This window comes from Streptomyces sp. NBC_00358 (assembly GCF_036099295.1).
Classification (GTDB): Bacteria; Actinomycetota; Actinomycetes; order Streptomycetales; family Streptomycetaceae; genus Streptomyces.
Map to the genome: position 1 here is coordinate 2,183,925 of NZ_CP107976.1, position 115,343 is coordinate 2,299,267.

Here is a 115,343-nt window from a genome sequence, read left to right on the forward strand (position 1 = left end):
TCCGCTCGCCCGGATCATCGCCGAGCTCGACTGGTGGCAGTCCCGGCCGCGCTCCGCCGAGGAGACCCGGATCACGCAGGAGGCCATAGCGGACGCCGCGCGGTCCATGCGCACGATCTGCGACACGCTGCTCGACGACGCCCGCGAGAGCGCGTCGGCCGCGCCGGGCACCAGCGAGGCCGTGTCCGTGCTGCGCCGGCTCGCGGAGCGTGCCGCCCGGGCGCGGCCGGAGGTGGAGATCGTCGTCACCGGCCCCGAGGCGGGTCTGGTGGCCGGGGTGCCGGACGCCCTGCTGGAACGCATCGTCAGCCCGCTGCTCGACAACGCGCTGCGGCACGCGTGCGCCCGCGTCGAGATCCGGGCCGGCGCGCGGCCCGGTGGCGTCCGCGTGGAGGTCGGCGACGACGGCCCCGGCGTGCCGATGTCGTTCGCGCCGCAGCTCTTCCAGCCGGGCCGCCGCGCCGATCCCGGGGACGGACACGGCGGGGCGGGCCTCGGGCTGCCGCTCGCGCGGCGCCTGGCCCGCTCCGCCGGCGGCGAGGTGCACCACGAGGAGGCGCGCGCCACGGGCGCGACGTTCGTGGTCGGCCTTCCGTCCGGGTGATGCCCGGGTGATGCCGGTCGGCATCGGGGTGACGTCCGGGGGGACCGCCCGCTCTGGAACGGGCTCACGCGGTGGTGGCCCGGTCTGCGACGGCGTCGGACGCGGAGCGGGCCGCCGTGCGGCCCGCTCCCCGCGTGACCCCTTCGGTGGCGGTCAGCTCGCCGGTACCGCGGCCCGCTCGGCGGTCGCGACATCGCGTCGGGTGATCGACAGGTACACGACCAGGCCGAGGATGACCGCCAGGAACAGCACACTGGTCACGACCGTGCCGAAGCCCAGGCCGCCGTCGCCGGTCGGCTGCGAGAGGTAGTCACCGATCGACGCGCCCAGCGGACGGGTCAGGATGTACGCGATCCAGAAGCTGAGCACGGCGTTCAGGCCGAGCGCGAAGTGCGCGACGGCCACCGCGGCGATCGCGAGACCGAACAGCACGGCGGAGACCCAGTACCCGAGGGCCATGCGCTCGGCGACCAGGTCACCGGCCGCCGTACCGAGCGCGAAGGTGAACAGCACCGCCAGCCAGTAGTAGGCCTCGCGGGAGAGCGTGTCGACGCTGTGGATGGACAGCGTCCCCTCGCGGCGGTACCAGACGAAGAAGGTCACGGCGAGGGCGACGGCGAACACGGCGGTGCTGGTCTCCAGCGGCACGCCCAGGTTGTCGGTGAGGTTGTCGCTGATCAGCGTGCCCACGACGCTGATCAGGGCCACGGCGAGCCAGTACACGCCCGCCCGGTAGGTCTTCGTACGGAACTGGACCACCAGGACGACCGCCAGCAGGCCGCTCATCAGGAGCGACACACCGGTCAGGCCCATCCCCAGCTTCTCGTTCAGGAGGTCCGCGGCGGTCTCGCCGACCGTCGTGCACAGCACCTTGATGATCCAGAAGTACGCGGTGACTTCGGGCACCTTGTTCCAGCGCGGGCGATGCCCGGCGGCGTCCGGGGCACCGGTGCGGCCGTACGCCTCAGGAGTCCCGGAGGTCTCTGTTGTCTCGTAGGTCATGAGGCCAGAGGCTGTCAGCGGAACCCTGAACGCATCCTGACTGCCGCACGCCCCACAAAAGTGCCGTACGCCCCCGGGCGCGCCGCCTCACAGCACCCGGCGGCGGATCAGCACCCCGAGCGCGACCAGTCCCGGCAGCAGGGGAATCCACACGGTGAGCAGCCGGTAGCCGAGCACCGTCGACGCGGCCGCGCCGCCGGGCGCCCCGGCGAGGGTGAGGGCCAGCACGAGGGCGGCGTCCAGCGAGCCGAGGCCGCCGGGGGTGGGCAGCAGGACGGCGGCGCTGCTCGCGGCGAGATAGGCGAGGGCCACCCGTTCCGGGGGCAGCGGCAGGCCGATGGCCTGGGCGACGGCGACGACCACGGTGGCGTGGAGCGCGGCGAAGGCGAGCGAACCGCCCCACAGCGCGGCGGCCCGGGCGGGGAGTTCGTGTACGGCGCGGACGTCGAGCAGTACCGAACGCAGCGCGCGGCGCAGCGGCCCCACCAGGAGAACCGCGGCGAGGGCGACCACCACCGCGGCCGTCGTCCAGAGGGTCATGGTCCAGCCGCTCATCGGCACCCGGGGGAGACGGAGGGCGCCGGGGCAGGCCAGGGCGAGCCCGCCGATCAGCGCGCCGCGTACGACGGTTCCGGCGCAGGCCTTGACCGCGAGCGCGGTCGCGGAGCGGGCGACGGGCAGTCCGCACCGGGTCAGGAAGCGCAGGTTGACGGCGCCCGCGCCGAGGCCCGAGGGCAGTACGTGGTTGGCGGAAGCGGCCGCGAACTGCACCGCCACCAGGCGCCGGGTGGGCAGCGCCTCCGCCACCGCGCCCTGTTGGGCGAGGGCCGAGCACACCCAGGTCGCCAGGGTGGCGACGGCCGCCACCAGGAGCCAGCCGCGGTCGGCGTGGACGAGCCGGCCGGCTCCCTCCTCGATCACCGGCCAGTGCCCTCGGGCGAGGAACCCCGCGCAGACCAGTACGAGCAGCGACAGCCCGGCATGCCGGGCCACTCGTCCGTCGCGCGCGGACAGCCGTCGGCCGACCGTCGTCCACCGGCCGTCGGACACCGCGGGAGACGACGGTCCGCACGGGCCGGACACCGGCCCGGACGGCACCGGGCCCCGGCTCTCGGTCGTCGGCCCGGGGGCGGGACGGGCGTCGGCGACGGACACCGGTGCGCGGCCGGGCGGCCCGCTCCCGGCCGGTCCTCGCGTCGGCGCGCCCGCGGGTTCGCCGCCGGGAGCGCGGTCGAGGGCGGCCGCTCGGCGGCCGTGGACCGTCCGCCCCCGGTGCGCGGGCGGGGGCCCGTCCGGCGGAGAGGTCACGGCGTACGGCTCCCCGCCCCAGGAGACACATAGACGTTCACGTCACCGGCACGGTGGAGTGTCCAGGTCCGGGCGTACGCGGGCGGCCTGCTCCCCGGAACGGTGACGACGGCGACGGGCATGCGCCCGGCGGCCGACGTGATGCTCCGCACGGTGGCGTTGGCGTTGTGGCCGCCGATCGCCACCGAGGAACAGCCCGCGTAGAAGGCGATGGGGACGGTCTCGTGGCCGGTGAGCGCGCAGGGCGGCCGTACACCGAGCCGGTGCAGCCGTGCCGCCGTCGCCGCCCAGCCGCTGTGGCTGTCGGTGGTGCGCCGCACGGCGGCCTGCAGGACCGCGAACTGCACGGCCAGATGCCCGGCGAGAGCGACGGCCACCAGGGTCACGATCACCGGCCGCCATCGCCCGGCGGGGAAGGTGAGCAGTTGGACGAGGGCGTCGGCGACCGGGATCGCGACGAGGGCGTAGAGAGGCAGAAGGAAGCGGGGCGCCGCGTACCCGATCATGAAGAGGTACGGGATCCCGGCCGTCGTGGCACAGGCCAGGAGCAGCAGGGTGGGCGTCCGGCGACGGGCCCTGACGGCGATCACCAGCCCGAGGGCCGCGATCAGCGGCAGGACGAACCACCACGCCATCACCACCGGGCTCGGCATGCCTCCGGTGCACGGCCGGCAGAGCACGCGTCCGCCGAGGCTGCGCATCTGGTCGCCGACGGCGACGTTCCAGCCGAGGCCGCCCTGGATGCGCGAACCGTCGGAGAGCCGCTGTCCCAGACCGCCGTAGCTGACGTAGGCCTCTACGATCCACTCGGCCGCGCCGGCCAGCAGGCCCCCGACGAGCACGAGCAGCGGCACGGGCCGCCGCCACCGGGGGACGGCCGCGGCGAGGACGAGGAGGGGCAGGGCCACCCAGACCGCGTCGGGGGGCCGCATCCAGGCCATCAGCGCGGCACCCAGCCCGATCCCCCACAGCGCGGCACGGTCGCCGGGGTCCGCGCGGGCCCGCAGGAAGCACCCGACACAGACCAGGGCGCCGATCGCGACCCAGTAGTTCGGCATGGCCTGCGGACCGTAGAAGAGGGTCACCCACAGCGTCCCGAACAGGGCGCCCGCCACGGCGAGGACGCGCACCGGGAACAGCGCGCGCCAGACGCGCAGGGCCACGAACAGACCGAGTCCGGAGAGCAGCGCGAGGTAGACCCGCAGCAGCGTGGTGGAGGACGACCAGGAGGCGATCGGTGCCACGAGCAGCGGGACACCGCGGGCCCGTGGCGCGCTGAAGAACGCCGCGGGGGCGTGCGGGGACACCTGGCTGACGTACACCGTCTCGTCCCAGCCGAGGCCCATCCACGGGTGCACGAGGACCAGTTGGGCCAGCGTGAAGGCGCCCGCGACCAGGGCGAGCAGGAGCGTGTCGGCAGAACGCCGGGGCACCCGGCCCGACCGGTCCGGCGGTTTGTGACGCCGGGCGCCGATGAGCGGGACGTTCAGGGTCTTGGCCATCGTCCACCCCTTCAGCCCTACACGCTGTAGGGTTTCATTCACCCTACAAGACGTAGGGGAAGGCGGGAGCCGGAGAATCATGGACAAAGTACCGTGCACCGGAAGAAGGCGCCGAGCGGTACGGGCATACGAGGAAGCACACGGGGCGCGGCACACGTCCGGCCCGCCCCGTCGCGCCGGAGTCGCACGCCCCGCGCCGGCACCGTTCCCCGCTCCCCTACGCGCTGTAAGGTGACGGGCATGGCTGGTACAGGCCCCCACGGAAGGGCGGAGCGGCGCAGCGCGGGCGAGCTGGAGAGTGAAGTCCTCGCCGCCCTGTGGGCCACCGACGACGCGATGACACCCGCCGAGATCCAGGCCGAGATCGACGGCCCACTCGCCTACAACACCGTGCACACCATCCTCAAACGCCTGTACGACAAGGGTCTCGTGCTCCGTGACGTTGACGGCCGGCGTGGCGCGTACCGGCCCGCCAAGAACGCGGCCGAGCTGACCGCCGAGGCCATGCACGAGGCGCTCGACCGAGGACCCGACCCGATCGCGGCCCTTCAGCAGTTCGTCACCGGGCTCAGCCGCCAGGAGGAGGCAGCCCTGCGCGACCTCCTCGGAGGCAACGGGCCATGAGGGTCGACGTCTACGTTCCACTGGTCCTGGCGCTGCTCCTGACCGTGATCGCCCCGCAGGTCGGCAGGCGGGTGTCGCCGGGGCTCGCGGCCCGCGCCCTCACCGCGGCGGCCGTGCTCACGGCGGCCGCCTCCACCTGGGCACTCCTGCTCCTCGGAGCCACTCTGATCGACCAGGCGCCCGCGGTGATCGCCGAGGCCGGCGAAGAGGGCCGGGCGCTGCCCGAGCCCGTCCCGGAAACGATCGCCGTGCTGGCGACGGCCGGCCTCGCGGTGATCACCCACCGGGTCCTGCGGGTCGTACGGGCACACATCAGGACCCGCCGCGTCCTGCTCAGGCTCTGCGAGGGGCACCCGCCGGACAGCGAGCTGGTCGTCGCCGCCTCGCCGACCCCGCACGCCTTCGCCATCCCCGGCAAGCCGGGCCGGATCCTGGTCACCGCCGCGATGTTCGGCGCGCTGGATCCCGCCGAACGCCGGGTCCTGCTCGCCCACGAGCGCGCCCATCTCACCCACCGGCACGCGGCGTTGTCGACCGCGGTCACCCTGGCCGCGGCGGCGAACCCGCTGCTCGCGCCCGTCCGCGACACGGTCGCCTTCCTGCTGGAGCGCTGGGCCGACGAGGAGGCCGCGAGCGCCGTCGGGGACCGTCGCACGACGGCCCGCGCCCTGGCGCGTGCCGCCCTCGTCTCGCAGCGCGCCCGCCCGGGCTGCGCCCTGCACTTCTCCGAGCACGCCGTCACCCGCCGGATCGCGGCGCTGCAGACCGCTCCCCCGCCGGTCGTCCGGTCCGTCGGCGCGGCCGTTCTCGCGCTCGGCGCCCTGCCCGCGCTGGGCGCGGCCGACGCCACGGGCGATCTGCTGCGGCTGCTGGGTCAGACACTGCCCTGGGTGTAGGAACCCGGCCCTGGGCGCAGGAACCCGGACCACCGTTCACGGCCGCCGACCGGTACGGTCCCACGACTCCGTGCCGGTGACATCGGATCCCCCGGCCGCCGATGGGTACGGTCCGGCGGCTGCCGATCGGTACGGTCGCGCTCATGACATCTTCCGAGACGGCTGATCCCGGCTCCGCGCGCTCCGGGCGGGTGCGGTTCGCGACGTTCAACGTGCTGCACGGCCGGCCCGTGCAGGACGGCAGACCCCTTCCCGTACCTGCCGCGGACGGGCCCGAGACGCCGCTCGTCCGGGCTGTGGCGTCGCTGGACGCCGACGTGCTGGCGCTCCAGGAGCTGGACCGGTTGCAGGAACGTTCGGGCGGGGTGGACCAGGCGGCGGCCGCCGCGGCGGGGTCCGGGGCACGGTACTGGCGCTACGCGTCCGCGTTCCACGGCACCGCGACGCCGGGCGGCGGCTGGGTTCCGGCACCGTCCGAACCGGGGCTGCGGGTCTACGGCCCGCGCGAGGCGGACGCGGGCGCCGGGGCCCCCTCGCACGGCGTCGCCCTGCTGTCCCGGCTGCCCGTACGGCGCTGGAGTGCGCTGCGGCTGGCCCCGGCACCGCTGCCCATGCCGCTGCGGACTCCCGGCCGGCCTGGACTCACGCTGTCCTGGGACCAGCCGCGGGCCGTACTGGCCGCCGTCCTGGAAGGACCTCGCGGGCCGTTCACCGTGGTGGCGCTGCACCTGTCCTTCGTGCCCGGCTGGAACATCCGCCAGTTGCGCACCGTCCGCGCCTGGATCGCCGGCCTGCCCCGGCCCCGGGTGCTCCTCGGCGACTTCAACCTGCCCGGCGCCGTTCCCCGGGCGGTTCTCGGCCCGGCCGGACCGGGCGGCGGCAGCGGGCTCCCGCGCACCGGGCGGGCGAACCCCCTTGCGCCGCCGCACGGCTGGCGGGATCTGGCCCGCACGCCCACCTATCCCGCGCACCGCCCCCTCGTCCAGTTGGACCACGTCCTGGCCGACGGAATCGGGGCGGGCTCGGTCCGCGGGGTGCAGGCACCGAGCACCCCGATCTCGGATCACCGGGCACTGGTGGTCGAACTCCCGCTGTGACCGGCCCGGGACCCGGCCGCCCGGCCGTGAAGGTGCCTCCCGCGCGCGACGGCCGGGCCGGCCACGCGCCCAGTCGGACCCCTCGTGCCGGGGACACCGCCGCGGTCCCGGCCAGGTGTGCCCGGTGGGCCGATGGTCTCCGGCCCGGTGGGCCATGGAGCGCGCCGCCCGCCCGGCCCGGTGGGCCCCCTGGGCCGATGGCCTCCAGCCCGGTGGGTCAACGAGCGCGCCGCCCGCCCGGCCCTGTGTGCCCCGCTGACGTTGTCCGCCCGGCCCCGACAGAGAGAAGCGCGGCGGCCCGCCGTTCTCGCGCTGCGCTCCGGCGGCCCCGGCGACCCTGCAACCCTGCAACCCCGGGAAGCGTGTGGTCGCGCGCCCGGGGTCCGGCCCGGTTCGCACGACGGCTGTGTCCCGTGTCCGGCCCGCTCAGCGAAGCTGCCCGGCGAACGCGTCGTAGGCCTGTTCGTCGAAGAGCACGAAACGGATCTCCTCGACGTCGGTCCTCGTGGCCCGGACGGTCTCCACCGCGATGCGGGCGGCGTCGTCCATCGGCCAGCCGTAGATTCCCGCGGAGACGGCGGGGAAGGCGACCGTACGGGCGCCGAGCTCGTCGGCGACCCGCAGCGACTCCCGGTAGCAGGAGGCCAGCAGCTCCGACCGGTCCTCGGCCCGCGCGTAGCGCGGGCCGACGGTGTGGATCACCCAGCGGGCGTCGAGGTCGCCCGCGGTCGTGGCGACCGCCCGGCCGGTCGGCAGCCCCTTGCCGTAGTGGCCGGCGCGCAGCTCGCGGCACTCGGCGAGGACGGCCGGGCCGCCGCGGCGGTGGATGGCCCCGTCGACGCCTCCGCCGCCGAGCAGCGAGGAGTTCGCCGCGTTGACGACGGCGTCGACGCTCTGCCGGGTGATGTCGCCCTGCACCAGCGTGATCGTGGTCATGACTCCCTCAGCCTCCTTCTCTCAGCCTCCTCCAGACGGCCTTCGCCGCGTTGTGCCCCGACATGCCGTGCACACCGGGGCCGGGCGGAGTGGCCGAGGAGCACAGGAAGACGGCGGGGTGCGGGGTGCCGTACGGGTGCAGGGACAGCCTGGGGCGGAGCATGAGCTGGAGTCCGGAGGCGGCACCGCAGGCGATGTCACCGCCCACGTAATTGGCGTTGCGGGCGGCGAGCTCGGGCGGTCCGGCGGTCGCGCGGGCCAGGACGCGGTCACGGAAGCCCGGGGCGAACCGCTCCAGCTGGCGCTCGATCGCGTCGGTGAGGTCTCCGGTCCAGCCGTTCGGGACATGGCCGTACGCCCAGAAGACCTGTTTGCCCTCGGGGGCCCGGGAGGGGTCCACGACACTCGGCTGCACGGTGATCAGGAAGGGGGCGTCGGGCGCCCTGTCCTCGCGGGAGGCCGCCCGCAGCGCCCTGCCGATCTCCGCTCCGCTCGCTCCGACCTGCACCGTCCCGGCGACCCGGGCCTTCTCGGCGGTCCAGGGCACGGGTCCGTCCAGCGCGTAGTCGATCTTGAAGGCGGCGGCCCCGTAGCGGTAGCCCTCGTAGTACCGCCCGAACCCGGCGATGCGGGCCAGTGCCTTGGGCGAGGTGTCGAAGACGTAGGCGCGCGCGGGCGGCAGATCGTCCAGTCGCTTGACCTCGTAGTCGGTGTGGACGGTGCCGCCGAGGTCCTGGAGGTACGCGGTGAGCGCGTCCGGGATGGACTGCGAGCCGCCGCGCGCGACGGGCCAGCCCCGGGCGTGCGCGGCCAGCGCGAAGACCAGGCCGACGGCGCCCGTGGCGACACCGTCCAGCGGCGCCATGACGTGCGCGACCAGACCGGCGAACAGGGCTTTGGCCCGCTCGTCGCGGAAGCGGCGCATCAGCCAGGTCGACGGCGGCAGCCCGGCCAGGCCGAAGCGGGCGAGGGTCACCGGGTCCCGGGGCAGCGAGGTCAGCGGCAGCGACATGAAGTCGTGCGCCAGGGTGTCCCACTTGCTCAGGAACGGCGCGACGAGCCTGCGGTACGCGCCCGCGTCGCGCGGCCCGAAGGAAGCCGCCGTCTCGGCCACGGACCGCGAGAGCACCGCCGCCGAGCCGTCGAGGAACGGGTGCGCCATGGGAAGCTCGGCGTGCAGCCACTCCAGGCCGTACCGCTCCAGGGGCATCGCCCGGAAGGCGGGCGAGTTGACGCCCAGCGGATGCGCGGCCGCGCACGGGTCGTGCCGGAAACCGGGCAGGGTCAGCTCTTCGGTGCGCGCTCCCCCGCCCACCGTGTCGCGGGCCTCGAACACGGCCACGGAAAGGCCCCGGCGGGCCAGCTCCACGGCAGCCGTCAGTCCGTTCGGCCCCGCACCCACCACGACCGTATCGAGCATCGACGGCACCTTCGGACTCCTTTGTCAGCCGACGGCCACTGAGGATCAGGATATGCCGGGGGCCTGACGGCCTTGACGGCACGGGGCGTTGGCGGGCGACGCCGCGTGCCGGGCGCCGCGGTCGGACGGGAGGTCCACTCCCCGCACGGGCCCCCGGACCTCCCGCTCAGGCCCCGGCCGTCACCTTCTCGGACCGCGCCGCCAGCAGGGAGACCACCCGGCGGGCCGTGGCCTCGTCACGGGCCGCCGTGAACGGCAGGGCGTTGCCCCCGGTGACCCGGAACGGCTCGCCGCGGAGCGTCAGGTGGGCGCCGCCCGCCTCCTCCACCAGCAGCAGCCCGGCCGCGTGGTCCCAAGCCGCCTCCCAGCTGAACGCGGTGGCGTCCAACTCGCCGCGGGCGATGGCCAGATACTCCAGGCCGGCCGATCCGCAGTGGCGCGGGACGACTCCCTCGACGCGCAGGCCGAGGAGCGCCCGCTTCTGCTCGTCCGTGGTGTAGTCCGGGTGGGAGGTCGCGACGTCGAGATCGCGGCCGGGCTCGGGCGAACCGGAGCGCAGCGGTACGCCGTCGAGCACGGCCCCCCGGCCGCGGATCGCGGTGGCGAACTCGTCCCGGGCGGGCGCGTACGTCCACGACGCGTGCACCACGCCGTCCAGGACGAGCGCGACCAGCGTGCAGAACCCGGAGTCGCCGTGCACGAACTGCCGGGTGCCGTCGACCGGGTCGACGATCCAGACGGGCGCGGTGCCGCGGATCGCCTCGTAGGTCGTCGGGTCGGCGTGCACCGCTTCCTCGCCGACCACGACCGAGCCGGGCAGCAGTGCGGTGAGGGCGGCCGTGAGGTACTTCTCGGCCAGCCGGTCGGCGTCCGTCACCAGGTCGTGCGGGCCGGACTTCTGGTCGATCTCGTCGGCGGAGAGCTGCCGGAACCGGGGCACTATCTCCGCGGCGGCGGCCGCGCGGATGACGTGTTCCACTTCGGACGCCCGGTGTGCGAGAAACTCGTCGATGGTTTCGATGTCTTCGATCATGGCTCCATGACAGCACGCGCCACTGACAATCCCCACCCCTCCGGGGTACTCGGGATGGAATCACCATGAATTCCCGGGGCGGGACGATCACCGGCGCGGCCCCGCGGGCACGGACGCCGGGAGGCGGTCCGGCCGCACCTCAGCGTCCGACCGCGTACCCCTGCATCCCGCGCGGATTGGCCCCCGCCGACAGGACGCCCGTCGCGGGATCGCGGGCCACCGCGCACAGCCGCCCCTCGGACCAGGACTCGGCGACCGTGACGTCGTGGCCCCGGCGGCGGAGTTCCTCGACGACCGCCTCGTCCGTGCGGGACTCGACCGTGAGGCTGCCGGGGCGCATGCCGCGCGGGTAGAAGGACCCGGGGAAGCTGTCGTTGTGCCAGTTCGGGGCGTCGATCGCGCCCTGGAGGTCGAGTCCGCCGCGTACCTCGGAGCGCAGCGCGACGGACAGGAAGAAGTGGGTCTGCCACTGGTCCTGCTGGTCGCCGCCGGGCGTGCCGAAGGCCATGACCGGCACGCCGTCGCGCAGTGCCAGGGAGGGCGTCAGCGTCGTACGGGGACGGCGGCCCGGAGTCAGGGAGTTCGGCAGTCCCTCCTCCAGCCAGGCCATCTGGAGCCGGGTGCCGAGCGGGAAGCCCAGTTCGGGGACGACCGGGTTGGACTGGAGCCAGCCGCCGCTGGGGGTGGCGGCGACCATGTTGCCCCAGCGGTCGACGACGTCCAGGTGGCAGGTGTCGCCCCGGGTGCCGCCGTGGGCCGCCACTTCGGGTTCCGAGGCCGCGCGGGCCGTGGTGGGCTCGCCGGCGCCCGGTACCGCGAGCGCGTCGAAGCCGGGCTCCCCGGCGGCCACCACGCGCGCGTGCCGGCTCAACCGCGGATCGCGGCCGCCCGGAGCGCCGGGACGCAGCTCGTACGACGCCTTGTGCCCGACGAGGGCCCGGCGGGCGGCGTTGTAGGGCTCCGACAGCAGCTCGTCGAGCGGTACCTCGGCCGCGTCGCCGTACCAGGCCTCCCGGTCGGCCATGGCGAGCTTGCAGCCCTCGACGAGCAGGTGGACGTAGTCGGCGGAGCCGTAGCGGGGCAGTTCGGGCGGGAGCAGCGCCAGTTGCTGGAGGAGGACCGGGCCCTGGCTCCAGGGGCCCGCCTTGCACAGGGTCCAGCCGCGCCAGTCGTACGTCGCCGGGGCCTCGTAGGCCGCGGACCAGCCGGCCAGGTCGGCGGCTGTCAGGGTTCCGGTGTGGCGCTTGCCGCTGGTGTCCATGGTGGGCCGCCCGGCTTGGCGGACCAGGGCCTCGGCGATGAAGCCGGAGCGCCACACCTCCCGTGCCGCGTCGATCTCGGCCACCCGGTCCCCCGCGCCCGAGACCTCGTCGAGCAGCCGCCGCCAGGTCGCGGCGAGGGCCGGGTTGCGGAACAGCTCGCCGGGGCGCGGCGGCCTGCCGCCCGGCAGATACACCTCGGCCGACGAGGTCCACTCCGTCTCGAAGAGCGCCCGTACGGTGTCCACTGTCTCGCCGACGCGTTCCACGGGCGGGTGCCCGTCCTCGGCGTAGCCGATGGCGTACTTCAGGACGTCGGCGAGCGGTCTGGTCCCGTGGTCGCGCAGCAGCAGCATCCAGGCGTCGAACGCGCCGGGGACGGCGGCGGCGAGCGGGCCGGTGCCTGGTACGAGGTCCAGGCCGAGTCCCCTGTAGTGGGCGATCGTCGCTCCGGCGGGTGCGACGCCCTGTCCGCAGAGCACCCGCACGGCGCCGTCCGCGGGAGCCAGGATGATCGGGGCCTCGCCCGCGGGTCCGTTGAGGTGGGGTTCGACGACGTGCAGGACGAAACCGGCCGCGACGGCGGCGTCGTAGGCGTTGCCGCCGTCCTCCAGGACCGCCATCGCGGACTGCGAGGCGAGCCAGTGCGTGGAGGACACCATGCCGAAGGTGCCCTGGAGGGTGGGTCGGGTCGTGAACATGCCTGCCGCCTCACGGTACGGAGCGATCAACCTCGCTCCCGACTATGACACTTGTCCCGGCGCGGACGGCAGGGCCGGGCACGGGTGCGCGGAGACCGGCCCGGCGCGCCCGCGCCGGCCGTGCGGGGCGTCCGGGGTGGAACGGCGCTCAGGGCGCGGGTGCCCAGGCGGTGGTCCCCAGCGTGTTCTCCGGACCGATGTCGAGGTACTCCGCCGGCCGCAGGGTGACGGCGTGCTGTCCCTTCTGGGGTGCGACGCGCAGATACACGCCGTGCTGGGCCGCCGTACGCCAGTAGAGGACGGCCCGCGCGGTGTCGCCCGGATGGAGCGTGAAGGGTTCGGGGCCGGGGTCGGCGGGCGCCATGAACACCTTGTCCGTCCCCACCACGCTGTGCACCCCGGTGATCGGGGCGCCCTCCTCGTCGAGGACCTGGGCGACGGCCGGGTAGCCGTTCACCTTGTACGGCCGCTTGCCGCAGTCGGTGAGGGTCAGCGTCATGCCGCGCAGGCCCATGGCCGCGTCGCCGGGTCCGGTGTCGAGGCGCAGACCGGACGGCGGGCAGCCACGGCCCTGCTGCACCGGGACCCGCTTCGGGGGCTCGGACGGCACGACGACGACTGGAGCCGCGGTGGGCGTCCTGGTCGGGTCCGGGACGTGTGTCCGCCCGGGGTCGCGCTCCCGGTCGAGCTCGGCGGACAGCCCGCACCCGCTGGTGACCGTCGCGACCAGCCAGGCGAGGACGACAGGACGGAGCCACCTCGTCCGGGGACCGAGGACGGGACGCGGACGACCACCGCGCGGAGCTGCGGCGACGGTGGGGGCAGCGCACCGCCTCGCAGGCTCGGCGGCTGGTGCCGCGCCGGCCGGTCCCGGGTTTGTCGCGATCACGGGCCGATCATGGCACGGGAGCTCGCCGGAGGGCGTCACTCCGTGGATCCACGTGCCGTCACCAGTCCCGACTCGTAGGCGAAGACGACGAGTTGGGCCCGGTCGCGGGCGGCCAGCTTCGTCATCGCGCGGCTGATGTGGGTCTTGGCCGTCAGGGGGCTGATGACCATGTGCGCGGCGATCTCCTCGTTGCTCAGGCCGCGCGCGGCGAGCGCGGTGACCTCGCGTTCGCGGCGCGTGAGGCCTTCGAGACCCGGCGCCGTGGCCCGGTCGGGGGGCCGGGCCACGAACTCCCCGATCAGGGTGCGGGTCACCGACGGCGACAGCAGCGCCTCCCCGCGGGCGACGACCTCGATGGCCTGGAGCAGATCGGCGGGCTCGGTGTCCTTGAGGAGGAAGCCGCTCGCCCCGGCGCGCAGCGCCTCGAAGACGTACTCGTCCAGGCCGTAGTTGGTGAGGATGACGACGTGCACTGCGGTGAGTTCCGGGTCGGCGACGATACGGCGGGTGGCCTCGATGCCCGTCATCACGGGCATCTGCACGTCGACCAGGGCCACATCGGGCACCTCGGCGCGGACCAGGGCGAGCCCCTGGGCCCCGTCGGCCGCCTCGCCGACCACCTCGATGCCCTCCTCCGCGTCCAGCAGGGCGCGGAACCCGGCACGCATGAGGGCCTGGTCGTCGACCAGGGCCACCCTGATCGGGCGGCGCGCCCCGGTGGGTGTGTCCGGGCCGCCGTTCATCGCGCCTCCTCCGGTGCGTCCAGGGGCAGTTCGGCCCGTACCGAGAAGCCGCCCTCCGCGCGCGGGGCGGCGCTCAGTGTTCCGCCGAGGGCGGTGACGCGTTCGCGCATGCCGGTGAGGCCGATGCCCGGGACGGGCGGCCCGGACCGGCGGGCCACACCGTCGTCGTGCACCTCGATCGTCAACTCGTCGGGGCGATATCCGAGTTCGACCGTCACCTTGGCTGGGCCCGCGTGCCGCGCCGCGTTGGTCAGGGCCTCCTGGACGATGCGGTACGCGGCGCGGTCCACGGTCGCCGCGAGCGGACGTTCCTCGCCGGTCACCCTCAGATCGACGGCGAGCCCGGCGGCACGGGCCCGTTCCACGAGCAGCGCCGGGGTGCCCGTGGGCTCGTCGGTGCGCAACACCTCCAGCGTGGACCGCAGTTCACGCATCGCCTCGCCGCCCGCCTGCTGGATGGCGAGCAGCGCGGGCGGCACCTCCTCGCCGCGCTTGCGCGCCAGATGGACGGCGACTCCCGCCTGGAGTTTGACGATCGAGATGCTGTGGGTGAGCGAGTCGTGCAACTCGCGTGCGATGCGTAGGCGTTCCTCGCCCGCTCGGCGCAGCGCCACTTCCTCGCGCGTCCGTTCGGCCTCCAGGGCGCGCTGCTCGGTCTGGCGCAGATAGGCCTGCCAGTTGCGGTCGGCGAGCCCGGTGACCAGGGCGCACAGGAACCAGCCGGCCAGCAGCAGCGTCCGCTCCACCACTTCCCCCGCCCCGGGTCCCGTCGTCATGAATCCGGCCAGGAACACGGCGCTCGCGAGGGCCGCGACGCCCCGGTGTCCGGCTCGGGCGGCCGTGTGCACCGCGCCGAGGACGGGGAGGGCGGACAGGGTGCCGGGGTGGGCGTGCACGACGTACGCCGTGGTGGCCGCGGTGGTGATCGCCAGCACGACACGCGGGGCGCCCCGGTAGGCCGCCAGGGTCAGCGAACCCAGGGCGATCAGGAGGTAGTCGAGGACGGTCGTGCCGTCCTCGAACACGGCCGCGGTCGTCACGAGGGCACCGACGACGACCGCGAGGGCGGCGTCGGCCGGACGCCCGCGGACGGCCTGGTCGAACTGCATGCCCGGGACTCTATGCGGGTGCGCCCGCCACCGCGTCGGTCCTGGGGACGGCTGTCGGGCTACTCCCGCCGCAGTAGCCGGGGCCGGGCACCGCGCCCGCCGCGGCAGCCAGGATCCCCCTCGGCCGTACGACGCCGGCGCCACCTCCTGCGGGCCATGGTTGACCGCGGTCGCCGCACGTCCGGCACCCCTCGGTCCAATCAGGAGGCACCCATGGCCCCGTCCCTCTCGACCCCCTTCCGGTACACCACCCCGCCCGCGCGCAAGTCCGCCGGCGGCGCGACCGCCGACGTCTACACCCAACTGGCCTCCGACTTCGGCATGGAACGTCCGGCCACCTTCGTCGTCCTCTCGTCCGCGCCCGAACTCCTCACCGCCACCTGGGCGTTGATGCGGGAGTCGCTGATCGCGGGCGAGGGCGACCGGACCGGGAAGGAACTCGCCGCGCTCGGGGTGTCGTTGGCCAACCGATGCCCCTTCTGCGTGGACGCGCACACCATGCTGCTGCACGCCACCGGGGACCATGCCCTCGCCGAGGCGGTCGCGCGCGGGGAGACGCCGTCCGACGAGGGGCACGCCCGCGTACTGGCCTGGGGCAGGGCGAGCAGGGCGCCCGGCGCACGGGAGTTGACGCCGTACCCCTTCCCCGCCGCGCACGCTCCCGCGTACATCGGCACGATGCTCAGCTTCCACTTCATCAACCGGATCGCCTCCGCGCTGCTGACCGAGAACCTCCTTCCGGGGAACGCTCAGCGGTTCCGGGCGGTACGGAGTCTGGGCGGGCGTTCGCTGGCCAGGACGGTGCGCCGCCGGCCGGCCCCGGGTGCGGGTCTCACGGTGCTCGACGCCCCTGGACCGGGTCCCGGCTGGGCGCGGGGCACCTCCGTCGGTCCCGCCTACGCCGCCCTGCGCGAGGCCGCGACCGCGGGGGGAGGACTGCTCGACGAGGCGGACCGCGCCGTCGTACGGGAAACGCTCAAGGGGTGGGACGGCGCGCATCCCTCGCTCGCGTGGGACGGCCTCCCCGACCGGTCGCGCCCCGGAGCGCGCCTGGCGCTGCTGGCCGCGCTCGCCCCGTACCGCGTAACGGACGAGGACGTGGCGGCCTGGCGCGCACCCGGCCGTTCCGACCGCTCCCTGGTGCGCCTCGTCTCCTACGGAGCGTTCGCGGCCGTCGACCGCGTCGAACGGGCCCTCCCGGCGTACACCACGAAGCCGTAGCAGCGGCAGCGGCAGCGGCGAACGCGACACAGAGGGTGGGGCGGGGCCGGGCGGAGCGGGGCTACAGAAGTAGACGATCAAGGTGTCGCACAAAACAGACATCTTGCTACAGCATCAGTCAATCGCCGCCAAGGTGAGTCACTGTCACTACACGGGCACGAAGTCGGCCGGCCCTTTCGCACCACAGCGTCTCGTGTGACACTGGCGTCCCGTCCGCAGTGCGGACCGTCTCCGCACCATCCCCCACGAGAAGTGCGCTTTGGGTTCTCTTCCTCTGCCGCTCGCGCTCGCCGCGCGCCTACTGCCGGTCGCTCTGCTCGCCTCCGCGGGCTGGGCCCTGGCCGCCGGCCCGTCCGCAGCGACCCCCAACGCCGAGGACAAATCGTCACAGAAGCAGACAGTCGACTCGCCCTCGGCCCCATCGGCCTCGGCCGCTGTCAAGAGGTTCGCCGCGTCGCCCGCCCCCTGCGGCAGCATCCAGGTCTCGACGATCAAGTCCCTGGTCCCCGGCGCCAAGACGGCCGGCCAGGAGATCGCGTCGACCGACAAGGCGCTGCGCCGCACCTGTTCGTGGAACGCGCTGAAGGGCTTCGACTACCGCTGGCTCGACGTCTCGTACGAGATCAAGGACTCGGACGCCGCGGCGGAGAAGGCCTACAAGGAGCGCGTGGCGGACAAGAGCGGCGGCGGGGCGGTACCGGGGGTCGGTGACTCGGCCTACTCCGTGGTCAATCTCAGCACCGAGGACAAGCAGCAGACCCGCGAGGGCGTGGTGATCGTGCGGTCGTCCAACGCGCTGGTGGTCGTCACCTACAACGGCAGCGACTTCGAGACCAAGAAGGCGCCCGGCACCGACGAGATCAACAAGGGCGCCATCAAGGCGGCGAAGGACGCGACGGCGGCGCTGAAGGACGGCCAGAAGGTCTGACCGTCCTCCGGTCCCCGCCGTCAGACCGCGGCCCTGTCCTTTCCGCGGAGCGTCATCAGCACCAGGTAGAGCACCATCGAGGTGCCCAGTCCGACCGCCCATCCGTAGTCGGCGAGCGACCGCAGCGCGGGGATGGGCCGCCCGTCGACCAGCGGGTGGAAGTCCGCGCCGCCGACGGCCAGGACGCCGCCGGTGACGAAGGCGGCCACGGCCCGCCAGTTCCAGCCGCCGTCGTACCAGTAGCGGCCACCCGTGCGGTACAGGTCGGCGAGGTCGAGCTTGGTGCGCCGCAGGATCCAGTAGTCGGCGATGAGGATGCCCGCGACCGTCCCGAGCAGACCGCCGACCAGGCCCAGCCAGGTGAAGATGTAGCCCTGCGGGTCGGAGTACAGCTTCCACGGGAAGATCAGTACGCCGAGGACACAGGTGGCGAGCGCGCCGGTGCGGAAATTGATCTTCCGGGGCGCGATGTTGGAGAAGTCGAAGGCCGGGGAGACCAGGTTCGCCGCGATGTTCACGGACAGCGTCGCGACCAGCACGGTGACCAGGGCGAAGATGATGCCGACGACGTTGTCCGTCTTGGCCGCGAGCTGGACCGGGTCCCAGACGGCCTTGCCGTACACGGCCTGCGAGCCCGAGGTGACCATGACGGACAGGAACGCGAAGAGCGTCATGGTCGTGGGGAGGCCGAGCGCCTGCCCCCAGGTCTGCGCCTTCTGGCTCCTGCCGTACCGGGTGAAGTCGGGGATGTTCAGCGACAGGGTGGACCAGAAGCCGATCATGCCCATCAGCGAGGGCCAGAACAGTTTCCAGAAGTCACCGCCCCAGCCGAGCTTCGACGGCTGGTCGAGCAGCGGACCGAAGCCGCCGGCCTTGCTGCTCATCCACCACAGCATCACGCCGGCGCCGACGAGCACGAAGGGCGCGGCCCAGTTCTCGAACCGGCGGATGGTCTCCATGCCCCGGTAGATGATGGCGACCTGGAGTACCCAGAAGATCGCGAAGGACAGCCACATGGTCCAGGCGTAGCCGCCGATGTGCGAGGCGTTCGCCCAGTTGTCGCCGAAGAGCTTCCCGGCGAGGAAGTAGATCGCCTCGCCGCCGATCCAGGTCTGGATGCCGAACCAGCCGCACGCCACCAACGCCCGTACGACAGCGGGGAGGTTGGCCCCGCGGACCCCGAAGGACGCGCGGGCGAAGACCGGGAAGGGGATGCCGTACTTGGGTCCCGCGTGCCCGGTGAGCAGCATCGGGACGAGCACGACGAGGTTGGCGAGCGCGATGGTGAGGACGGCCTGCTTCCAGTCCATGCCGACGGCTATGAGCCCGGAAGCCAGCGTCCAGGAAGCGGTGTTGTGGGCCATGCCGACCCACAGGGCCGAGAAGTTGTACGTGGTCCAGGTGCGCTTCTCGACCGGAACCGGCAGCAGGTCGTCGTTGGCGTAGGGGCCGGTGGGCACAGGAGCGTCGGGCGCGATCTCCACCCGGCCGTCGGGGAGCGTGACCTGTCCGGCGGGCGGGCTGTCCGGGGGGACGGTTTCTGTCATGAGCAGGCCAATCAATGAGGAGTGACGGGAAAGGCCGTGCGGGGACCGACTCGGGGGGTGCGCGGAGAGCGCCCTGATCCCCTTCCCGGGACGGCGGGAAGGGGAGAACGGGGAACGGGCCTTCGGTTACTGCCCGTTGATGCCGGGGATGACCTGTGTGCCGTACGCGTCGATGGTGGCCTCCTGGGCGTCGTGCATGTCGTAGACCGCGAACTGGTCGACGCCCAGCTCACGCAGCGCGTTCAGCTTCTCGATGTGCCGCTCGGCCGTTCCGATCAGGCAGAACCGGTCGACGATCTCGTCGGGCACGAACGCCGTGTCGGGGTTGTCGGCCCGTCCGTGGTGGGAGTAGTCGTACCCCTCACGGGCCTTGATGTAGTCGGTGAGTTCGTCGGGTACGGCGGCCGAGTGCTCGCCGTACTTGGAGACCAGGTCGGCGACGTGGTTGCCGACCATGCCGCCGAACCACCGGCACTGCTCGCGGGCGTGGGCGAGTGCCTCGGGCGAGTCGTCCTCGGTGATGTACGCGGGCGCGGCCACGCAGATCTTCACCTCGGCGGGGTCGCGCCCGGCTTCGGCCGCCGCGTCCTTCACGGCCTTGACCATGTACTCGGTGAGATAGAGGTCGGCGAGCTGGAGGATGAAGCCGTCGGCCTCCTCGCCGGTCATCTTCAGGGCCTTCGGGCCGTACGCGGCCATCCAGACCGGCAGTTCGGCCCCCGGCCTGACCCACGGGAACTTGATGACGGTGCCGCCGAGGTCGGCCTCGTCGCCCCGGCCGAGGGCGCGGATGACCTTCATCGCACCGCTTATGCGGGCGAGGGTGTTGGGCTTGCGTCCGGCGACGCGCATCGCCGAGTCGCCGCGCCCGATGCCGCACACCGTGCGGTTGCCGTACATGTCGTTGAGCGTCGCGAAGGTGGAGGCGGTGACCTCCCAGGTACGGGTGCCCGGGTTGGTGACCATCGGGCCGACCGTCAGCTTCTCGGTGTTGGCGAGAATCTGACTGTAGATCACAAAGGGTTCCTGCCAGAGCACGGCCGAGTCGAAGGTCCAGCCGTACGTGAAGCCGTTGGCCTCGGCCCGCTTCATCAGCTCGATGACACGGGAGGCCGGGGGGTCTGTCTGCAGGACGAGTCCGAAGTCCATTGGCGCCACTCCTGGTCGCTCAGAGAAGGTACTGACAGGTGGAACGCGGGGTGTAGACGCCGTGACCCGCGCGTCCGGTGAACTCCCGCTCGGTGATGACCGGTTCACCACGCGAGAGCACGGTCTCGACCCGTCCGGTGACGCGTTTGCCCTCGTACGCCGAGTAGTCGACGTTCATGTGGTGGGTCTCGACCGACATGATCTGCTCGGCGTGCGGGTCGTAGATGACGACGTCGGCGTCGGCGCCGGGCGCGATGGTGCCCTTCTTCGGGTACAGGCCGAACATCCGGGCCGGGGTGGCGCAGGCGATCTCGATCCAGCGGCGCCGGGAGATGTGTCCGTCGACGACGGCCTGGTGGAGCAGGTCCATACGGTTCTCGACGCCGGGAAGGCCGTTGGGGATCTTCGAGAAGTCGCCGCGGCCGAGCTCCTTCTGGCCGGTGAAGCAGAAGGGGCAGTGGTCCGTCGACACGACCTGGAGGTCGTTGGTACGCAGGCCGCGCCACAGGGCCGTCTGGTGTTCCTTGGGCCGAAGGGGCGTACTGCACACGTACTTCGCGCCCTCGAAGTCCGGCTCCGCGAGGTTGTCGGTCGACAGGAACAGGTACTGGGGGCAGGTCTCGCCGAACACGTTCAGGCCTTCGTCACGTGCGCGGGCGATCTCGGCCACGGCTTCGGTGGCGGACACGTGCACGACGTAGAGCGGGGCGCCGGCGACCTGGGCGAGCTTGATGGCGCGGTGGGTGGCCTCGGCCTCCAGGAGCGCCTTGCGCACCTCCCCGTGGTACCGCGGATCGGTCTCGCCGCGGGCCAGCGCCTGTTCGACGAGCACGTCGATCGCGATGCCGTTCTCGGCGTGCATCATGATGAGGCCGCCGTTCTCGGCGGAGCGCTGCATGGCGCGCAGGATCTGGCCGTCGTCGCTGTAGAAGACGCCCGGATAGGCCATGAACTGCTTGAAGGAGGTGACGCCCTCCTCGACCAGCAGGTCCATCTCCTTGAGCGTCTCCTGGTTGACGTCGGAGACGATCATGTGGAACGCGTAGTCGATGGCGCAGTTGCCGTCGGCCTTGGCGTTCCAGGCGTCCAGGCCCTCGCGCAGCGAGTGGCCGACGCTCTGGACCGCGAAGTCGATGATGGTGGTGGTACCGCCCCAGGCGGCGGCCCGGGTGCCGGTCTCGAAGGTGTCGGAGGCGAAGGTGCCGCCGAAGGGCAGTTCCATGTGGGTGTGGGCGTCGACGCCGCCCGGGATGACGTACTTGCCGGTGGCGTCGATGGTGCGCTCGGCCGTCCACGACTCGGCCGCGGGTGTGCCGCTCGCCGCGAGGGCGGCGATCCGGCCGTCCTCGATCAGGACGTCGGCGTGGATCTCGTCGGACGCGGTGATGACGAGACCACCCCGGATGACGGTACGGCTCATGCTCCCTCTCCTTCCGGTCGTGCGTGCGCTGAGGGGGTTGTGAGGCTGTCAGAGGCTGAGGTCGGCACTGTTTCCTGGTGAACGGGCTCGTGGGGCGGTTCGCGAGAGGGGCCGCGCGGACCGCCGTGCCGCGGGTGGCTCCGGGCGCCGCCGTCCGGCGCCCGGAGCCGGTCCGGGCCCGTGGCGCGCGGAGGCGCTAGGGCGCGGTCAGCGGCCCGTAGGCGCCCGGGGCGCGGTCGCGGTAGAACTGCCAACGGTCGCGGACCTCGCGGAGCTTGGCCATGTCCAGGTCGCGGACGACGAGTTCGCTCTCCTTGTCGCTCGCCACCTCCCCGACGAACTGCGCCTCGGGGTCCACGAAGTACGAGGTCCCGTAGAAGTCGTTGTCGCCGTACTCCTCGACGCCCACACGGTTGATCGCCCCCACGAAGTACTCGTTGGCGACGGCCGCGGCCGGCTGCTCCAGCTGCCAGAGGTAGCCGGAGAGACCGCGTGAGGTGGCCGAGGGGTTGAAGACGATCTCGGCACCCGCGAGGCCCAGTGCCCGCCAGCCCTCCGGGAAGTGCCGGTCGTAGCAGATGTAGACGCCGATCCGGCCGACGGCCGTGTCGAAGACGGGCCAGCCCGAGTTCCCGGGCCGGAAGTAGAACTTCTCCCAGAATCCGGGGACTTGGGGAATGTGGGTCTTGCGGTACTTGCCCAGGTAGGAGCCGTCGGCGTCGATCACGGCCGCGGTGTTGTACAGGACGCCGGGCTGTTCCTCCTCGTACATCGGCAGGACGAGGACGAGGCCCAGTTCCTTCGCCAGCGCCTGGAAGCGCCGGACGATCGGACCTTCGGGGATCTGCTCGGCGTACGCGTAGAACTCTTTGTCCTGGACCTGGCAGAAGTACGGTCCGTAGAACAGCTCCTGGAAGCACAGGACCTGGGCGCCCTGCGCGGCCGCGTCGCGGGCCGCCTGCTCGTGGACCTGGATCATCGATTCCTTGTCGCCGGTCCATGCGGTCTGGAAGACGGCGGCGCGGATCACTCTGCTCATCGGGACCTCCACTCGCTGGGTGTGCGAGGAGCTTAGGAATCCCGGACGCGCCCTTTGAGTTGCACCGTGTCACGTCCGAAGCACTGTGCCGTTCCACGGTGTCACCTCCGCGTCGTTCCGTGTTTCAGCCGGGTCGTCGTGTGTTTCACCGCGGTTGCCCGTCGGTCGTCACCGTTGTTGTGCGTCGTGCGCGAGCAGGGCGATGTGGACGGACGCGGCCTGCTCGAAGTCGTCGAGGTCGACACCGAGCCGCTCCTGTATGAGTTCCAGGCGGCGGTAGAGCGCGGGCCGGCTGACATGGTGGAGCTGGGCGGTGCGCGACTTGTTGCGTCCGGTGGCGAGGTAGGTCCGCAGGACGGGCAGCAGCCGCGGGTCCGCCCGTGCCCCGCAGAGCAGCCCGTCGAGTTCCCGTTCCGCGAACGACTGGACGTGCGGATCGTCCCGCAACAGCCGTACGAGGCCGCGCAGATGGACGTCCCGCAGCCGCACCAGCGCGGGCCGGTCCTGGTCGGCGGGTGCGTCGGCGGCGGCCTCGGCGACATGCAGGGCCTCGCGCAGTCCGGCGGGGACGTCGTCCCAGGCGGTACGGGCTCCGGCGGCGGCCACGGTGGTGGGCACTCCGGTCTCGTGCCGCAGCCGCAGGGCGAAGTGCGCGGCCAGGGCGTCCGCGTCCTGGTCGCGGGCGAGGCTGAGCAGCAGGGCGGTCGCTCCGTCGGACAGCTCGGCGACGAGCCCGGGCAGCCCCAGCAGGCGTAGCACACGGTCGAGTTGGGCCGCGTCGCCGTCCCGCACCACCAGGGGCACGAAGGTGCGGCGGTTGACGGGCAGTCCGGCGGCCCGCGCTCGCGGCAGAAGCTGGCGGGCCGGTACGACTCCGCTCACCAGGTCGGTCAGCAGGCCCTGCGCGGACTCCTCCTCCCAGGTGTGGGCGGAGCCGCCGAGCATGCGGTGCAGGACCAGGGCCTCGGCGGCACGGTCGGCGAGCAGCCGTCCGGTCGCCGCGTCACCGCGGTGGCCGCACAGCACGATGCGGCCCCATCTCTCCCCCCGTCCGCCCAGTTCGGCGCGGATCCATCCGTCGCCCTCGCTGCCGCCCGCCTGCCTGGCGATCCGGTCCCAGTCGCGCAACACGTCGTCGACGGCGGAGCGTTCACCTGCGGTGGCCAGGACCCGGTGGGCGAGGTTGGTGACGACGACGGGGCATCCGGCGTGCACGGCGATCTCGTCGAGCATGCGCTGGAGGGGGGCGCCGGTGGTGATGAGCCCGGTGAGCGCGGTGCGTACGGCCTCGGAGAGGCTCACGGCGGCGAACTTGCTCCGCACCAGCCGGGACTGGACCTCCTCCGTCAACTCCGCGAAGGGGAAGGGCCGGTGGAGCACCACCATGGGGAGTCCGCAGCGTTCGGCGGCCCGGCGCATCACGTCCGGGGGCGCGGGGAAGGCCCGGCCGAGGCCGAGGACGACGGCCGCCGCCTCGGCGCGGTGCAGCGAGCGGATGTACTCGGCCTGGGCGTCAGGGTCTCCCGCGAGCAACACCCCCGTGGTGAGGACCATTTCGCCGCCGCTGAGCATCACGCCCACGTCGGCGGCCTCGGCGACATGCACCCAGCGGACGAAGCGGTCGAGGTGGCCGGCCCCGGCCACCACCTCGGGCTCTCCGGCGAGCACCCGGTCCAGGGCGAGGACCTGGCGGACCGACAGGGCGGGTTCCAAGGCGGTGGTCATGGCGGCGTTCCCCTTTTTCCGTGGCTCGTCAGCCTCCGGAGCGCTGCGTCCGGTGTCGGGGACCCGACGCGCACCCGGCCCTTCGGGCCTTCGCGCGCCGACGTCTTCGGCACCGGGCGCCCCTTCGGCTCGTCGCCCTTGCTCACGATCTGTTACTGGGCCCGCCTCAGGGCGCGTTCAAGGATCGCCGCACCCTCCTCCGCCTCCGCGACGGTGAGGGACAGCGGCGGGGCGATGCGCAGCACGCTGGTGTCGTGACCGCCGCCCTTGCCGATCAACAGGCCTTCCTCGCAGGCCGCTTCGAGTACGGCCGCGGCCCCTTCGGGGTTCGCTCGGTCGGTGCCGGGCCGGACCAGTTCGACGCCGATCATCAGTCCGCGCCCGCGTACCTCGCGTACGCAGCCGAGTTGGGCGCCGATCGCGCGGAGCCGTTCGAGGAGCAGGCCGCCGACGCGCCGGGCGTTGCCCTGGAGGTCGTGTTCGAGGAGGTAGGTGAGGTTCGCCAGCCCCGCCGCCATGGTGACCGGTGAACCGCCGAAGGTCGAGATGGAGTTGGAGTCGAGGCTGTTCATGATCTCGGCGCGGGCGACCACACCGCCGATGGACATGCCGTTGCCGATGCCCTTGGCGAAGGTGAGCATGTCGGGCGGGCCGGAGGCGGCGTGCGCCTGCCATCCCCAGAAGTGCTCGCCGGTGCGGCCCCAGCCCGTCTGCACCTCGTCGGAGATCCAGAGGACACCGTGCTCTTGGAGGACCTCGCGGAAGGCCGCGTACAGGCCGTCGGGCGGTGCGGTGAAGCCGCCGACGCCCTGGACGGGTTCGGCGATCAGCGCCGCCGGCGGGCGCACATGGCCGAGCAGGTCCCGGAGGTCCTCGACACAGGCGGCGACGAACGCCTTGTCGTCGAGGTCGGCGTAGGGGCCGCGGGTGCGGACGCCGCCGTGCACGTACAGCGTCTGGAGGGGGGACAGGGAGGTGGGTGACCAGCCCTTGTTGCCGGTGATCCCGACCGAGCTGAACGACCGGCCGTGGTAGCTGTTGCGCATGGCCAGGATCTGGTTGCTCCGCCGGTGGGCGGTGGCGAGCAGCAGGGCCGTGTCGTTGGCCTCGGTGCCGGAGGTGGTGAAGAAGACGCGGGCGTCCGGAATGCCCGACAAGTGGGCTACGCGCTCGGCGAGTTCGACCATCGGCCGGTTGAGGTAGAGCGTCGAGGAGTGGATGATCCGGCCGGCCTGCTCGCTGACCGCCTTCGTCACCTCGGGCAGGGCGTGAGCGGTCATCGTGGTGAGGATGCCGCCGAAGAAGTCGAGGTACTTGTTGCCCTCGGCGTCCCAGACGTGGCGGCCCTCGCCGTGCGTGATCTCGATCGGGTCCTCGTAGTAGAGGGCGAGCCAGTCGGGCAGGACGGCCTGGTGGCGGGCGTACAGGTCGGTCATGGCTGCACCAGCCCTTCGTAGGCGTCGGGACGCCGGTCGCGGTAGAACGCCCACTGTTGGCGTACTTCCTCGATGAGGTCGAAGTCCAGGTCCCGGACGATGAGTTCCTCAGCCTTGTCGCTCGCCGTCTCGCCGACGAACTGTCCGCGCGGGTCGACGAAGTACGAGGTCCCGTAGAAGTCGTTGTCGCCGTACTCCTCCTGCCCGACCCGGTTGATCGCGGCGATGAAGTACTCGTTGGCGACGGCCGCGGCGGGCTGTTCCAGCTGCCAGAGATGGGCGGAGAGGCCGCGGGAGGTGGCGGAGGGGTTGTACACGAGCTGGGCGCCGTTCAGGCCGAGCTGACGCCAGCCTTCGGGGAAGTGCCGGTCGTAGCAGATGTAGACGCCGATCCGGCCGACGGCCGTGTCGAAGACGGGCCAGCCGAGGTTGCCGGGCTTGAAGTAGTACTTCTCCCAGAAGCCCTTCACCTGCGGGATGTGGTGCTTGCGGTACTTGCCGAGGTACGTGCCGTCGGCGTCGATCACCGCCGCCGTGTTGAAGTAGAAGCCGGACTGCTCGACCTCGAACACGGGGACGACGATCACCATGCCGGTCTCGCGCGCGAGCTCCTTCATACGGGTGACGGTGGGCCCGTCGGGGACCGGTTCCGCCCAGCCGTAGTGCTCCGGCTCCTGGACCTGGCAGAAGTAGGGGGCGTTGAAGACTTCCTGGAATCCGATGACCTTGGCACCCTGCCGGGCCGCCTCGCGGGCGTGCTCCTCGTGCTTGGCGACCATGGATGCGGTGTCCCCGGTCCAGGTGGCCTGGACCAGGGCGGCACGTACGACGTTGGCCATGAGCTGCTCCTTCGACGGGACGTCAGAGAGCCTCTACGCCCGTAGACAAAGGCTGTAGAGGCTCGAAAGTAAGCCCCCCGGACAGCCTTGCCAAGACCATCGTCGTTAACCCGCTGAGTCGATCACGTTTCTGACCCCCACGGGTGAGTGACGTGGCCGCCGAGTCCGGACGGTGGGGCCGATCGGGGGACCCCGGCACTCGCGCGCGCCGCGGTCCGCGACGGGGGTCCACGGGCCGTGGAAGAGGGCCGTGGGCAAGGGGTGCGCGGGCGGGCGCGGCCGTGTGGGTGCGCGGGCGCGGGCAGATTGGCCTGCCCGGTGCGGTCCGGTACGGCCCCGGTGCGCGGGCGCGAGCGGACGGCAGACGCGGCCCGGTGGCGGGCGGGCCGCAGACGCGGCCCGGTGGCGGGCACAGCCAGACGGCGGGCACGCGGCAGGCGCGGCCGGACGGCGGGCACGCGGCGGGCACAGCCGGACGGCGGGCGCGTGACAGGCACAGCCGGACGGCGGGCGCGTGACAGGCACAGCCGGACGGCGGGCGCGTGACAGGCACAGCCGGACGGCGGGCGCGTGACAGGCACAGCCGGACGGCGGGCGCGTGACAGGCACAGCCGGACGGCGGGCGTGCCGCAAGCGCGACCGGGCGGCGGGCGGGCGCGGCCGGACGGACGGACGGTCACGCGGCGAAGCCGGCGACCCGTAAGGCATGGACCAGGTCCCAGTGACACTCGTCGGACACGCTCCGGGCCGCCCGCAGGAGGAGCGGTACGAGCCGGTGCGGGTCCGTCTCGGCGCTGCGGGCGGCCTCCTCCGGGGTGCGCACCCGGACGTACGCGTCGAGAAGCGCGCCGATCTCGCGCCCGCGGCCCTCGTCGGCGAGACCGAGCACGGCGGCCCCGATCTCGGGTGCGGGCCGGGTGACCCCCTGGCGCAGCATCTGCCGCCCGTCATCGGTGCGGCCGGCTGCGGTGAGGGCGTCGGCCGCCGCCACCAGCCGGTCGGCGGGCAGGGAGGCCGACTCCCAGAGCAGGCCGGCCCAGTCCGCGTCGAGGCCGGCGCGGTGGAGTTCGGCGGCGAGCAGGGGAAGGCGCGCGGGGGGCCAGTACGCCGCTTCGGCGAGCAGCGCGTGCGCCTCGCCGCTGCGCCCCTCGCTCCGCAGCCGCGTCAGCGTCCCGACGATGTCCGTGATGAGCCGCCGCGCGTCGTCGTCCGGCGGTTCGGCCTCCGTCCGGGGGCGCGCAGGTTCTTCGGCGGCTCCCGCGAAGCGCGCGCCACGCGGAGTGCGCCTGCCGGGCTCTGGCGCGGTGGGCAGCACCGGTGCCGCCTCCGGTACGGCCATGGGCGCGGGTTCCTCGGCGCCTCCCGCGAAGCGCGCGCCACGCGGAGTGCGCCTGCCGGGCTCGGGCGCGGCGGGCAGCACCCGTGCCGCCTCCGGTACGGCCATGGGCGCGGCGTCCGGCTCCGCCATCCCGGCGAAGCGGGCGCTGCCACGCGGGCGTCGCTTGGATCGCTGCCTGGGGGCCGTGCCGCGGGGCGCCGTCCTGCCGCGGCCGTCCATCGGCGCGGGCACGGGGGACGCGGACTCGGCGTCACCGCCCGGCACGGAATCCGTGCGGGCGGATCCCGGCATCCCCTCGCCGCCCGGCGAGTGGCCCGCCAAGGGGGACCCGGGTACCGCTGCACCGCCCGCCGCGTGACGCGGCGGCGGAGGCCATGAACCTGCCTCACCGTCCCACGTACGGTCCGACGGCGGAGACCAGGAGCCCGCCCCACCGCCCGCCGCGTGACCCGACGGCGGAGACGGTCGACCAGCCTCACCGTCCGACGCGTGGCCCTTCGGCGGAGACCAGGGAGCTGTCTGTTCGGGGACCCTCGCGTGGGTGCCGGGGTTCGGTCCCGGGCCGGGGGTCGCGGGCCGGACGCCGGAGCCGGCGCCGACGTCACGCGCGCCGGGGTGCGTACCGTGGCCGACGCCTGTCCGCGCGCCGGAGTGTGCACCTCGGTCCGCGCCCGGGTGCACGCCCGGCATGCCGGACTCCGGGGCGCGCCGGGCGCCTCCCCGTTCGGATGGGCCCCACTGAGGCGCCTCCGGCTCGGGCGGGAGCGGTACGGACGGGGCCGGTTCGAAAGCACGGGGTTCGAACGGGACCGGTTCGAACGGGTCCGCCCAGTCCTCCGGTTGCCGCGTCCATGCGCCTCCCCCGGCGGCGGGGGCCGGACGGGTCAGCGAACCCGGGGCACGGGCGGGCAGGGCGTTGCGGTCGAAGTCGGCCATGCGACGGCGCAGTTCGGTGCAGCGGGCGGTGGCGCGTTCGTGATCGTCCTGAGCCCAGGCGAGGTCCAGGCGGATCGCCTCGGCCTCTTCCCGGGAGGCCGCCGAGGGAAGGAGCCTGCTCAGTTCGGCCTGGCGTTCGGCGGCATAGCGCTGTTCGCGGAGCATGACGTCGAGGCGGTCACCGAGGGCGTCCCGGCCGCCCGGACGGGTGTCGTACGCGGCCAGCGAGGCTTCGTGCAGTACACGGGCCCGTTCGGTCTCCTGGGCGGCCGCACGCTCCCCGTACTCCGCGGCGACGTCCTGGAGAAGCGCCTCCACGACGTCCCAGGGCGGCACTTCCCAGCCGTCGAGACACGCGCGCATACCGTCCGGATCACGTTGCCAGAAGACTCCGCACCAGCCGCCCCCCTGGTCGAGTCGCGCCACCAGCCCGTTCAGGTACTTCGCGAACTCCTGTACCTGTCCCGGGAGTTGTTCTACAGCCATCACCCAACTCCCCGCCCGACGTGAGTACTCCGGCCCGATAGAAAACACCAGCCGTGTTACGGATCGACTACGGGGAGTTTTCGCAGAGCCCTCAGCGACGAACACATCGACGCACGCCCGTTCGAGCGCACCGAACGCCGGAGCGGGCGAGCGCCCGGCCCGAGCCGCCCGACCGCCCGGACCCGGGGACGACGACCGCCCGAACCCGGGAGGCCGACCGCCCGAACCCGCCCCGGGGCGGCGGCGCTCGCGCGGGTTCAGATGCGGCGCGCCTCCCCCGCCACGGCACGGGGCAGGACGAGCCGGATGAGGGCGGCCACGCCTTCGTCGTCGTTGCTGGGCAGCACGATGTCGGCGGCCCGCAGGGTCTCCTCGTGGGCGTTGGCGACGGCGGCGGCGAGCCCGGCCACGCGCAGCATCGGGAGGTCGTCGGGCATGTCACCGACGGCGGCGGTGTGCTCCAACGGGATTCCGCGCCGCTCGGCGAGCAGGCGCAGGGCCTCGCCCTTGTCGACGCCGGGGGCGGACAGTTCGAGGAAGCCACCGGCGGACCTGGTGATCACCGCGCGGTCACCGACGACCGCCGCGAGCATCGCGGCCAGTTCGTCCACCAGCAGCATCGGGTGGGCGACGAGGATCTTGGCGACCGGCTCTCCGCCCTCGGGTGCGGACCCGCCCTCCAGCGGCACATGGCGCCACGGGTTCGGCACCAGCCGCACGAAGGCCGCCTCCAGCCGGAGCCCGGACACCGAGTCGACCCCCGCCGCGATGCCGGGCACCGCGTCCCGCAGCGCGCGCAGGATCCCCGCCGCGTCGCCGGGGCCGAACCCCCGGCAGTCCAGCAGCCGCCCCGACGCGACGTCGACGGTCATCGCGCCGTTGCCGCACACCACGGGGCCGGTGAGCCCGTAGCGCCGGGCCAGTTCCAGGGTGTCCCGGACGGGCCGTCCGGTCACCCCCACCACGGCGACACCGGCCCTCCCCGCCTCCGCCAGCGTGCCCAGCGTGCGCTCGCGGATGACGCCGGCCGAGTCGAGCAGGGTGCCGTCGAGGTCGGTGCAGACGAGCCGTACGACCTTGCGCGCGCGACGTCCGTGGCCGGCCGTGGGCTCCGTACGGCTGGAAAGCCCCGCCTCACCGAGCGGTGGCTCCTTCGAAATCTCCACGCCGGAGCGGGCGTTGATGTTCGACATGGCCGGAGGCTAGTGACTACGCGCGTAGACGACAAGAGGTTGTTTCGAGAATTCAACAATTCCTTGAAGAAGCGGGACCGCCTCGCCATCACCCACGACCGGTGACCCGTCACCCGTCACCCGTCACCCGTCACCCGTCACCCGCGACCGGTGACCGGTGAACCCGCGAAACCGTCAGACCACCGGCACCAGGGCACATCGCACGACGAGGTCGTCCATCGAGAGCCCGAGGGCCCGTGCGAGCGCCGCGACCGTGAAGAAGGCGGGCGTGGGTGCCCGCCCGGTCTCGATCTTGCGCAGGGTCTCCGCGGAGATCCCGGCCACCCCGGCGATGTCCGTCATGCTGCGGCCGCCGCGGGCCTCACGCAGCATCCGGCCGAGCCGCTCGCCGCGCTCGCGCTCTTCGGGGGTCAGGGGGGTTCGCACCATGGGCCCATTCTAATACCGGTATAATAATTGGCATGGTGGAACTGAAGACGGATACATCGATCGACGAGATGCACGCGGCCGGCCAGGTCGTGGGCCGGGCGCTCACGGCGGTGCGGGAGGCCGCCGACGTGGGCGTCTCCCTTCTGGAACTGGACGAGGTGGCGCACCAGGTCCTGCGTGAGGCGGGCGCGACGTCGCCCTTCCTCGGCTATCGCCCCTCCTTCGCGCCCACGCCCTTTCCCGCGGTCATCTGCGCCTCCGTGAACGAGGCGATCGTGCACGGCATCCCGACCCGCGACCGACTGCGCGACGGCGACCTGGTCTCCATCGACTTCGGCGCCGAACTGGGCGGCTGGGTGGGCGACTCGGCGATCAGCTTCATCGTCGGCAAGCCGCGCGCCGCCGACGTGCGGCTCGTGGAGACCGCCGAGCGGGCCCTGGCCGCGGGTATCGAGGCGGCCGTCGTCGGCAACCGCATCGGGGACATCGCGCACGCCGTCGGCACCGTGTGCCGCGCGGCGGGGTACGGCATCCCGGAGGGCTTCGGCGGGCACGGCGTGGGCCGCCGGATGCACGAGGACCCCCCGGTCCCGAACGAGGGCCGTCCCGGCCGCGGACTGCGACTGCGGCACGGGATGGTCCTCGCCATCGAGCCGATGCTCATCGGCGGCGGCACGGACGGCTATCACGAGGCCCCCGACGGCTGGACACTGCGCACCAACGACGGCTCCCGGGCGGCCCACGCGGAGCACACGGTGGCCATCACGGACTCGGGCCCCCGCATCCTGACGGCACGCTGACCGCCCGGCCGTCGACTGCCGCGGGGCGGAGGGGTGTTCCTGCCCCGCGGCAGGAGCGCTACGGAGTGGGCCGCACCACCATGGCCGATCCTCCGCCGCGCCGGACCTTCTCCGCCGCGGCCAGCCAGGTGCCGTTCGCGAGGCGCTGGACGCCCGTGGCCGCGCCGATCTCCGGGTTCACCTTGAAGGAGTGGCCGATGGCTTCGAGCCGCGCCCTCAACGGGCTGTCGTACAGACCGGGTTCGAGCTCGGTCTGGGCGGTGTTGCGCTGGCTGGCGCGTGGCGCCGCGATGGCGTCGACCAGCGGGAGCCCCCGGTCGACGAACTCGGTCAGAGTCTGCAGGACGGTCGTGATGATGCTCGCTCCGCCCGGCGAACCGAGCGCCACGACGGGCCTGCCGTTCCGGTCGAGCACGATGGTCGGCGAGATCGACGAGCGCGGGCGCTTGCCGGGACCCGGCAGATTGGGGTCGTGCACCGCCGGGTTGGCCGGCGTGAACGAGAAGTCCGTCAGTTCGTTGTTGAGGAGGAAGCCGCGTCCCGGGACGGTGATGCCGCTGCCGCCCGTCTGTTCGATGGTCAGCGTGTAGGCGACGACGTTGCCCCACTTGTCGGCCACCGTCAGATGGGTCGTGTTCTCCCCCTCGTACGTCGTCGGGGCGGCCGTCCCGGTGGTGCCGCAGGCGGCGGGGCTGCTCGGGTCGCCCGGCGCGAGCGGGCTCGTCAGCACGGCGTCGTCCTTGATGAGGCAGGCCCGGCCGTCCGCGTACCGCTGCGACAGCAGGCCCTTGGTGGGGACGTCCTCGAAGGCCGGATCGCCCACCCAGCGGCCCCGGTCCGCGAACGCGATCCGGCTCGCCTCGATGTAGCGGTGCAGGTACTGCGCCTCGCTCGCCTTCGAGAGGTCCGTCCTCTCCAGGATGTTGAGCGCTTCACCGACGGTCGTACCGCCGGAGGAGGACGGCGCGATCGAGTAGACGTCCAGTCCGCGGTACGAGGTCCGGGTGGGCGCCTGGCGCTTCGCCCGGTACACCGCGAGATCCTTCAGGGACAGCTTGCCGGGCCGGGCGTCGTAGCCGGACGCGGGGTCCACGGGCGGCTTGTCGACCGTGGCGACGATGTCCCGGCCGAGGTCGCCGCCGTAGACCGCGCCCGTGCCCTTCCTGCCCAACTCCTCGTACGTGCGCGCGAGATCGGGGTTCCTGAAGGTCGATCCGACGGCCGGCAGCGAGCCTCCGGGCAGGAAGAGCTTCGCCGTGTCGGGGAAGTTCCTGAAGCGGTCCTGGTTCGACTCCGTCTGCGAGCGGAACGTCGCGTCGACCGTGAAGCCGTCGCGGGCGATGCGCTCGGCCGGCTTGAGGACGCTGCCCAGGCGCTCGCTGCCCCAGGAGTCCAGGGCGGTCTGCCAGGTGGCGGACGTGCCCGGTGTGCCCACGCTCAGGCCGCTGGTGACGGCGTCCGCGAAGGCGAGCGGCCGGCCGTTCTCCAGGAACAGCCCGGAGTCGGCGGTCAGGGGTGCCGTCTCGCGTCCGTCGATCGTGTGCACCGTACGGGACTTGGCGTCGTAGTAGACGAAGTAGCCGCCTCCGCCGATGCCGGACGAGTAGGGCTCGGTGACGCCGAGGGCCGCCGCCGTGGCGACGGCCGCGTCGACGGCGTTGCCGCCCTTCTTCAGCACCTCGATGCCGGCGGCCGAGGCGTCCGCGTCGACGCTCGCCACGGCACCTCCGGAGCCGACCGCGACGGGTACCTTCGCCACGGACGCCCTCGCGACCGGACCCGCGGCCGGCGCCCCGGGTGGCGCCGCCGCTCCCACTAATACCGTCGCGGCCGAAACCGCCAGGACCGTCAGATTCCGCGCAAGTGGGCGTCGCATCCGTACCTCCAGTCAACAGCAGTCTGCGCAGCGTAACTTCACCGCCATGCGCGCGTCAGGCCCCCTCGAACACGGTTCCGTGAGCCCGCTAGCATGCGCGCACATGACTGACGACGTGCGCAACATCGTTCTCGGCGTCCTGGCGGCCGGCATCAGTGCCGCGCTCGGCTGGCTCGCCCGCACCTATCTGTGGCGGCGCAGGCTCCGCCGCAAGCAGGCGTTCTTCGGACTGCCCGACAACTCCGAGTCGCTGCTGGTGGTGAACCGCGAGGCGGGCGGACCCGAGCTCACGGTGATGCGCCACGACGTGTTCGCACTCCTCGAACTGTCCGCGCTGATCAAGGACTGCGGCGCGCACGCCCAGGTCATAGCGCACGACGCGACCCAGCAGGGATTCGGGGAGCGGACGGAGTTCTGCGTGGGCGGGCCGGCCTCGAACCGGCGTATGGCCGCGCACCTGCACTCCCTGCTGCCCGGTGTCCACGTCAACGTCGACTCCGAACCCGGGCCCGACCGGGGCGCCTTCCAGATCGGCAGCGAGCGCTACCGCCTGGATCCCGGCAAGGCCGAGTACGTGATCCTCGCCCGGCTCACCGCGGGCCAGAGCCGTGACGTGAGACCGGTCTTCCTCTTCTGCGGCCAGCGCGCGATCACCAACCAGGCGGCGACCCGCTATCTCGCCCGCAACCACACACGCCTCGCCCGCAAGCACGGGGGCAGCAGCTTCGTCCTGCTCCTGAAGGTCGTCAACTCCCAGGCGTACGGCCCCGATGTCGTCGAGGTCGTCGCGGACGTCACCCGCGCCGCCCAGACCCCGCTGCCGACTCCCCCGGAGCCGGAGACGGCCTCGGGAGCCAAGAAGGGCGCGGGGTCCTCGGCGACACCGGCCACGGCTCGGCCGCGTCGGCGCCCGACACCCGAATCGAACGACGCCTGACCTCGCTTACCGCCCGGCTTCTCTGACGTGCCGTCACTTTCCGGCCGTCCGCGCGGACTTGTCCCGGCGAGGTTTCGGCTGATCGAAATGAACACTTCAACAATCGTTACTCGCACGTAACTTACCGACGGGTTACTTCGAGTACGCCGACGAGGTTACCGTCGGGTCACTTTGCACTGAACCGAGTGAGGGGTGACCCGTTGGGACACGGTCGCAAGGCACTGCGCACATCCGCCGTCGGCGCCGTCTCCGCGACGCTGATCGCGGCGGCGGGTCTGGGCCTGGCGCCCGCCGCCCAGGCCTCCGGCAGCACGAACAGTGTCCGCTTCGTCGACATCTCGGGCGACGGCGGCACGATCCTCAAGGCCAACGTCGTCACCCCGGCGGGAGCGGACGGCACCAGCGCCTACCCGCTCATCGTCCTGCCCACGAGCTGGGGGCTGCCGCAGGTCGAGTACCTCGCACAGGCCCAGAAGCTCGCGGACTCCGGCTATGTGGTGGTCGGCTACAACGTGCGGGGCTTCTGGCAGTCGGGCGGCGAGATCGACGTCGCGGGCCCGCACGACACCGCCGACGTGTCCAGGGTGATCGACTGGGCGCTCGCCCACACCCCGGCCGATCCGCGGAAGATCGGCGTGGCGGGCGTCTCGTACGGCGCCGGGATCAGCCTGCTCGCCGCCGCGCACGACAAGCGCATCAAGGCGGTCGCGGCCCTGAGCGGCTGGGCGGACCTGACCGAGTCGATCTACTCCGGGCGCACCGAACACGTCCAGGCGGCCGCCCTCCTGGACGGCGTCGGAAACATCGTCGGCCGCCCCAGCGCCGAGACCCAGCAGGTGTTCAAGGACTTCTTCTCGGCGGACCCGGCGAACGAGCAGAATCTGATCGCCTGGGGGAAGAAACGTTCCCCCGAGACCTACGTCGACGAGCTGAACAAGAACGGCGCCGCCGTCTTCATGGCCAACGCCTGGGGCGACACGGTCTTCTCGCCCAACCAGTACGCGAAGTTCTACGGGGAGCTGACCGGGCCCAAGCGGCTGGAGCTCCGTCCGGGCGACCACGCCACCCCGGAGATCACCGGCCTGCTGGGACTCCCGAACGACGTGTGGACCGACACCGGCCGCTGGTTCGACCACTATCTGGCGGGCAAGGACAACGGCGTCGACCGCGAACAGCCGGTGCGGCTCAAGTCCCGTTCCACGGACGGCTACGAGGGCTATCCGGACTGGAAGTCGGTCGGCGCGACCACGCGGAGGATCCCCCTCGGCGGCACCACCCGGATCCACACGAACGTCGACTCGGGCGCGGACGGCGGGGTCATCTTCCTGTCGAGCATCCTCGACCAGCTGGCCCGGATTCCGCCGATGGCCTCGATCCCGCTGCTGCCACGCTACTGGGCCGCGGTGTGGCAGTCGGAGAGGTACGCGAGCGCCCAGCACATACGCGGCACCGCAAGGCTGCACACCACGGTCACCGCCACCAAGGAGAGCGGCACGCTCATCGCCTACCTCTACGACGTGGGCCCGTTCGGCCTCGGCAAGCTGGTCAGCAACGCGCCGTACACCTTCCACGGGCGGACGCCCGGCGAGCCGTTCGGTGTGGACCTGGACCTGTTCTCCACGGCCTACGACGTCCCGGCCGGGCATCGTCTCGCCCTGGTCGTCGACACGGTGGACCCGCTCTACATCGAGCACAACCCGTCCGGCGCGCAGCTGACCTTCTCTTCGCCGGAGCACGACCCGTCCTACGTGTCGGTGCCCCTGCGCGAGCAGTGATCTCCGGCTGCCGCCGGCCGGGCCTGGCCCTGTGAGCTGCTGCTCCCCCTACGGTGTCGGGGCTGTGGGGGGAACCCCACCCGGCAGCAGCGTCCCTGGTGCGGCCGGAGCCACGTCCACGGCCTCGGTCTCGGGACTGCGCCACTCCCACCGGGACGCCCAGGGGCGGACCACGAGAACGGCACACACATCCCGATGCGGATCGGCGAGATCACCGTCACCACGGGGATGAACGGCAAATCGTAGTCGAGGATCGGCCCGATCAGCTTCCCAGCGCGAAGGAACCCCTCGTACGGGAAGGACGTCGGGCCGATCCGTGTCCGCGGCTCCAGGAGGTTCAGCGGAGGGCACGCTCGTACGCCCGCTTCCGCAGGGGCGGGTGCGGGCGCCGAGTCCTTTGCCTCACGCGGCAGTTGGAGATCCGGCCAGGGACGGGCGCCTGGCCGGGCGGGCGGTCCGGTGCGGGCGGTCCGTCCTCGGGGGGCCGGCGGTCCTCGGGGGGCCGGCGGTCCTCGGGGGGTCGGCGCTCACGAGTTACTCCCCCTTGCCGACCGCGAGGTCGACGCCCTGCGGAACACGCGGCTCCCCGAAGTACTCGTTCACGTCGTGCGGCTCGATCAACGGATCGACGGCCGTCCCGGGCCTCCCGTGGGAGCCCCCGGGGGCGCTTCAGGCCTCCGCGGCCTCGGCGTACATCTGGGACAGCTCGGGGACGCCCTGCACGGCCCAGTCGAGCCCGGCCTCGACGACCGGGATCTCCCGGCCCGAGGGGAGCCTGACCGCCGGACTGCCGCCGGGCCAGACGTGCCAGGCGGCACCCGGCACCGTGCGCACGACGACCGTGCCGAGGTAGAGACCTGCGTCGTTGCCGAGCCAGGGCAGCGCCTCGGGGTCCTCGCGCCAGAGCGGCAGGAGCTGATCGAGCGCCACCAACGAGGCCGGGGTGTCGTCCAGTTCGAGGCCGACGGCCGCGGCCTGGGAGCGGAGCAGTCCACACTCCGAGAGCAACTCGGCGACACCAGCCGGATCGTCCTCGAAGGCGACGGCGAGGGGCCGGTCCCGCCGCACGGGATACCGACTGCGCCATTTGTCCAAGAAGGGGATGTTCATGACCGGCCTCTCCGTGGGGTGCGATCACCGGAGCTCCGCGTTCCCGGCATGGACAAAATGCATCTTGCGGCACGTGGTCGCGGAATCGGCCGATTGGCGGGGCGGGTCGTGTCGATTCCGGACCTCGCCCTACTCCTTCCCCGGCGGGGCGAGCCGCACCCCCGCGGAGGACGCCCGTCATCCGCGGATCTCAACGTGGCACGGTCTCCCCGCTCGCCGGACAGGTCCTAGACGTCCAGGTCGACGACGACCGGCGCGTGGTCCGAGGCACCCTTGCCCTTGCGCTCCTCGCGGTCGACGTACGCGTCCTTCACCGCCGTCGAGAACGCCGCGTTCCCGTAGACGAGGTCGATGCGCATACCCCGGTTCTTCGGGAAGCAGAGCTGACGGTAGTCCCAGTACGTGAACGGGTGGTCGTACTTGAGGGGGCGCGGGACCACGTCCGTCAGGCCCTCCCCGCGCAGGGCGGCCAGCGCGGCGCGCTCGGCGGGAGTGACATGGGTCAGGCCCTCGAAGGCGGCCACGTCGTAGACGTCGTCGTCCGTGGGCGCCACGTTGTAGTCGCCGAGGACCGCGAACGGCCGGCCACCCGCCGCGTCGCCCGCCACCGCGGCCCGCAGGGCCTCGAACCACTGGAGCTTGTACGCGTAGTGGGCGTGGTCCACCTCGCGGCCGTTCGGCACGTACACCGACCAGACGCGCACCGGGCCGCAGGTCGCGGAGACGGCCCGGGGCTCCTCCACGCCCTCGTACCCGGGGTCGCCGGGCAGGCCCCTGACCACGTCCTCCAGGCCGACCCGGGAGATCACCGCCACTCCGTTCCACCGTCCCGTGGCGTGCACGGCGGCCTCGTAGCCCAGCTCGCGCAGCGGTTCGGTCGGGAACTGCTCGGCGGCGACCTTGGCCTCCTGGAGGCAGAGCACGTCCGTGCCGCTGCTCTCCAGCCAGGCCAGCAGCCTCGGGAGACGGGCGGTGATCGAGTTCACGTTCCAGGTGGCGATGCGCATGCCTCACAACCTACCGGGCGGGTACGACAACGGTTCCGCACACGGCACCCGGCCGCCGCAGGGACAGCGCGGGAGGACCCGGGGTTCCTGACGGGCGGCTCAGATCTCCGCCGACGCTCCCGGTGCGAGCCGCAGATGCTCGGAGCCGCCGAGAGCACCGATCTGACCGTCGTAGACCGGCCGGGCGAGGTCCGTGAGCAGGGCGTCGTGGATGTCGTACGCCCGTTGCGGCTTGACCTCGCGGACGTAGTCGATGACCTCGGAGATCTTGTTCCAGGGGGCCATCACCGGGAGCATCAGCGTCTCGACCGGCTGGTCGGGGACGGTGAGCGCGTCACCGGGGTGGAAGACCCGGCCGCCGTCGACGAGATAGCCGACGTTGGTGATGCGCGGGATGTCGGGGTGGATCACGGCGTGCAGTTCGCCGTGCACCTGGACGTCGAAGCCGGCGGCGGTGAACGTGTCACCGTGGCCGACGGTGTGCACCCGGCCGGGGAAGGCGGCGGAGACCTTCTCCGCCACCGACCGCAGGGTCCAGATCTCGGCCGCCGGGTTGGCCTCCATGCCGGCCCGGAGGCGATCCTCGTTGAAGTGGTCGAGGTGCTCGTGCGTGACCAGGATCGCCTCCGCTCCGACGGCCGCGTCCTCCTCCGTGAAGGTCCCCGGGTCGATGACGAGCACACGCCCGTCCTTCTCGAGCCGAATGCAGGCGTGCGACTTCTTCGTGAGCTTCATGGGTCCATCCTCCCCCTTCTCGACGCCGGGGAGGGCTGTCGAGAAGGGTGCTCCCACTACCAGGCTCAAGATCACTCCTGGGGCGTGGTCTCCTCCCGGATGACCTGCTGCGCCACCTTGAAGGCGCTGTTGGCGGCCGGGACACCGCAGTACACGGCCGTCTGGAGCAGCACCTCCTTGATCTCCACCGGGGTGAGACCGTTGCGCAGCGCGGCACGGGTGTGGAAGGCGAGCTCGTCGAGATGGCCGCCCGCGACCAGGGCGGTGAGCGTGACACAGCTGCGCGAGCGCCGGTCCAGTCCGGGCCGGTCCCAGATCTCGCCCCACGCGTACCGGGTGACGAACTCCTGGAAGTCCCCGGAGAACTCGTCCGCCGAGGCCAGCGCCCGGTCGACATGCGCGTCCCCGAGCACCTCGCGGCGCACCTTGATCCCGATGTCGTAGGGATCGGGCCGCCCCATGGTCTCGGGCGGTACCGGGGCCGGGGCGATCTCGGCGAAGGGCGCGACCGGCGGCGGGGCGGCCGGCACGGGGTACGCCGGGGCGGCCTGGATCGCCAGCTGGCCGGATGTCGAGTCGAACGCGGGCTGCCAGGCGCCGGAGAAATGCCGCACCAGCAGATCCGTGACGGCGGCGGGCTGCTCCACGGGAACCAGGTGCGAGGCACCGGGGACGACCGCGAGGCGGGCGTCCGGTATCCCGGCGACCAGCGTGCGCGCCTCCGCGGGCCCGGTGACCTGATCGTCGGAGCCGGCCAGGACGAGGGTGGGCACTCCCACCATGCCCAGTTCGGTCCGCACGTCGAAGGCGGCGAGCGCCTCGCAGGCCGCGATGTAGCAGCCGGGGTCGGTGGTGCGCACCATCTGTACGGCCCACTCGGTGATCGCGGGCTGGGCGGCGGCGAAACCGCTCGTGAACCAGCGTTCGGGCGAGGTACGGGCGATCGGGTCGAGGCCGTTCGACCTCACGATCACTCCGCGCTGCCGGAACTCGTCGGCCGTGCCGAAGCGGGGCGACGCGGCGATCAGCGCGAGGGAGGCGACCCGCTCCGGCCGGCGCAGCGCCAGTTCGATGCCGAGGGCCCCGCCGAACGCGCAGCCGGCGTACCCGAATCGCTGGATACCGAGCCGGTCGAGCGTGGCGAGCAGCCGCCCGGCGAGTTCGGCGACCGATCCGGCGGGATACGCGGGGGCTCCGCCGTGTCCAGGCAGGTCGAAGCGGAAGACCCGCCAGCTCTGTGCGAGCTCCGGGACCTGCCTGTCCCACATGTGCCAGGTGGTGCCGAGCGAAGGTCCGAGTATGAGAACCGGAGCGTCTTCCGGGCCGTCGACGCGGTACTGGAGGGCAGGGGTGTTCGTCTCACTCACCTCCCCACGCTAGCTTCCAGGCCCGTCCGGGCGGAAATGGGGCCCGTTCGTCCACGCCGCCCACACGGGGTCACCACATGTATTCACACCGTGGTCGAACGCTCGTGCCACCGCACGTGCCGACTCGAACCGGACCGGCACGACGCGGACCGATACGGCTCGGACCGGCTTGGACCGGCACGGCTCGGCTCGGCTCGGACCGGCTCGGCTCGGACCGGCTCGGCTCGGCTCGGCTCGGGAAGCCTGTCCGCCTCGGAATCCACCCCGGCTCACCGGAGCCCGGGCACTCAGAGTTCGCCCGGCGCGCCGAGGCCCGTCAGGGCGCCGACCGGGTCGAGGTCGGGGGTGCCCCGGGGCCACCAGTCGTCGTGGCCGGGCTCGGACTCGTAGGCGTACCACAGGCCGTTGCGGCCGAGGCGGAGCTGGGCGTGGCCACGCGGGTGGGTGAGGTGGTTGCGCCAGGGGCGGAAGGCCGGGAAGTCGGCGGCCATCAGCAGCGGCCGGGCCCGGTCGAACCGGCCCGCCGGAGGGTCCCACACCTCTTCGAGGACACTGAGCGCCTCGAACCCGCCCTGCCGCCAGGCCGCGACCGCCCGAGCCAGATCGGCCGGGGTGCGGCCGGTCGCGGAGGCGAGGGAGGAGTACAGGGCGCGGGTGGCGGCCGTGAGACCCGAACCCGGCCGGGCCGCGGCGAGGCGCACCGCGTCCTGCCAGAGGGTCAGGTCCGCGACGGGATCGCGGCCCGACGTGAGCAGGGCGTGCGCGCGGGCGGCCGCGTCCGTGGCCAACTGGTCGAGCGCGAACGGGTCCGGGCCGCCCGGCGCCCCCGGATACGTCGGCGGTTGCCCGGGGTGCGCGGGCGGCGGCAGCGGAGCGGGGAGCGCGGGCAGCACGCGACGCGCGAGGGCGTCGCGGGCCCGCACCCCGGGAAGGGGTGCCGGATCCCGGTCCTGGGCGGCACGGGCCGCTCGGGCGGCGTTGCGCCGGGACAGCGCGTCGAGCAGCTCGCGCTCGCCGCGGCCGCGCAACAGGAACAGGACGAACGGGTCCTGGTCCAGCAGCCGGGCCGTCTGGTAGCAGAGCGCGGCCGCGTGCTTGCAGGGGTGCCCGAAGTCGGGGCAGCTGCAGTGCGGTTCGAGTTCGCCTGGGCCGGGGAGCAGTTCGACACCGCAGTCCGCGAGCGACCTGGGCATCTCCTTGTCGAGCAGCGCGGCGATGTGTCCGGGCCGGTCGGCGGCGGCGTCGAGGAAGCGGTCCCAGTCGTCGTCGGTCAGGGTCCGCACCCTGACCTGGACGCGGTACGGCCGCGGTCGGCTGCCGTGCACATACGCGAGGACGAGCCCGGGGGTGACGGTGATGGCGTCGACGTACCCCTGTCCGGCGTACGTCCGCCCGCGCGCCAGGCGTGCCGCGTCCAGCGCCCCCTCCTCCAGCGCCGTGACCCACGCGTTGCCCCACCAGGTCTCCGCGAACCCACCGGCCTCCCGGACCCGCGCCGGGAAGGCGGGGAACGTGCGGCGCAACTCTCCGTCGCGGCCGGGGGACGCCATGGAGCGAGCGGTCGCCGCGGGGTCTCCCGGCCGCGGGCGCGCGGGCAGGAAGGGCTCGGGGTCGAGGGAGCCGGGGGCGAACGGCTCGGGGAGCGCCGATGTCTCCCGCTCGGGCCCGGGGCGCACCGGCCGCGCGAGGTCCGCGGCCAGGTCGTGGTCCCGGTCGTGCGTCGCCTCGCCGGTGTCGTCGGCGGGATCCGACGGGTGCCCGGTGACGTCGGCCACGTCGGGGGGCAAGCGGAAGGCACTCGCGAGCAGATCACGCAGGTCCCGCTCCTGGGATGCCCGTTCCGCGCTCACCGGGCGCACGGGACCGCGTCGCTCCCGGGAGCCGGCCGAGGACGTCCTGGCGGAGCGGCTCCCGGGGCCGGCTCCCTTGCGCCTGGCCCCTGTCGCCCGCCCGCCGGCGTCGTCCGCACTTTCCGCCCGGACCCGCTTCGCCTCGTCCCGCGCGGCGCGCAACGCCTCGCGGGCGATGTCACCCGGGCGGGCCCGGCCGACGTGGTCGGGCTGGGTACTCCCCGTGTCCTCCGTGACGGAACGGTCCGTCGCGGCCGCCTCCGTCGATTCCACCGGCTCCGTCGCCTCCACCAGCTCCGCCGAGGCCCCGGCGGGGTCCGGACCCGAGCCCGCGTCCGGTTCCCCGTCGGTTGCCGGAAGCGGCGCGTCGCACGATTCCGGCACGCCGCTCGCACCCCGTGCGGAAGCTCCGGCGCCGGAGCCGGAGCAGGAGCCGGAGCAGGAACCCGTGACCGAGCCCGTACCCGAAGCTGCGCCCGAGCCCGTAACCGAAGCTGTGTCCGAAGCCGTACCCGAGCCCGTACCCGAAGCTGTGTCCGAGCCCGTAACCGAAGCTGTGTCCGAAGGCGTATCCGCGGCCTTCGCCGACGCGGTCGCCCGGCGCAGGGCCTCGCGGGCGGCGTCGCTCGGCCTGGTCCCGGGGGTGGACGCGCTCCGGGACGCCTCGGACGGGGCGGGCACCCCGGACGAGGAAACCGGTGTGGACGGCATGGACGGCATGGACGACGTGCGGGTCACCGCTTCCCTCGCGGCGCTCGCACCGGCGCCCGCGCCCGAACCGCCGACAGCACCCGCGCCACCAGCAACACCCGTATTGGCCACGGCACTTGAGTGCTCGTCGGTCGCCGCCGTCTCCCGGCCGTCCCGCCGCTCCCGCTCCTCGCGCTCCTTGTCCCGCGCGGCGCGCAACGCGCGACGGGCCGCGTCGGCGGGGCGCTCCCCGGTCACGGGACGGGGCTCGTCGGTGCCGTCGGCCGGTTCACCGGCTCCTGCTCGCGCCACGCGCGGCTCCTCCTCGGTCCCGCTCACGCCGGCCTCCGGAGCGATACGAGGTCCGACAGCTCGCGGTCGGTCAGCTCCGTCAGGGACGCCTCGCCGGAGCCGAGGATCGCGTCGGCGAGGGCCCGCTTCGCTTCGAGCATCTCGGCGATGCGGTCCTCCACCGTGCCCTCGGTGATGAGGCGGTGGACCTGGACGGGCTGGGTCTGGCCGATGCGGTAGGCACGGTCGGTGGCCTGCTCCTCGACCGCGGGGTTCCACCAGCGGTCGAAGTGGAAGACATGGCCCGCGCGGGTGAGGTTCAGACCGGTGCCGGCTGCCTTGAGGGACAGCACCAGGATCGGGGTCGCCCCGCTCTGGAAGCGGTCCACCATGTGTTCGCGTTCGGCGACCGGTGTGCCGCCGTGCAGGAGCTCGACCGGGACGGCACGGGCGGTCAGGTGCTCCGTGATGAGGCGGGCCATACCCACGTACTGCGTGAAGACCAGCGCGGAGCCGTCCTCGGCGAGCAGCGTGTCCAACAGCTCGTCGAGCAGGGCCAGTTTGCCCGAGCGGGCGGAGGGGCCCTGCGCGACGGCCCGCGCGTCCTCCTTGAGGAACAGGGCCGGGTGGTTGCAGATCTGTTTGAGGGAGGTCAGGAGCTTGAGGACCAGTCCCCTGCGGGCGATGCCGTCGGTGGTCTCGATCGCCAGCATGGACTCGCGGACCACCGCCTCGTAGAGGGAGGCCTGTTCGCGGGTGAGCGGGACGGGGTGGTCCGTCTCCGTCTTGGGCGGGAGCTCGGGGACGATTCCGGGGTCGGACTTCTTGCGGCGGAGCAGGAACGGGCGGATCAGCCGGGCCAGTCGGGCCACGGCCTCCTCGTCCTCGCCGTTCTCCACGGCGCGCGCGTGCCGGGCGCGGAAGGACTTGAGGGGGCCGAGGAGTCCGGGTGTCGTCCAGTCCAGCAGGGCCCACAGTTCGGAGAGGTTGTTCTCCACGGGCGTGCCGGTGAGGGCGACGCGCGCCGGGGCCGGGATCGTCCGCAGGGCCTTCGCCGTCGCCGAGTAGGGGTTCTTGACGTGCTGCGCCTCGTCGGCGACGACCATGCCCCAGTGCTGGTCGGCGAGCTGGGCGGCGGCGGAACGCATGGTGCCGTAGGTGGTGAGGACGAAGCCGCCTCCGAGACCGTCGAGGGTGCGGTCGGGGCCGTGGAACCGGCGCACGGGGACACCGGGCGCGAAACGGGTGATCTCCCGCTGCCAGTTGCCGAGCAGCGAGGCGGGGCAGATCACCAGGGTCGGTTCGCTGCGGGCCCGCCGCAGGTGGAGCGCGATGAGTGTGACGGTCTTGCCGAGTCCCATGTCGTCGGCGAGGCAGCCGCCGAGGCCTAGGGACGTCATGAGGTCCAGCCAGGCGAGGCCGCGGAGCTGGTAGTCCCGCAGGCGGGCGTCCAGGCCGGGGGGCGGCTCGACGGGGGTGACGCCCGCGGTGAGGCGGTCGCGCAGTGCGGCGAGGGCGCCGACCGGCACGGCCTCGACGGTCTCGCCGTCCACCTCGGCGGTTCCGGTGAGCGCGACGGAGAGGGCGTCCACGGGGTCGAGCAGGCCCAGTTCCCGCTTGCGGGCCTTGCGGACGAGGGCGGGGTCGACCAGGACCCACTGGTCGCGCAGCCGGACGACCGGCCGGTGGGCCTCGGCCAGGGAGTCCATCTCGGCCTCGCTGAGCGGGTCTCCGCCGAGGGCCAACTGCCAGCGGAACTGGAGGAGTTCCTCGCTCTCGAAGAAGCCGGTCCCGTCGGTCGCGGATCCGGGCGCGGGGCGCACGACCGCGGCGGCGCTCAGGTCGTGGGCCAGGTCCCGGGGCCAGTGCACGGCGACACCGGCCGCTCCGAGCCGGGTCGCCACGACCCCGAGCAGGTCCGACAGCTCGTCCTCGGAGAGGGCGAGCACATCCGGCGCGTCCTGTTCGGACAGACGGTCGAGGGGTGGCCAGACCCGGGCGGCGCGACGGACGGCGAGGGCCGCGTCGACGCGGGCGCGGGGTCCGAACACCGCGTCCGCGTCCCCCGCCCACAGGGCGGCCGCGTCGACGACGAGGGTGGGGTCGGCGAGGCTGTGCACCTGGACGACGGCGGCGCCCGCGCGCCGCGCTCCCTCGTCGTCGTCGAAGAGCTGGTGGGCGGACAGGTCCAGACGCAGCGAGATGCGGACGCCCGCGTCCATGCCCGCGGCGACCTCGGCGGCCCAGTCGTGCGCGCCCGGCAGCCGCTGCGGCTCGCGCGCGGCGAAGGGCTTGCCCGAGGTGTGGGGCGCGGCCGGGGTGCGGGGCAGGGTGTCGGCGACCGCGTCCAGGAAGGACCGCATCAGCGCCTCGGGCTCGGGCAGCCGGAGCGGTCCCTTGCCGGGCAGGGGGACCGCGTGTCCCTCGTACGGAAGCGCGGCGGCGACCTGCCTCAGATGGGCGATGTCGTCCTGGTCCAGCGGGCCCGCTCGCCAGGCGTCGAAGCCGTCGGGGGTGAGTCCCGGCAGCAGGCGTCCGCGGGCGACGAGGCGCAGCGCGTGCAGGGCGGCGGCACCCCAGCAGGCGGTGGCGGGATGGGACCCGGGGTCCCGTCGTGCTCCGGCGAGCAGGGGCAGGGCTTCGGCGAGGGGGAGGATCAGCGCGGGGACGGTGCTCCTGCGGACTCCCCGGCCGTGCGGTCGTACGACTGTCAGTTCGGCGTGCTCGCGCCCGGGCGTCCCGGTGCCGGGTGCGGACGGTGCCGGCCCTTCGGGGTGCTCCACCGGCCGAGGGTTGTCCTCGTCGTCCGGGGCGGGCAGGTGGTCACCGCTGGGGTCCCAGAACGCGACGCGTCCCTCGCGGGGCAGCGGCGCGGGCAGGAAGACCGCGGCGAGCCGCGCGGAGGGCGGACGGCCGGAAGACGGCCGGTCGAGCTCCCGCGTCCGCGGGTCCGCACCGGACACGGATGGCGTCCGTACCGATGGCACGGCCGCGGAGGGCACCCGCGCGCTCACCACGTCCACACTGTCCCGCATACGCCCGGTCACCTCCCGCCCGTCGGTCGAATCAGTTGTCCTCGACTCTACGGGCGGGGTCTGACAACGGGCTCCCACGGCCGCGGCGGGCGGCCGTGGCCCCGGCCGGCCGGGCTACGGGATCGTGCGGGAGACGAGGTACACCATGGGCTGGTCCGTCCCGACACCGTTCACCACGATGTCCTGGGTCGGCGCCGGATCCTTCTGCTTGTGCACGAGTCCCCACCAGGGGCCGGGGCCCGTGAACTCCCAGCCGACGACCTTCTGGTTGCGGTCGTTGATGGTGATGTGGTCCTTCTTCAGGGCGGCGGTGCTGGTGCCGACGGTCCTGAGGAACCAGTCGAGGCCCGCGCGGGTGGTGCGGAACTGGACGTACAGCCGGCTGGTCTTCCAGTTGTTCGTCTCGTAGTACGCGACCTCGGTCGAATCGGCGGGCATGGCCACCTGGTAGAGGCGCCGCTGGACGCGCGAGGGCCAGGCCGCGGTGAGGCCGGTCGCCGAGTACTTCGCCTCCTTGTCCTTGCCGCTGTTGCGGCTCTGGTCTGCGGAGATCACCAGGTATCCGGCGGGTACGCCGATGAGCAGCACGATGATCAGCAGGGTCAGGGCGCGGCGGCGGAACCGGTGGCGCGGGTCCTCCGGCGGCCGCTGCGGTTCGTCCGGAGGCGACGCCTGGCGCGGGAGCGAGGCGGTCACAGCGACTCCTGCTGGGGCGTGCGACGGGACTCGGCGTAGCGCTCGTACCGCTCGTAGCGCTCGACGCGGCGCCGCTTGGCGCGCCGGAAGCGGCGGGCGACGAGGCGCGCCAGGTCGGCGGCGCCGACCATGCCGGCCTCGGGGCCGAGCTGGGCACGCGCGATCCGGGCCTCGGGGCGGTAGCCGCGGCCCGTGAGGTGCCGGCGGAAGGCGTCGCGCGCGGGGCCGATCAGCAGGTCGTCGGCCGCGCTGACGCCGCCGCCGATGACGAAACAGGAGGGGTCCAGCGCGGCGGCCAGGTTGGCGATGCCGACGCCGAGCCACTGACCGATGTCCTGGAGGAGTTCGACGCACATGGCGTCGCCGTCGCGGGCCAGCTCGGTGATCATCGGGCCGGTGATGTCGGCGATGTTGCCCTTGACGTGCTCGATGATCCCGTACGCCACCGGGGAGTCGGCCGCGGCGAGCTCGCGGGCCTCGCGGACCAGCGCGTTGCCGGAGCTGTACTGCTCCCAGCAGCCGCGGTTGCCGCACGGGCAGCGGTGGCCGCCGGGCACGACCTGCATATGGCCGAACTCACCGGCGACACCGAACTTGCCCCGCTTGACCTGCCCGTCCTCCAGGATCGCGCCGCCGATACCGGTACCGAGCGTGATCATCACGAGGTGGTCCTCGCCGCGTCCGGCGCCGAAGCGCCACTCGGCCCAGGCGGCGGCGTTGGCGTCGTTGTCGACCAGGACGGGCACGGCGAGCCGTCCGGCGAGGCGGTCACGCAGCGGCTCGTTGCGCCAGGACAGGTGGGGGGCGAACAGGATGCGGTTGCGCTCGGCGTCGACCCATCCGGCGGCGCCGATGCCGACGGCGTGCACGTCGTGCCGGTCGGAGAGGTCCAGCACCAGTTCGACGATGGTGTCCTCGACGACCTTGGGGCTCTTGGACTTGTCCGGCGTCTCGGCGCGGACCTTCTCCAGGATGTTGCCGTCGGCGTCCACGACGCCCGCCATCACCTTCGTGCCACCGATGTCGATGCCGACGGTGGGGACGCGGGGTGCCGTCAGATGGGAACGGCGCTCGCGTGTCCCCACGGTCCGCAGGACGGTGGCCCGCGCGGAGCCGATCGGGGTGCCCCCTGCTCGACCGGAGCCGAGAGCTCGGGGCAGCGCGTCGCGGTAGGTGCTCATCGCGCCGATTCTGCCCTACGCCGCACCGCGGCCGCACCGTGGAAGCGCGGGGACGTGTGTGACGCGTGAGCCGTCCGTGGCCTGTCCCGGCCGGCCGGCACGGCCGTACGGGTCATCCCTCCGCGCCCCTCGGCCGGCTCGGTTCTCCCGCTCGTGCCGCGGGCCGTCCGGCCGCCTTCCGCCCGCCGACTGGCGGGTCGGCTCTTCCCGCATGATCGCGTCCCGGGTGCCGCTGCCGGACATCGTGCCGCGCTTCAGCGGGACGGGACGATCACCCACGAGGCGGGCGTGACGCGGACCGCGGGTGATGAACACAACACCCGGTCCGGCGTCCCGTGCGGCGGCCGCACAGGGTCACGGCCGTACGAGGAGCTGGAACTCGAAGGAGTAGCGCGAGGCGCGGTAGATGTGGGTGCCGAACTCGACGGCGCGGCCGGTGTCGTCGAAGGTGGTCCGCTGCATGGTGAGCACGGGGGCCCCGGTCGGCTCGCCGAGCCGCTCGCCCTCCTCCTCGCTGGCCGCGCGGGCGCCGACGGACTGGCGGGCGCTGTGCAGGGTGATTCCGGCGCCGCGCATCAGCCGGTACAGGCCGGTGGCCTCCATCCGCTCGCTGTCGAGGTCCAGCAGCTTGGGGGGCAGGTAGTTGCAGAGGTACGCCATCGGCTCACCGTGCGCGAGACGGAGCCGCTCGACACGGTGGACCTCGCTGCCCTCGGCCACCCCGAGTGCCGCTGCGACCGCGGTGGACGCCGGTTCGACGGTGTTGAGGACCACCTGGGTCGCCGGACGCTGGCCCGCCGATTCCAGGTCGTCGTAGAGACTGCTCAGTTCCATGGGCCGTTTGACCTGGCTGTGCACGACCTGGGTGCCGACACCGCGGCGCCGTACGAGCAGCCCCTTGTCGACGAGGGACTGGATGGCCTGGCGGACCGTGGGGCGGGACAGGCCGAGCCGTGCGGCGAGCTCGATCTCGTTGCCGAGCAGGCTGCCCGGGGTCAGCGCTCCGCGCTCGATGGCGGCCTCGAGCTGCTGCGAGAGCTGGAAATAGAGCGGGACCGGGCTGCTGCGGTCGACGCTGAGCTGGAGCGACACGGTCGGATCCACATCTGGTTTGGCCACGGATCGAGCGTAGCTCCGGGAGATGTTGACGGGAAGTTGTGAAGTTCGATTGTCCGGACAAACCATTGACAGCATGATGGGTCGGCCCTCAGTTTGTTCCCATGCGCATCGGACTCATCGGAGCGGGTCGTATCGGTACATTCCACGCGGCCACTCTCAGCCGTCACCGTGAGGTCGGCGGCTCCCTCATCGTCACGGACGCCGACCCCGCACGGGCTCAGCGGCTGGCGGACCGGCTGGGCGCGACGGCCGCGCCCGGCGTGAACGAGATCTTCACCTGGGGTGTGGACGCGGTGGTCATCACCGCCGCCACCTCGGCCCACGCCGAACTGATCGGTCGGGCAGCACGCTCCGGACTCCCGGTCTTCTGCGAGAAGCCCATAGCCCTCGACCTGGCGGGCACGCTGGCCGCGCTCGCGGAGGTCGACGCCGCCGGAACGGTCCTGCAGATGGGTTTCCAGCGCCGCTTCGACGTGGGCTACACGGCCGCCCGTGAGGCGGTGCGGTCGGGCAGGCTCGGCCGGCTGCACACCGTACGCGCGATGACGTCGGACCAGTCGCCGCCCCCGGCCGGCTACCTCCCCCTTTCCGGCGGGCTCTACCGCGACTGTCTGATCCACGACTTCGACATGCTGCGCTGGGTCAGCGGCCGCGAGGTCGTCCAGGTGTACGCGACCGGCTCCGACGCCGGGCCCCCGATGTTCCGCGAGGCCGGCGACATCGACACCGGCGCGGCCGTCCTCACCTTCGACGACGGCATGCTCGCGACGGCGACGGCCACCCGGGTGAACGGCGCGGGCTACGACGTCCGCATGGAACTCTCCGGCGAACTGGACCAGATCGCCGTCGGCCTGGACGACCGGACGCCGATCGCCTCGACCGAACCCGCCGGCCCCCCACCTGCGGACAAGCCGTGGACGGGCTTCCTGGAACGCTTCGGCCCCGCGTACGAGGCGGAGCTCGCCGCCTTCGTCGAGGTGGTCCGCGGCGAACGCGCCAACCCCTGCGACGGGCGTGAGGCACTGGAGGCGCTGCGCATCGCCGAGGCCTGCGAGCTGTCCCGGCGTGAGCGGCGCCCGGTGTCACCGGCGGAGATCCCGGGGGGCCGGGCCTGAGACGGTGCGCGCGTCGCGCCCGGGGGCCCGGCCGCGCGGTCCCTCGTCCGGGGGCCACGCGGCCGGGCCCTCCCGATCGCCCCCGAGCAGCCGGTCGCCGTACGCGCACATCAGGCGGTACGGCCGCCATGTCCGGCGGACGGCACGTCGGGCGGGCGCTACGTCGAGCAGTAGGGCCGCCACGTCAGCCGACGTCACATCAGGTGGGCGGCACGTCGGGCGGTAGGGCCACCACGTCAGGCGGACGGCACGTCGGGCGGTGGGACCGGGGCAGGTCGGTCCGGACCGGGTGCTCGAACGCCGTCGGTCGCCCGGCCCGCCGGGGAGGAAGCGGTGGAGGCCCGACTCGGGCCGTTCACCAGCGGACCGGCATACGGCGCACGCCTCGCATCAGCATGCCGGGCAGCCAGCCGCTCGGAGGTCCGTCGAGCGCCAGGTCCGGGCACCGCTCCAGCAGGGAGCGGAGCGCCACCCGTGCTTCGAGCCGGGCCAGCGGCGCTCCCAGGCAGTAGTGGATACCGTGCCCGAAGGCGAGATGACCGCGGGTCTCGCGCCCGATGTCGAACCGGTCGGGTGCCGGATAGCGCGCTCCGTCGCGGTCGGCCGCGGTGAGGCCGATCATCACCTCTTCCCCTGACGCGATCGCCGTGCCACCGATGTCGAGCGGCTCCGCGGCGTAGCGGAAGGTCGCGTTCTCCACCGGCCCCTCGTAGCGGAGCGTCTCCTCGATGACCCCGTCGAGGAGCGTCATGTCGGCGCGCACCGCGGCGAGTTGGCCGGGGTGGGTGAGCAGGGCCCGGACCGCGCCGGAGACGAGATTGACCGTCGTCTCGTGCCCGGCGACCAGGAGCAGGAACGCCATGCCGCGCAACTCCCTCGGCGAGAGGCGGTCACCGTCCTCCGCGGTGGTGCGGATCAGACCGCTGAGCAGGTCGTCCGTGGGACCCGCGCACCGCTTGTCCTCGATCAAGTCGCCGAGGTAGGCGGACAGTTGGACAAAGGCCTGGTACTCGGTCCCGGAGTCGGTGGGCGCCACCGTCTCCACGGACAGCGCGCGGAAGGCGGCCCGGTCCGGCTCGGGCACCCCGAGCAGCTCGCAGATGACGGTCAGCGGGAGCGGATAGGCGAAGGACTCGACGAGGTCGGCGTGTCCGCGCGGCAGCATCGCGTCGATCAGCTCGTCGGTGATCTCCTGGATCCGCGGGCGCAGTGCCGCGACCCGGCGGCCGGTGAACTCTCCCGCGATCAGCGTCCGTAACCGGGTGTGCTGCGGCGGGTCGGCGACCAGCAGATGCTTGCCGATCATCTCCTCGCCGTAGAAGGTGATGCCGATCTTGTCGGCGTCCTTGGCCAGGCGCGGGTCGGCGAGCGCGGCCCGCGCCTCCTCGTACCCGACGACGAGCCAGGTCTCGTGCGACGCGTCCGGCGGCGGCAGCCGCACCCGGTGCACAGGACCGAGTGCGCGCAACTCGGCGTAGACCGGATGCGGGTTCTCGGTGAACCGCTCTCCGTACTCACCCAGATCGATCACGACATCCCCTCCCGTTACCGCGTCACCGGTCGAACGCGCGAGGGCCCCGATCAGTGCCCGTCCTCCTCCAGCAGTCCGGCGTCGTACGTCAACAAGGCGATCTGCACCCGGTTGTTGAGGTCGAGCTTGGCGAGGATGCGGGAGACGTGGGTCTTGACCGTGGCGATGCTCATGAACAGTTGGGCGGCGATCTCCGCGTTCGAACCGCCGCGCCCGACCGCGACGGCGACCTCGCGCTCGCGCTCGTTCAGGACGGCCATCCGTGAACGCGCTCCGGATCTGCGGGTGTCGAGGGCCGAACCCGCGGCGTGCGCCATCAACTGACGCGTGACGGTGGGCGACAGCACCGGGTCCCCGGCCGCGACCCGGCGTACCGCAGCGAGGATCTCCGCGGGAGGCGTGTCCTTGAGGACGAAGCCGGCCGCGCCCGCGCGCAGAGCGCTCAGCACCTGTTCATCGGCGTGAAAGGTCGTCAGGACCACGACCTGGGGCGCCTTCTCCCGTCCGCGCAGCCGTGCGGTGGCGGTCAGTCCGTCGACGACCGGCATCCTGATGTCCATCAGGACGACGTCGGGGCGGGTGCGGTCGACGAGTTCCTCCACCGCGCCGCCGTCCGCGGCCTCGCCGACGATCTCGACGTCCTCCGCGCCGCCCAGCATGAGAGCCAGCCCCGCTCTCACCAAGGGATCGTCGTCGACGAGCAGCAGTCGAATCGCAGTCATGCACCCCACCCAACCAGTTCCCCGCCCCCGTCCGAGCGGGGCCCGGGGCTCCGCACCGGACCCCGGTCGGAACCCTGGGCCGGCTCCGCGCCGGGCCCCGCTCCTCGACCGCCGGACGGGCCGTGTCCCGTCCCGCTCCCGCGAACGTTCAGCCACCCCACGGCAACCACGCCCGAATCCGGAACCCCCCGTCCCCCGCCGCCCCGTCCCCCACGGCCCCGTGCTCCAGCCGCCCTCCCGCCAGCGTCGCCCGCTCCGTCAGCCCGATCAGCCCCTGCCCGGAGCCGGGGACCTTGGGCACCTGACCCGGCGGCGCGGGGTTGGCGACGGTCACGGTCAGGCCCTCTCCGGCGACTCCCCGCACCGTCACCGTGACCTCCGCGCCCGGCGCGTGCTTGCGGGCGTTGGTCAGCCCTTCCTGGGCGATGCGGTACGCCGTGCGGCCCACGGAGGCGGGTACCGCGGCCGGGTCGGCGACCCGGTTGTCGAGGACGACCTTCATGCCGGCGGAGCGCGACTCGGCGACCAGCCCGTCGAGCGCGGCGAGGGTCGGCTGCGGCCGACCCGCGTCGTCGGAGTCCCCGGCCCGCAGCACCCCGATGATCTCGCGCAGGTCCTGCAGTGCCTCGTGCGCGCTCTCCCGGATGACCCCGGCGGCACGGGCGACCTCCTCCCGGGGCGCGTCGGGCCGGAACTCCAGCGCCCCCGCGTGCACGCTCAGCAGTGTGAGCCGGTGCGCAAGCACGTCGTGCATCTCCCGCGCGATGGCCTCACGGGCGAGCCGCTGCGCCTGCTCGGCTCGCAGTGCCGCCTCGGTCTCGGCCCGCCGCGCGCGGTCCCGCAGGCTCAGCATGAGCTGGCGCTTGGACCGGACGAACATGCCCCAGCCGACGACGGCGGAGGTGAGCAGCGCGGTGACGGCGAGGGCGGCGAGGTACGGCAGGTCGGGGTCGGGCCGCAGCCAGAAGAACGCCGGGAGAAGCGCGAGCTGGACACCGGCGACGCAGGCCACGTACCGGAAGGGCCGGTGCACGGCGAGGGTGAAGAGGGCGACCAGGCCCGCGCCGCCCGCCGTGTTCGAGACCAGCCCGACCGGGATCATGGCGACGGCGAGCCCGAGCGGCCATCGCCGCCGCAGCCAGACCGCGGCACAGGCGAGCGCGCCGAGCGCCTGGTCGGCGACGGCGAGACCGTGCGGGATGTCCGGGTCGTCGGTCACGGTGTTGGCGGCCAGCAGACCGATGGCGACGGCCAGCAGGAAGCAGCCGAAGTCGACGACCCAGTCGCGCAGGGTGCGCCGCGGCCGTCCGGAGGGCGCCGCACGGTCGGCGTCGGGGTCGAGTTCCGCGGCCACGGCCGACGGCAGCAGCCAGCGCCGGCCCGGCAGGGCCGACGCCGGCTCGTCACGCGGCACGGACGCCGGCTTGTCACCACTCACGGTCGACAAATCTACGCAGCCCGACCTGCCGCCACCTCCCCGCGAGCCGGATCCCCGACCAAAGTCGCACCGCTTCAGACTTTCGTCGGGCGCGGGCCGGCGGAGTTCCCTCGCCCGTCGCGGAGTCGGCCCGCCCGGTCGACCACGCAGAGCACGGCGCGCAGCGACGCCGTCAGGACGGAGGTGTCCCGGCCCACGCCCCGGCGTTCGGTGCGGTCGACGCGGCACCGCGGGTGACGTCGGTCCGGACGCACCTCGCCCCGCGGCCGATGTGGTGGGGGGGCCGCGGGGCGAGGGTCGTTCCGGGAAACGGATCCCGAAGGTGGCGCACGGTGGAACACGGTGGAGCACGGCGGAACGCTCCGGAACCGCCGGTCACACGCTGATCAGCAACCGAAGTTGATCAGGTTGAACGTGACGTAGTGGTCCGAGGTGTAGTAGTCCTCCAGGGTCTTCTTGCCGGTCACGATGCGACGGGCACCGCGCGTCGAGGAGCCGGGCGTGATGACCGTGTACTCGTGGTAGTAGCCGGTGGACTGGGAGGGCAGGACACCCTCCCGGTTCTGGAAGACCACGCCGTCCTGCGAGTACGGGAAAGGGCCTCCCGAGTCGATCAGGTCCAGCGTGTCGTACGCCTGGGACGGCAGCGCGCTGTAGCAGATGCTGCCGACGGCGGTCGCCGCCGCGTCGGCCGGAGCCACGGCGGCGCCACCGACGAGCAGGGCGGACATGAGGGCCACGAGGGCACCGATACGAGTGGTACGTGGGGGGAATCTCATGGACCTAGAATGACGCGCGTAGAGCGTGTCATGTCAATGTCAAGGACGTTGATTTCTCCCGCCGAGTCCGATGAATTTTCCGGGAGTTAACCTCGTGCGCGGCGCACTCGCGCGGCCCCGCTGACACCGGCACACCGCCCACCGGGCCCGTCGCCCCGGCCGCCCGGCTCGGGACGACGGGCAGGGGCGGGGACGACGAACCGGGGCGACGCGGCTAGTAACTGCCGTACGTGGGGCGGCCTTCGCGCTCGTACGTGTGGATGGCGACGCCCGCGCCGGTGGTCAGACCGCCGGTGTGCCGGAACGCGGTGGGTGCGGCGCCCTCGGCGAAGAGGCGTCGGCCCTCGCCGAGCACGACGGGGAAGGTCATCAGATGCAGGGTGTCGACCAGGCCGAGCGCGAACAGGGACTGGGCGAGCACGGCACTGCCGTGGACCTGGACCTCGCCCTCGGTGCGCTCCTTGATCGCGGCGACCTCCTTGCCGAGGTCTCCGGTGAGCACGGTCGTGCCCTCCCAGGCGGGCTCCGTGAGCGTCGAGGAAGGGACGTACTTGGGCAGGGAGTTGAGCTTGGACGCGATCAGGTTCTCCGGGTCGGTGATCTTCGGCCAGTAGCCCGCGAAGATCTCGTAGGTGCGCCTGCCCAGCAGAAAGGCGTCCACGCGGGAGAAACCGTCGGTGACGAAGCGGCCGAAGTCGTCGTCGCCGTAGGGGACGCTCCAGCCGCCGTGCCCGAAGCCGCCGCTTCGGTCCTCCTCCGGACCGCCCGGGGCCTGGTGGACTCCATCGAGCGTGACGAAAGCGGTGAGGGTGAGCTTGCCCATGGCGGTGCCTGCCTTCTTGCGGTGGGGTCTGCTGTCATCAGGGCAGACCCCAGCGGCGCCCGCAACTCATCGGTCGGTCCCACGACGGAGTCGACCGGCAGCCGTCCGGCGGATCCGGGGCGGAGCCACCAGCACTCTTCAGGCGGATCCGGGGCGGAGCGACCGACACGCGTCCGGCGGATCCGGGACGGCGTCACCGGCCCGCGTCCGGCGCTTGCGTGACAGCTTCGGCACGCGTCGGTCAGCGGTGCGCCCACCGTCGCACGTCGGCTCGGCCGGACCAGCCGGATTGGCGGTACCGGCCGGATTAGCCGGACCGGCCGGAGTGGCGGAACCAGTCGGAGTGGCCGGACCGACCGGATTAGCGAACCAGCCGGATTAGCGGGACCAGCCGGATTGGCCGGACCGGCCTGCGGCTCAGCCCTCGTTGGTTGAGAAGAGCCCGCCCGTCGGGCCCTGCTTGTCGCCGCCCTGGGCCTTTCTCAGGGCGTTGGCGAGGCTCTCGATGGTGAGGGACTGCAGGATCACCCGCCCGTTCCCCTCCAGCGTGGCGAGCGACAGGCCCTCGCCGCCGAAGACCGCGTTCATCAGCCCCTGCCGGTTGAGGCCGCCGATGCGCTGGACGCCGTACTGGATGCCCTCCTCGAAGGCGACCACACAGCCCGTGTCGACCTCGATGCGGCCGCCGAAGTCGGCCGGGTTCAGGTCGATGAAGTTGCCCGCGCCCGCGATGATCACCGTGCCGTGGCCGGTGAACTTCTCCAGGACGAATCCCTCGCCGCCGCTGCGCCCGGTCCGGCCGCCCTGGAAGGCGATGCCGAACTGGACGGTCGACTCCGCCGCCACGAAGGCGTCCTTCTCGGCGAACCACGCGCGCGTGCCGTCGAGCTCCAGGGCGCGCATCTCGCCGGGCAGCACACCGGCGAACCCGACGGTGCCCTCGCCGCCCGTGGACGTGAAGTACTGGAACGCCAGCGACTCGCCCGCGAGGGCGCGCTGGCCGGCCTGCATGGCGGTGCCCACGGCCTGGCGCAGCATGCCGCCCATGCCACCGCCGCCCTGCTGACCACCGCCCCCGCCGCCCGACGGCCCGGAGAGCCGCGTCTCCATGGTCACGTTGGTCGTCTTGAACAGGAACTTTCCCGCTTCGCAGTACACGGTCTGTCCGAGGCGCAGGTTGACGACCGCCATCTGCATGGCGGTGCCGACGATTTCTTGCTGAAGAGTCACGCCGGAAGAACGCGGGAGGTGGAGCAAAGAGTTCCAGCCCTCCGGGTGACGTCCGGCGCCCCTGCCGACGCGGGACGACGCCGAGCGGTGGAGGCGGGAGTCAGCCGCCCAGTTCCAGGTGGCGGGCCCTCAGTCCTGACGCGCCCTCCTCGGTCAGGGAGCCGTACAGGCGCAGGCGGGAGATGCCCCCGTCCGGGAAGATGTCCACGCGCGCGTGGGTGGCCGCGACGGGTGCGTCCAGGGTGAAGCGGTGGTTGGTGTCGGGCTGCAGGCGGGTGCGGGGCAGGACCTCCGTCCACTCCCCCGCGTCGCCCTCCCCTGCCTCGCCGCCGTTCCGCACCGACACGGAGGCCCATCCGGCGCTGTTGCCCTTGAGGTACGCCGTGTCGATCTCGACGGCCCGGATCTCGGACTGGGCGACGAGCCGGTAGCGGATCCAGTCGTTGCCGTGGTCGCGGCGCCGGCGGGTCTCCCAGCCGTCGTCCATCTGACGGGAGCGGCCCGGCTGGATGGTGTTGGTGGCGGGCGAGTAGAAGCGGTCGGAAGCGTCCTCGACCTGTCCGCCGTTCTCCAGGGCGACCACGTCGAAGGTACCGAGGACGGTCAGCCAGCGCGGGTCCGGCACGACCTCGCCATGGACACGCAGCCGTGCGATGCCCCCGTCGGGGTGCTGGTTGACGCGCAGATGGGTGAAGCGCTCCTCGATGGAGACGGCGAACCCGTTGGCCGCGTGACCGCCGACCTGTGTGCGCGGTACCAGCGCCGTCCACTTCACGTCGTCCGCGAGAAGTTCGTCGGGGGACGGGGATCCGGGCACCGACGCGCCCTCGACCGACACCTCCCGCGGGTAGTTGCCGCGGAAGTGGGCCGTGTCGACGACGATCCCGCGGACCACGCCGGGGGCACCGAGGCGTACCAGGGCCCAGTCGTGGTCCTCGGCGGTCGGCCACGGGTGCCCGGCCGAGGCGCCACGGCGGCGCCGGGTCTCCCAGCCGTCCATGATCTTCCCCTTGTGCCCGAAGTGCTCGGGGTCGAACTCGGCGGCCCCGGGCACGAGGAGGTTCTCGCGCTCGGCGAAGAACTCGTCGTTGGCCGCGACGACCCCGGCGCCGAGCTGCCGGTCGGCCAGGTTGGCGTACCGGGTGAAGGGGAAGTCGGCGGTGCGGTAGTCGGCGTACGGGTCGCCGCCTGCGTAGGGGTTCGCGTCTCCGGTGAAGGTGGCCGGAACGGGTGGGCGCTGCGCCGTCACGATGATCGATCTGCCTTTCGGGGTCGGCCGTTGCGGGTGTGGACGAGGTGCGGGTGCCGGAGTGCGGTGCGGCGGTCGGCGTACGGATCGGGGCGGGAGCCGGCGATCCGTATCCAGGTGAGGAGGGGGATCCGCGAGCGAGACGGATCGGAGAGGGAAATCGGTGGTGGGGAACGGGGGCGGGAAGGGACGGCGGGAAGGGGTCGTCCGGAGCGGTACGGATCGGGCGGGAGGCGGTGGCGGGTTCAGCCGTGGCGGGTCAGGAGGTGTCCGGCGGGCTCGGTGAACTCGCCCTCGGCGACGATGCGTCGGCCGCGCAGCCAGGTCGACTTCACCACGCCGCTGAGGGTCCTGCCCGCGTAGGCCGTCACCCGGTTGCGGTGCTGGAGGGCTGCGGGGTCGACGGTGAAGGTCTCGTCCGGGGCCAGCACCGCGAAGTCGGCGTCACGGCCCGCCTCGATGGCTCCCTTCCGGTCGCCGAGGCCGGCCAGTTCGGCGGTGCGGGTGGACATCCAGCGGACCACGTCCTCCAGGCCGTGGCCGCGCCGCCTGGCCTCGGTCCAGACGGCGGACAGGCTCAGCTGGAGGCCGGAGATGCCGCCCCACGCGGTCGCGAAGTCGTCCGTCTTGAGGTCGGCGGTCGACGGCGAGTGGTCGGTGACCACGCAGTCGATCGTGCCGTCGGCCAGCGCCTGCCACAGCAGGTCCTGGTTGGCGGCCTCGCGGATGGGCGGGCAGCACTTGAACTCGCTCGCGCCGTCCGGGACTTCCTCGGCGGTGAGGGTGAGGTAGTGCGGGCAGGTCTCCACCGTGAGCCGGACGCCGTCCGCCTTCGCGGCGGCGATCAGCGGGAGGGCGTCGCTCGACGACAGATGCAGCACGTGCACGCGCGCGTCGAGACGCCTGGCCTGCGCGACCAGGCTCTCGATGGCGGTGTCCTCGGCGTCGCGCGGGCGCGAGGCGAGGAAGTCGGCGTACTTCCGGCCGCCCCTCTGCGGGGCGGCGGCCAGGTGGTGCGGGTCCTCGGCGTGCACGATCAGCAGGCCGCCGAAGCCGGCGATCTCGGCGAGGGACCGGGCGAGCTGCTCCTGGTCCAGTTCGGGGAACTCGTCGACCCCGGAGGGTGACAGGAACGCCTTGAACCCGAAGACGCCCGCCTCGTGCAGGGGCCGCAGGTCCTTCACGTTGCCGGGGAGCGCGCCGCCCCAGAAGCCGACGTCGATGTGCGCCTTGGAACGGGCGACGTCCGTCTTCTTACGGAGGTTGCCGACCGTCGTCGTAGGAGGGAGGGAGTTGAGCGGCATGTCGATCAGGGTGGTGATGCCACCGGCGGCAGCGGCGCGTGTCGCGGTCCAGAAGCCCTCCCACTCGGTGCGGCCGGGATCGTTCACATGGACGTGGGTGTCGACGAGGCCGGGCAGCAGGACGTCGTCGCCGAAGTCCTCGAACCGGGCGCCGGGCGGAACCCCGGCGTCGTGCGGCAGTACGGCCGTGATCTTCCCCGCGGCGACCGCGACCGAAGCGGCGCGCGTCCCCTCGGGAGTGATGACGCGCGTCGAGCGCAGCAACAGTTCGACATCGGACACCCGGACCCCTCTCTCCGCCGTCGGCTCCCGTTGACGCCGGTTTACTTCCGCGTAACGGAATTCAACTTTCTGTTGAAGAGTCTTCACTCCGACCCCCGCTCCGTCAAGGGTTCCCCTCCCCACCTCGCCCCGGCTCGGCCGACTTCCGTCCTGCACCTGCTCGGCCCTGGATGTTTCCACAACATGAAAGTAGAATTCCGTAAAGCAGAATGTGGCATCGCACCACCGGGGAGTCGATCGACTGCCGGGTAGGCTGCGTCTCTGCCCGCCCGCCACCCGCCGCACCCTTCGAGACACTTCGGATCACCCCTCTCGATTCCGCGCCCCGAAAGGACCGCCGCCGTGCCGCCGTCCAGCGCCAGCACCACCGACGCCGCCAAGTCATCCGCTCCCAGTGGCGGCGTCCAGTCCCTCGAGCGCGCCTTCGACCTGCTGGAGCGCATGGCGGACGCCGGGGGCGAGGTCGGCCTGAGCGAGCTCTCCGCGAGCAGCGGGCTGCCGCTGCCCACCATCCACCGGTTGATGCGCACCTTGGTGGCGTGCGGATACGTACGCCAGCAGGCCAACCGCAGATACGCGCTCGGTCCCCGTCTGATCCGCCTCGGCGAGTCCGCCAGCCGGCTGCTCGGCACCTGGGCCCGCCCGTATCTGGCGCGTCTGGTCGAGGAGACCGGCGAGACCGCGAACATGGCACTGCTCGACGGGGACGAGATCGTGTACGTCGCCCAGGTGCCGTCCAAGCACTCGATGCGCATGTTCACCGAGGTGGGCCGCCGGGTGCTGCCGCACTCCACCGGCGTCGGCAAGGCGCTGCTGGCCCACACCCCGGACGACGAGGTGCGGGCGCTGCTCTCCCGTACCGGGATGCCCGCCGCGACGGAGAAGACGATCACCACGCCGGACGGGTTCCTCGCCGCGCTCGACGAGGTGCGCCGGACCGGCTACGCCGTCGACGACAACGAGCAGGAGATCGGCGTCCGCTGTCTGGCCGTCTCCGTGCCCGACTCCCCGACCGCCGCCGCGATCTCGATCTCCGGCCCGGCCGGACGGGTCACCGAGGCCGCCACCGAGAAGATCGTGCCGATGCTCCAGCAGGTCGCGGCCGAACTGTCGGAGGCGCTGGCCAGCTCGGGTCCGGGCACCAACTGACCCGACCGGCTCAGCGCCGGCCCGCTCTCCGGGCTGGGCGGATTCCGCCCGGCCCGGCCCGGCTCGGAGCGAGCCTGTTCACCCCGGCCCGGAACAGCCCGGCCCGGCCCACAGCGGCCCGCCCCGGAGCCGGTCCGCTCAGTTCGGGCCGGAGGCGCCGACGGGGGCGGTGAGGCGCCCGTCCGCCATCTCCCGTACCGCGTCCGCCTCGCCGAGGTGGGCGCGGTCGTGTGTCACCAGGACGGTCGCCGTGGCGCGTTCACGGGTGAGCCGTACCAGCAGGTCGAGCACCGCCGTGCCGCGTTCGTGGTCGAGGGCGCTGGTCGGCTCGTCCACCAGGAGCACCGAGGGCTCGTTGACCAACGCCCGGGCGATGTTCACCCGCTGCCGCTGGCCGCCGGAGAGCTGATGGGGACGCCGGTGCGCCAGCTCACCGAGTCCGACCGCCGCGAGCAATTCCCTTGCCCTGCCTGTCACTTGGCGACGTCCGTCCAGGTGGCCCATCACCTGGAGCTGCTCCAGCGCGGTCAGTGAGGGCAGCAGGTTCGGCTGCTGGAACACGATCCCGATCTCGCGCCGCCGCAGCACGGCCCGCTCGGCCGGGGTCAGCGTCCCCGTCTCCGTACCGCCGACGAGAACCCGCCCGCGGTCCGGGCCGACCAGCGTCGCCGCGACCGCGAGGAGGCTGGACTTCCCGGATCCCGAGGGGCCGACGACGGCCGTCATGGTTCCGGCGGGTACGCGCAGACCGACACGGTCGAGTGCGGTCAGCCGGCCGTCGCCGTCCGGGTAGGTCAGGGTGATGTCGTCGAGCGTCAGGCTCATGGGGCACTCTCTCGTGGGTCGGTCGGGCTCGTCCGGGCGCCGTCGCCGGGCGCTCCCGGCACCTTCATCGGGCAGTCCCGGGCGCCCTCAACGGGCACTTCCCAGCGCGGTCAGCGGGTCGACCGCGGTGATCCGCCGGACGGACAGGCCCGCGCCGAGCGCGCCGAGGGCGATCATCACGGCGGCGGGTCCCAGCACGGTCGGCCCGTCCAGCACGAAGGGCACGTCGCCGCCCCGCACGAGGGCGCCCGCTCCGGCGGCGAGCCCGGTACCGAGCAGCGTGCCGGCGGCGAGCATGAGCACCGCCTGGCCGAGCGCGTCGCGCAGCAGATACGGCGTGGAGGCGCCCAGAGCCTTCAGGACGGCGATGTCGGACGACCGCTGGATCGTCCAGACCGTGAAGAACGCCCCTATGACGAGCGCCGAGATGACGAAGAGGAAGCCGCGCATGAGCTGGAGCGAGCCGTTCTCGGCCCGGTAGGAACCGATGGCGGTGAGGGCGTCGTCCCTGGTGAGGGTCTTCGTGCCGGCCAGGCGGTCGGCGGCCGCGAGATCGGCGCCGCGGGTCCGCAGCGCGATCACCGTCGCGGGTCCGGAGAGGCCGGTCCACACGACGGGGGTGTGGCTGTACAAGGCGTGCCCCGCCACGGCCGCCACGGTCAGCTCGGTGCCGCCGAGCCGCACCCGGTCCCCGGGCTCGACCCCCAGCGCGGCGGCGGCCTTCTCGGACAGCACGGCGCGGCCCGGGGCGACTCCGGCCGGGGCGATCCCGGAACCGGGCCGCACGGCGAACGTGGACACCGCGGCCGTACGGTTCCCGGCGGACGCGTTCAGGGTGTGGATGCCGATCGGCTCGGCCGAGGTGACGCCGGGCCTGCCGTCCCAGGTCGCGGGGGCTCCGGCGGGCAGCTCCGAGCCGGTGAAGGACACCGACTGCCCCGTGGGGGGCGCGGCGAAGGCCAGGTGGTCGGCGGGCAGGGCGGTGACCGCCGAGGTGTTCTCCTCGGCGAGCCCGGCGGTCAGCCCGGACAGCAGCCCCACGAGCAGCGTGATCAGTACGACCACGGCTCCCATGAGGGTGAACCGGCCCTTGGCGAACCGTAGATCTCTCCATGCGACGAACATGCCCCCACCCTGCGGTCCGGGCCGTGTCCTGGGCATCGCGCCGAGGCATGGTTCACCCGGACCGGAAGGAGGGTGCCCGAGTCGTCCGGAGACGGACCCGGCGGCACCGGAGGAACGACGGCCCCCGGACGGGAGACACGGGCCGCGCCGTCGAAGGGGGCAGTCCGCTTTCAACCTTTCGGTTGACCGGTGCCTGCCCTGACCCGCCTACCCTGGAACGACCATGAATGTCCGCTGCCACTCCCCCGTCGTCGCCACCCTGCGCCTGTGTCTGTACGTCCTGCTCGCGGGGCTGCTCCTGCTGGCCGCCCTCCGTTCCGGGGAGAGCGGGCACCCGACGGCGGTCGTCCTGTCGGTGCTCGTGACCGGCGCGGTACTCGTGGCCGGGGCGGTCGGCCCGGCGGTGCACCGCTCACGGCGTGCGGCCGCGCTGTGGGTGGCCGCCCTGAGCGCGAGCTGGCTGGTGCTGGTCACGCTCTCGCCGGACGGACTGTGGGTGGCGTTCCCGCTCTACTTCCTGCAGTTGCACCTGCTGCCGGTGCGCTGGAGTTTGCCCGCGGTCGCCCTGACCGCCGGGGCCGCCATCGCGAGCTTCGTGGCGCACGGCGCGCCCCTCACCCCCGGCGCCTTCATAGGACCGCTGCTCGGGGCGGCGGTCGCGGTCGCCACGGTCCTCGGGTACGAGGCGCTGTACCGGGAGAGCGAGCGCCGCCGTGAGCTCATCGAGGAGCTGATCGCCGCCCGCGCCGAGCTGGCCGAGGCCGAACGCGCCGCGGGCACGCTCGCCGAGCGGGAGCGGCTCGCCCGCGAGATCCACGACACGCTCGCCCAGGGCCTGTCCAGCATCCAGCTCCTGCTGCGCGCCGCCCAGCGCCTGCTGCCCGCGGACTCCCCGGCCGCGCCGCATCTGGAGCAGGCCCGCGCGACCGCCCAGGACAACCTCGCCGAGGCCCGCCGCTTCGTCCGCGCCCTCACCCCTCCCGATCTGGAACACGGCTCGCTGGCCGCCGCGCTGGAGCGGCTGTGCCGGTCGGCCGCCGTGGACGCGCCGGTCGTCCGCTTCTCGGTGAGCGGCCCGCCGGCCGGGCTCCCGACCCCGTACGAGGTGGCCCTGCTGCGGATCGCGCAGTCGGCGCTCGGCAACACGCTGCGCCACGCGAGAGCCGACCGCGTGGAGATCACGCTCAGCTTCATGGACACCTCGGTCGCCCTGGACGTGGTCGACGACGGTGCCGGCTTCACCCCCGGGGGCGTACGGCAGGACGGGGAGCGGGCGGAGCCGGGCCACGCGGAGGGGGGCTTCGGTCTTCCCGCGATGCGCTCGCGGGCGGAGTCGCTGGGCGGGACGTTCACCGTCGAGTCGGCGCCCGGACAGGGCACGGCCGTGGCGGTCACACTGCCGCTGCCCGTCACCGGGGAGCCGCTCGCCACCGGGGAGCCCCTCGTCACCGGGGAGCCCCCCGTCATTGGGGAGCCGCCCCCGGAGGGATCGTCCGCCGACCGCGCCCCGCTCGGGCCGCCGTACGCCGTGGGGAGCCGCGGATGACGATCCGCCTGCTGCTCGCGGACGACCATCCCGTCGTCCGGGCCGGACTGCGCGCCGTGCTGTCCGCGGAGCCCGACTTCGAGATCGTCGCGGAGGCGCCGACGGCGGAGGCCGCGGTGGAGCGCGCCGGGGCGGGAGGCGTGGACGTCGTCCTCATGGACCTCCAGTTCGGTGCCGGGATGCACGGAGCGGAGGCCACCGCGGTCATCACGGCACGCCCCGGCGCGCCCCGGGTCCTCGTCCTCACCACGTACGACACCGACGCGGACATCCTCGCCGCGGTCGAGGCGGGCGCCTCCGGCTACCTCCTCAAGGACGCGCCGCCCGAGGAACTCTCCGCCGCCGTGCGCACCGCCGCGTCGGGTCACTCGGCGCTCGCCCCGAAGGTCGCCGACCGCCTCATGGACCGGATGCGGACCCCCGCCGCCGCCCTCAGCCGTCGCGAACTGGAGGTCCTCGAACTGGTCAAGGACGGTCTCTCGAACCAGCAGATCAGCAAGAAGCTGTTCCTGAGCCAGGCGACCGTGAAGTCCCATCTGGTGCACATCTACGCGAAGTTGGGTGTGGACTCCCGCACCTCGGCGGTGGCGGCGGCCACCGAGCGGGGCGTGATCCGCAGACACGGCTAGGTTCCCCGGGCTCCGAGGGCCCGGCCGGGGTCACCGGCGCTCCTGGCCCGGAGTTCCCGGACGCGCCTACCCGCCGCTGCGGCGCGGGGGTTCCCCGAAGAGTTCGACCGCGCTGCGGACGTCCGCGAGGCGGGTCGCCAGGGCGCTCACCGAGCCGATCGCGCCCGCGACCAGGAGGAGCGAACGCCGCAGCCGGGGGATCTCGGGAGTGCCTCCGGCGGCCATCGCGGCGAGGACCGCGAGTTCGTCCTCGGCGATGCCCCGGTCGGGGAACTCGGCCGGATGCGCGGCGAGTTCACGGCGCAGCCGGGAGACGGCGGTGCGTAGTCCCGCCACCCTCGGATCCTCGTCGCTGCCGGTCACTGGCCTCTGCCCCAAGCTCCGCAACACAGCTCTCCCCCTCGCGCGCCGTTCTGCGTCGGTCCCCCTCGCGTCGGCCTCACGTCGGCCCGAACTCCCCGCGGGCGGTGGTCGGGCGCCTGGGGACGCGGGCCAGTAAACGCCACCCGGTGCGCCGGGCGCCACAGCGCGGACCGAAATTCAGCCCCGGGACACCGCGGTGACGGCCCGGGTTCCGGAGCGTGCTCCGGCCCGGTCGGGTATGCAAGGGACATGACGGATATCAAGGACGAGGTGGCCGGGCTGCTGCTGGCGGCCGGAGGCGGCCGGCGTCTCGGGGGCCGCCCCAAGGCGCTCCTGCCCCACCGGGGACGCCCCCTCGTCGAACACGCGATCGGGGTGTTGCGCGCGGGCGGCTGCGCCCGTGTCCATGTCGTCCTCGGCGCGCGGGCCGAGGACGTACGGGATCAGGCGTCGCTGGCCGGGTGCGTGCTCGTGGACAACCCGCGGTGGGAGGAGGGCATGGGCTCATCGCTGCGCGCGGGGCTCGACTCGCTGGCGGACTCGGGGGCGCGGGCCGCGCTGGTGTCGCTGGTCGACCAGCCGGGGATCGGCCGGGAGGCGGTGGCCCGGGTGCTCGCCGCGTACGACTCCCCCCTGACGCTCGCCGCCGCGGCCTACGAGGGGGAACGCGGCCACCCGGTCCTCTTCGGGGCCGGTCACTGGGCCGGGATCGCGGCGACCGCCACCGGCGACCGGGGCGCCCGCGCCTATCTGAGGGCCCACGAGGACACGGTCACCCTCGTCGAGTGCGGGGATGTGGCGAAGGCCTATGACATCGACACGGAGGCCGACCTGATCCACCTTGAGTGAACGGTGTGGCACCGAGCGCCACCTTCTGTCGACCCGGAGAATCTCGACGTCAACAAACGATTGAACTTCCACCATGAGGAAATTAGTATCCACTGTTCAGAAGCGCCTCTTCGAGTCGAGGGCGCTCGGCGGCGTCCTCGCACACCACGGCACCGGGTGCCAGGCACGGTGACACCGCGCCTGGTCGGCTCGCACGACCGCTGTGCGGCCCGCCCGCACGAGGTCCGCCCGTCCACCGTTCGCCCGTACGCGGCTCGCCCGTACACAGCTCGCTGAAGGAAGTGACAGCTCATGTCCGCACCAGCGCCGTCCCCGCTGGCCATCGTCGACGCCGAGCCCCTGCCCCGGCAGGAGGAGGTCCTCACCGACGCGGCCCTCGCCTTCGTGGCCGAGCTGCACAGCCGGTTCACGCCCCGGCGGGACGAGCTCCTCGCCCGCCGCGCGGAGCGCCGCGCCGAGATCGCCCGCACCTCCGCGCTCGACTTCCTCCCGGAGACCGCCGCGATCCGCGCGGACGACTCCTGGCGGGTGGCCCCCGCCCCGGCCGCGCTGAACGACCGCCGGGTCGAGATCACCGGCCCCACCGACCGCAAGATGACCATCAACGCCCTCAACTCGGGCGCCAGGGTCTGGCTCGCGGACTTCGAGGACGCCTCGGCGCCCACCTGGGAGAACGTGGTCACCGGTCAGCTGAACCTGACCGACGCCTACGCCCGCCGCATCGACTTCACCGACCCGGCGTCCGGCAAGTCGTACGCCCTGAGGCCGGACGGCGAGCTCGCGACGGTCGTGATGCGTCCGCGTGGCTGGCACCTGAGCGAGCGCCACCTCGTCGCCGCCGACGGCACGGCCGTGCCCGGCGCGCTGGTCGACTTCGGCCTGTACTTCTTCCACAACGCCCAGCGGCTGCTCGACCTCGGCAAGGGCCCGTACTTCTACCTGCCGAAGACGGAGTCGCACCTCGAAGCCCGCCTGTGGAACGACGTGTTCGTCTTCGCGCAGGACTACGTCGGCATCCCGCAGGGCACGGTCCGCGCGACCGTCTTGATCGAGACGATCACGGCCGCGTACGAGATGGACGAGATCCTCTACGAACTCCGCGACCACGCGGCCGGGTTGAACGCGGGCCGCTGGGACTACCTGTTCTCCATCGTCAAGAACTTCCGTGACGGCGGGGCCAAGTTCGTGCTGCCGGACCGCAACGCCGTGACGATGACGGCTCCGTTCATGCGCGCGTACACCGAACTCCTCGTCCGCACCTGTCACAAGCGCGGTGCCCACGCCATCGGCGGCATGGCCGCGTTCATCCCCTCGCGCCGCGACGAGGAGGTCAACAAGGTCGCCTTCGAGAAGGTGAAGGCCGACAAGGACCGTGAGGCGGGCGACGGCTTCGACGGATCGTGGGTGGCCCACCCCGACCTCGTCCCGATCGCGATGGCCTCCTTCGACGCCGTCCTCGGCGACCGGCCCAACCAGAAGGAGCGGCTGCGCGAGGACGTGTCGGTGGCGCCCGGCGACCTCATCGCCGTCGACTCGCTGGACGCCCGGCCGACGTACGACGGTCTGGTCAACGCCGTGCAGGTCGGCATCCGCTACATCGAGGCCTGGCTGCGCGGGCTCGGCGCGGTCGCCATCTTCAACCTCATGGAGGACGCCGCCACCGCGGAGATCTCGCGCTCGCAGATCTGGCAGTGGATCAACGCGGGTGTCGTCTTCGAGCACGACGGCGAAACCGTGGCGGCCACCCCGGAGCTGGCCCGGGAGATCGCCGCGCGGGAACTCGCGGACATCCGCGCCGAGATCGGCGAGGAGGCCTTCACGGCGGGCCGCTGGCAGCAGGCGCACGACCTGCTCCTGAAGGTCGCGCTGGACGAGGACTACGCGGACTTCCTGACACTGCCCGCCTATGAGCAGCTGACCGGCTGAGAGGGCGGCGGGGCGCGCCGGCGGGGGCGGGGGCGGCCCCGCCCCGGTCTCAGTCCGCCGGTCCGTCCGAGTGGCCCAGGGACCTGTCCGGGGCCACTCGGTCGCGTACCAGGCGCTTGACCGCCGTGGGCTCGGGGAAGCCCTGCTCGCGGCGGTCCCAGATCACCTCGTCGTTGACCCGGACGACGAAGACCCCGCCGGTTCCGGGCTTCAGCGACAGCTCGTCGAGCTCCGCCTCGAAGGTGGTGAGCAGTTCCTGCGCCAGCCAGGCCGCGCGGGGCAGCCAGCGGCACTGGGTGCAGTACTCGATCTGGACCCGCTGGACGTCCGTCATCCGAGATGCACCGACCAATCCTGTTCAGCCGCCGGTTTGCCGTGCAGGTCAGGGACTTTCTTGAGCCAGTCCGGCCGCCCCCGCCGGGTCCGCTCCGCGCGGTCGGCGTCCTCGGCGGCGAGCTGCTCGCGGGTCGGGAAGTCCGTGGGGAGCCAGGCCGCGGAGGCCCGGACCCGGGCGAGGAGATAACCGACGTACGCCTCACGGACGGCGTCGGGGCCCGGGAAGCCGGGCTCGTCCCTGAGCCAGGCGTCGGGGACCTCGGCCAGGATCGCGCGCAGCAGTTCCTCGGTGACCAGGGGGGCGAGTTCGGCGTCGGCCGCGCGGGTGTCCGGGTGGTGGCCGCCGAGCGCGTGGCTCCTGAAGTCGTACGCCTTCTCCGGCGAGGAGGCGTCCCAGCGGTGGTGGAAGACGAGGGCCGCGCCGTGGTCGATCAGCCACAGGCGCGGCGGCGCGACGCCGAGGGTGGGCCAGATCATCAGGTTCGAGCTGTGCACGGTGCGGTCCACGTTGACCGTGAGGGCGTCCAGCCAGATCACCCGGCCCGCCTCCAGCGGGTCGACGGGGAACGTCCTCGCGATCTCCGGGGTGAAGTCCTTCGCGCCCGGAAGATGGTCCATGCCGAGGTTGAGCCCGGCGCTGGCCCGCAGCAGGTCCTGGACCTCCGGATGGGGCTCGTGCCCGCCGACGGCCGGGTCGAAGTGGACGAGGACCAGCTCCGGGAACCGCAGCCCGAGGGCGCGTGCCAGCTCACCGACGATGATCTCGGCGACCAGCGCCTTGTGCCCCTGGGCGGCACCGGTGAACTTCACGACGTAGGTCCCCAGGTCGTCGGCCTCGACGATTCCGGGGACGGAGCCGCCTGAGTGCAGGGGCGCGACATAGCGGGTCACGGTGACATCTCTCAGCATTTCCCCAGGCCACCTACCCCTTCAACCTTGCAATCCACGATCGGCCCCGGAGGTGCCGAACAACGAGATTTTCCCATGGTCGGCCCTGGGGAGACTCTGGGGAGTTTCGACCGACACGCAGATCCCCCTGCCTTCCCAGCAGTCCGGCCATGACCGTCCGGCCCTTGCTTCCGGCCTCTGGCATGAAGTGAGCACAGTGACCGGGGGTGATCGCGGGCGAAGAGTGCCCGAGCCACCGAGCCACGGTAACAACAGACTTTCCCGCCTCCAGCATTCGCGCCCTCCGCTCCTCCTTGTCCTGTGTCTTCGGAACAGCGATCGTCGCCTACATTCGCTCGCGGTCCGCTGGAGGCTTGTCCCGAGCCGATCGGCAGCCTCCTTCAGCAGAACCGATCAGGAGGCTCCGCGGCGGTCGAGGGACCGGAGTTCGGACAGGTGGTCACGGACGATCGCCTGGAGTTCTTCGTTGGTCATGTCGTCCGCATCTCGGAGCCCTGGATCGATGACGTAGTCGTCGAGTGCGTAGAAGACCTGGTCCAGAACCCTGGAAAAGGGTTCTCGCAAACGTTCGCGCAGATCCAGGGCCCGGCGTCGAGCGGCCAGCCATGACCGCGCGAACTCCTCCGCGCTGATCCGGCCGGCTGCGAAGGACTCCATGAGCCACACTTGTTCCGCGGTGGCGGATCCGGCCGCGACGTCCCTCTTCGACGCCCACGCCACCTCGCGTGGCTGGAACGCGTTCGAGACGTCGGACAGCGCCGGATGGCCGGGGCCGGTGCGTTTCGCGTACCGCTTGAAGTCGACGATCGCCTGATCGACCCCTTCGGGGACGCTGTGCCTGAGGAAGTCGCGGGTTCCACCGATCAAGGAATAGCCGTCGTTCGTCACGAGCAGCGCGCCGGAGAGGTCGGGAGGGGCGAGCACAAAGCTCTCGTCCCGCCACGGGACCTGCTGGAGGATGCGCTCTTGAGTCGAAGGGATCTCGATCTCCGGCCGTCCGGCGGCGGCATCGCTCAGGCGACTCGCGATGACATAGGTGTGGCCCGTTCGCCTGGATCCTGCGCTGAACCGGCTCGCCAGGTGCTCGTCCATGCGTGCGTGGGAGGGCAGCGGCACGACCTGCTTGCCGCCCTCCGCGATCCACTCGGGCTTGAAGGATCGCGGTCCGGAGAGGACGAGGTTGACCAGTCTGTTGTCGTTCATGTGCTGTCGCTCTGTTTCGTTCACCACAGGAACCCCCGCCGCACGATGTCCGCGAACTGGTTCTTGTTCAACTGGAAGGCCGACCAGAATCTGCCGTCCGTGCGGAGCATGACCATCTTGAGTGACTGCGGATCGATGAAACCTACCGCCTGCCCTTGTTTACGGTAGCTGTACCGGAAGATCTTGGTGCCGGGAGCCGTCATGTGCTCCTGCATCGCTTTCTCGAATGCCTTGAGATTGGCCCCATTGAGGTTTCCGGGGTTGTCCAGGAAGTCTTTCGCGTGCGCATGGAACTTCTTACTCATCACCTTCTGGCTCGAGAAATCAGCCTTGTCCGCCCATCTGCCTTTCAGGCAGGGGGCCAGTCCGAGCGGGTCGGTCCAGGTCTGCCCGGCCCCCGGGCGTCACCCGCGGGCGGGAGGGCGTCAGCCGCGGGCCGGGCGCCGGGCGCCGGCCAGGGGGTTCGGCAGCGGCACATAGCGCGCGTCGGCTCCGTCCGCGCCCGTCCAGCGGAGCAGCAGGTTGGTCTTGCCCGGGACGGTGGGTGAGGAGAGCAGGGCCGCGACCTCGGGGAGGTCGTGGTCCGTGCCGCAGCGGCGGAGCTCCTCGCGGACGGCGGGCCAGGGGTCCGCGCCCGGGAACCGTTCGGCGAGCAGGGCGGCCAGTTCGGCCAGATGGTTGACGACCAGGCAGTACACGAGCCGTTCCCAGCCGGCCTCGCGGGTCACCCCCGGAAGCAGCTTCACGCCCTCCGCGTCCCGGAACAGGGCCTGGACGGGCAGGCCGGCGTCGTCCACGGCCACCACGGTGTTCTGCAGATGGGCCTCGACGACGACTCCGTGGCGGGCGAACGCGTCCAGCACCGGGGGCACCACCTGGCGGAGGTACGCGGCCCACCAGGCGGAGGGATCGGTGAGCCGGTCGAGCGGGCTGCCGTCGAAGCCCTCCACGAGGGCGGCGGCGAGCAGCGCGGTGGCGCCCGGGACGAGGTGGCCGCGCAGTCCGTCGCGGACCAGGACGGCGAGTTCCTCGAAGGCGAAGCCGGCGGTGCGGTAGCCGCGGTCGCTCAGCCAGACGGCGGGTCCCGGCCGCGCGGCGAAGGCGGCGGCGGTCGCCGCGTCGGTGGAACGCATCTTCAGCAGGTCGTGCTTCCACAGCCGGCGGATGTCGTTGGTGATGCGGACGTCGAGGCTGAACTTGACGAACAGGTCGTCCTCGGGGTCGTAGAGCGTACGGACGGCGGCCGTCGGCCAGTACGGGCGGGCGGTGGGTCCGAGGCGTACGAGCCGGCCGTCCGCGAAGGCGTCCCGGATCGCCGGACGGGTGCCGGTCAGGCGGAGCTGCCAGGGGTGGGCGGGCAGCAGCCGGTAGCCCGGCGGGGCCTGGCCCAGCGCGTCGAGTGCCGTCGTGTCGCCCTCCTCGACGACCGCGTCCTCGCGCACGGCGAGCAGCTCCAGCGGGAAGCGGGTGTACGCCTCGGGGGCGTAGGGCAGCCAGGCGGCGACCGGGCCGCCGCCGCGGGTCTTGGGCGCCGGGTGGTACGGGTGGCCCATGACCAGGGACTGCTCGGAGCGCAGGTACGGGTCCGCGGGCGGGCTGGTGCGGGCGCGAGCCCGGAGGAGGGCCGCGACGACGTCCCGACTGTCGGTCATCTCCGCGGGCAGCCCAGGATTGGCCACGCCGGTGAAGCGGCGCAGTTCCCCGGCGGCGAGGGTGATCAGCTCCGGGTGGGTGAGCGGATGCCAGGTCCCGTCGGTGTGCGCCTCGGCTCCGAAGGGGCGCCGTGTCCCGCGCACGCGCAGCAACCGGCCGCTCGCGCGCAGCCGGTGGACACCCGGTTCCCCTGTGGGCTCGGCCAGTTCGCGAAGGAGACAATCGAGCAACGGCGCGGCGGCGTACGCGTCGGCGGCCTCGTCCATGTCGCCCCCGGTGAACTGGGGGAACGCGGTCGGCTTGAAGTCCACGCGATCCATTCGGTTCATTCGACTCATGCGGTGCACTGGTGATCAGTATGTCCGCCCCCGCGGACGAACTCGACACCGTCCCCGTACCCAAGGAGCCCGCCTGTGCACCGTCCCTCCACGCCCGACACCGAGGCCGCGTTCGCCGAGGCGCTGAGCGCCGTGCGCCCCGAACTGTCGGCGCCGTACGCGGAGGCCCTGCCCGGCGCTCGGGCGGCCGTGCTGACCCGGCTGTGGCGCGCGCTGGCCTACGAGCCGCTGCCGTGGATCGCCCGCCGCGACACCGGCCGGCACGGCCTCACGGTGCGTCTGGCCGACGGCCGCCGGCTGCACGGACCGCACCCCGATCCGTACGCCACCTCCGCGTACGTCACCGAAGTGCGGCTCGGTGAGCGGACGTACGACCGTCCGGAGCTGCTCGTCGAAGCCCTCGGCGTGCCGCACGGCGCCGCCTTCGCGGCCGAACTGGCCGACAGCACGGCCTCCTTGGCTCTGTCGCGGGCCGACCGGGCACCGGACGACACACCGGAGGCGTCCGAGGCGAGCTGGTCATGGGAGCAGCGGATCACCGATGGGCATCCCTATCACCCCAACTGCCGTTCCCGGCCGGGGTTCTCGGTGGCCGAGCAGCTCGCGTACGGGCCGGAGCACCGGCCGTCGGTGGCACTGGGTCTGGTCGCGGTCGACGACGCTCTCGTCACGGGCGCGTGGCCGAAGTGGCTGCGGGACGGGGAGCGGGTGCTGATCCCGGTGCATCCCTGGCAGAGCGCGCACGTGCTGGACGCGCGGGTCCAGGAGGGCTTCGCCGCCCGCCCGTTGATGTCGCTGCGCACCCTCGCGGTGCCGGACGGGCCGCATGTGAAGACGGCGCTGAGTGCCCGGCTGACCTCGTCGGTGCGGGACATCTCGGTGTACTCGGTGCGCACGGCCGACACGGTTTCGGCCTTCATGGAGGCGATGACCGCGCGCCTGGACGTGCCGCTGCACATCACCCGCACGCTGGGCGCGGCCACCGCCGGATTCCCCGATCTCGCCGCGGTGGTGCGGGAGTCGCCGGACGAGTACGCGGGAACGGGTGAGCGGTGCGTCCCGGTGGCCGCCCTTCCGCTGACCTCGCTGCCCGAGAAGGGCTCCTGGCTGGCCGAGTTCACCCGGCTCGTCCTGACCGTCGGGCTGCGGCTGCTGGAGCTCGGGGTGGCACTGGAGGCGCACGGCCAGAACCTCCTCGTGGTGCTCGACCGCGCCGACTCCCCCGTCCGGCTCGTCTACCGCGACCTGGCCGACATCCGGGTGAGCCCGGCCCGGCTCGCCCGCCACGGCATCCCGGTCCCGCCTCTGTCCGGACGCATCGTGACCGACGACGAGAGCGCCCTTCGCCGCAAGCTCTTCGGTTCCCTCGTCGGCGGCGCGCTGGGCGCGACGGCGGGTTCGACGGCCGTGCTGCGCCAGGCACTTGAGACGGTCGCGCCGGATCTCCCGCGCACCGCGGACCTCCCCGCGCTCCTCGGCGAGCCCCTTCCCACCAAAGCGCTGACCTTGATGCGGCTGTCCCCCGAGACCCCGGGTGACCTGTGGACACGGCTCCCGCAGCCGCTCGCCGGACCCGGTTCGCCGTGAGACGGGACCCCTCTCGTTTTTACGCGCGGCACCTTTGATCAATAGGATCCGCCGATGATCACAAGACAACGGCTGGCGGCGGGCGTCTGCGCCCTGCTCGCCGCCCTGGCCGCCGGGATCGCCTTCCCGGCCGGAGCGGTCGCCGACGAAACCACGGCCACCGCTCCCAAGGTCGAACTCCTGCTGGACGTCAGCGGTTCGATGCGTGCCCGGGACATCGACGGCGAGTCGCGGATGTCCGCGGCGAAGCAGGCGTTCAACGAAGTGCTCGACGCGACGCCGCAGGAGGTGCAGCTCGGCATCCGCACCCTCGGCGCCAACTACCCGGGGAACGACCGCAAGACGGGCTGCAAGGACACGGCCCAGCTGTACCCGGTGGGGACCCTGGACCGCACCGAGGCCAAGACCGCCGTCGCGACCCTCAACCCGACCGGCTGGACCCCGATAGGCCCCGCCCTGCTCAAGGCGGCCGGCGACCTCAACGGCGGTGAGGGCACCCGTCGCATCGTGCTCATCAGCGACGGCGAGGACACCTGCCAGCCGCTCGACCCGTGCCAGGTGGCCCGCGAGATCGCGGCCAAGGGCATCGGCCTGACCATCGACACCCTGGGGCTGGTTCCCGACGTCAAGGTCAGCAAGCAGCTGAGCTGCATCGCCGAGGCCACCGGGGGCACGTACACCTCGGTGGAGCACAAGGAGCAGCTCAGCGACCGCGTCAACCAGTTGGTGGACCGCGCCGCCGATCCGGTGGTGAAGCCGGTGGCCGTGCAGGGTGCCGACTCGTGCACCGGGGCGCCCGCCGTCAAGTCGGGCCTCTACACCGACCGCGAGGAGTTCGCCCAGCACCGCTGGTACCGGGTGGAGGTCGCGCCGGGCAAGGAGCTGCGCGCCTCGGTGAGCATCGCGGCGGACCGTCAGATCAACCCCGACTACGGGCTGTTGCTGCGGGCCTTCACCGTGCACGGCCGCGAGATCGTGCGCGGCGAGGCGGCCGGGAGCGGCCGTACCGACGTCGTCTCGACCGGTCTGCGCTACCCGAAGGCAGAGAGCGACGACGACAACGCGCCCGCCGAGGTCGTGTGTCTGCAGGTGTCCAACTCCTTCTCGGCCGCGCCGGGTGTGAAGACCACGCCCGGAATGCCGCTCGAACTCACCGTCGACGTGGTCGACGGACCCGACCAGGCGTCCGACGTGGCCTCGTTCGGCCTCGGGCGCGGCTGGTGGCTGCTCGGCGCGCTGGTGCTCACCGGCTTCCTCGCGGGTGTGCTGTGGGGCTGGATCTCTCGCTGGCGGTTCTCGGTCTGGAGGACCAACTGATGCGTATCCGACGTGTGCTGAGCACCGCCGTCCTGCTGGCGGGGGTCGCCGCGGCGCCCGCGCTGCTCGGCGTGGCCGCCTCTCCGGCCGTCGCCGACGCCTCGCCGTCCCCGAGCCCGTCCGGCAGCGACGCCGCGCCCACCGAGGCCGGTACGTCGTTCCGTACGGCGACGGAGATCGAGCAGGGCGTGCAGGCCACCGCCGGCGCCTCCACGGGTGACTACCTGTACTGGCAGTTCCCCGCGGACGCCGGGCAGCGGCCGACCGTGAAGGCGACGGTGAAACTGCCCGAGGCCGCCAAGCGCTCCGGCACCGAGACCTGGCAGATCGACGTGTACGACGGGCTGCGGCGCCGTCAGGCCTGCCAGTACGGGGCGCAGACCCGGACCGCGGGGGCGGACGCCTCCTCCGTGGAGCTGTCCTGCACCCTGCGCACGGTGCGCGCCTGGTCGGAGCAGTGGGCCAACGACCCGCTGCCGGGCACCTATTACGTCCGGCTGACCGCCACCGGTCTCGGGGCGGCCGATCTGGGTCTGCCGATGAGCACCGAACTCCGGGTGGACTCCAAGGACATCGGCGGTTCGGCGGCGGTCGACGGCTCGCTCGCCAAGCCGCTGGTCCCCGGCATCGCCGTGACGTCCGCGCAGTCCGACGACACCTCCGGCGACGGTTCCGGCTCCAGGACGGCGGTGCTGTCCTCGCTCCGGCCCGACGGCTCCGGCTGGTGGTCCGACCGCTGGGTGTGGACGGCGATCGGCGGCGTCCTCGCGGCCCTCGCGGGCATCGGCGGATACGCGTTGACGCGCGGCTCCGGACGTCCTTCGCGCATCCCGCGGGGCGCCTGACCCGTAGGCCGCGGACCGGGGCCCGCCACGTTCTCTGCCGGGGAGCGTGGCGGGCCCCTCGCCTGTGGGCCCCTCGCCTGCGGTCCCAGCGGCCGCCCAGGTGCCCTCCAGCGCCCCGCCGGGTCTCCGGCGGGCGGGCGGGTGGCACGGTGGCCGCCCTACGGCGTCACACCTCGCGCAGCGCCTTGGCCAGGGTTCCGTCGCCCGCCACGTCGACGCCCCCGCCGCGCAGGGCGTCGAGGAGCGTCGAGATCCCCCGGTTCAGGGCCTCGCAGGTGGCGGTGTCCAGCGTCAGCCGGGCGTCCGGCTCCCGCGGTGCGACCCCGTCGCCGTAGAGCGGCCCGTCCCCGGCCCCCAGCCACACATGGAACCGGCCCTCGTCCAGGTGGACTTCGACGAGCCCCTCCCCGGCCCCGGCCGCGTCCAGCCCCCGCAGCAGCGGCAGCGCGAACCAGTGCGCCCGTACGGCGTCGGTGGGCCGCCGCTCGCCCAGCGCGTGCGCGCCCCACGCACCGAGTGCGTGCAGGACGGGCAGCAACTCCTGCCCCCGTGCGGTGAGTTCGTAGACGTAGGCCGCGCCCGGAGGCGGCAGCCGCCGTCGGGTGGTCAGTCCGTCGCGTTCCATGTCCTTGAGCCGGGAGGCGAGGACGTCGGTACTGACGCCCGGCAGATCGGCGTGCAGATCGGTGTACCGGCGCGGTCCGCCGAGCAGTTCGCGGACGATCAGGAGGGTCCACCGGTCCCCGACGGCATCGAGGGCGCGGGCGGCGGAACAGTACTGGTCGTAGCTTCGACGCGGTGACATGCGACGCAGTCTAGCTATCTTGTTGGACTTTCCAAGCTCACACTTGGTAAAACCAAGCAACACCACAACCGGAGGGCGCAGCGCATGGAGTTCCGGCAGTCGAGCAAACTCAGCGAGGTCTGTTACGAGATCCGCGGCCCGGTGATCGAGCAGGCCGACGCACTGGAGGCGGCGGGTCACAGCGTGCTGCGCCTGAACACCGGCAACCCGGCCCTCTTCGGATTCGAGGCACCCGAGGAGATCCTCCAGGACATGATCCGGATGCTGCCCAGGGCGCACGGCTACACGGACTCGCGCGGTGTCCTGTCCGCCCGCCGTGCCGTCGCGCAGCGCTACCAGGACCGGGGCCTGGAGGTCGGCGTGGACGACGTCTTCCTCGGCAACGGTGTCTCCGAGCTGGTCTCCATGGCCGTACAGGCGCTGGTGGAGGACGGCGACGAAGTCCTCATCCCCGCACCGGACTTCCCGCTCTGGACCGCCGTCGTGACTCTCTCCGGCGGCAAGGCCGTTCATTATCTCTGCGACGAACAGGCCGAGTGGTACCCGGACCTGGACGACATGGCGGCGAAGATCACCGACCGGACCCGCGCCGTCGTCATCATCAACCCCAACAACCCGACGGGCGCGGTGTATCCGAAGGAGATCGTCGAGGGCATCCTCGATCTCGCCCGCCGGCACGGTCTGATGGTGTTCGCGGACGAGATCTACGACCAGATCCTGTACGACGACGAGGTGCACCACTCGGCCGCAGCCCTCGCCCCCGACCTGGTCGTCCTCACCTTCTGCGGCCTGTCCAAGACCTACCGCGTCGCCGGTTTCCGCTCCGGCTGGCTCGTCGTGACGGGCCCCAAGCAGCACGCGCGCAACTACCTGGAGGGGCTGACGATGCTGGCCTCCATGCGGCTGTGCGCCAACGCCCCGGCGCAGTACGCCATCCAGGCCGCGCTCGGCGGGCGCCAGTCGATCCACGAGCTGACCGGGCCCGGCGGCCGGCTCCGCGAGCAGCGCGACCGCGCCTGGGAGAAGCTGAACGAGATCCCCGGCGTCTCGTGCGTGAAACCCAAGGGCGCGCTGTACGCGTTCCCGCGCATCGACCCCGCCGTGCACCCGATCCACGACGACGAGAAGTTCGTCCTCGACCTGCTGCTGCGCGAGAAGATCCAGGTCGTCCAGGGCACGGGCTTCAACTGGCCGCGCCCCGACCACTTCCGCATTCTCACCCTCCCGCACGCCGACGACCTGGACGCGGCGATCAGCCGGATCGGGCGGTTCCTCAGCGGGTACCGGCAGTAGCGGACCGGCGGACCGGATGGGGCCGACCGGAGGAGCCGGTGCTGCGGTCCGGGCCTGCCGATGTCACCGTACGGGGGACAGCAGCTGACGCAGGGACGGAAGGGCGCGGCGATGGGTGACCTGCTCCTCGTACGGCACGGTGAGACCGAATGGTCGATGTCCGGGCGGCACACGGGCTCGACGGATGTCCCGCTGACCGACAACGGCCGCGAGCAGGCGCGACGGCTCGGTCCGCTGATCGCCCGGCACCACATCGCGGCCGCGTTCGTCAGCCCGATGCGCCGGGCGCGGGAGACCGCCGAGCTGGCCGGGATCGCCGGCGCACGCGTCGACACCGACCTCCGTGAGTGGGACTACGGCGGGTACGAGGGGATCACGACCGTCGAGATCCACCGGGACCGGCCCGACTGGTTCCTCTTCACGGACGGCGTCACGGCCGGGCCGCCCGAGCACCCCGGGGAGAGTCCGGAGGAGGTCGGGGCGCGCGCCGAACGGATGCTGGCCCGGATCGACGCCGCGCTCGCCGAGTCGGAGGGCAGCGTGGTCGTCGTCTCGCACGGCCACTTCCTGCGGGTGCTGACCGCTCGGCGGCTCGGGTTGAGCGCCCGGTCCGGTGCCCTCTTCCAGCTCGCCACCGGGACCATGAGCAGGCTGAGCACCGAGCACCGGCGCCATGTGGTGGCCGGCTGGAATGTCAGACCCGACGCGTACTGTTCCCATGAACCGCGCTCCCAGACGGGAGACGGGTCGGAGGAACACTGAACCGCGGCCGGGTCCGGAGCGCCGGGGCAGCGACGGGTGGTGGAGGGAGCGCGCCGTGACACGACCGCCGACCGCAGCGCAGCAGCGCCTCATCGAGGCCGCCGACCCCGTGACCGGACGGCTGAAGGGCACCGAGGCCCAGCTCGCCGCGCTGGTCCTGCGGGGGCTCGCCTTCCGCCATCCGCGGCCCCCGCGCGACCACTTCCTGACTCCGGCCGGACACCGGCTGCGCGAGACGCCCGCGGTTCCCGGGCCGGCCGCGGCGGTGGCGGAGTCCGCTCCCGCGGCGGCCGGGGTGTTCGCCGCTCGGATCGGCGGCGAGGAGGCGGCCGAGGCGGGTCCCGCCCGGCTGAGAGAGGTGCACAGCGCCTGGCAGGGGCTGCTGGAACTGCGCCGGATGACCCGTCCGGACGGTGCCACCGGCCTTCCGTGCGCCTGGGAGCGTACGCATCTGGTGCAGGCCGCCGCGCTCGCGCTGGAGGCGGCCGGGCACCGCCCCGCCGGAGCGGAGGGCGGCGGGTACCGGATACGGGCGACACCGCAGCCGGAGGCCGTCGCCGTGCGGGAGCCGGACCCCGAGGCGCTGCGGGCCTGCGCGGCCACCCTGGAGAAGGCGGGCTGGCAGGTCGGCGAGCACACGGAACCACGTACGGGCGCCCGGTACGCTCTGGCCTCGCCCCGCCGGGCATGAGCTCCGGTGCGCCCGGCGGCGTCCGGCTGCCGCGCCGGGCACCCGCGACGGCCGGGCCCGCGGCCGTACGGGGCCGGACTCGATGGGGTTGGGAGTGGCCGGGCAAGTCACCGTCGTCGAAGGGAAAGCCGTGGCAGAGCCGTTTTCCGTCCCCGTGACCGTTCGCGGGTACGAGACCGATGTGCAGGGGCATCTCAACCAGAGCGTGTACCTGCAGTACGCCGAGCACGGCCGCTGGTCCCTGCTGCACGCCTCGGGGATCAGCCAGGCGAAGCTGGCCGAGCGGCGCGTCGGCCCTGTCGTGCTGGAGACGACCATCCGCTACCGGCGCGAACTGCTCGCCGGCGACGAGGTCGAGGTGACGTGCGCCTTCGTCTGGGGTGAGGGCAGGAGCTTCCGCGTCGAGCAGACCATCCGGAAGACGGACGGCACGGTGGCCGCCGAGATCACGGCGGTCTGCGGTCTGATGGACCTCACGGAGCGCCGTCTGGTGTCCGGCCCGCGGGAGGCCCTCAAGTCGCTGGCCACCGACACGGGACCCTTCGAGCTCTGATCCCTTCGGACCGGCCCGAGCGGCGGCCTACGCGTCCGACTCCGGCCGGTGCGACCTCCTCGCAGCGCAGGTTCGCCGCCCTGAACACGCCGTTCCACCGGTCCGGGGCCATCGGCAGGCCCTGCGACGCCGACGGAAGGTGGTGGCTGCGCGACCTCCTGGGTCCCGGGCCGTCAGCGGCCGTGGACGGAGCCCTGGGTGTTCTTCGGCTGGACGTACGGCTTGCCCTGGGGCGCCGTGCTGGTCGACTGCTGGGCGACACCCGGTGCGGGGTTCATCGCCGCGAAGTGCGCCACTTGGGACCTGGCCTTCTCCCTGCGGACCTGTGTGGCGTCCCCGATCAGGGCATCCATACCCGCGATGAACTGTCCCCGGTACTTGTTCTTGAGATCGGTCAGATCGGTGCGGTTGGCCGCCCGGGCGTCCGGTTCGAGCTCTGCGGGGCCGAGCCGCGGGCTACCGTCGGGGCTGACGCTGGGGGACTGCTTGAACGGCTGCGCCGCGTCGATGACATGGGCGAAGTCGATGAGCTTGGCGTCCACCACCTGCTCGCCCTCCTTCGTGCCGGTGACCGAGAACACGCTGGAGGCGATGAAGCCGATGTCGGAGTTGTTCGCCGCGGTCCTGATGTCCTGCATCTTGGTGATCAGCTGGTCCCAGACCGCTGGATCCTCCGAGAACTTGCTCAGGATGCTCTGTGACTGCAAGGCGGTGATCAGTCGGCTCCCGCCCGCGTCGGTGCCGCCGACCGCACGCCAGCCGCGGAACGTCGAGCCGGTGGCCGGGTCTACGCCGATGGCGAACTTCAGGGCCTTGGTCCCGGCCGCCCACCTGCCTTTGTCGTGCTGTTCGACGTTCTCGCGGTAGCTCGTAGTCGACTTCCCGATCTTGGTGTCGAGGGTCTTCGAGTCATCCAGGCCCGAGGTGATGTTCTCGATGTAGATGTTCTGGCGGTCGTCGAGGCCGTCGAGCTGCGCCGAGGACAGACTGTGACCCAGCCTGGCGCGAACCTCGTCCGCCGTGTACGACGCCGGGACGACCGGCGTGAAGTGCGGGTACGCGGCGGCGCGTACCCGTTCGTAGAACTCGTTCTCCACGGAGCCCTGCGGGGCTCCCTTCTGCAGAATCTCGCCGTTCGGTCCGAGCGGTGTGATGCCGCCGTGCCCGCCCTGGTTGACGTTCCGTTCCGGCGACGGTGACGTGGACCTCCTGCCTTCTCGAAGGGCGCTGCGCTCCGCCTCGTCGTCGGAGGGGTACGAGATCTCGTTCGTGGTGTCAGCGGGTGTCGCCATGCGTGTCTCCTGCTCTCATCGAGTGCGCCTGCCGAGCGCCTTCGAAGAGGGACAACGGTCAGGGGGAGGAACAGGGTTCAATGCCCGGCGATTCGGGGGCGGGCCGGGATGCGCCGAATCGGGGTGGGCCGAACCGGGAGGACCGTTCTGCATGTGGTGCGTTCACGGTTGCCCCGGATCTGTGAATTCGCCTGGCAGGGCGATTAGTTGAGGGCTGAACGCACGCTCGGCGTACTGGGGAGGGAATGGCCATGGCACCGGTGCTCGTCGGACGTGATGGTCTGCCGGCGGGAGAGCGCATCCCGATCGTCGACACCCGGGTCACGTTCGCGCGCAACGCGGGGAACACGGTCGTCATCGCCGGCCTGAGCGTCTCCCGGTTCCACGCGGAGATCGTCTTCGACCAGGCCGCGGGGTACGTCCTGCCGCCCACCCTTTCATGCTGCCCGAAGTTCCGCCGGCAGGCTCGGCGATCTGGTGGGCCGCAAGCGGATGTTCACCGCCGGGCTCGCCGTGTTCACCGCGGCCTCCGTCCTGTGCGGGGTCACCGACGGGCAGGGCGTGCCGGTCGCGGCCCGCGCCGTTCAGCGGGTCGGCGGGGCGATGACCGCGGCCGTCGTGCTCGGCATGCTGGTGGCGCTCTTCCCCGAGCCCCTGAGCCCCAACTCCCCTTCCTCCAACGGGTATACGCCGTCCGAGATCTCTGGTAGGAAACTTTCCTAACAGTACGCGGCAGCATCACTCCCCCATCGGAGGTACCGTGCACACCCCCCACATAGGCACTTCGCGGCGCACCTTGCTCACCCTGATCGGAGCCTCGTTGGTGGCAGGCCCCCTGATCGCCACCCAGAGCGCGACCGCGGCCGCGGTCGGCCTGGACGACCCGGCGAAGAAGGAGATCGCCATGAAGCTGGTCTCCAGCGCGGAGAACTCCTCGCTGGACTGGAAGGCGCAGTACAAGTACATCGAGGACATCGGCGACGGGCGCGGCTACACCGCCGGGATCATCGGCTTCTGCTCGGGCACCCACGACATGCTCGACCTGGTCGAGCTGTACACCCAGCGCAAGCCCGGCAACGTCCTGGCGAAGTACCTGCCCGCGCTGCGCCAGGTCGACGGCAGCGACTCCCACGAGGGCCTGGACCCCGGCTTCCCCGCCGACTGGCGCAAGGCCGCCCAGGACACGGTGTTCCAGCAGGCCCAGAACGACGAGCGCGACCGTGTCTACTTCAACCCCGCCGTACGGCAGGGCAAGGCCGACGGCATCGGCGCCCTCGGTCAGTTCACGTACTACGACGCCATCGTGATGCACGGCGACGGCGGCGACAGCACCAGCTTCAGCAACATCCGGCGGCGCGCGCTGGCGAAGGCCAGGACGCCGGCCCAGGGCGGCGACGAGGTGACGTATCTGAACGCCTTCCTCGACGCCCGGGTGTGGGCGATGAAGCAGGAGGAGGCCCACTCGGACACCACCCGGGTCGACACCGAGCAGCGGGTCTTCGTGCGCAACCGGAACCTGAACCTGGACACACCGCTGGACTGGAAGGTCTACGGCGACAGTTACCACATCGGCTGAGAGGTGCGGCAGGGCGGCGGGCGCGGCACGGTTCTCGTGCCGCGCCCGCCGTGCGTCCGGTCCGGTCAGTGGGCCGGCACCGCCTTGAGGTCCTCGCCCGCCTCCATGGGGTGCGTCACCTCACCGGCGTTCTCGCGTCCTCTGCCGAGGTGGTTGAAGACGAGGTTGAGGGCGACGGCCGCGACGCAGCCCGTCGAGATGCCGGAGTCGAGGACGATCCGTACGTTCTGGGGGAACGCGTGGTAGAACTCGGGCGCGGTGATCGGGATGATGCCGACGGCGAGCGAGACGGCCACGATCAGCATGTTGTTGTCCTTCTCCAGACCCGCCCTGACCAGCGTCTGGATACCGCTGGCCGCGACCGAGCCGAAGAGGACGACACCCGCCCCGCCGAGCACCGGACGCGGTACGACGGCGATCAGTGACGCGGCCATCGGGCACAGCCCCATCAGCACCAGGAAGCCGCCGCCGGTGGCGACGACGTACCGGCTGCGGATCCTCGTCATCGCGACGAGGCCGATGTTCTGGGCGAAGGCGCTGCACATGAAGCCGTTGAAGAGCGGGCTCAGCGCCGAGCCGAGGGTGTCGGCGCGCAGTCCGGCCGCGATGGTCCGCTCGTCCGCGGGGCGCTCCACGATCTCGCCCAACGCCAGCATGTCCGCGGTCGATTCGGTCATCGAGACGACCATCACCACACAGAGCGAGAGGATCGCCGCGAGCTGGAACTGCGGGGCGCCGAAGTGGAACGGCGTCGGGAAGCCGACCACGTCCGCGTCGGCCACCGGCCCGAAGTCCGTGACGCCGAAGGGGATCGCCACGAGCGTGCCGATGACCAGGCCGAGCAGGACAGCGATCTGCTTGACGAAGCCGCGGGTGAATCGGCGCAGCAGCAGGACGACGACGAGGGTCGCCGCGGCGAGCCCCAGGGAGGTCCGTGAACCGTAGTCGTCCGCGGCGGGGTCCGGGCCCTGCGCCCAGCCGAAGGCGACCGGCAGCAGCGAGATGCCGATGAGCGTGATCACGCTGCCGGTGACGACGGGCGGGAAGAAGCGGACGGCCTTGCTGAAGTAGGGGGCCGCGACGAATCCGAGGACACCGGCGACGACGACCGCGCCGAAGATGACCGGCAGGGCGTCGCTCTTGTCCCGCACGGAGGCGGCGACCGCCGTCATCGGGGCGACCCCGGCGAAGGTGACGCCGTTGACGAACGGCAGCCGGGCCCCGATCTTCCAGAATCCGAGGGTCTGCAGGAAGGTGGCGAGACCCGCGGTGAACAGGCAGGCGCCGGTGAGGAAGGTGAGTTCGCCGGCGGAGAGGCCGACCGCGGCGCCGACGATCAGGGGCGGCGCGACGACTCCCGCGTACATGGCCGCCACGTGCTGCAGGCCGCTGGCCGCCATCCTCAGGGCGGGCAGTCTCTCGTCAACCGGGTGTGTCGAAGCGCCAGTTGCTGCACTTGTTCCAGTTGTCGTGGTTGCTCCAGTTGTTGCGGTTGTTCCAGTCGCTCTCGTTGATCCGGTTGGTCGTGCATCGGTGCTGGGCTCGGGCTGAGCGGCCACGGCGGCTCCTCCGGTCGGGTACACGTCGCCGTCGACGTGGGTGTCAGGGAGGTGATGCGCGGTCGTGCGGGACCGGGACGACGACCGTCGCGCGGACCTGGCGTCCACGCGACGGGGACCGTTCCGGGGCGCGCACGTCCATGCGCGCCCCGGATGCGGCCGCCGTGGACCCCGCTCGGGTCCACGGCCACCGGCCGAGGGCCGTCCCCCTCGGCCGGAGGTCTTCGGTTGTCAGGCCCGCGCGGCGATCCGCGCCAGGCGCTGGGCCTCGTCGCGCGTGGAGCGGGCGATGGCGTCCTCGTCGACGTTGAGGAGCCGGCTGTTCTCGACGACCGGCTTTCCGTCGACGAGCGAGAGGGTGACCGGCGCGGCCGCGCCGAAGACGAGCGCCGTCACCGGGTCGGCGATCGAGGCGTGCGCCAGGGTGTCCAGCTTCCACAGCACGAGGTCGGCGAGCTTGCCCGCCTCCAGGGAGCCGATCTGGCTCGCGCGGCCCAGGACCTGGGCCCCGCCGTAGGTGCCCAGGCGCAGCGCCTGACGGGCGTTCAGGGCGGTCTCGCGGTGGGCGCCCAGCCGGTTGATGAGCAGGGCGTTGCGCAGTTCGGTGTGGAGTTCGCCGGATTCGTTCGACGCGGTGCCGTCGACACCGAGGCCGACCGGGACGCCGGCCGCCAGCATGTCGGGCACCCGCGCGATCCCGGCGGCGAGCCGGGCGTTGGACGACGGGCAGTGCGCGACACCCGTCCTCGTGCGGGCGAAGGCGGCGATGTCGGAGTCGTTCATGTGGACGCAGTGCGCCATCCACACGTCCTCGCCGAGCCAGCCGGTGGACTCGAAGTAGTCGGTCGGGCCCATACCGAACAGTTCCTTGCAGAACTGCTCCTCCTCCACGGTCTCCGAGCCGTGCGTGTGCAGCCGTACTCCCTTGCGGCGGGCCAACTCGGCCCCCTGCTTCATGAGTTCGGTGGACACGGAGAACGGGGAGCAGGGTGCGACGGCGATCTGGACCATGCTGTCGAAGGAGGCGTCGTGGTGCTCGTCGACGGTCGCCTCGGTGGCGGCCAGCGCCCCTTCGAGGGTCTCGACGGCGAAGTCCGGGGGCAGTCCGCCGTCCTTCTCGCTGCGGTCCATGGAGCCGCGGGCGAGGGTGAAGCGGACGCCGGTCTCGCGGGCGGCCCGGATGATGGCGCCGGACAGGTCGCCGGAGCCCTTCGGGAAGACGTAGTGGTGGTCCATGGCGGTGGTGACGCCGCCGCGGGCCAGCATGGCGAGGGAGCCCTGGGCGGCCGCGTAGGCCATCGGCTCGTCGATGCGCGCCCAGGTCGGGTAGAGCGCGACGAGCCAGTCGAAGAGGTTGTGGTCCGTGGCGAGGCCGCGGGTGATCCACTGGTAGAAGTGGTGGTGGGTGTTCACCAGGCCGGGCGTGGCCAGGTGTCCGGTGCCGTCGACGCGGCGGACCACGTTCTCCAGGTTCTCGGGGGCCTTCCCGGCGCCCACCGACTCGATCCTGTTGTCGGCGACGACGATGTGGCCCGAGGCGTACTCGGTGTCTGCCGTGTCCACGGTCGCGATGGCGCAGTTCTCGATGACGATGCGCTGGACTGCCACGGTGGTTCCTCGTTCTTCCCATCGGCGGACGGACCCGGGGGCCGAGCGGGGTGACGACCGGGTCCGTGGTGCTGTGTGCGCAGATGCCCCCGCTCTCCCCTGGGACTTGACGCCGGCGCCCGCGTCGGGGGTACAGCGGCAGTACCGCGGGGGCGGTCCGGAGGGACCGCCGGGTGCGGTCCTACAGGTTGGTGAGGTCCACCGGGATGCGCGGCTCGCAGCCGTCGCGCAGGACGGTGGCCTCGATGAGCCCGTACGGACGGTCGGCCGCGAAGTACACGGCTCCGTCGGCGGTGTCGTTCTCCAGGCCGAACGGCGTCAGGTCCACCAGGAAGTGGTGCTTGTTCGGGAGGGAGAAGCGGACTTCGTCGATCTCACCGCGCTGGTCGATGATCCGCGAGCCCATCTGGTACAGGGTCTGCTGGAGCGACAGGGAGTAGGTCTCCGCGAAGGCCTGGAGCATGTGCTTCCTGACCTGGTCGTAGGACTTCTCCCAGTCGGGCATCTTCTGCTCGTCGCCGGTCCAGTTGAAGCGCCAGCGGCTGGAGACCTGGGTGGCCAGGATGCGGTCGTGGGTCTCCTGGAGCGTCGTGTACTTGTCCTTGACGTAGCCCCAGAACTCGGAGTTCGTCGAGTTCATCACGACGAGGTCCTTCAGGCCCGAGACGACCTCCCAGGACTCGCCGTCGTAGGTGATCTGGGTGACGCGCGTTTCCTGGCCCTTGCGCACGAAGGAGTGCTTGGCCTCGTCCGGACCGGTGACTCCGGAGCCGGCGTCCGAGGTCTCGATCCGCTCCCAGGCGTACTCCTCGATGCGGATGCGCGCCTGCTTGATCGGCTCCTGGCCGGTCACGAAATGCCGGGCCAGATGGATGCCGAACTGCTCGGCGGACTCGATGCCGTACTCCTTGGCGAAGGCGTACACCGTGTTCTTGGTGGTGTCCGTCGGCAGGACGTTCGCGTTGGAGCCCGAGAGGTGGACCTCCCGCATGTCGCCGCTCAGCGCGACGGACACGTTCAGGTCCTTGATGTGGTGGGTGCCGCCGTCGCGGGTGATCTTGACGACGCGGTTCTCGGCCTTGCCGTACTGGTTCTGTCCCAGAATCGTGGGCATCTCTGCTAGCTCCCTCGGTAAACGGAGTAGCCGAACGGGTTGAGCAGCAGCGGTACGTGGTAGTGCTCGCCCGGCCTGGCGGCGAAGGTGATCGTCACCTCGGGGAAGAACGTCTCGCTGTCCCGGTTCGCGGGGGCGTCCTGCTGCGCATCGGCTTGCTGTGTCGCTGAATCCGACTCGAAGTACGCCTCGACCGCGAAGTCGAGCCGTACGTGGGTCGTGCCTTCCGGAAGCGCCGGAAGGTCCTTGCACCGGCCGTCCGCGTCGGTCGCGGAGCCGCCGAGCGCCTGCCAGTTCGCCTCGCGCCCGGCCCGGGCGGCGAGCTGGACGGCGACGCCCTCGGCGGGACGGCCGACGCTGGTGTCCAGGATGTGCGTGGACACGGAGGCGGTGGTGTCGGTGCTCATGCCTCTTCTTCCTGTACGGGACTGGCGGGCTCTTCGTGCACAGGACCGCCGGAGTTCTCCTGTACGAGGCCGCCGGGCTCTGCCTGTACGAGACCGCCGGGGTCCTCCCGCACGAGACCGGCGAGCCGGATGCGGTTGATCCTCCCCAGTTCGACGCGGACGATCCCGCGCTCCCGCTCGGCCGGGTTGCCGATCCGCTCCTTGACCGCGTCGCGCATCTGCTCGCCGGTCCGGCCGGTGGCGCAGATGAGGAAGACGTGACCGAACTTCTCCTGGTAGGCCAGGTTCAGTTCGAGCATCTCCTCCTTGAGCTCCGCGGAGGCGCCGGCCATGCCGCGCTGCTCGCGGGACGAGGTCGGGTCTCCCGGTTTCGGCCGCCCGATGGGCGGATGCCCGGCCATCGCCTCCGCCAGGTCCGCCGCGGTGAGCCCGGCGGTGGCGGCGTCGCTCGCGGCGTACAGGTCGTCGGCGGTGGCGTAGGGGCGGGCGGCGAGCAGCCGCTCGGCCCACGCCGGGGAGGCGCACACCTCGCGGAGGACGGCGAAGGCCGCGTGTTCCTGGAGGTTGTTGAAGCGGGCGAGGCCGCCAGAGGTCGTACTCGACGTCACGGGAAGCCTCCGTGGCCTTGAGCTGGACGGGCTGCGGACAGCTAACGCCCTCGGAAACACGACGTCAACACTTTGTTGAAAACTTCGGGTTACAAAAGACCCCGCCGCCAAAAAACGCCGCCCGGTCGTTCCGGACGGCGATGGGTGACGGCGGACGGACCCTCGCCGTCGTCAGGCGCGTTCTCGCCGGTCAGGCGTCCTTCTCGCGATTCAGATAGTTGTAGACGGTGAACCGGCTCACGCCGAGCGCGCTCGCCACGGTCTCCACGCCGTGCCGCACGGAGAAGGCTCCGCGCGCTTCCAGTATGCGCACGATCTCCTGCTTGGCCTTGCGGTCCAGCTCCGCGAGCGGCTTGCCCCTCTTGCGCTCCAGGGCGGCGAGGATGTGGTCGAGCGAGTCGGCGAGCTGGGGCAGGCGCACGGCGACCACGTCCGCACCCCCCCAGGACAGCACCACGTCGTCGACGCCGGCCAGCTCGGGCGGCAGCATCTCGCCCCCCATGGCGTCGACCAGCGGCTTGACGGCCGTGACGAAGGGGTCGTCCCCGATTCCGGTCACTTATCGCCCTCCCCGGCCGCGCCCACAACGTTCACCTGGAGCGAGACCCGGGTGGCGCCCGCCTCCAGGACCTTGCGCAGCAGCGCGTCGACCGCGGTGAGCACGGCGTCCGCGCCGCCTTCCGCGGTGTTGCCGAACGGGCCGACGTCCACCGCGTCCAGCTCGGCCGCCTCGATGACCTCACGGGCGACCACGGCATGCCGGGGGGCCTCGTCGAGATCGAAGGGCTCGGTCGTGAACTCCACTCTCAATCGCACGCGCTCAACCTACTGCGCGCCGCGGACATCCCGGCAGCCCCCTGTGGCCCGAGGGGGTCACGGGTGCGGCTTTCCGCCCGGGCCCCCTTGACAAGCCTCGACCGACGGCGGCAATCTTCCATTAAGCAGAAATGAACTTCCGCAATACGGAATATCTCTGAATCGCCGGCCCGGCCGACAGCACGGCCGCCAGTACGGAAGGGAGCGCCGACCTCCATGGGATTCGCGGACCAGCGCTTCAACGTCAACCTGTCGATCCTCTTCACGGAACTCCCGCTCCTGGAACGCCCCGCGGCCGCCGCCGCGGCGGGCTTCACCGCGGTCGAGCTGTGGTGGCCCTGGGTCGACTCCCCCACCCCCGCGCGCTCCGAACTCGACGCCCTGAAGCGGGCGATCGAGGACGCGGGCGTCCGGCTGACGGGGCTGAACTTCTACGCCGGACAACTGCCCGGCCCCGACCGGGGCGCCCTGTCGGTCCCCGGGGAGGAGTCAAAGAGGTTCCGCGCCAACATCGATGTGGCCGCCGAGTTCGCCGGGTCACTGGGCTGCACGGCACTCAACGCCCTGTACGGCAACCGCGTCGAGGGCGTCGACCCGGCCGAACAGGACGCGCTCGCCCTGGAGAACCTGGTCCTCGCGGCGCGGGCCGCCGACCGGATCGGCGCGATCCTCCTCGTCGAGACCCTCAACGAGCGGGAGTCGCCGCACTATCCGCTGGTGAGCGCCCCGGCCGGCGTCGCGGTCGTCGACAAGGTCAACGAGGCGACCGGCCTCGGCAACGCCAAGTTCCTCATGGACCTCTACCACCTGTCCATGAACGGCGAGGACCTGCCGCGGGTGATCGCCGCCTACGCCGACCGGACCGGCCATGTGCAGATCGCCGACAACCCCGGCCGCGGCGCCCCGGGCACCGGCACCCTCCCGCTGGAGGAACTCCTCGACCAGCTCGCCAAGGCCGGCTACGAGGGCTGGGTCGGCCTGGAGTACAAGCCGGGCGACCGGCCGAGCGCCGAGGCCTTCGACTGGCTGCCCGCCGACGCCCGAGCCGCCCGCTGAGCGGCACCCCGACGACGTAAGCAGAGATCACAGAGAGGCACCCTCTTGAGCAACAACCTCCCCAAGGTGGCATGGATCGGTCTCGGCATCATGGGCTCGCCCATGGCGGAGAACCTGATCAAGGCCGGGTACGCCGTCACCGGCTTCACGCTGGAGCGGGACAAGCTGGAGCGCCTGGCCGCAGCGGGCGGCACCGCCGCCGGCTCGATAGCCGAGGCCGTGCGGGACGCCGACGTGGTGATCACGATGGTCCCCGCCTCCCCGCAGGTCGAGGCCATCGCGTACGGCCCCGACGGCATCCTGGAGAACGTGCGGTCCGGCGCGCTGCTGGTCGACATGTCCTCGATCACCCCGCAGACCTCGGTCGACCTCGCGCGGGCCGCCGCCGCGAAGGGCGTCCGCGTCCTGGACGCCCCCGTGTCCGGCGGCGAGGCCGGTGCGATCGAGGCCGTGCTGTCGATCATGGTCGGTGGCGAGCAGGCCGACTTCGACGAGGCGGAGCCCCTCTTCGAGGCGCTCGGCAGGACCATCGTGCTCTGCGGTCCGCACGGCTCGGGCCAGACCGTGAAGGCCGCCAACCAGCTCATCGTCGCCGTGAACATCCAGGCGTGCGCCGAGGCCGTGGTCTTCCTGGAGAAGTCCGGCGTCGACCTGAAGGCCGCACTCGACGTCCTCGGCGGCGGGCTCGCGGGCTCCACGGTGCTGGCGCGCAAGAAGGACAACTTCCTGAACCGCGACTTCAAGCCGGGCTTCCGGATCGACCTGCACCACAAGGACATGGGCATCGTCACGGACGCCGCCCGCAACGTGGGCGCCGCGCTGCCCGTCGGCGCCGTGGTCGCCCAGCTCGTCGCGAGTCTGCGTGCGCAGGGCGACGGCGGCCTCGACCACTCCGCACTGCTGCGCGCGGTCGAGCGCCTCTCCGGCGCGCGGATCTGAACCGGACGAAGAGCCGGCCCGGTTCCGTCCGGGCCCCTCGAACCTCCGGGCCGCGGTGGCGCCGACAACTGTCCTGTCGCGCCCAGGCGCCACCGCCGCCCGGACCTCATTCAACAAACTGTTGACGGAGAGATCGTCCCGGACCTATGCTCCACGAAGCGGAAGTCGAATTCCAAAACACTCCGCCGCCCTCTCGTACGGAAGGTCCACGATGTCGAAGCACGCGCTCACGGCCGTGTCCGGCGCCCCGGTCGCCGGTCCCGAGTACGGCAGGCGTGTGGAGGACGCGGTCCGCGTTCGGCGCGAGGACTGAGCTCCCGGACCGCGTCCTGGACGGCCCGGATGAGGGGTGACCGTTCAAGGACACGGTGCGGGCGGGGTGAGGACCGCGGCGGCCTGCGAGCCAGTGCGGTGGTGAAGGATCCGGTTCCCCTTCTCGACCAGAGGGAAGGGTGACTCCGGTCCGTCGCAGCCGCCGCGGTCCCTGCCACACACCGGCTTCGGCCAACCTCCCAGACCCCGTCCGGCGGCGCGAACGTACTGTCGCGCCCAGCCTCGCGCCGTCGGACGGCCACAACGTCACAGCACCACCGTGCGGCGGACAGGCCTCCGGAGACGGACGGCCCCGGCTCCGGGTGCGGATTCCGGCCGCGCGCAGCAGCCTTGGAGCATGGAGGCTGACGGCATGGTTTTCCCCAGGATCGTGGTGCACACACCAGGGCTGGACGGGTCGCGGCGCGTCACCGAGGGGGACCGGATACTCGGCATCGCGTACCACCTCGACGACGTGGTCGAGATCCTGCGCCAGGCGGACGTCGACCTGGACGCGATCGAGGTCGAGGAGAGCGACATCATCGAGTGGCAGGGCGGCGGCCCGGACGACTGGCCCGGCCTCTCCGAGCACTCGGAGCACTCGGAGCACTCGGACGGATGAAGCCCTGGGCGGGGAACCGCCGCCGACCGCCGGACACCGGACCGGGACCGCGAGCCGCGAGCGCCGCGAGCCGATAACGGGCGACAAACGGACTCCGTCCGTACACAAGCGGGCGTAGAACGCCTACGGAACCCTCAAATCAACCTCTGAACACTGCCCCAGGGTCTTCACCTGGCGCCGGATCAGGCACATTCTCGGCACACGGGGCCCGCCGGCACGGGGGCGGCGGGTCCCGAACGGGGGTACGGGGGTACGGGGGAAGCACCACAAGTGGGAGCGCGGCGGTCGGGCCTTGGCCTCAGACCGTCGCGCTCCCGCGTGGTGGGCCGCGCGCCGCGCCGGGCTCGCGCGGGCGGCGGCCTCACCGACGACGGGGCCGGCTGGGGAGGCGGCGTCCGCCGACCGCCCGCGGATCCTCCAGGAACGGCAGGACGTGCCGCAGGAAGAGACCCGGCCGTTCGTTGTACGGCTCGTGGGCCGTGGGCAGCAGAACGCTCAACGTCCCTGCGGGGAGCATGCGTTGGGCGCGCCGCCGGTCGAGGAGGGCGGGCACGACCGGGTCGCGGCTCCCCCACAGGAGCAGGATCGGCAGGTCCGGGGCGGCCGGGTCCGCGAGGCCGAAGCCTGGGTCGGCGAGACCGCGCCAGACGGCACAGTGCACCGCCAGTCTCCGTTCGTCATGGGGCAGTTGACGCACTCGGGCGTACGTCTCCCGCGCGCTCGGCGTGCCCAGTCGGCCCAGATAGGCGCGGGCCAGCGGGACGACCAGCCGGCGGGCCCGCGCGGGGCGGCCCATCACCTCTCGGCAGAACCAGCGGGTGAGCGCGGTGTGCCGGGTGAAGCCCGCCGGGTCGACCAGGACGAGCGCGCTGACCGACGCGGCACGCGGGCCCTCGGCCAGGCGGCAGGCGACGTAGCCGCCGACGCTGTTGCCGAGCACGGCGACCCCCCGGACACCCTGTTCCTCGGCGAGCGCGTCGAGCACCAGCTCCGCGACCTCCACCAGCCCCTCGGGAGTGACCCGCCCCGGCTCCGGTGCGGTGGAGTCGCCGTAACCGGGCCAGTCCACGACGAAGGTGCGGTACCGGTCGGCGAGGGCGGGCAGCACCGCGGCGAAGTCACGGCCGTCCCCGGGGTTGGCGTGCAGCAGCAGGAGCGCGGGGGCGCCGGGCGGGACGGAGGCCCCCTCCGGCCGTGCGCCGGGAAACGGGGGAAAGCAGCGTACGGCGATGTCGCCGAGGGGGGTGGGGACGGTCATCCGCATGGGGCGAGCATGCCGGACGGGCCCGCCCCTGGGAACAACGCCCTTGGGCGGCCCGTCACTTGGGACGGGCCGCCCTTGCGCGCGCGACGAGCGTCCGCGTCAGACCTTCAGCGCCCTGATCGCGGTGGGGGCGTGGCCGGGCTCGGTCGCGATCTCCTCGAACTCCACGACGTTCCCGATGTCGTTCGTCCGGCTCATGGCGATGTTGGTGACACGCTCCAGGATCGCCTCGACGACGACCGGGACCTGGAACTCGGCGGCGAGCTTCTTGGCCCGCTCGAAGGCGGCGCCGAGTTCGCCCGGGTCGGTGACGCGGATCGCCTTGCAGCCGAGGCCCTCGACGACCTTGACGTGGTCGACGCCGTAGACGCCGAGCTCGGGCGAGTTGATGTTCTCGAACTCCAGGTTGACCTGGAAGTCCAGGTCCAGGCCGAGCTGCGCCTGCCGGATCAGGCCCAAGTAGGCGTTGTTCACCAGGACATGGACGTACGGGATCCGGTGCTGGGCGCCGACGGCCAGTTCCTCCATCATGAACTGGAAGTCGTAGTCGCCGGAGAGGGCGACGACCTGAGCGCCCGGGTCGGCCTTGGCGACACCGAGAGCGGCCGGGATCGTCCAGCCGAGCGGGCCCGCCTGGCCGCAGTTGATCCAGTGGCGCGGCCGGTAGACGTGCAGCATCTGGGCGCCGGCGATCTGCGACAGCCCGATGGTGGTGACGTACCGGGTCTCCGGGCCGAAGGCCTTGTTCATCTCCTCGTAGACGCGCTGCGGCTTGATCGGGATGTCGTCGAAGTGCGTCCGACGCTGGAGGGTGGCCCGCTTCTCCTGCGCCGAGGCGGCCCACGCGGAACGGTCGGGCAGCCGGCCGGCCGCCTTCAACTCCCTTGCCACCTCGACGAAGAGCTCCAGGGCGGCCCTGGCGTCGGAGGCGATCCCGAAGTCCGGGGCGAAGATCCTGCCGAGCTGGGTGGGCTCGATGTCGACGTGCACGAACTTCCGTCCGGCCGTGTAGACATCCAGGTTGCCGGTGTGGCGGTTGGCCCAGCGATTGCCGATGCCGAGGACGAAGTCGGACTCCAGGAAGGTCGCGTTGCCGTAGCGGTGCGAGGTCTGCAGGCCCACCATGCCCGCGTTGAGCTCGTGGTCGTCGGGCAGGACGCCCCAGCCCATGAGCGTCGGAACGACCGGGGTTCCGGTCAACTCGGCGAACTCGACGAGGAGTTCGGCGGCGTCGGCGTTGATGACACCGCCGCCGGCCACGATCAGCGGGCGCTCGGACGCGTTCAGCAGTCCGATCGCCTTCTCGATCTGGGCGCGGGTCGCGGCGGGCTTGTACGCCCGGAGCGGCTCGTACGTGTCGGGGTCGAACTCGATCTCGGTGAGCTGGACGTCGATGGGCAGGTCGATGAGGACCGGCCCGGGGCGCCCGGAGCGCATGAGGTGGAAGGCCTGCTGGAAGACGCCGGGGACCTGCGCGGCCTCCAGCACGGTGACGGCCATCTTGGTCACGGGCCTCGCGATCGAGGCGATGTCGACGGCCTGGAAGTCCTCCTTGTGGATCACCGCGGTGGGTGCCTGGCCGGTGATGCACAGGATCGGGATCGAGTCGCCGGTCGCGGAGTAGAGGCCGGTGATCATGTCGGTGCCGGCGGGACCCGAGGTGCCGATGCAGACGCCGATGTTGCCGGGGTGCGTACGGGTGTAGCCCTCGGCCATGTGCGAGGCGCCCTCGACATGCCGGGCGAGGGTGTGGCTGATCCCGCCGGACGCCTTGAGCGCCGCGTAGAAGGGGTTGATCGCCGCACCCGGGACACCGAACGCGTCGGTCACGCCCTCGCGCCTGAGGATCTCGACTGCCGCGCGGGCAGCGGTCATACGAGCCATGGAGTACTCCTGCTTCGGCTGTCGGATTCGCACTCCCCTCGCGCCCCGCGGAGAGTCACTGATTCCGTATCGTGGAAACTAACTTCTGCTATCTGGAAGCAATGTAGGCGCACGGGCAGGGAGCGTCAAGGGTGGGCGGAGCGCGCGACCGGGTCGCGACGCGTCACGGCGTTTCGCCGCCGGACGGCGTCCGGCAGGAGGACGATGGACGCGCTGACCCGACGTGAGCTTCTGGAGCGGTCCATGGCCGAGAGCGTGCCGGTGCGGTGTCCGGCCTGCCGTCGCGAGCACCTTTACGCGGCCCCGTCCTACCCCTGCGTCTGCGGGGCGCCCGTGACGGCCCCGCTCGACCGCCTCGCGGAGCCGACCCCTGTCGCCCACCGCGCGTGGGACGACGAGTGGACCGCGGTCCGCTGCGACGCCTGTGGCCGCGAGAGTCAGTGGCCGCACCCCGAACTGGGCTGCGCCTGCGGGACCACCCTGCGAATTCCGCTCCGCGGATCACGAGAAGCGCGAGCCGACGGCGGGCCGCCGGCCGCGGACACGACGCCGGGCACGGCCGACATCACGCCACGGGACGGCGCCGACGCGTCGGCGCCGGGCGACGCGGGCGGCCGGCGGGACGCCGGAGCCGACACCCCTCGCGGCGGCGGTGAACCCGCCCGTCAGGACCGTCCCCCGGCCGGAGCCGAGGGCGGCCGTCGGCCTTCCGGCCAGGGCGCGGCCCCGGACGACGTCAGGGACCACGAAGGGGAACAGAGCAGCGGGGCCGGTGTCGACACCTCCCGTGCCACCGTCCGGCCCCGGCTCCCGCACCGGGACGCCCAGGTCGGGACACCCCGCAGAACCCGCCGGGGCGGGGCCCCGGACCGGAAGGCCGGGCCCCACACCCCCGAGGACGCCCGCCAGGAACGGGACCCAGGACCCGAAACCCGCACCCCCGGGGCCGCACACCAAGCCAAGTCCCCCAACCCGGAACCCGAGCCCCCCACACCCCGGAACACCGACCGGGGCAGGACCTCGAAACCCGCACCCGACACACCCCGAGACGACCTCCAGGACGAGAACCCGAAGGCCGAGCCCCACACACCCCGGGACAGCCTCCAGGACGAGGACCCCAAGGCGGAGCCCGGCGCACCCCGGAACACCGACCAGGGCAGGACCCCGAAGGCCGGGCCCCGGGCGCCCCGGGACGGCCGCCGGGGCGGGGACCCGGATGGTGGGGACGGTTCCTCTCGGGGCGGCGCGTGGGCCCCGCGCAAAGACCGGGGTTCCCGGGGCGGCGGGACCCGGGGCGGCGGCGGACGCGGCGACGGGGACGAGGGCCGGCCGGCGTTCCAGCCGGTCACCATCCGCACCGCACGCGACGCCGTGACCACCGCCGCGCTGTATCTGGGCTGGCTCGGCTATCGCGACATCCGGCGCGCGGACCAGCGGCCCCCGTCCGGGATCGGGCTCGCCGCGCGCGGCATCCTGGCCCAGGTGGACCCCACCGTGCGGCCGGCCTCGCTGCGCGATGTGGAGTGTCTTTGGCTGACCGCCATGACGGAGTCGGCGGACTGCGTGTTCTTCTCCCTCGCGGGGTACGCCGAAGACGCCCGTGCCCGCGCCGACACCCTCGGCGTCCCCCTCTTCGTCCTGGACCTCACGGGCACCCCCCAACCGGTGAACAGCCCGGCCGACGAACTCATCGCCGTCACGGGCTGAACACCGGACGAGGAACCGGGCGCGGGCGGAACACGGGCACGGACCGGGCACGGACAAGGGCGCTCCGGGCGCCTACTCCCCGTACGTCTCCCGCAGTTCGATCTTCCGCACCTTCCCCGACACGGTCATCGGGAAGGTCTCCAGGACGCGCAGCAGACTGGGGATCTTGTAGTGCGCCAGCCGGCCCTCACAGAAGGCGCGCAGCTCGTCCAGGGTGAGCGGGTCGGCCGGATCGCGCGGGATGACACAGGCGAGCACCTCCTCGCCGTAGCGTTCGTGCGGGATGCCGACCACCTGGACGTCGGCGATCTTCGGATGGGCGTACAGGAACTCCTCGATCTCGCGCGGGTAGATGTTCTCGCCACCGCGGATGATCATGTCCTTGATGCGGCCGACGATCTCGACGTATCCGTCCTCGCGCATCACGGCCAGGTCGCCCGTGTGCATCCAGCGGCCCGCGTCGACGGCCTCGGCGGTCTTCTCCGGCTCGTTCCAGTAGCCGAGCATCACGCTGTAGCCGCGGGTGCACAACTCCCCCGCGGTGCCGCGGGGTTGTGTCACCCCGTCCACCGGTTCCACGACCTTCACCTCCAGGTGCGGAAGCACCCGGCCGACCGTGCCGGTGCGGTGCTCCAGGTCGTCGTCCCGGCGGGTCTGGAGCGAGACGGGCGAGGTCTCCGTCATGCCGTAGCAGATGGAGACCTCCTCCATGTGCATCTCGGCGACCACCCGTTTCATCACCTCGACCGGGCAGGGCGAGCCCGCCATGATGCCGGTGCGCAGGCTGGACAGGTCGTACGTCGCGAAGTCGGGCAGGTTCAGCTCCGCGATGAACATGGTGGGGACGCCGTAGAGCGACGTGCACCGCTCCTGCTGTACGGCCCGCAGCGTGGCCGCCGGGTCGAACGACGGCGCGGGGATGACCATGCACGCGCCGTGCGAGGTGGCGGCCAGGTTCCCCATCACCATGCCGAAGCAGTGGTAGAAGGGCACGGGGATGCAGACCCGGTCCTGCTCGGAGTAGGCGATCGACTCACCCACGAAGTAGCCGTTGTTGAGGATGTTGTGGTGGGAGAGCGTGGCCCCCTTGGGGAAGCCCGTGGTCCCCGAGGTGTACTGGATGTTGATGGGGTCGTCGCAGGACAGCTCGCTCCCCCGGACGTGAAGTTCCTCGTACAGGTCGGGGGTTCCGCGCCTCACCAGCGCGTCCCAGCTCGGGTCGCCGATGTACACGGTCTCCCTCAACCGCGGGCACCTGCCCCGCACTTCCTCGACCATCGCCCGGTAGTCACTGCTCTTGTGGCTGAGGGAGGCGAACAGCAGGGAGATCCCGGCCTGGTCGAGGACGTACTCGACCTCATGGGTGCGGTAGGCGGGGTTGATGTTCACCATGATCGCGCCGATGCGGGCGGTGGCGTACTGGACGAGCACCCACTCGGGGCAGTTGACCGCCCAGATGCCCACCCGGTCGCCCTTGGCGACTCCGGACGCGAGCAGCGCGTACGCCAACTCGTCGACGTCGGCGCCGAACCGGGCGTACGTCCAGCGCCGCCCGGACGGCACGTCGACGAGCGCCTCGCGGTCCGGCCAGGCCTGGACCGCCCGGTCGAGGTTGGCCCCGATGGTGTCGCCGAGCAGCGTGGTGCCGCTCGTCCCGTGCGCGTACGACAGTTCACTCACCGGAAGTCCTCCTCGCGGTACTCGGCGTCCGAGCCGGCGGCCGTGGCCTCGCGCAGCTCGATCCGGCGGATCTTGCCGGAGACGGTCTTGGGCAGCTCGCCGAACTCCAGGCGGCGGATGCGCTTGTACGGCGCGAGGACCGAGCGCGCGTGCTCGAAGAGCAGTTTGGCGGTGTCGGGGCCCGGCTCGTAACCGGCGGCCAGGACGATGTACGCCTTCGGGACGGCCAGGCGCAGTTCGTCGGGGGCCGGGACCACGGCGGCCTCGGCGACCGCCTCGTGCTCCAGGAGCGCGCTCTCCAGCTCGAAGGGCGAGATCTTGTAGTCGGAGGCCTTGAACACGTCGTCGGCCCGGCCGACGTAGGTGATGTAGCCGTCGGCGTCGCGCGAGCCGATGTCCCCGGTGCGGTAGTAGCCGCCGGCCATCGCCTCCGCCGTACGGTCGGGGTCGCCGTGGTAGCCGGTCATCAGGCCCACGGGGTGCTCGGACAGATCGAGGGAGATCTCGCCCTCCGAGGCGCCGGGCGCGCCGGAGACCGGGTCGAGCAGTTCGACGCGGAAGCCGGGGCTGGGCCGGCCCATGGAGCCGGTCTTGAGGGGCTGACCGGGGCTGTTGGAGACCTGGACGGCGGTCTCGGTCTGCCCGAAGCCGTCCCGGACGGTGACGCCCCAGGCGCGCCGCACCTGCTCGATGACCTCGGGGTTCAGCGGCTCGCCCGCGGCGACGACCTCGCGCGGCGGGGTCCGCAGCAGGCTCAGATCGGCCTGGATGAGCATGCGCCACACGGTGGGCGGGGCGCAGAAGGTGGTGACGCCGGCCCGGTCCATCTCGGCCATCAGACGGGCCGCGTCGAAGCGCGTGTAGTTGTACAGGAAGACGGTCGCCTCCGCGTTCCACGGCGCGAAGAGGTTCGACCAGGCGTGCTTGGCCCAGCCGGGTGAGGAGATGTTCAGATGGACGTCCCCCGGCCGGAGCCCGATCCAGTACATGGTGGCCAGGTGCCCGATCGGGTACGAGACGTGGGTGTGCTCCACGAGCTTGGGCTGAGCGGTGGTGCCCGAGGTGAAGTAGAGCATCAGGGGGTCGTCCGCGTGCGTGGGGCCGTCGGGCTCGAAGACGGGATCGGCGGCTGCCGTCTCCTCGTACGACTGCCAGCCGGGGCGGCTGCCGCCGACCGCGATACGGGTGTAGTCGCCGGGCACCTCGTCGAACTTCGCGGTGTCCTCGGCCCGGACGACGATGTGCCGCACCCTGCCGCGTTCGACCCGGTCGGCCAGGTCGGCGGGGCCGAGCAGCGGGGTGGCCGGGATGACGACGGCGCGCAGTTTCATCGCGGCCAGCGCCGTCTCCCACAGCTCGACCTGGTTGCCGAGCATGACGAGGACGCGGTCCTCGGCCCGCACGCCCCGGTCCCGCAGCCAGTTGGCCACCCGGTCGGAGCGCTCGGACATCGCGGCGAAGGAGACCTCGACACTCCCGCCGTCCTCCTCCACGATGTGCAGGGCGGTGCGGTCGTTGTCCCGCGCGATGGCGTCGAACCAGTCGAGGGCCCAGTTGAAGTGCTCCGGGCGGGGCCAGCCGAACCCCTCGTAGGCCGTGGTGTAGTCCGCGCGGTGCTCCAGCAGGAAGTCCCGCGCGGCACGGAACGCGTCCGCCCTGCCCGTTGTCGCCGTCATGTGTCCTCCTCGTTGCCGGACCGCCGCCTACCATCGTGTATTCCGTGATGCAGGTCCCACCACCCCCGAACGGGGGGTGCGCCGCAGTGAAGGGGAGAGCAGGTGGCAGACACGGCCGAGTCGGTGGAGATGCGGGGCGCGCTGGCGCGGCTGAGACGTGCCACCGGGCTGCCGGTCGCGTTCGGCGGCCTCATCGACGCCGGCGGCCGGCTGGTGCGCATCAGCGAGCTGAGCGGCACGGCGACGCCCGCGCTCAGCGCGCTCGCGGTCTCCTCGGGCAACGGCCTGGGCGGCAAGGCGGTGGCCCTCGCCCGGCCCTGCGCGGTGAGCGACTACTCGGCCTCCCGGCAGATCAGCCACGAGTACGACATGGCGGTGGCCACGGAGGGGCTGTGTTCCGTCCTCGCGGTTCCCGTCGTCGTACGGCGCCGGGTGCGCGGGGTGCTGTACGGCGCCCTGCGGACGGCCCAGCCCCTCGGTGACCGCACGTTCGGGGCGGCCGTCGCGGCGGCCCGGGACGTGGAGCAGGCGCTGGTCGTCCGGGACGAGGCCCGCGATCTGCTCGGCGCCGTCCGTGCGGCCGGCCAGGCGCCGGGAGAGGCGGGAGGCGCGGCGTGGGAGGAGGTGCGCGAGGCGCACGGCGCTCTGCGGGCACTGGCCCCGCGGATCACCGACCAGGAACTGCGGGCCGAACTCCTGTCCGTGTGCGGCCGGTTGGCCGACGCGGCGACACCGTCGGCGGGTGCGGCGCGCGCGGTCGGACTCGCTCCGCGCGAGGTGGATGTGCTCGCCTGCGTCGCGGCGGGCGCGACCAACGCCGTGGCGGCCGAGCGGCTCGGGCTCCGCCCGGAGACGGTGAAGGGATATCTGCGGTCGGCGATGCGCAGGCTCGGCGCGCACACCCGTCTGGAGGCGGTCGTCGCCGCCCGCCGGGCCGGTGTACTGCCCTAGCGCACCACCCGGCCTGGCGCTCGTCATTCAAGCGTCCGGACCTTGAAATGACTTATGCGCGACCGTTGTTATTTCCCTCACCACCCAGACTGTCCGAAATTCAAAGAGACATTGCCTAATATTGGCCAGGACACGACACACGAGGGGAGTGGTGACCGTGCGAGGGGACTTCAAGGAACCTGCGAGACCGCGCCCCGACCTGGTCATCGGCCGGGAGGAACTCTTCGCGGGGGCCCGTGAGCAGCTCTCGGGCGGCGGCAGTGTGCTCGTGCACGGGCCGGCGGGAATAGGAAAGTCGACCGTCCTGCGGGCGTTGGCCGCCGAATGCGCCGAATCGGCACGGACCGTCTTGCGGTGCTCGGCCACCGAGTCCGAATCCCATCTCCCCTTCCTCGCACTGGCCGACCTCCTCGGTCTGGTCGTCGACGAGATCGCCGACCGGCTGCCCGCCCCGCAGCGCACCGCCCTGGAGTCGGCGCTCACCGGGCGCGGCGAATCCACCCTCCAGCGCGACGGTCTCGCACTGCGCCTCGCGGTGCTGTCGGCGTTCCGCGCCCTGGCCGCCCGGGGGCCGGTGCTGATCGTCGCCGACGATCTGCAGTGGCTGGACCCGGCCAGCGCCGAACTGCTGGGCTTCGCCGCCCGCAGACTCGGCGGCACGCCCGTCCGCATGCTCTGCGCGGTCCGTACGGAGACCGAGCCGCAGACGCAGGACCACGACCGCTTCCTCCGCGCGTCCGTGCCGGAGACCCTGGCCCTGCGGGTCGCCCCGCTGGCCCGCGCCCAGGTGGCCGAACTCCTCCGCCAGCGCGGCTACACCGGCCTGCCCCGCTCCACCGTGCGGGACATCCACCGCACCAGCGGCGGCAACCCGCTCTTCGCCCTGGAGCTGGGCCGCGCCCTCGCCGAGTCCCCGACCCGGCCGTCCCCCGGCGAGCCGCTGCCCGTCCCGACGTCGCTGCGCGCGCTCGTCCTCAGCCGGCTGGACATGCTGTCCGCCGAGGCCCGCCGCACCCTGCTCGTGGTGAGCGCGGGAGCCCGTCCGACGCTGGCCCTGCTGCACGCCGCAGGCCGGGAGAACGCCGAGGCGGAGACCGCCTCGGCCGCCGCCCTCGGGCTCCTCGCCACCGAACGCGAGACACCCGGCATACGGTTCGCGCACCCCCTCGTCTCGGCCGCCCTGTACGCGGAGGCCGACGCCCAGGAGCGGCGGGCCGCGCACGCCGCACTGTCCCGGGCGGCCTCCGACCCCATCGAACGGGCCCGGCACCTCGCCCTGGCCACCACCGGCACGGACCCCGCGGTCGCGGCCCGGCTCGGCGAGGCCGCGGCCGCCGCCCGTGACCGCGGCGCCCCCTCCGTCGCCGTCGGGCTCGGGCTGCTCGCCGCCCGGCACAGCCCGGCCGACACCCGGCCGGGCCCGGACGAACGGCGCCTGCAGGCGGCCGAGGACGCGCTGACGGCCGGGGAGACGGACCTCGCGCGGGACATCGCGCGCCAGGTGCTGTCCCGGGCCACCGCGCCCGCCGAGCGGGTCCGGGCCTGGATGGTCGTCGTCGACGCCGCGGGACAGGCCATGTCCGAGATCGACGCCGTCTTCCCGCAGGCGCTCGCCGACGCGGGTGACGACCCGGGGCTGCTCGCCCTCGTCCGCTACCAACTCGCCTGGCGGGCCCTACTCATGGATGGCGAGATGACCAAGTCCCGTGAGGAGGCCGCCCACGCGGCGCGGCTCGCGGCACGCGCCGGGGACCGGCGGACCGAACTCCTGGCCCTCGGTTTCCAGGCGCAGATGGAGACGCTGATGGGGCACCCGGACGCGCCCTCGACGATCCAGCGGGCGATGCGCGAACCGCAGGACCCCCGGGTCGCCTGCGACCACAACGGCGCCGGGGCCGCCCGCTTCCGCTGGCTCGTCATGGGCGACCGGCTCGCCGAGGCCCGTACGGCGATCACCGCGCTGCTGCGCGAGGCGCAGCGGCGCGGCATGGTCGAGAGCGAGTTGCACTTCCTGCGCGGCCTGGCCGAGACGGAACTGCGTTCCGGCCACTGCGGCCGCGCCCTCGACCTGGCCCGGGAGAGCCTTCGGCTGGCCCGCGACACCGGCATCGGCGAGGCGGCCACCGCCATGTTCACCTCGCTCGCCGAGGCGGCGGGCGGCGATCTGGACCGGGCGCTCGCCCTCGCCCACGAGGCCGTGGACCGCGCCGAGGAGGACGGCGACCTCGTCTACCTCTCGCGCGCCCTGGGCGCCCTCGGGCACGCCCAGCTCGTCGCCGGGGACGCGGCGGACGCGGTCCACTCGCTGCGCCGGGTGAGGGAGTTGGAGGAGGGACTCGGTGTCGTCGACCCCGCCCGCGGCCGCTGGCACGGGGACCTCGCCGAGGCCCTGGTCAGGATCGGCGAGACCGCGGAGGCACAGGACGTCATCGACGTGACCCGCCGGCGCGCGCTGCGGCTGGAGCGCGAGAGCGTGCTCGCCGTACTCGACCGCGCCGAGGCCCTGGTCCGCGCCGCGCGCGGTGAACAGGGGCCTGCGGAACGCCAGTTGGCATCGGCCCAGGACCGCCTCGCCAAACTGGGCTACGGCCTGGAGGAGGCCCGCGCCGCGTACGCCCTCGCCGGTCTGCGTACCCTCCGGCCGGGGCCCACCTCCTACGACGAGGCGGCGCGGTTGTTCCGCCGGTGCCGTGCGCTGCCCTGGCTCCGCCAGGTCGAGACGGCGTCCGCGCCCCCTCCGGTCGCGCCGCCCCTCGCCTCCGCCGCCCTCGACACCCTCGCGGCGACCGAGCGCCAGGTGGCCGCCCTCGTCATGGAGGGCGCCACCAACCGTGAGATCGCGGCGCGCCTGTTCATCAGCGTCAAGACCGTGGAGGCCACGCTCACCCGGGTGTACCGGAAGCTGGGGATACGGTCGCGGGTCGACATCGTACGGCTGGCGGCGGAACGCAGACCCGGCTGAGACCTCCGGCCGCCGACCGGGTCTCCCCCGCCTCCGGTTGGGGCCTTCCGTCGGCGTGCGAGGCCTTCCGCTGCTCTCCGGGGCGGTCCGCTGCCGTCCGGGGCTGTCCGCTGCCGTCCAAGGCGGTCCGCTGCCCCGAGGGGGTCCGGGTCCGCCGCCCACCGTCCTCTGCCCTCTGCCCTCTGCCCATCCGGGGCCTTCCGGGGCCGACGGCGAGAGCGTGGGGCCCGGGACGGTGACGCGGACACCGGCACGGGCACGGGCACCGGCACGGATCGCTGGGTGGCGGCCGGACCGGTGAGATGCCGGCCGACGCCGTGGCGCGCCCCTCCCGAGGGGCGGCCCGGCCGGTGAGGGGTACGAGCCGAACGTGACGCGGCCCGCGGCCACAAGCGGCCGGAACGGTGAACGTGCGAGGCAATACGGTGACGCGACCGGTGGCGGGAAGGGACCGGGCCGGCGGGCCACGGCCCGGCTCCGTGGACCGGCCGCCCGCGGGAAGCGGCCGGAACGGTGAGAGTGCGGGCCGGAACGGTGACGCTCGGGCGTGGAACGGTAGAGCTCCGGACCAGGACGGTAGAGCTGCTGGGTGATCCGTCGGGTGCACGGGCGTCAGCGGGCGGGCTCCCGGGCCGGGACCAACCGGACGGCGCCCGCGTCAAACACGGCTCGCCCCGAGCAAGGGTTTTCCCTCCCCGCCTCCACTAGGGGGTTCCCTCATTGGGAGGGAGCGGTCCCACGCCCTACCGTGTGGGCGTGCCGCTCGCTCGGGCACACGGCGCCCCATCCAGAGGCGCTGTGACTCACCCCCCACACCCGTGCGTCCCCCCACCGGCAACTTTCAAGGAGACCCATGTTCGGGCTCGACCGCGCCAAAAAGACCGCCGCCGTCTGTGCGGCGGCCGCCGCAGCCGCCACGACCACGCTGCTCGGCGCCCCCTCCGCCGCAGCCGCGCCCCAGCCGATCGTCGGCGGCACGACGACCACGACCACCGCGTACCCGTTCATGATGCAGATCACCGACGCCTCGCAGAACCAGTTCTGCGGCGGCACCCTGGTTGCCGCCAACAAGGTCGTGACGGCCGCCCACTGCATGGCCGGAGAGTCCACCAGCAGCGTCCGTGTGGTCGGCGGCAGAACCTACCTCAACGGTACGAACGGCACCGTCAGCAAGGTCAGCAAGATCTGGATCAACCCCGGCTACACGGACGCCACCAACGGCGACGACGTGGCCGTGCTCACCCTCGCCACGTCGATGTCGTACACCCCGGCGAAGTACGTCTCCTCCTCGGACACCGGCCTCTACGCGACCGGAGCCACCGCCCGCATCGTCGGCTGGGGCACCACCTCGGAGAACGGCAGCTCCTCCAACCAACTGCGCACCGCGACCGTCCCGATCGTGTCCGACTCCAGCTGCTCCAGCTCGTACGGCTCCGACTTCGTGGCCTCCGACATGGTGTGCGCCGGCTACGCCTCCGGCGGGGTGGACACCTGCCAGGGCGACAGCGGCGGCCCGCTGCTCATCGGCGGCGTGCTGGCCGGCATCACCTCCTGGGGCGAGGGCTGCGCGGAGGCCGGCTACCCGGGCGTCTACACCCGCCTCGCCACGTTCTCCAGCCTCGTGACCACACAGGTCAACTCGTAGCGAACAATGAACTCCTGAGCACCCCTCAGGTAGAAGCCGAGGGGCGTTGCGAGCCTCCACGAGCGGCCCGCAACGCCCCTCATCCACCTCGGCCTCCCCACCTCGGCGCCCCGCTCGCCCTCTCCTCCCTGGGCCTCTCTCCACCTCGACCTCTCGACCTCTCCACCTCGGCCTCTCCTTCGACGGCCCCTCACTCTTGCCGGCGGACGGCTGCTTCCCCGCAGCCCCCCAACCGTCCGCCGGCACCTCAGGTGGCAGAAACGTCAGGTCGCACGGCACGACGGGGTCTCAGGGCCGGGCGACCGTGCCGAACCGGACCTCGTACCCCTCCCCCTCGTGCATCGCCGCGAGCATCCGCTCCCCCTCCTCCGTGACCTCGTGCCGCTGCGTCTTCGTGAGTCCGCCGAAGGGTTCGACGACGAGCGCGCCCTCCTCCAGCTTCCACAGGCCGGCCAGGAATCCGTCGACGAGCAGGGTGCAGTAGGCCTGATTGCCCTGCCAGGTACGCCCCTTGAGGTCGGCCGGGACGACCCGGGAGCGGTCGGCGTGGGACAGCAGCAGATTGTCGAACTCGGGCAGGAAGCGGGGCGGCGCGGGGGTGTCCGCGTCGGGCCGGGACGCGTCGGGGAGGTCGAAGAGTTCCACGCCGTTCTCGTCACGGAACGTCGCCAGGCGGGGCCGGAGCCGTTCGAACACCTCGCGGAGCCGGGTCAGACCGGCCCAGGTCTGCATGTCCTTGACCGAGGCGGGCCCGAACGCGGCGAGGTAGCGCAGCACGGTGGCGTCGGCCGCCGGGGCCGGCTCGGCGGGGCGGCCCAGCCAGTGCTCGGCGGTGGTGAGGGCGACCTGGCCGCTGCGGCCCCACAGCCCGCGCGGGGTGACCTGGACGAGCGGCAGGGTGCAGCGGGCCGCGATCGACAGCGCGAACGGGTCGGCGTCGGGCCACTCGGCGAGCAGCGCCTCGCGCAGCTCCTTCATGGTGCGCGGCTCGGCCTCCACCAGCTCACGGCTGATCGCGGCGAGCCGGTCCAGGTCGACACCGGTGAGCCCCGTGCGGAACTGGCCCAGTTCCCGGTCCCGGGCGGCCTGCACCAGCGGGCGCAGGGTGAGGGCGTCCTCGGCGGTGTGCGTGTGGATGGTGGAGCGCATGGTGACGATGCGGACGACGTCGCGCGCCTCCATGGCGGCCGACAACCGCTCGGGCCGGAAACCGTCCACCCGGGCGGCGAGGGCGTAGTACGGCGGCTTCACGTTCTGCGCCTGGAGACCTACGAGGTGCTCGACGGCGGCCGTCGCGGACAGCGGGGAGCGGCGCAGCAGGAGCTGACGGTCGAGGGTCGCGCGGTTGAGGGCGCGGGTGCCGAGCACGGGGGCCGTCGTGGTCGTCTTCGTCATAGCGGCACGCTAACGCCGCTTGCGGACACCTTCCGTCCGCAACTCTCACCGCATCCCGATACCGCCGAGGACTCACGGAACGTATGCCCCGTATATCCTGCTCCGGGATCACACAGATGTACGTTCGACCCTGGAGGCAGCCGCGATGTCCGAGCGACGCGCCCGCCAAGCCTCGAAGAACCGGAAGAGCCCGAGGGACACGGGCCGCCCGGCGGAGGCGGACGTCTCCGCGGGTGCGAAGGCTGCGAAGGCCACCCGGATGTCCGTCTGGCGGCGCGCCCTGACCCCGCCGTCCGCGCCGGCCCCGCGGCCTCCAACGACCGACCCCTCCCTTCCCGCGCCCGATCCCGCCGAGGTCGCCAGCGTGGTCCAGGCCGCGCTGTACCGCGACGGGGTGCGGGTGTCGACCCCCGCGTCGCTGGCCGAGACCTTCCGTGAACTGCGCGAGCAGCCGGACGGTATGGCGTGGATCGGCCTGGCCCGTCCGACGGAGACCGAACTCCTTTCGCTGGCTGCCGAGTTCGACCTTCATCCGCTGGCCGTCGAGGACGCGCTGGAGGCGCATCAGCGCCCGAAGCTGGAGCGTTACGGCGAGACGCTCTTCGTCGTCCTGAGCGCCGCCCGCTATCTGGACGCGGTCGAGGAGGTCGACTTCGGCGAGCTGCACGTGTTCGTGGGACCGGACTTCGTGATCACGGTCCGGCACGGCGCGGCGCCGGACCTCTCGGCGGTGCGCCGCCGCATGGAGGGCAGCCCGGAACTGCTGAGGCTCGGCCCCGAGGCCGTCCTCTACGCGATCCTCGACTCCGTCGTCGACGGGTACGCCCCGGTGGTCACCGGCGTCCAGAACGACATCGACGAGATCGAGACCGAGGTCTTCCGCGGCGACCCCGCGGTGTCCCGCCGCATCTACGAACTCTCCCGCGAGATGGTCGAGTTCCAGCGCGCCACCCGTCCGCTGGTGGGCATGCTGCACAGCCTGATGGCGGGCTTCGCCAAGTACCGCACGGACGAGGAGCTCCAGCGCTATCTGCGCGACGTCGCCGACCACGTCACCCACACCAGCGAACGCGTCGACGGTTTCCGCCAGGCCCTCACCGACATCCTCACCGTCAACGCGACCCTGGTCACCCAGCAGCAGAACGCCGAGATGCGGGCGTTGGCGGAGGCGGGCTTCGAACAGAACGAGGAGATCAAGAAGATCTCCTCCTGGGCGGCGATCCTGTTCGCCCCGACGCTGGTCGGCACCATCTACGGCATGAACTTCGACCGCATGCCGGAGCTGCACTGGGTGCTCGGGTACCCCTTCGCGATCCTCCTGATGGCGGTCGTCTGCACCAGTCTGTACGTCATCTTCAAGCGGAAGGACTGGCTCTGAGTTCGGGAGGATCCGTTGTCCCCTCGCGCGACCGCCTGACGCAGCCCGCCTCCCAGGGCTACCACGGCGGCGATACGGCACCGAGTGGCGTGTCTTCACCAGGCGGGCACCGGCCGTGGCGGGCCACAGCTCCTCGAACTCGGCCTCTGTGAGGGAGAGTTCGACCTCGATGAAAGAACGGTCCGGCACGGTGAACCGTGCCGGACCGTCGGGAAGCGCTCGGTATCGGCGCCTACGCCTCCGAGGGCGTACGCCGGTTCGAAATGTGGAGGGCCAGGGCCACGACGGGCAGCAGAGCCGCCAGCGCCACCTGCAGCATGCAGCCGATCACCATCGTCCCTTCCGCTCCGGGCGCGCCGGCCGCCCAGGAGACGAGACAGCCGACGTTCACCACGATCCAGCAGACCGTGAGCACCGCCCACCGTCCGCTGGGCTTCGGATACTCGATGCGGCTGACCATCAGCCAGGCGACCGCCAGCACGCTCAGGATCGTGAGCACGAAAGGCAGTTCGAGCAGGGAGAGGCTGAGCACGGTCAGTGCCGCGAAGGGGATGGGCATCCCCTGGAACATGCCGTCGCGCATCTCCGTGACGGAGAAGCGGGCCAGCCGGAGCAGCCCGGCGAGCAGGACCGCCACCGCGGCCGCCACGACCGGCATCAGGGGGAATCCGCTCACGATGCCCCACACCACCACGAAATAGGCGGGCGAGAGGCCGAAGCTGATCAGGTCCGAGAGGTTGTCCAGTTCGGCACCCATGCCCGAGCTGCGGAAGCGGCGGGCGACGAGTCCGTCGCACAGATCGAAGAGCGAGGCGAGCAGGACGAGCATCACCGCCGCGGCCGCACCCTGGCGCATGGTGCCGGCCCGTTCGTCGCTGGACAGGTGGGGAATCAGCACCGCGGTCGTCGTGAAGTAGACCGAGGCGAAGCCGCACACGGCGTTGCCCAAGGTCAGGACGTCCGCGACCGACAGCCGCGTCGGAGATCTCAGGGGAGCGCTCGGCGCCTCCGTCTCACTCACCCGAGGCTCCGACAACTCCACATCAGCAACGGTCAACGTGCTCTCCTACCCCACTGTGCCGACAACATCCTTGAGCATCATCGCAGTTGTGGGAGCGGCTCCGAGTCACGATGCGGGAACGGACCACGGTCGTGCAGCCGCGAGAGCCACCACGTCGCGACCCCGGACGCCAGGACCAGAGCGCCGAGAACGAGCCAGCCCCAGGATCTGCCCGACATGACGAGCACCGGGAGAAGCGCGGGGCCGAGGACGCGTTCCGCCGTGGTGCTGAGGTTGAACGTCGACAGGAACTGGGACCGGTCCGCCTCCGGCGCGAGGTCCATGGAGATCTGCCAGGACGAGGCCGACTGCCACATCTCGGCCCAGGTCAGCGCCAGCACCCCGGCCAACAGGACAGCGACCGCCACGACCGACGTACGGTCCCACCACCGCGTGGCCAGGAAGGCCGCGCCGGCCAGAGCCGTCAGGACCGCCGCGGCCAGGGCGGCCCGGCCCGCCCGGGCCACGTCCGAGATGTGCCGGGTGGCGGGAAGCTGGAGCAGCGAGACCAGCACGGTGTTGAGGATCAGCGGCAGCGACACCAGCGAGTCCGGCAGGGACGGGGTCGAGAGGATCCACAGGGGGAGCAGAACGTTCAGCGTCGTCACATGCAGGCTGAGCACCGAGTTGAGCCCGGTGAACGCCACATAGCGGCGGTCTCTGAAAGCCCAGCTCCGCTTGCTCTTCCTGTACGTCGTCACACGGTGCTTCTCCCGGATGCGCATCAGCAGGCCCGCGCAGAGCACGTAGAAGAGAGAGATCGCCAGGAGCGTGCAGCGGTACAGCAGGGTGCTGCCCGCGGCGATCGCGACGCCCGCGGCCAGCCCGCCCAGGGCGTACCCGACGTTGCGGGTGGACCTGACCACGGCCATCAGCTTGATGCGGCGCTCGTCCCCGGCCACGTCCGCGACCAGGGCCTGGCTGACGCCGCCGGCGGTACGGTCGGCGACCGCGGTCAGCAGGACGACGACCAGATAGGCCGGGAAGGACGTGACCAGCACGTAGCCCGCGAACCCGACGGCACGCCAGAGGTTGATGACGATCAGCGTGCGGCGCGCGCCCATCCGGTCGCCCACGATGCCCGTGGGCAGCGTCAGCAGGAAGCCCACGGCACCGGCCAGCGACAGGCCCAGGGTGAACTGAGTGGTGCTCAGACCGGCGACCCGGGTGAAGAAGACGGCGGCGAGCCCGGCGAACAGACCGGTGCCCATGGAGTCGGACAGACAGCTCGCCACCAGCGTGCGCTCGGCGGCGGAGCTGTTGCGCACACCCGCGGCGATCGCCCGCAGGCCGCGGGCGCCCCCGTCGGCGGTCACGCGCTGCCGCCCGGCACGGCGACGACGAACTTCAGGTCGGCCACGGCCTGTCGGACCAGGGCCAGGGCCTCGTCCGGCGTGTCCGCCACTCCCCACACATGGGCCGGGCGGGACGCGGAGGAAGTGATCGGCTGGACACGGTCGCCCCGTGCGACACGGACCACCGCGTCGCTGATGCCGGGGCGGCCCTTCACGTCCTCGACGCCACGCACCTCCAGCACCTCTCCGGCGGCGGAGGGGGTCGCGTACCAGATCGCCCCGAAACGACCGTCGACGGCCGCCTTCTCCACCTGGGCGCGGACCCCGTCGAGAGCGCCGAGGCCGATGCTCTGCCGCGCCAGGGCGTCGACGATGTCCACACCGCGCGCGTCCCTCAGCAGATAGGGAATCCGGTCCCCGGCCTGACGCAGGTGGGTCTCGACGACCCGCACCTCGTGCTCGGTCACGATGACCTCGGTGTGGTTCACGCCCTCGCGGATGCCTAGCGCGTCCAGTGCGGCCGTGACCGTGCCGAGGATCCGCTGCTCCTCGCCCTCCGCGAGCCGTGCCGGGAGCACATGGCCCACCTCGACGAAGCCGCCCGGTGCCAGGAACTTCTCGGTGACGCACAGGGCGAGATGCCGTCCGTCCTCGCTCAGGCACTCCACGCTGTACTCCCGCCCGGCGTGGAAGGGCTCCACGAGGACGTCACCGTTCGGCAGGGCGGCAGCGGCGGCGAGCGTGGTGGCGAGCAGGCCGGCGATGTCGTCGGCGTCGTCGAGGCGGACCACGCCCTGGCTGCCCACGCCGCCCGCGGGCTTGCAGATCAGCGGATAGCCCACCCGAGCGCCGAAGGCGGCTATCTCCTCGGCCGTCGAGGTCAGCACGCAGGGAGTGTCGTCGACCCCGGCCTCGGCGAGCCGCTGCCTCATGTGCCACTTGCTGTCGACGGCGCGCACGGTCTCGCCGGAGTGCCAGGCCAGTCCCAGCTCGTCGGCGATGGCGGCAGCCGCCCGTTGCCCTTCCTCGCCGAAGCAGACGATCCGGTCCACCGTGTCCGCCGCGTGGACGAAGCGCGACGCGGCGACCCACTCCTCCAGCGGGGAGCGGTCGTCGAGGACGACGACCCTGGAGTGCTTCGTGAAGTCACGTACCCTGCCGACCTCTTGAGCCGCGCACAGGACACTCGTCCTCAGCTCCGGGTCGAGTTCACGTGCTCGCGCGACGATGTCACGCTCGTCACCCACCACGAGAAGGTGACTCACCCGCGGCCGGTTCTGGCGATACGACGTCATATGCGGCTTTCTCCAAGCGATGGGGTGGATGCGAAAGACAGGAGGAGCATTCCGGTCAGAAGGGGAGCTCGGTCAGCCAGTCCTTGTGGCGGGGTGAACGTCCCCGGACGACGTCGCCGTACGCCGTGTCCAGTCGCCGGGTCAGCGGGCCGGCGGTCCCGTCGCCCACCTGGAGACCGTCCACCGTGGTGACGGGCAGGATCTCCCAGCCCGTGCCCATGAAGAAGACCTCGTCCGCCAGGTACAGCTCGGTCCGGTCGACCTCACGTTCCACGACGGTGTGCCCCAGCTCGCGCAGCAGCGTGATCGAGGTGTCACGGGTCAGGCTTTCGAGGATTCCGCTGGTGGTGGAGGGCGTCGACACCACCCCGTCGCGGACCAGGGCGATACAGGCGCCCGGGCCCTCACTGACCTTGCCCCGCTCGTTGAGCAGGATGGGCCAGTCGTGGCCGTTCTCCCGCGCCTCCAGCATGGCGAGACGGCCGTTGTGGTAGTTCGAGAACGCCTTCACGCGCGGGGGCATGGACGCCTCGTTGATGCGGGTCCACGAGCTGACCGCCGCACGACAGCCCCGCTCGGTGCCCAGTCCGCTCTGGAAGGTCCAGCTGTCCACGACGAGTTCGCAGGTGACGCCGGCGGGCACCATCTGTTCCTGGACGATCCCGGCAGGGAACGCCCAGGGCCGCAGATACACGTCCTCACGGTAGGCGTTGGCCCGCAGCACCTCGATCACCGCGGCGCGCAGGATCTCGATCCCGTAGGGGATGTCGATACGGACGATGCGCGCGGACTCGTACAGCCGCCGGAGGTGCTCGTCGAGGCGGAAGAGAAGCAGGCCCGCCCCGTCGTGGGAGACGTACGCCTTGATGCCCTCGAAGACCGAGGCCACCGAGGCGTGGCCCACGGCGTTGACGTGGATGCTCGACTCGGCCCAGGGGACGAGTGAGCCACTGCGCCACAGCCAGTCGGGGTGGGCGCGGTCTCCCCGCACCAGGGAGTCCATGATGGACATGGCGGTCGCGCCCTGCTCGTGTTCGTTCGTCATGCGGCTGTCACTTTCGTTGTGCGCACCGGAATGTCGAGGCGCTCCAGGTGTTCCAGGCTGTCGAGGACCAGGTCGGCGGCCGCGAGAGGAGCGGGTGTGCCCATGGCGTTCGGCACGGCCACGCAGGCCAGCCCGGCGGACTTCGCGGCCGCCACACCGAGCGGCGAGTCCTCCAGGGCCAGGCACGTGTCCGCGGGGCGGCCCAGCAGCTCCAGGGCCCGCAGATACAGGTCCGGGGCGGGTTTGCGCGCCTCGACCTGATCTCCCGTGACCACCAGCGCGAACCGGTCCGCCACGCCCAGACGCTCCAGGTGTCCGAGCACCCAGGCCGCCGGAGAACTGGAGACGATCGCGCACGGCACACCGTGCCGGGCCGCCCGCTCCAGCAGCGCCGCCACCCCGGGCCGCAGAGGCTCTTCGTTCGCGAGACGGGCCTTGTCGGCGCGGCGCTCGGCGCGCTCCCGCTCGGTCAGGTCCCGGCCGAGCCTGACCGACAGGTCACGGATCGCGTGGACCTCACCGGAGGCCCGGCCGGTCATGACCGCCCAGACGGTGTCGGGGAGGTCCAGGCCGTGCCGGCCGTACAGGGTCTCCCACGACCGGTGCGCGGAACGCTCGGTGTCGCAGACCAGCCCGTCGAAGTCCCACAGCAGTGCGCCCGCAGAGGTCACAGTGAGGCACCCCGCGTACCGCCGAGCACCCGCCTGACGTAGTCGCTGGAGAACATGCCGTCCGGGTCGAGTTCGGCGCGGACGTCCTGGAACTCCTTCCAGCCCGGATAGAGGTCGGCGACCGTCGCGGCCGTCGCGGTGTGCGCCTTGCCCCAGTGCGGACGCCCGTGATGGTCCCGCAGAGCCGCTTCGAAGACGCGCAGGAGCTCGGTGTAGGCGACGGTTCGCGGGACCGTGATGTTGACGTAGGCGGTGGTCCGGCCCTGGGCGGGGCTGAGCAGGTAGTCGTCGCCCGTGCTGAAACGGACGGTGATCGAGTAGGGCGTGCGCAGCCCGAACCGCTTCACGTCGTCGTGGACGTGCCGTACCGCCTCGGTGGCGGCGTCCAGCGACAGGGCGTACTCCAGGGACAGGAACTTCACCGGCTGCGGGAAGGTGAACGCGTTGTAGCTGACGTCCACGTAGTCGGCCGGGCCGGAGTCGCCACCGACCTGCGCTGTCATGAACCGCTGCACGAACCGCTGGTCGACTCGTCCGGCCAGCCCTGCCGTGGCGCAGCGCACCTCGCCCAGTGTGTTGGCCCGGCGCAGGCGCGCCGCGTCGGGCGAGACAGGCGCGTCGGTCGGTTCGAGCTTGAGCGTCGAGGCGTTGTCGCTCCAGCCCTTGAGCGAGAACGTGGCGTGCTCGGCGCTGCCCGCGTACGCCTCGATGTCCTCAAGAATGCTGTCCAGCGGCCTGCTGCCCTCCGTCACCCGCAGGTTGAACTTGGGCACGCAGCGCAGGGTGACGGTGGAGATGACGCCCAGCGCGCCGAGCGAGGTGACCGCGGCGCGGAAGAGGTCCGGCTCGTGATCGGGACCGCACGAGCGGACACTGCCGTCGGCCGTGACCAGGGTCAGCCCCAGCACGTGCCCCGAGAACGGCGCGTGGTGCAGTCCGCTGCCGTGGTTGCCGGTCGAGATGGCACCTGCGACGGTCTGCTCCTCCAGGGTGCCCATGTTGGACAGGGCCAGTCCGGCCTTGTCCAGGGCCCAGTTCAGCTCGCGCAGCAGTGTGCCGCCCCGCACCGT

General features: G+C 72.4%; 95 protein-coding genes and 4 pseudogenes (2 of these 99 cut by a window edge). 32 read left to right on the plus strand and 67 right to left on the minus strand.

The genetic code is table 11. From position 1 onward, the window contains the following. Positions 1 to 604 carry the 3' portion of a sensor histidine kinase gene (locus tag OHT01_RS09100; RefSeq protein ID WP_328552616.1) on the plus strand. The gene continues 761 nt to the left of window position 1, outside the view, so 604 of the gene's 1,365 nt are visible here — the last part of the coding sequence; its start codon lies beyond the left edge, outside the window; the stop codon is at positions 602 to 604. Positions 605 to 757: 153 nt separating this feature from the next. Here OHT01_RS09100 and OHT01_RS09105 read toward each other — a convergent pair whose 3' ends face one another. From OHT01_RS09105 to OHT01_RS09115, 3 genes are all read right to left on the minus strand, one after another. Next, entirely contained in the window at positions 758 to 1,606 is an 849-nt protein-coding gene (locus OHT01_RS09105; protein WP_328552617.1) for a COG4705 family protein, read from the minus strand. A gap of 87 nt (positions 1,607 to 1,693) precedes the next feature. Beyond that, positions 1,694 to 2,656: a lysylphosphatidylglycerol synthase transmembrane domain-containing protein gene (locus tag OHT01_RS09110; protein WP_443043371.1), complete on the minus strand. Its 963-nt coding sequence runs from the start codon at positions 2,654 to 2,656 to the stop codon at positions 1,694 to 1,696. 254 nt (positions 2,657 to 2,910) lie between these two features. After that, entirely contained in the window at positions 2,911 to 4,416 is a 1,506-nt protein-coding gene (locus OHT01_RS09115) for a hypothetical protein (RefSeq protein WP_328552618.1), read from the minus strand. Between the two features lie 240 nt (positions 4,417 to 4,656). Here OHT01_RS09115 and OHT01_RS09120 point away from each other — a divergent pair, with 240 nt between their 5' ends. The 3 genes from OHT01_RS09120 to OHT01_RS09130 all read left to right on the plus strand — a co-directional run bounded on the left by OHT01_RS09120 (position 4,657) and on the right by OHT01_RS09130 (position 7,033). Further along, complete coding sequence (locus OHT01_RS09120; protein ID WP_328552619.1) at positions 4,657 to 5,040, plus strand: BlaI/MecI/CopY family transcriptional regulator; 384 nt, start codon at positions 4,657 to 4,659, stop codon at positions 5,038 to 5,040. Next, complete coding sequence (locus OHT01_RS09125; RefSeq protein ID WP_328552620.1) at positions 5,037 to 5,936, plus strand: M48 family metalloprotease; 900 nt, start codon at positions 5,037 to 5,039, stop codon at positions 5,934 to 5,936. The genes OHT01_RS09120 and OHT01_RS09125 overlap by 4 nt, the downstream gene beginning before the upstream one ends. Positions 5,937 to 6,079: 143 nt before the next feature. Beyond that, a complete protein-coding gene (locus OHT01_RS09130) occupies positions 6,080 to 7,033 on the plus strand; it encodes an endonuclease/exonuclease/phosphatase family protein (RefSeq protein ID WP_328552621.1) in 954 nt (317 codons plus the stop codon). A gap of 426 nt (positions 7,034 to 7,459) precedes the next feature. Here OHT01_RS09130 and OHT01_RS09135 read toward each other — a convergent pair whose 3' ends face one another. The 7 genes from OHT01_RS09135 to OHT01_RS09165 all read right to left on the minus strand — a co-directional run bounded on the left by OHT01_RS09135 (position 7,460) and on the right by OHT01_RS09165 (position 15,123). Beyond that, a complete protein-coding gene (locus OHT01_RS09135; RefSeq protein ID WP_328552622.1) occupies positions 7,460 to 7,969 on the minus strand; it encodes an O-acetyl-ADP-ribose deacetylase in 510 nt (169 codons plus the stop codon). A gap of 7 nt (positions 7,970 to 7,976) precedes the next feature. Further along, positions 7,977 to 9,389, minus strand: coding sequence for a phytoene desaturase family protein (locus tag OHT01_RS09140; RefSeq protein ID WP_328552623.1), 1,413 nt, complete (start codon positions 9,387 to 9,389; stop codon positions 7,977 to 7,979). A gap of 166 nt (positions 9,390 to 9,555) precedes the next feature. After that, on the minus strand, positions 9,556 to 10,422 hold the full coding sequence (locus tag OHT01_RS09145) for an inositol monophosphatase family protein (protein ID WP_328552624.1): 867 nt from the start codon (positions 10,420 to 10,422) through the stop codon (positions 9,556 to 9,558). 139 nt (positions 10,423 to 10,561) lie between these two features. Further along, positions 10,562 to 12,382, minus strand: coding sequence for a gamma-glutamyltransferase family protein (locus OHT01_RS09150; protein WP_328552625.1), 1,821 nt, complete (start codon positions 12,380 to 12,382; stop codon positions 10,562 to 10,564). 148 nt (positions 12,383 to 12,530) lie between these two features. Further along, positions 12,531 to 12,992, minus strand: a complete 462-nt coding sequence (locus OHT01_RS09155; RefSeq protein WP_328552626.1) for a DUF4232 domain-containing protein — start codon at positions 12,990 to 12,992, stop codon at positions 12,531 to 12,533. A 314-nt stretch (positions 12,993 to 13,306) separates the two neighbouring features. Further along, positions 13,307 to 14,014: a response regulator transcription factor gene (locus OHT01_RS09160; protein ID WP_328552627.1), complete on the minus strand. Its 708-nt coding sequence runs from the start codon at positions 14,012 to 14,014 to the stop codon at positions 13,307 to 13,309. Then, a complete protein-coding gene (locus OHT01_RS09165; protein ID WP_328552628.1) occupies positions 14,011 to 15,123 on the minus strand; it encodes a sensor histidine kinase in 1,113 nt (370 codons plus the stop codon). Before OHT01_RS09165 ends, OHT01_RS09160 begins: the two co-directional genes overlap by 4 nt. 213 nt (positions 15,124 to 15,336) lie before the next feature. Between OHT01_RS09165 and OHT01_RS09170 the strand changes: the two genes are divergently transcribed. Beyond that, entirely contained in the window at positions 15,337 to 16,344 is a 1,008-nt protein-coding gene (locus OHT01_RS09170) for a carboxymuconolactone decarboxylase family protein (protein WP_328552629.1), read from the plus strand. Positions 16,345 to 16,603: 259 nt separating this feature from the next. Beyond that, a complete protein-coding gene (locus OHT01_RS09175; protein ID WP_328552630.1) occupies positions 16,604 to 17,272 on the plus strand; it encodes a hypothetical protein in 669 nt (222 codons plus the stop codon). 20 nt (positions 17,273 to 17,292) lie between these two features. On the opposite strand, the gene OHT01_RS09180 is transcribed toward OHT01_RS09175, so the two are convergent. The 10 genes from OHT01_RS09180 to OHT01_RS09225 all read right to left on the minus strand — a co-directional run bounded on the left by OHT01_RS09180 (position 17,293) and on the right by OHT01_RS09225 (position 30,810). Further along, a complete protein-coding gene (locus OHT01_RS09180; protein ID WP_328552631.1) occupies positions 17,293 to 18,819 on the minus strand; it encodes an NCS1 family nucleobase:cation symporter-1 in 1,527 nt (508 codons plus the stop codon). A 126-nt stretch (positions 18,820 to 18,945) separates the two neighbouring features. Continuing rightward, complete coding sequence (locus OHT01_RS09185) at positions 18,946 to 19,968, minus strand: TIGR03842 family LLM class F420-dependent oxidoreductase (protein WP_328552632.1); 1,023 nt, start codon at positions 19,966 to 19,968, stop codon at positions 18,946 to 18,948. A gap of 19 nt (positions 19,969 to 19,987) precedes the next feature. Then, on the minus strand, positions 19,988 to 21,388 hold the full coding sequence (gene hydA, locus OHT01_RS09190; RefSeq protein ID WP_328552633.1) for a dihydropyrimidinase: 1,401 nt from the start codon (positions 21,386 to 21,388) through the stop codon (positions 19,988 to 19,990). Between the two features lie 196 nt (positions 21,389 to 21,584). Continuing rightward, a complete protein-coding gene (locus OHT01_RS09195; protein WP_266763778.1) occupies positions 21,585 to 22,427 on the minus strand; it encodes a nitrilase-related carbon-nitrogen hydrolase in 843 nt (280 codons plus the stop codon). A gap of 168 nt (positions 22,428 to 22,595) precedes the next feature. Then, positions 22,596 to 24,152 carry a PucR family transcriptional regulator gene (locus OHT01_RS09200; RefSeq protein WP_328552634.1) on the minus strand — a complete coding sequence of 519 codons (1,557 nt, stop codon included), beginning with the start codon at positions 24,150 to 24,152 and terminating at the stop codon, positions 22,596 to 22,598. 152 nt (positions 24,153 to 24,304) lie between these two features. Then, positions 24,305 to 25,588 (minus strand): aspartate aminotransferase family protein, encoded by a 1,284-nt coding sequence (locus OHT01_RS09205; protein ID WP_328552635.1) that lies wholly within the window; start codon positions 25,586 to 25,588, stop codon positions 24,305 to 24,307. Beyond that, positions 25,585 to 26,427 (minus strand): nitrilase-related carbon-nitrogen hydrolase, encoded by an 843-nt coding sequence (locus OHT01_RS09210; RefSeq protein ID WP_328552636.1) that lies wholly within the window; start codon positions 26,425 to 26,427, stop codon positions 25,585 to 25,587. The genes OHT01_RS09205 and OHT01_RS09210 overlap by 4 nt, the downstream gene beginning before the upstream one ends. A 676-nt stretch (positions 26,428 to 27,103) precedes the next feature. Further along, a complete protein-coding gene (locus tag OHT01_RS09215) occupies positions 27,104 to 29,188 on the minus strand; it encodes a hypothetical protein (protein WP_328552637.1) in 2,085 nt (694 codons plus the stop codon). 257 nt (positions 29,189 to 29,445) lie between these two features. Next, the gene (locus OHT01_RS09220; protein WP_328552638.1) at positions 29,446 to 30,381 is read right to left on the minus strand and encodes an HAD family hydrolase; all 936 of its coding nucleotides are present in this window, start codon (positions 30,379 to 30,381) and stop codon (positions 29,446 to 29,448) included. A 174-nt stretch (positions 30,382 to 30,555) separates the two neighbouring features. Beyond that, positions 30,556 to 30,810, minus strand: coding sequence for a helix-turn-helix domain-containing protein (locus OHT01_RS09225; protein ID WP_328552639.1), 255 nt, complete (start codon positions 30,808 to 30,810; stop codon positions 30,556 to 30,558). A 32-nt stretch (positions 30,811 to 30,842) separates the two neighbouring features. Between OHT01_RS09225 and map the strand changes: the two genes are divergently transcribed. After that, positions 30,843 to 31,610 (plus strand): type I methionyl aminopeptidase, encoded by a 768-nt coding sequence (gene map / locus OHT01_RS09230; protein WP_328552640.1) that lies wholly within the window; start codon positions 30,843 to 30,845, stop codon positions 31,608 to 31,610. A 58-nt stretch (positions 31,611 to 31,668) separates the two neighbouring features. Here map and ggt read toward each other — a convergent pair whose 3' ends face one another. Next, positions 31,669 to 33,486 (minus strand): gamma-glutamyltransferase, encoded by a 1,818-nt coding sequence (gene ggt, locus OHT01_RS09235; protein WP_328552641.1) that lies wholly within the window; start codon positions 33,484 to 33,486, stop codon positions 31,669 to 31,671. Positions 33,487 to 33,589: 103 nt separating this feature from the next. On the opposite strand from ggt, the gene OHT01_RS09240 reads away from it, so the two are divergent. Both OHT01_RS09240 and OHT01_RS09245 read left to right on the plus strand, forming a co-directional pair. Further along, positions 33,590 to 34,423: a hypothetical protein gene (locus OHT01_RS09240; protein ID WP_328552642.1), complete on the plus strand. Its 834-nt coding sequence runs from the start codon at positions 33,590 to 33,592 to the stop codon at positions 34,421 to 34,423. A gap of 200 nt (positions 34,424 to 34,623) precedes the next feature. Then, complete coding sequence (locus OHT01_RS09245) at positions 34,624 to 36,198, plus strand: CocE/NonD family hydrolase (protein WP_328552643.1); 1,575 nt, start codon at positions 34,624 to 34,626, stop codon at positions 36,196 to 36,198. 48 nt (positions 36,199 to 36,246) lie between these two features. On the opposite strand, the pseudogene OHT01_RS09250 reads toward OHT01_RS09245, so the two are convergent. The 10 genes and pseudogenes from OHT01_RS09250 to OHT01_RS09300 form a co-directional block, all read right to left on the minus strand. Beyond that, positions 36,247 to 36,491, minus strand: a pseudogene (locus tag OHT01_RS09250) (amino acid ABC transporter permease); the annotation flags it as partial. 376 nt (positions 36,492 to 36,867) lie between these two features. Next, positions 36,868 to 37,308, minus strand: a complete 441-nt coding sequence (locus OHT01_RS09255; protein WP_328552644.1) for a DUF6278 family protein — start codon at positions 37,306 to 37,308, stop codon at positions 36,868 to 36,870. A gap of 227 nt (positions 37,309 to 37,535) precedes the next feature. After that, a complete protein-coding gene (locus OHT01_RS09260; RefSeq protein WP_328552645.1) occupies positions 37,536 to 38,315 on the minus strand; it encodes an exodeoxyribonuclease III in 780 nt (259 codons plus the stop codon). Between the two features lie 99 nt (positions 38,316 to 38,414). Beyond that, entirely contained in the window at positions 38,415 to 39,050 is a 636-nt protein-coding gene (locus OHT01_RS09265) for an MBL fold metallo-hydrolase (protein ID WP_328552646.1), read from the minus strand. Positions 39,051 to 39,121: 71 nt separating this feature from the next. Beyond that, entirely contained in the window at positions 39,122 to 40,417 is a 1,296-nt protein-coding gene (pcaDC, locus tag OHT01_RS09270) for a bifunctional 3-oxoadipate enol-lactonase/4-carboxymuconolactone decarboxylase PcaDC (protein ID WP_328552647.1), read from the minus strand. Positions 40,418 to 40,704: 287 nt separating this feature from the next. Further along, on the minus strand, positions 40,705 to 42,987 hold the full coding sequence (locus OHT01_RS09275) for an SWIM zinc finger family protein (RefSeq protein WP_443043519.1): 2,283 nt from the start codon (positions 42,985 to 42,987) through the stop codon (positions 40,705 to 40,707). A 305-nt stretch (positions 42,988 to 43,292) separates the two neighbouring features. Then, complete coding sequence (locus OHT01_RS09280; protein ID WP_328552649.1) at positions 43,293 to 46,283, minus strand: DEAD/DEAH box helicase; 2,991 nt, start codon at positions 46,281 to 46,283, stop codon at positions 43,293 to 43,295. Positions 46,284 to 46,397: 114 nt separating this feature from the next. Next, positions 46,398 to 46,979, minus strand: coding sequence for a sugar kinase (locus OHT01_RS09285; protein ID WP_328552650.1), 582 nt, complete (start codon positions 46,977 to 46,979; stop codon positions 46,398 to 46,400). Continuing rightward, positions 46,976 to 48,160, minus strand: a complete 1,185-nt coding sequence (locus OHT01_RS09290; protein ID WP_328552651.1) for an ROK family glucokinase — start codon at positions 48,158 to 48,160, stop codon at positions 46,976 to 46,978. Before OHT01_RS09290 ends, OHT01_RS09285 begins: the two co-directional genes overlap by 4 nt. A 354-nt stretch (positions 48,161 to 48,514) precedes the next feature. Next, a complete protein-coding gene (locus tag OHT01_RS09300; protein ID WP_328558068.1) occupies positions 48,515 to 49,252 on the minus strand; it encodes a GntR family transcriptional regulator in 738 nt (245 codons plus the stop codon). Positions 49,253 to 49,380: 128 nt separating this feature from the next. On the opposite strand from OHT01_RS09300, the gene OHT01_RS09305 reads away from it, so the two are divergent. Continuing rightward, a complete protein-coding gene (locus tag OHT01_RS09305; protein WP_328552652.1) occupies positions 49,381 to 50,394 on the plus strand; it encodes a Gfo/Idh/MocA family protein in 1,014 nt (337 codons plus the stop codon). Between the two features lie 355 nt (positions 50,395 to 50,749). Here OHT01_RS09305 and OHT01_RS09310 read toward each other — a convergent pair whose 3' ends face one another. The 8 genes from OHT01_RS09310 to allB all read right to left on the minus strand — a co-directional run bounded on the left by OHT01_RS09310 (position 50,750) and on the right by allB (position 59,752). Then, complete coding sequence (locus OHT01_RS09310) at positions 50,750 to 51,925, minus strand: cytochrome P450 family protein (protein ID WP_328552653.1); 1,176 nt, start codon at positions 51,923 to 51,925, stop codon at positions 50,750 to 50,752. 50 nt (positions 51,926 to 51,975) lie between these two features. Continuing rightward, positions 51,976 to 52,647 (minus strand): response regulator transcription factor, encoded by a 672-nt coding sequence (locus tag OHT01_RS09315; RefSeq protein ID WP_328552654.1) that lies wholly within the window; start codon positions 52,645 to 52,647, stop codon positions 51,976 to 51,978. Positions 52,648 to 52,795: 148 nt separating this feature from the next. After that, a complete protein-coding gene (locus OHT01_RS09320; RefSeq protein WP_443043372.1) occupies positions 52,796 to 54,085 on the minus strand; it encodes a sensor histidine kinase in 1,290 nt (429 codons plus the stop codon). Positions 54,086 to 54,471: 386 nt separating this feature from the next. Next, positions 54,472 to 54,864 (minus strand): ribonuclease, encoded by a 393-nt coding sequence (locus tag OHT01_RS09325; RefSeq protein WP_328552656.1) that lies wholly within the window; start codon positions 54,862 to 54,864, stop codon positions 54,472 to 54,474. Positions 54,865 to 55,078: 214 nt separating this feature from the next. Then, complete coding sequence (locus OHT01_RS09330) at positions 55,079 to 55,687, minus strand: dihydrofolate reductase family protein (RefSeq protein ID WP_328552657.1); 609 nt, start codon at positions 55,685 to 55,687, stop codon at positions 55,079 to 55,081. Positions 55,688 to 56,104: 417 nt separating this feature from the next. Further along, a complete protein-coding gene (locus OHT01_RS09335) occupies positions 56,105 to 56,917 on the minus strand; it encodes an AIM24 family protein (RefSeq protein ID WP_328552658.1) in 813 nt (270 codons plus the stop codon). A 100-nt stretch (positions 56,918 to 57,017) separates the two neighbouring features. Next, entirely contained in the window at positions 57,018 to 58,166 is a 1,149-nt protein-coding gene (gene alc / locus OHT01_RS09340; protein ID WP_328552659.1) for an allantoicase, read from the minus strand. Between the two features lie 245 nt (positions 58,167 to 58,411). Further along, positions 58,412 to 59,752, minus strand: coding sequence for an allantoinase AllB (gene allB / locus OHT01_RS09345; protein ID WP_328552660.1), 1,341 nt, complete (start codon positions 59,750 to 59,752; stop codon positions 58,412 to 58,414). Positions 59,753 to 60,094: 342 nt separating this feature from the next. Here allB and OHT01_RS09350 point away from each other — a divergent pair, with 342 nt between their 5' ends. After that, positions 60,095 to 60,901 (plus strand): IclR family transcriptional regulator, encoded by an 807-nt coding sequence (locus OHT01_RS09350; RefSeq protein WP_328552661.1) that lies wholly within the window; start codon positions 60,095 to 60,097, stop codon positions 60,899 to 60,901. Positions 60,902 to 61,039: 138 nt separating this feature from the next. Here OHT01_RS09350 and OHT01_RS09355 read toward each other — a convergent pair whose 3' ends face one another. Both OHT01_RS09355 and OHT01_RS09360 read right to left on the minus strand, forming a co-directional pair. Beyond that, a complete protein-coding gene (locus OHT01_RS09355) occupies positions 61,040 to 61,726 on the minus strand; it encodes an ABC transporter ATP-binding protein (RefSeq protein WP_328552662.1) in 687 nt (228 codons plus the stop codon). A gap of 87 nt (positions 61,727 to 61,813) precedes the next feature. Continuing rightward, entirely contained in the window at positions 61,814 to 62,851 is a 1,038-nt protein-coding gene (locus tag OHT01_RS09360; protein ID WP_328552663.1) for an ABC transporter permease, read from the minus strand. A gap of 223 nt (positions 62,852 to 63,074) precedes the next feature. Between OHT01_RS09360 and OHT01_RS09365 the strand changes: the two genes are divergently transcribed. Both OHT01_RS09365 and OHT01_RS09370 read left to right on the plus strand, forming a co-directional pair. Beyond that, positions 63,075 to 64,397, plus strand: a complete 1,323-nt coding sequence (locus OHT01_RS09365; RefSeq protein WP_328552664.1) for a sensor histidine kinase — start codon at positions 63,075 to 63,077, stop codon at positions 64,395 to 64,397. Next, positions 64,394 to 65,026 carry a response regulator transcription factor gene (locus OHT01_RS09370; RefSeq protein ID WP_328552665.1) on the plus strand — a complete coding sequence of 211 codons (633 nt, stop codon included), beginning with the start codon at positions 64,394 to 64,396 and terminating at the stop codon, positions 65,024 to 65,026. Before OHT01_RS09365 ends, OHT01_RS09370 begins: the two co-directional genes overlap by 4 nt. Before the next feature lie 66 nt (positions 65,027 to 65,092). On the opposite strand, the gene OHT01_RS09375 is transcribed toward OHT01_RS09370, so the two are convergent. Further along, positions 65,093 to 65,416 carry a DUF5955 family protein gene (locus OHT01_RS09375; RefSeq protein ID WP_328552666.1) on the minus strand — a complete coding sequence of 108 codons (324 nt, stop codon included), beginning with the start codon at positions 65,414 to 65,416 and terminating at the stop codon, positions 65,093 to 65,095. A 222-nt stretch (positions 65,417 to 65,638) separates the two neighbouring features. On the opposite strand from OHT01_RS09375, the gene OHT01_RS09380 reads away from it, so the two are divergent. Together OHT01_RS09380 and aceB are read left to right on the plus strand one after the other, a co-directional pair. Next, the gene (locus OHT01_RS09380) at positions 65,639 to 66,238 is read left to right on the plus strand and encodes a nucleotidyltransferase family protein (RefSeq protein WP_328552667.1); all 600 of its coding nucleotides are present in this window, start codon (positions 65,639 to 65,641) and stop codon (positions 66,236 to 66,238) included. A 291-nt stretch (positions 66,239 to 66,529) separates the two neighbouring features. Further along, positions 66,530 to 68,164, plus strand: a complete 1,635-nt coding sequence (gene aceB, locus OHT01_RS09385; RefSeq protein ID WP_328552668.1) for a malate synthase A — start codon at positions 66,530 to 66,532, stop codon at positions 68,162 to 68,164. A gap of 49 nt (positions 68,165 to 68,213) precedes the next feature. Here the strand turns inward: aceB and OHT01_RS09390 are convergent, their stop codons facing one another. The 5 genes from OHT01_RS09390 to OHT01_RS09415 all read right to left on the minus strand — a co-directional run bounded on the left by OHT01_RS09390 (position 68,214) and on the right by OHT01_RS09415 (position 72,585). Beyond that, entirely contained in the window at positions 68,214 to 68,498 is a 285-nt protein-coding gene (locus OHT01_RS09390; RefSeq protein ID WP_328552669.1) for a SelT/SelW/SelH family protein, read from the minus strand. Beyond that, complete coding sequence (locus OHT01_RS09395; RefSeq protein ID WP_328552670.1) at positions 68,495 to 69,409, minus strand: HipA family kinase; 915 nt, start codon at positions 69,407 to 69,409, stop codon at positions 68,495 to 68,497. The genes OHT01_RS09390 and OHT01_RS09395 overlap by 4 nt, the downstream gene beginning before the upstream one ends. A gap of 393 nt (positions 69,410 to 69,802) precedes the next feature. Next, positions 69,803 to 70,612, minus strand: a complete 810-nt coding sequence (locus tag OHT01_RS09405; RefSeq protein ID WP_328552671.1) for a colicin immunity domain-containing protein — start codon at positions 70,610 to 70,612, stop codon at positions 69,803 to 69,805. A gap of 20 nt (positions 70,613 to 70,632) precedes the next feature. After that, entirely contained in the window at positions 70,633 to 70,917 is a 285-nt protein-coding gene (locus OHT01_RS09410; RefSeq protein ID WP_328552672.1) for a colicin D domain-containing protein, read from the minus strand. A gap of 120 nt (positions 70,918 to 71,037) precedes the next feature. Beyond that, the gene (locus OHT01_RS09415; RefSeq protein WP_328552673.1) at positions 71,038 to 72,585 is read right to left on the minus strand and encodes an IucA/IucC family protein; all 1,548 of its coding nucleotides are present in this window, start codon (positions 72,583 to 72,585) and stop codon (positions 71,038 to 71,040) included. 93 nt (positions 72,586 to 72,678) lie between these two features. Here OHT01_RS09415 and OHT01_RS09420 point away from each other — a divergent pair, with 93 nt between their 5' ends. Genes OHT01_RS09420 through OHT01_RS09430 form a run of 3 tightly spaced genes read left to right on the plus strand, consistent with a single transcriptional unit; the run spans position 72,679 to position 76,352 of the window. After that, positions 72,679 to 74,190 carry an IucA/IucC family protein gene (locus OHT01_RS09420; RefSeq protein ID WP_328552674.1) on the plus strand — a complete coding sequence of 504 codons (1,512 nt, stop codon included), beginning with the start codon at positions 72,679 to 72,681 and terminating at the stop codon, positions 74,188 to 74,190. 54 nt (positions 74,191 to 74,244) lie between these two features. Beyond that, the gene (locus OHT01_RS09425) at positions 74,245 to 75,507 is read left to right on the plus strand and encodes a VWA domain-containing protein (protein WP_328552675.1); all 1,263 of its coding nucleotides are present in this window, start codon (positions 74,245 to 74,247) and stop codon (positions 75,505 to 75,507) included. Beyond that, complete coding sequence (locus OHT01_RS09430; protein ID WP_328552676.1) at positions 75,507 to 76,352, plus strand: hypothetical protein; 846 nt, start codon at positions 75,507 to 75,509, stop codon at positions 76,350 to 76,352. The genes OHT01_RS09425 and OHT01_RS09430 overlap by 1 nt, the downstream gene beginning before the upstream one ends. Before the next feature lie 166 nt (positions 76,353 to 76,518). On the opposite strand, the gene OHT01_RS09435 is transcribed toward OHT01_RS09430, so the two are convergent. Further along, complete coding sequence (locus OHT01_RS09435; protein WP_328552677.1) at positions 76,519 to 77,157, minus strand: winged helix-turn-helix transcriptional regulator; 639 nt, start codon at positions 77,155 to 77,157, stop codon at positions 76,519 to 76,521. Between the two features lie 84 nt (positions 77,158 to 77,241). On the opposite strand from OHT01_RS09435, the gene OHT01_RS09440 reads away from it, so the two are divergent. From OHT01_RS09440 to OHT01_RS09455, 4 genes are all read left to right on the plus strand, one after another. Further along, complete coding sequence (locus OHT01_RS09440; protein WP_328552678.1) at positions 77,242 to 78,450, plus strand: pyridoxal phosphate-dependent aminotransferase; 1,209 nt, start codon at positions 77,242 to 77,244, stop codon at positions 78,448 to 78,450. 111 nt (positions 78,451 to 78,561) lie between these two features. After that, positions 78,562 to 79,212 (plus strand): histidine phosphatase family protein, encoded by a 651-nt coding sequence (locus OHT01_RS09445; RefSeq protein WP_328552679.1) that lies wholly within the window; start codon positions 78,562 to 78,564, stop codon positions 79,210 to 79,212. A 55-nt stretch (positions 79,213 to 79,267) separates the two neighbouring features. Beyond that, the gene (locus tag OHT01_RS09450; protein ID WP_328552680.1) at positions 79,268 to 79,903 is read left to right on the plus strand and encodes a hypothetical protein; all 636 of its coding nucleotides are present in this window, start codon (positions 79,268 to 79,270) and stop codon (positions 79,901 to 79,903) included. Positions 79,904 to 80,033: 130 nt separating this feature from the next. Beyond that, a complete protein-coding gene (locus tag OHT01_RS09455; RefSeq protein WP_328552681.1) occupies positions 80,034 to 80,456 on the plus strand; it encodes an acyl-CoA thioesterase in 423 nt (140 codons plus the stop codon). Positions 80,457 to 80,629: 173 nt separating this feature from the next. On the opposite strand, the gene OHT01_RS09460 is transcribed toward OHT01_RS09455, so the two are convergent. Beyond that, positions 80,630 to 81,748: an inositol polyphosphate kinase family protein gene (locus tag OHT01_RS09460; protein ID WP_328552682.1), complete on the minus strand. Its 1,119-nt coding sequence runs from the start codon at positions 81,746 to 81,748 to the stop codon at positions 80,630 to 80,632. 456 nt (positions 81,749 to 82,204) lie between these two features. On the opposite strand from OHT01_RS09460, the pseudogene OHT01_RS09465 reads away from it, so the two are divergent. Next, positions 82,205 to 82,402 (plus strand): annotated as a pseudogene (locus tag OHT01_RS09465) (MFS transporter); the annotation flags it as partial. A gap of 106 nt (positions 82,403 to 82,508) precedes the next feature. Beyond that, positions 82,509 to 83,324, plus strand: a complete 816-nt coding sequence (locus tag OHT01_RS09470; protein ID WP_328552683.1) for a chitosanase — start codon at positions 82,509 to 82,511, stop codon at positions 83,322 to 83,324. 65 nt (positions 83,325 to 83,389) lie between these two features. Here OHT01_RS09470 and OHT01_RS09475 read toward each other — a convergent pair whose 3' ends face one another. The 7 genes and pseudogenes from OHT01_RS09475 to OHT01_RS09505 form a co-directional block, all read right to left on the minus strand. Continuing rightward, positions 83,390 to 84,724 (minus strand): nucleobase:cation symporter-2 family protein, encoded by a 1,335-nt coding sequence (locus OHT01_RS09475; RefSeq protein WP_328552684.1) that lies wholly within the window; start codon positions 84,722 to 84,724, stop codon positions 83,390 to 83,392. 390 nt (positions 84,725 to 85,114) lie between these two features. Then, a complete protein-coding gene (locus OHT01_RS09480; RefSeq protein WP_328552685.1) occupies positions 85,115 to 86,491 on the minus strand; it encodes an 8-oxoguanine deaminase in 1,377 nt (458 codons plus the stop codon). Between the two features lie 181 nt (positions 86,492 to 86,672). Beyond that, positions 86,673 to 87,605 carry a factor-independent urate hydroxylase gene (gene pucL / locus OHT01_RS09485; RefSeq protein WP_328552686.1) on the minus strand — a complete coding sequence of 311 codons (933 nt, stop codon included), beginning with the start codon at positions 87,603 to 87,605 and terminating at the stop codon, positions 86,673 to 86,675. 5 nt (positions 87,606 to 87,610) lie between these two features. Beyond that, a complete protein-coding gene (uraH, locus tag OHT01_RS09490) occupies positions 87,611 to 88,012 on the minus strand; it encodes a hydroxyisourate hydrolase (RefSeq protein ID WP_328552687.1) in 402 nt (133 codons plus the stop codon). Between the two features lie 101 nt (positions 88,013 to 88,113). Continuing rightward, positions 88,114 to 88,620: pseudogene (gene uraD / locus OHT01_RS09495) on the minus strand (2-oxo-4-hydroxy-4-carboxy-5-ureidoimidazoline decarboxylase); the annotation flags it as partial. A gap of 190 nt (positions 88,621 to 88,810) precedes the next feature. Further along, positions 88,811 to 89,179, minus strand: a complete 369-nt coding sequence (locus OHT01_RS09500) for a helix-turn-helix domain-containing protein (protein WP_328552688.1) — start codon at positions 89,177 to 89,179, stop codon at positions 88,811 to 88,813. Next, a complete protein-coding gene (locus OHT01_RS09505) occupies positions 89,176 to 89,436 on the minus strand; it encodes a thiamine-binding protein (protein WP_328552689.1) in 261 nt (86 codons plus the stop codon). The genes OHT01_RS09500 and OHT01_RS09505 overlap by 4 nt, the downstream gene beginning before the upstream one ends. A gap of 216 nt (positions 89,437 to 89,652) precedes the next feature. On the opposite strand from OHT01_RS09505, the gene OHT01_RS09510 reads away from it, so the two are divergent. From OHT01_RS09510 to OHT01_RS09520, 3 genes are all read left to right on the plus strand, one after another. Then, the gene (locus OHT01_RS09510; RefSeq protein ID WP_328552690.1) at positions 89,653 to 90,492 is read left to right on the plus strand and encodes a TIM barrel protein; all 840 of its coding nucleotides are present in this window, start codon (positions 89,653 to 89,655) and stop codon (positions 90,490 to 90,492) included. 45 nt (positions 90,493 to 90,537) lie between these two features. After that, positions 90,538 to 91,431, plus strand: coding sequence for a 2-hydroxy-3-oxopropionate reductase (locus OHT01_RS09515; protein ID WP_328552691.1), 894 nt, complete (start codon positions 90,538 to 90,540; stop codon positions 91,429 to 91,431). Between the two features lie 685 nt (positions 91,432 to 92,116). Beyond that, a complete protein-coding gene (locus OHT01_RS09520) occupies positions 92,117 to 92,365 on the plus strand; it encodes a hypothetical protein (protein WP_328552692.1) in 249 nt (82 codons plus the stop codon). Positions 92,366 to 92,726: 361 nt separating this feature from the next. On the opposite strand, the gene OHT01_RS09525 is transcribed toward OHT01_RS09520, so the two are convergent. Both OHT01_RS09525 and gcl read right to left on the minus strand, forming a co-directional pair. Next, positions 92,727 to 93,629, minus strand: coding sequence for an alpha/beta fold hydrolase (locus OHT01_RS09525; RefSeq protein WP_328552693.1), 903 nt, complete (start codon positions 93,627 to 93,629; stop codon positions 92,727 to 92,729). Positions 93,630 to 93,728: 99 nt separating this feature from the next. Then, the gene (gene gcl / locus OHT01_RS09530; RefSeq protein ID WP_328552694.1) at positions 93,729 to 95,513 is read right to left on the minus strand and encodes a glyoxylate carboligase; all 1,785 of its coding nucleotides are present in this window, start codon (positions 95,511 to 95,513) and stop codon (positions 93,729 to 93,731) included. 1,326 nt (positions 95,514 to 96,839) lie between these two features. On the opposite strand from gcl, the pseudogene OHT01_RS09540 reads away from it, so the two are divergent. Further along, positions 96,840 to 97,220, plus strand: a pseudogene (locus OHT01_RS09540) (hypothetical protein); the annotation flags it as partial. A gap of 72 nt (positions 97,221 to 97,292) precedes the next feature. Here OHT01_RS09540 and OHT01_RS09545 read toward each other — a convergent pair. Next, positions 97,293 to 98,900, minus strand: coding sequence for an AMP-binding protein (locus OHT01_RS09545; protein ID WP_328552695.1), 1,608 nt, complete (start codon positions 98,898 to 98,900; stop codon positions 97,293 to 97,295). Next, positions 98,897 to 100,576: an AMP-binding protein gene (locus OHT01_RS09550; RefSeq protein ID WP_328552696.1), complete on the minus strand. Its 1,680-nt coding sequence runs from the start codon at positions 100,574 to 100,576 to the stop codon at positions 98,897 to 98,899. Before OHT01_RS09550 ends, OHT01_RS09545 begins: the two co-directional genes overlap by 4 nt. 129 nt (positions 100,577 to 100,705) lie before the next feature. On the opposite strand from OHT01_RS09550, the gene OHT01_RS09555 reads away from it, so the two are divergent. From OHT01_RS09555 to OHT01_RS09565, 3 genes are all read left to right on the plus strand, one after another. Beyond that, a complete protein-coding gene (locus OHT01_RS09555; RefSeq protein WP_328558069.1) occupies positions 100,706 to 101,527 on the plus strand; it encodes a helix-turn-helix transcriptional regulator in 822 nt (273 codons plus the stop codon). A 151-nt stretch (positions 101,528 to 101,678) separates the two neighbouring features. Continuing rightward, on the plus strand, positions 101,679 to 104,489 hold the full coding sequence (locus tag OHT01_RS09560) for a helix-turn-helix transcriptional regulator (RefSeq protein WP_328552697.1): 2,811 nt from the start codon (positions 101,679 to 101,681) through the stop codon (positions 104,487 to 104,489). 853 nt (positions 104,490 to 105,342) lie between these two features. After that, positions 105,343 to 106,134, plus strand: a complete 792-nt coding sequence (locus OHT01_RS09565) for a S1 family peptidase (RefSeq protein WP_328552698.1) — start codon at positions 105,343 to 105,345, stop codon at positions 106,132 to 106,134. 288 nt (positions 106,135 to 106,422) lie between these two features. On the opposite strand, the gene OHT01_RS09570 is transcribed toward OHT01_RS09565, so the two are convergent. Further along, the gene (locus tag OHT01_RS09570; RefSeq protein WP_328552699.1) at positions 106,423 to 107,529 is read right to left on the minus strand and encodes a winged helix DNA-binding domain-containing protein; all 1,107 of its coding nucleotides are present in this window, start codon (positions 107,527 to 107,529) and stop codon (positions 106,423 to 106,425) included. 145 nt (positions 107,530 to 107,674) lie between these two features. Between OHT01_RS09570 and OHT01_RS09575 the strand changes: the two genes are divergently transcribed. Then, positions 107,675 to 108,907 carry a magnesium and cobalt transport protein CorA gene (locus OHT01_RS09575; RefSeq protein WP_405915757.1) on the plus strand — a complete coding sequence of 411 codons (1,233 nt, stop codon included), beginning with the start codon at positions 107,675 to 107,677 and terminating at the stop codon, positions 108,905 to 108,907. Between the two features lie 232 nt (positions 108,908 to 109,139). Here OHT01_RS09575 and pssA read toward each other — a convergent pair whose 3' ends face one another. The 6 genes from pssA to OHT01_RS09605 form a co-directional block, all read right to left on the minus strand. After that, positions 109,140 to 109,928, minus strand: coding sequence for a CDP-diacylglycerol--serine O-phosphatidyltransferase (gene pssA, locus OHT01_RS09580; protein ID WP_328552700.1), 789 nt, complete (start codon positions 109,926 to 109,928; stop codon positions 109,140 to 109,142). Positions 109,929 to 110,005: 77 nt separating this feature from the next. Continuing rightward, on the minus strand, positions 110,006 to 111,283 hold the full coding sequence (locus tag OHT01_RS09585) for an MFS transporter (RefSeq protein ID WP_328552701.1): 1,278 nt from the start codon (positions 111,281 to 111,283) through the stop codon (positions 110,006 to 110,008). Beyond that, positions 111,280 to 112,509 (minus strand): ATP-grasp domain-containing protein, encoded by a 1,230-nt coding sequence (locus tag OHT01_RS09590; RefSeq protein ID WP_328552702.1) that lies wholly within the window; start codon positions 112,507 to 112,509, stop codon positions 111,280 to 111,282. Before OHT01_RS09590 ends, OHT01_RS09585 begins: the two co-directional genes overlap by 4 nt. A gap of 103 nt (positions 112,510 to 112,612) precedes the next feature. Next, a complete protein-coding gene (locus tag OHT01_RS09595; RefSeq protein WP_328552703.1) occupies positions 112,613 to 113,602 on the minus strand; it encodes a branched-chain amino acid transaminase in 990 nt (329 codons plus the stop codon). Further along, a complete protein-coding gene (locus OHT01_RS09600; protein WP_328552704.1) occupies positions 113,599 to 114,273 on the minus strand; it encodes an HAD family hydrolase in 675 nt (224 codons plus the stop codon). Before OHT01_RS09600 ends, OHT01_RS09595 begins: the two co-directional genes overlap by 4 nt. Next, positions 114,270 to 115,343 carry the 3' portion of a D-arabinono-1,4-lactone oxidase gene (locus OHT01_RS09605; protein WP_328552705.1) on the minus strand. The gene runs 267 nt beyond the window's last position, so 1,074 of the gene's 1,341 nt are visible here — the last part of the coding sequence; its start codon lies off the right edge, out of view; it ends in the stop codon at positions 114,270 to 114,272. Before OHT01_RS09605 ends, OHT01_RS09600 begins: the two co-directional genes overlap by 4 nt.

Excerpts from the sequence above, each read along its gene's own strand:
- OHT01_RS09105 (WP_328552617.1), bottom strand. The coding sequence starts at position 1,606 with ATGACCTACGAGACAACAGAGACCTCCGGGACTCCTGAGGCGTACGGC.
- OHT01_RS09115 (WP_328552618.1), bottom strand. The coding sequence starts at position 4,416 with ATGGCCAAGACCCTGAACGTCCCGCTCATCGGCGCCCGGCGTCACAAA.
- OHT01_RS09120 (WP_328552619.1), top strand. The coding sequence starts at position 4,657 with ATGGCTGGTACAGGCCCCCACGGAAGGGCGGAGCGGCGCAGCGCGGGC.
- OHT01_RS09125 (WP_328552620.1), top strand. The coding sequence starts at position 5,037 with ATGAGGGTCGACGTCTACGTTCCACTGGTCCTGGCGCTGCTCCTGACC.
- OHT01_RS09130 (WP_328552621.1), top strand. The coding sequence starts at position 6,080 with ATGACATCTTCCGAGACGGCTGATCCCGGCTCCGCGCGCTCCGGGCGG.
- OHT01_RS09135 (WP_328552622.1), bottom strand. The coding sequence starts at position 7,969 with ATGACCACGATCACGCTGGTGCAGGGCGACATCACCCGGCAGAGCGTC.
- OHT01_RS09140 (WP_328552623.1), bottom strand. The coding sequence starts at position 9,389 with ATGCTCGATACGGTCGTGGTGGGTGCGGGGCCGAACGGACTGACGGCT.
- OHT01_RS09145 (WP_328552624.1), bottom strand. The coding sequence starts at position 10,422 with ATGATCGAAGACATCGAAACCATCGACGAGTTTCTCGCACACCGGGCG.
- OHT01_RS09150 (WP_328552625.1), bottom strand. The coding sequence starts at position 12,382 with ATGTTCACGACCCGACCCACCCTCCAGGGCACCTTCGGCATGGTGTCC.
- OHT01_RS09160 (WP_328552627.1), bottom strand. The coding sequence starts at position 14,014 with ATGAACGGCGGCCCGGACACACCCACCGGGGCGCGCCGCCCGATCAGG.
- OHT01_RS09165 (WP_328552628.1), bottom strand. The coding sequence starts at position 15,123 with ATGCAGTTCGACCAGGCCGTCCGCGGGCGTCCGGCCGACGCCGCCCTC.
- OHT01_RS09170 (WP_328552629.1), top strand. The coding sequence starts at position 15,337 with ATGGCCCCGTCCCTCTCGACCCCCTTCCGGTACACCACCCCGCCCGCG.
- OHT01_RS09180 (WP_328552631.1), bottom strand. The coding sequence starts at position 18,819 with ATGACAGAAACCGTCCCCCCGGACAGCCCGCCCGCCGGACAGGTCACG.
- OHT01_RS09185 (WP_328552632.1), bottom strand. The coding sequence starts at position 19,968 with ATGGACTTCGGACTCGTCCTGCAGACAGACCCCCCGGCCTCCCGTGTC.
- hydA (WP_328552633.1), bottom strand. The coding sequence starts at position 21,388 with ATGAGCCGTACCGTCATCCGGGGTGGTCTCGTCATCACCGCGTCCGAC.
- OHT01_RS09195 (WP_266763778.1), bottom strand. The coding sequence starts at position 22,427 with ATGAGCAGAGTGATCCGCGCCGCCGTCTTCCAGACCGCATGGACCGGC.
- OHT01_RS09200 (WP_328552634.1), bottom strand. The coding sequence starts at position 24,152 with ATGACCACCGCCTTGGAACCCGCCCTGTCGGTCCGCCAGGTCCTCGCC.
- OHT01_RS09205 (WP_328552635.1), bottom strand. The coding sequence starts at position 25,588 with ATGACCGACCTGTACGCCCGCCACCAGGCCGTCCTGCCCGACTGGCTC.
- OHT01_RS09210 (WP_328552636.1), bottom strand. The coding sequence starts at position 26,427 with ATGGCCAACGTCGTACGTGCCGCCCTGGTCCAGGCCACCTGGACCGGG.
- OHT01_RS09215 (WP_328552637.1), bottom strand. The coding sequence starts at position 29,188 with ATGGCTGTAGAACAACTCCCGGGACAGGTACAGGAGTTCGCGAAGTAC.
- OHT01_RS09220 (WP_328552638.1), bottom strand. The coding sequence starts at position 30,381 with ATGTCGAACATCAACGCCCGCTCCGGCGTGGAGATTTCGAAGGAGCCA.
- OHT01_RS09225 (WP_328552639.1), bottom strand. The coding sequence starts at position 30,810 with ATGGTGCGAACCCCCCTGACCCCCGAAGAGCGCGAGCGCGGCGAGCGG.
- map (WP_328552640.1), top strand. The coding sequence starts at position 30,843 with ATGGTGGAACTGAAGACGGATACATCGATCGACGAGATGCACGCGGCC.
- ggt (WP_328552641.1), bottom strand. The coding sequence starts at position 33,486 with ATGCGACGCCCACTTGCGCGGAATCTGACGGTCCTGGCGGTTTCGGCC.
- OHT01_RS09240 (WP_328552642.1), top strand. The coding sequence starts at position 33,590 with ATGACTGACGACGTGCGCAACATCGTTCTCGGCGTCCTGGCGGCCGGC.
- OHT01_RS09255 (WP_328552644.1), bottom strand. The coding sequence starts at position 37,308 with ATGAACATCCCCTTCTTGGACAAATGGCGCAGTCGGTATCCCGTGCGG.
- OHT01_RS09260 (WP_328552645.1), bottom strand. The coding sequence starts at position 38,315 with ATGCGCATCGCCACCTGGAACGTGAACTCGATCACCGCCCGTCTCCCG.
- OHT01_RS09265 (WP_328552646.1), bottom strand. The coding sequence starts at position 39,050 with ATGAAGCTCACGAAGAAGTCGCACGCCTGCATTCGGCTCGAGAAGGAC.
- OHT01_RS09275 (WP_443043519.1), bottom strand. The coding sequence starts at position 42,987 with ATGCCGTCCATGCCGTCCACACCGGTTTCCTCGTCCGGGGTGCCCGCC.
- OHT01_RS09280 (WP_328552649.1), bottom strand. The coding sequence starts at position 46,283 with ATGCGGGACAGTGTGGACGTGGTGAGCGCGCGGGTGCCCTCCGCGGCC.
- OHT01_RS09290 (WP_328552651.1), bottom strand. The coding sequence starts at position 48,160 with ATGAGCACCTACCGCGACGCGCTGCCCCGAGCTCTCGGCTCCGGTCGA.
- OHT01_RS09305 (WP_328552652.1), top strand. The coding sequence starts at position 49,381 with ATGCGCATCGGACTCATCGGAGCGGGTCGTATCGGTACATTCCACGCG.
- OHT01_RS09315 (WP_328552654.1), bottom strand. The coding sequence starts at position 52,647 with ATGACTGCGATTCGACTGCTGCTCGTCGACGACGATCCCTTGGTGAGA.
- OHT01_RS09325 (WP_328552656.1), bottom strand. The coding sequence starts at position 54,864 with ATGAGATTCCCCCCACGTACCACTCGTATCGGTGCCCTCGTGGCCCTC.
- OHT01_RS09330 (WP_328552657.1), bottom strand. The coding sequence starts at position 55,687 with ATGGGCAAGCTCACCCTCACCGCTTTCGTCACGCTCGATGGAGTCCAC.
- OHT01_RS09355 (WP_328552662.1), bottom strand. The coding sequence starts at position 61,726 with ATGAGCCTGACGCTCGACGACATCACCCTGACCTACCCGGACGGCGAC.
- OHT01_RS09360 (WP_328552663.1), bottom strand. The coding sequence starts at position 62,851 with ATGTTCGTCGCATGGAGAGATCTACGGTTCGCCAAGGGCCGGTTCACC.
- OHT01_RS09365 (WP_328552664.1), top strand. The coding sequence starts at position 63,075 with ATGAATGTCCGCTGCCACTCCCCCGTCGTCGCCACCCTGCGCCTGTGT.
- OHT01_RS09370 (WP_328552665.1), top strand. The coding sequence starts at position 64,394 with ATGACGATCCGCCTGCTGCTCGCGGACGACCATCCCGTCGTCCGGGCC.
- OHT01_RS09380 (WP_328552667.1), top strand. The coding sequence starts at position 65,639 with ATGACGGATATCAAGGACGAGGTGGCCGGGCTGCTGCTGGCGGCCGGA.
- aceB (WP_328552668.1), top strand. The coding sequence starts at position 66,530 with ATGTCCGCACCAGCGCCGTCCCCGCTGGCCATCGTCGACGCCGAGCCC.
- OHT01_RS09390 (WP_328552669.1), bottom strand. The coding sequence starts at position 68,498 with ATGACGGACGTCCAGCGGGTCCAGATCGAGTACTGCACCCAGTGCCGC.
- OHT01_RS09395 (WP_328552670.1), bottom strand. The coding sequence starts at position 69,409 with ATGCTGAGAGATGTCACCGTGACCCGCTATGTCGCGCCCCTGCACTCA.
- OHT01_RS09405 (WP_328552671.1), bottom strand. The coding sequence starts at position 70,612 with ATGAACGACAACAGACTGGTCAACCTCGTCCTCTCCGGACCGCGATCC.
- OHT01_RS09410 (WP_328552672.1), bottom strand. The coding sequence starts at position 70,917 with ATGAGTAAGAAGTTCCATGCGCACGCGAAAGACTTCCTGGACAACCCC.
- OHT01_RS09415 (WP_328552673.1), bottom strand. The coding sequence starts at position 72,585 with ATGGATCGCGTGGACTTCAAGCCGACCGCGTTCCCCCAGTTCACCGGG.
- OHT01_RS09425 (WP_328552675.1), top strand. The coding sequence starts at position 74,245 with ATGATCACAAGACAACGGCTGGCGGCGGGCGTCTGCGCCCTGCTCGCC.
- OHT01_RS09430 (WP_328552676.1), top strand. The coding sequence starts at position 75,507 with ATGCGTATCCGACGTGTGCTGAGCACCGCCGTCCTGCTGGCGGGGGTC.
- OHT01_RS09435 (WP_328552677.1), bottom strand. The coding sequence starts at position 77,157 with ATGTCACCGCGTCGAAGCTACGACCAGTACTGTTCCGCCGCCCGCGCC.
- OHT01_RS09440 (WP_328552678.1), top strand. The coding sequence starts at position 77,242 with ATGGAGTTCCGGCAGTCGAGCAAACTCAGCGAGGTCTGTTACGAGATC.
- OHT01_RS09445 (WP_328552679.1), top strand. The coding sequence starts at position 78,562 with ATGGGTGACCTGCTCCTCGTACGGCACGGTGAGACCGAATGGTCGATG.
- OHT01_RS09460 (WP_328552682.1), bottom strand. The coding sequence starts at position 81,748 with ATGGCGACACCCGCTGACACCACGAACGAGATCTCGTACCCCTCCGAC.
- OHT01_RS09475 (WP_328552684.1), bottom strand. The coding sequence starts at position 84,724 with ATGGCGGCCAGCGGCCTGCAGCACGTGGCGGCCATGTACGCGGGAGTC.
- pucL (WP_328552686.1), bottom strand. The coding sequence starts at position 87,605 with ATGCCCACGATTCTGGGACAGAACCAGTACGGCAAGGCCGAGAACCGC.
- uraH (WP_328552687.1), bottom strand. The coding sequence starts at position 88,012 with ATGAGCACCGACACCACCGCCTCCGTGTCCACGCACATCCTGGACACC.
- OHT01_RS09510 (WP_328552690.1), top strand. The coding sequence starts at position 89,653 with ATGGGATTCGCGGACCAGCGCTTCAACGTCAACCTGTCGATCCTCTTC.
- OHT01_RS09520 (WP_328552692.1), top strand. The coding sequence starts at position 92,117 with ATGGTTTTCCCCAGGATCGTGGTGCACACACCAGGGCTGGACGGGTCG.
- OHT01_RS09525 (WP_328552693.1), bottom strand. The coding sequence starts at position 93,629 with ATGCGGATGACCGTCCCCACCCCCCTCGGCGACATCGCCGTACGCTGC.
- gcl (WP_328552694.1), bottom strand. The coding sequence starts at position 95,513 with ATGGCTCGTATGACCGCTGCCCGCGCGGCAGTCGAGATCCTCAGGCGC.
- OHT01_RS09550 (WP_328552696.1), bottom strand. The coding sequence starts at position 100,576 with ATGACGGCGACAACGGGCAGGGCGGACGCGTTCCGTGCCGCGCGGGAC.
- OHT01_RS09555 (WP_328558069.1), top strand. The coding sequence starts at position 100,706 with ATGCGGGGCGCGCTGGCGCGGCTGAGACGTGCCACCGGGCTGCCGGTC.
- OHT01_RS09565 (WP_328552698.1), top strand. The coding sequence starts at position 105,343 with ATGTTCGGGCTCGACCGCGCCAAAAAGACCGCCGCCGTCTGTGCGGCG.
- OHT01_RS09570 (WP_328552699.1), bottom strand. The coding sequence starts at position 107,529 with ATGACGAAGACGACCACGACGGCCCCCGTGCTCGGCACCCGCGCCCTC.
- OHT01_RS09575 (WP_405915757.1), top strand. The coding sequence starts at position 107,675 with ATGTCCGAGCGACGCGCCCGCCAAGCCTCGAAGAACCGGAAGAGCCCG.
- OHT01_RS09595 (WP_328552703.1), bottom strand. The coding sequence starts at position 113,602 with ATGACGAACGAACACGAGCAGGGCGCGACCGCCATGTCCATCATGGAC.